Origin of the sequence: Campylobacter gracilis, from assembly GCF_001190745.1 — a bacterium.
Classification (GTDB): Bacteria; Campylobacterota; Campylobacteria; order Campylobacterales; family Campylobacteraceae; genus Campylobacter_B; species Campylobacter_B gracilis.
Window position 1 is genome coordinate 790679 of sequence record NZ_CP012196.1, and the last position, 115343, is coordinate 906021.

Consider the following 115343-nt stretch of genomic DNA (forward strand, 5'->3'; position numbering starts at 1 on the left):
ACGCTTCTCTCATCAGCGGCGAGAGCTTGGCGGTTTATAAAAGCGTAGGCGATGAGGTAAATGCAGGCTGCGTCAGCACCGATGGCGTCATCTACGTGAAGGTGACGAAATTCCCGCATCAAACGCTGCTTGCCGAGATTAAAAATCTGCTGAACGAGGCGGGCAACAAAAAGATGCCGATCGCGCGCTTTGCGGATAAAATTTCAAATATCTTCGTGCCCGCGGTGATTTTGATCGCGCTTGTTAGCTTTATAGCGTGGATGGCGCTTGACGGGCGGCTCTCATATGCCGCATCCGCCGCTATCTGCGTGCTTATCATCTCATGCCCGTGCGCGCTAGGTCTTGCGACGCCGATTGCGATCGTTTGCGCGATCTCAAACGCCGCAAAGGCTGGAATTTTAATCAAAAATCCTGAAATTTTAGAAATTTTAAAGGACGCGGACGTCGCGGTTTTCGATAAAACCGGCACACTTAGCAAGGGCGAAATTTCGGTAAGCTTCAGCGATCTGAGCGCCCAAGATCTCTACGCTCTGGCAAGCGCGCAAAAGCTTAGCGAGCATCCGATCTCAAAGGCGATCGTAAAATTTGCCGAGTTGAAATTCGGCGAAATTTCTAAATTTAACGGCGAGTTCGAAAGCGTCGCGGGAAAAGGCATCGTCGCTAAAAATCCCACCGGCGAAATCCTTTGCGGCAGCGCGGGCTTCCTGCACGAGCGCGGCGTAGATACGGGCGTCGAAGTAGAAGCGGAGGAGCTTTTAGACAAGGGCTTCGGCGTCGTTTACTGCGCGATAGGCGGCTCGTACGCGGGCTTCATCGCATTTAGCGATGAGATCAGAGCCGAAGCGCGGGACGTCGTGCAGGCGCTGCAAAAAAGCGGCGTAAAAACCGTCATGCTAACGGGCGATAACGCCAAAACGGCAAATTTCGTCGCTCGCAACCTCGGCATCGACGAGGTAAGAAGCGGAGTGCTTCCAAGCGGTAAATATGAGTTCATCAAATCCCTGACGGACGAAGGCAAGCGGGTGCTTTTCGTGGGCGACGGCGTCAATGACGCACCGAGCTTAAAAGCCGCCAGTATCGGCATCGCGATGAACGGCGGCAGCGACGTAGCCAAGGGCGCGGGCGACGCGATTTTTATAAAAAACGACCTTACAGGCGTGCTATATCTATTCCGCCTATCGGGAGCCGCCATGCGGACGATCAAGCAAAACCTCTTCTGGGCGCTGTTTTACAACGCCGTATGTATCCCGATCGCGGCAGGCGCGCTATATCCAGCGCTAGGCGTGCTTCTAAAGCCGATGTACGGCGCCGCTGCGATGTGCTTTAGCTCCGTGACGGTCGTGCTAAATTCCATCAGATTGAAATTCGCTAAATTTTAACGCGGCGGAATTTACGCTAAGCGTGGAATTTTGCGCGGCGAAATTTTAATTGTTCCGTGCAAAACGCGCAAAATTCTTTTATTTTGCGAGGAATTTTACCTCGCAAATTCTATCTGGCTACTAATGCGTGTAGAATTCCGCGGAACGGGTTGCGCTTATAAAATTTTATTTTGCGATTAATCCGGCGCGGAATTCCGCTAGATTTGTACAGCTTGCAAAATTTTACCGCTAGCCTGCGCGTAAATTTTAAAATTTTAACGTGTCGGTCACCGTGCTGTTGTATCACGCCGCCAGTCGCTACGCCTCTGCCTAGTCGTCGTTTAGCGCCGTCCGCCGCCATGCCGCCGCGCCGTAAAATTTTAAAAATTCTGCAAAATTTTATAAGGCTGAAAGGAATTCCATAAAATTCCACCGCCCGCACTAAGTTTTAATAAATAAATTTAAAGGTAAAATAACGCTTCAAATGCAATTCGAGGTAGCGATGCGAAAAATTCTAATGGGTTCGTTTGTTTTTTGCGGCACGCTTTTTGGCGCTTCTTGTGAGCAGATACTAAGCGATCCGCGCGGCTTTTTTAGCAAAGAGCCTGCGGACGAAGAGCTGCTGCAAAGCGATTTTGGCTGTCAAGGCTCGCTAGCTGGCGCAGAATTTTTGCAAAATTTAAAAAGCGCGGCTTCTGAGATTAGAGACGAAAATATCGATTGTGTCGGTAACGAAGCCTTGCTGAACGAAAAAAGGCTTGAGCGAACCTTGGCGTTTGCGGGGATGGATGGCGAGGGATTTTTAAGCTATGCCAAAGAGAAAAACTACGCGCAAATCAGTGAAAAATCGCTTGAAGCCTTAGAATTTTACTCCGAGCGCAAGATTGGAAATTTCATCGCTTATGGCAATTTTATGGGCGAGATACCGGCAGCCAGGGAGGCGCTAAGAGATTATTTCGCCGCTAAATTCAACAAAAACGACGCCGATGAGCTGGCAAGCGTCGTGATAGCGGAATTTATCGCATACGCTGCAAAGGATCGCAAGGCGGGAGATTACGGTGAGCTTGAGATGGCGCTAAAAGGCGGAGTAGGTGCAGATGAGTTTCGTACGCTACTTTTTAGCAAGGATTTTGCGATTTACGAGCTTGATAATGCCCTGGATCTGGCACTTTTGCTAGGATATGACGAGCGCTTTAGCGGCGCTTTGATCGAGCGAGGCGCGCAGGTGAATGCGGGCGAGGAAAACTCGCTATTTTACGCGATGAATAACGTTCAAAGCGCTAAATTTATGATCTCTAAAGGCGCCTTGGTTGGCTATAAAAACTCGCTTGGGCAAACTCCGATATTTTTCGCCGCCGCGGCAAAAAATTATGAGCTCGTAAAGTTGCTAATCTACTCGCATGCTAGCGTAAATGTCCGCCAGATCGGCAGCGCCGAAGCCCAGGCTCTAGCGTCGCTAGGCGAGCGTAGCGACGGCTGTGAGCGTTCGGGCGCGGGCAAGACACTGCTGATGTTTGCAGCGCAAACAAGTACCAAGCAGATCGTTGAATTGCTCGTAAAATCGGGCGCAAACGAAAAAGCAGTCGATGAGGCGGGGCTAAATGCGCTAGACTATGCGCTTGCGGGTGGTGAAGCGGCTACGCAGAGCTATTTGCGCTCGCTTGGACTAAGTCCTACGCAAGCAAGCGATGATTTTACGAGCGATCCGCAAGATGCGCCTGAGCGTGAGAATTAGCAGGCTTGATTTAAAGGGCTGCTCGCCGCTTTATCGTCGTTTTAGGCTTTGCGGCGTTTTGGGTTTGCAAAAGCCTTATGAGCTTTAAATTTAGAGTTTTGCCGCTTTGTAAATTCTATAGATTTAGCGGATTTTTCGGGTGCGAGTTGGCAAAATTTAACGCTTTAAAATTTTATCGCTTTGCTTGCACAAGTTGCATGCACTGAAATTTTATAAACGCGCAGGTAGGCTTGAAAAACGGCGATTTGTGCATTTATGCGCGATAAAATTTTTGTCGAGGGATTTTGGTTTGTGATCAAGAGCGGGATTTCGTCAAATTTTGTGCGCGAAATTTATCGCTTTTGCGATAAAGTAAGCGTTGCATCATTGTGGAATTTTACCTTGATTTGAAGCTTTTGCTATGTTAAGTAGAATTTAAATGCGCTTATAAAACGCTTTTGATTACGCTGCGCGCGGTATTTTGCACCGGAGAGATTTCGCTACGCAATAAATTGCTTAAAAATGTGTTCGCAAAATTGCAAACGCAGCAAAATAGCAGAGCTTGCTGTGCGATTAAGGCGCTCAAAATCGCCGTAAAAAAAAGCGCGCGAATACGAATAATTGCTGAAAGGCGCGCAGAATTTTAAAATTTAGCCCCCGATCGGAGGTTAAATTTTAAAATTTTATCAATCATCAAGGATTAAAATGTTAAAAAATTTGCTTATCTTTACGGCGATTTTTTTGCCCGCGCTGGCGCTTGCGGACGTGGAGCCCGCCGTGCGAAACAGCGAGCTTTACGGCGTGTTAACGCTTATCCCGCCAGTTGCGGCGATCGTGCTTGCTTTTATCACCAAGGACGTGATTTTGTCGCTGTTTTTAGGCGTGCTAAGCGGGACCTTTCTCATCGGTATGGTCGATCAAAATATCGCAGCTTCGGCGCTTTTCGCTTTTACCGATCTGTGCTCGCGCATGGTAAAATCGATGGCTGATACGTGGAACGCGGGCATTTTGCTTCAGGTCATGTGTATCGGCGGGCTCATCGCTTTGGTGACCAAAAGCGGCGGCACGAAGGCACTTGCGCTCTGGCTTAGCAAGCACGCAGACACTCCAGTTTTGGGTCAAATTTACACTTGGCTGATGGGTATCGTGATATTTTTTGACGATTACGCAAACGCCCTGATCGTGGGCCCTATCATGCGGCCTCTGATGGATAAATTTAAAATTTCGCGCGCGAAATTCGCCTTCATTATCGACGCGACCGCAGCGCCGATCACCGGCATCGCGGTGATCTCCACGTGGGTCGGAGTCGAAATTTCGGCGATCAAAGAGGCCTACTCGCAGATCGGCGTAGAAAACATAAACGCCTTCACCGTCTTTGTTGAGACGATCCCGTATAGATTTTATAATATTTTCATGATCTTTTTCGTAGTGGCTACCGCCGTGATGAGTAGGGAGTTTGGCTCGATGTATCGCGCAGAGATCGCATCTCGCGGCGGCAAGAGCGGAGCTGCGGATTTTAAAATCAAAAATTTAGAGGATCAAATTTTCGTACCCAAAGAGGGCGTCGTACTCCGTAAGATAAACGCGATAATCCCGCTAGGAGCGATGATCGTTCTTTCCGTCATCGGTTTTTATCTCAACGGCTACAGCTCACTGGAGGGCGAGGCTTTGGAGGCGGTCAAGGCAGCCCCTCTTAGCTTTACTTCGATACGTACCGCATTTAGCGCGGCGGATGCTTCGGTCGTGCTATTTCAATCCGCGCTCTTTTCATCGATCATCGCCGTCGTTTTAGGCATCGCGCAAAAAATTTACGGCGTCAAAGAGGCGATCGAGGTCTGGGTTGGCGGCTGGAAAAGTATGCTAAATACCGTCATAATCCTGCTTTTTGCGTGGTCGCTAAGCTCTGTTATCAAGGAGCTAGGCACTTCGCGCTACTTGGTCGAGCTTCTAAGCGACGCTACGCCGCGCTTTGCGCTTGCGATCGTGATCTTCGTGCTTAGCTCGTTTATCTCCTTTTCAACGGGCACGAGCTTCGGTACGATGGGTATCGTCACGCCTTTAGCCGTGCCGTTAGCGCACGCCGTGGGGCAAAAATATGGCCTTAGCGGCGAGGAATTTCACGTTTTCATGTGCGTAAATATCAGCGCGGTGCTTACCGGAGCGATCTTCGGCGATCACTGCTCGCCGATTTCTGATACGACGATTCTTTCATCGATGGGCGCAGGCTGCGATCACATCGAGCACGTAAGCACGCAGATGACCTATGCTCTGGTCGTTTGTGGCATCAGTATCGTTTGTGGCTACCTACCTGCGGGCTTTGGGCTTAGCGTGTGGGGATGTCTGATCTTGGGTATCGCGGCTATCATTCTTTTACTGCGCGTAGTGGGTAAAAGAGTGGATGTATGAATTGCGAAAGCTTCGGTAGCTGTGGCAGCTGCACGCTCGGCGAGCCCTATGAGGATCAAATTTTATACAAAAAACAGCTGATCGGCGATAAATTTAGAGAATTTTTTGACGGCGAGTTTGAGTTTTTTGCCTCGCAGCCGCAAAATTACCGCATCAGGGCGGAATTTGGCATCTGGCACGATATTTGGCATAGCGCATTTGATCTTGCCTACACGATGGGCGGCGCACGTAGCAAGAAAATTTTAATTAACGAATGTCCTAAAGTAGCGCTTCCTATTGCAAATTTAATGCCGCGGCTGCTAGAGGTGCTTAGGCGGAGTGAAGCTTTAAAAGAGAAGCTCTTCGGCGTCGAGTTTATCTCGTGCGCCAGCGGGATTTTGGCGACACTGCTTTATCACAAGCGCCTGGGCGAGCGCGAACAGGAGGCGATTTGTGAGCTGGCGGGTAAGCTTGGCATCAGGGTTATGGCTCGCGCGAGAGGACAGAAGCTGCTAAGCGGCGAGCTAAGCCTCACGGACGAACTTTGCGTGGACGAGCGAGTTTATAAATTTCGTTTCGGCGAAAACGCCTTCATCCAGCCAAACCGCGGCGTGAACGAAAAGATGATCGCCTGGGCGAGAAGCTGCGTGGACTTCGGCAAAGAGGGCATGGGCGTGGTGTGCGCCGCACAGAATTTCGCCGTAAAGAATTCTATAGCGGAGAATTCTGTCGCGCAAAATTCGAGCCACGAGCAGTCCGACGCGCAAAATTCTACGGATAGAAATTCCGCTTCTGAAAATTCCGCCGAATTTGATGCCGCTTGCCGAAATTTCGTTAAAGCAAATTCCGCTTGCATAGAATTTAACGGCGAAAATTTCGTGAAATTTAACTACGCGTCCGCAGACGAAAGCTCTGCGGATAAAAATTCCGCTCGCAAGGATTTGGACGTGCGAAATTCCGCCTCGCAAAATTTGGATTGCGAAAAGCGTTGTGTGCAAAATTCAGCCTGCGAAAAACTCATCGCGCAAAATTCTAGCTGCGAGCAGTCCGCCCCGCAAAATTCGAGCTGCGAAAAACATTCCGTGCGCCCGGAAAACTCCGCCGCGCGCGATCTGCTGGAGCTGTACTGCGGGCACGGCAACTTCACCATCCCGCTTGCGGCTAAATTTAACCGCGTGCTGGCGAGTGAAATTTCAAAAAGCTCGATTGCAAATGCCCGCATAAACTGCGAGCTCAACGGCGTTTGCAACGCGCAATTCGTCCGCCTTAGTGCGGATGAGCTGATGAGCGCGTTTGCGCGCAGGCGCGAGTTTGAGCGGCTAAAGGGGATCGATATTTTCGGCTACGATTTTTCGCACGTTTTAATCGATCCGCCGCGCGCGGGGCTGGAGCCTAGCGTGATTGATTTCATAAAAAATTTTGAGAATCTAATCTACATCTCCTGTAATCCGCAGACGCTTTTTGAAAATTTACGCTCGCTTTGCGCTACGCACGAGGTGCGCAGGTTTGCGATCTTCGATCAGTTCGCGCATACAGCGCATATCGAATGTGGCGTGCTGCTAAAGCGCAGGAGTTAGGTGAGCTTAAAACCGAAGTCGTGGATTTAGGCTGCGTGCGGGATAAAATTTCGCCTAAAATATGTATAATAACAAAATTTAAAATTACGAAAGGAAGTAGATGGTTGATCTAAATAAAATCATCCAAGCAAAGCGCACGATAAACGATTTTGTCTATAAAACGCCCTTTGCTCTGGCGCCGAAGCTCAGCAAGCTTTACGGCGCGGAAGTGTATCTCAAAAGCGAGAATTTGCAGCGCACCGGCGCATATAAGATTCGCGGCGCTTATAATAAAATCGCGCATCTTACGGATGAGGAGCGGGCGCATGGAGTAATAGCTGCAAGCGCGGGCAACCACGCCCAGGGCGTAGCGATGAGCGCGCAAAAATTCGGCGTGCATGCTGTGATCGTAATGCCTGAGGCCACGCCGCTACTTAAGGTAAGTGGCACGAAGGCTCTGGGCGCAGAGATCATCCTAAAGGGCGATAATTTCGACGAGGCGTATGCGTTTGCACTGGAATATGCCAAAGAGCATAATTTGACGTTCGTGCATCCCTTCAACGACGAGTTCGTCCAAGCGGGCCAAGGTACGATCGCGCTTGAGATGATCGAAGAGGTCGCAGATCTTGAATACATCGTCGTTCCCGTAGGCGGCGGCGGGCTTGCGACGGGGGTTTGCAGCTGCGCCAAGCAGATCAACCCCGACATCAAAATCATCGCCGTAGCCGCCAAGGGCGCGCCTGCGATGCACGATAGCTTCGTCGCGAAAAAGCCGCTAAATTCCAAATCCGTCCGCACCATCGCCGACGGTATCGCCGTGCGAGATACGAGCGAGATCACGCTTTCTACGATCATCGAGTGCGTCGATGAGTTCGTGCAGGTCGATGACGAGGAGATAGCAAGCGCGATACTCTATCTGCTCGAGCAGCAAAAAATCATCGTCGAGGGCGCTGGCGCGGCGGGCGTAGCGGCGCTGATGAACGCGAAATTTGCATTCCCCGCCGGCGCAAAGATCGGCATCATCCTAAGCGGCGGCAACATCGACGTTCAGATGCTAAACATCATCATCGAAAAAGGCCTCATAAAATCGCACCGCAAGATGACGATCAACGTCACGCTCGTCGATAAGCCGGGCGCGCTTACCGGGCTTACCGAAATTTTGCGCCGCGCCAACGCAAACATCGTCAAGATCGACTACGACCGCTTCTCGACCAATATCGAGTACGGCGACGCGCAGATCACGATCACGCTTGAGACCAAAGGCAAGGCTCATCAAGAGGACATCGCCTGGGCGCTCAAAAACGCAGGGTATGATTTTAGGGAGATTTTGTAAAATTACGCTGGAGTTTGTAAAATTTATTTTTGCTTGTGAATTTGCCTGAAATTGCCAAATTTACTCGCTCGCATCCTGATCGCGGCTTGCAGCGGGTAAATTTTAATTTGCCTCCATTTTATATCCGCCATGCCGAAACACTTTGTGGCTCGCGGTTTTAAATTTTACGTAGAATTTAAAATTCCAAATATGCGGCGCAAGCCGCAATTTAAATAACGCGGACGTAGTCCGCCCCGCTTAAAGCGTCGTAGGGGGATGGGTGGGGCTTGTGAGTGAGCAGAGCAATGCGGTGCTGTGGACAGTGCCGCCTCTGCGAGAAATGTGACCTCGCAATTGGGGCCCCCTTCCCGCCCCAAACCCCGTCCATTCCCCGACGACGCTAGCGGTGCGAGCCTTACGGCTCGCGTTAAATTCTTTCTGTTGCGGCTACGCTGCATGGAATTCCGTAGCGGTAAATTTTAAAATTTTATTGTATTTAAAATTTAAAAATTCCAAAATTTTACTACGTAGAATTCTGCCTCTAGAATTTAGGTCGTGGCGGCGTTTTCTCTTAAGGGGGAAGGGGCACTACTTACTCTGCTTCGCTACGCTCGCAAGAAACGCCGCCAGGCTTAAGCTTTGCATCACTACGCTCGTTTTGCGAGGTCGCTCCCCTTCCCGCCCCAAAGCCCCACCCATCCCCCGACGACGCTAGCGGTGCAGGCTGCGCCTGAGTTTAATTCCAATGAAACTAACAAGCATAAAATTCCGTGTGTTGTAATTCAAGCCACATCAAAATTTAACATTAGCCACAAGGCTCGCCCCGGTACGCTCAAGAGCGGACTGCCTCCGCGTTAAATTTTATAATCGCGGCTTGCTTCTTTAAAATTTCTTGCCGCAAAAATCGTAAAATTTCAATTGCACTACAAATCGGCGCCGTATTTTGCTAAAATACCGATAAAATTTTAAAGGATGAAATTTGGAAAATTTTGCTTTTCTTCTAAATTTAGTGATATTTTGCATCTTGGTTTTTATGTTTTTTAAGATGCGCAAAAGCAGCGAGCAGGCGAGCAAGCCGCAGATCGCCACCGACATCACGCGGCTTAAAAGCATCGGCGAGCTGAGCGTTTTTAAAATTTATTCCAAAGAGATCGTTACGCGCAAGCAAAACGTAGGCAGCGGGCTGCTGGGCTCGCTTGTCTCGCCGCTGATGACGAAAAAGCAGATCGCCATCATCTTCGAGTTTGAGATCGAGTTCGTTTACGACCTGCTAAGTCCCGAGTTTGCGATACTGCCGCAGGGCGAGGATCGCTACGAGATCAAGATGCCGCCGTGCAAATACAAATATTCGATCAAAGATATGAAAATTTACGACGAGAAAAACGCCAAACTGCTGCCGTTTTTGCTGCCCGATTCGCTAAACGGGCTATTCGGCGCGAGCTTTGATGAGAGCGATAAAAACCATCTCATCGACGACGCAAAGGACGAGGTCAAGCAGCTCTCGCTAAAAATCATCAACGATCTTGGCGGTAAGATCCATAAATCCGCGACCGACACGCTGGAAGCGATCGCCAAGAGCTTCGGCGCGAAGGAGGTCGGATTTATCTTTCAGGACAAGGCGCTACAGAGCATCGACATAAACTCAAACGAGATCGCAATCGATAAGTCGCTAAAATCGCAGATCGAGAAGTAGATGGAGCTTTTTAAGGCGCTTTTTAAAATTTACTTTGCCCGCATACTCGCATTTATGGATGCCTGCGCGAGGGCTTGGCAGAGGTTTTATGAGCCGATCAGGCTACGCAAAGAGAAAAAGCGACTGCGCGCGAAGGGCTATTTTACCGAGGATGCGACGTGGGCGGAGTTTTTCGCGGATTTTAAATTTTGCAAATGCTTTATCATCAAAAAAATCCTCTATCCAAACTTCTACGCGATCAAAAACTCCTCCAAATGGGAGGCGGGCTCAAAGCGAGCTAGCTTTACGGTGGGCTCGTTTGCATACGATGAGATCGCGTGGGTGTGGGTGCCGCGAGCCTTCGACGGCGGGCGAAAAAACGATCTAGCGAAGCTAAAAGATCTACTGCAAAAAATCCCCGCGCTGCGCTACGAGCAGAGCGACACCGGGATTAAAATTTTCGGCTACGAGTAAGGTAATTCGGCCGGCGAAAATTTGGTGATGAAATTTGGTGATGCGCCCGCGCCGAGAAATTTCACGCATTCGCTGCGAAATTTCGATACGTTAGCGCCTCGTACATGTACGTTTGCTCGGCGTGAAATTTGCACGCTCCGGGCTGCTGCGAAATTTCGCGCAAATACCCGCTGCATAAATTTGATGCAAAAAGCGGGCTTGCATTTTGCGCGTAAATTCTGCGCGAGCGTGCGTCTGTGCGTGGGATTTGCGCGCGGCAGTTGTTTTTGGTGCGGTGTCTTGCGGATTTAAATTTATGCACTCAATCGCGTCGTATTTTTGATACGCGGCACGGCACGGAATTTTGCCGTTTAGGAAGCGCGCCGTGCGGCAAATTTCGCAACAGAAAATGTCGCATCAATTTCGCCGCATTCAAATTTCGGCAGGTAAAATTTGCCTTGCGGCATCGTGTCGCGCAAAAATTCGCCGATCGCGGCGCAAAAACAGACGCGCTCAATTTTGCGGTAGAGATTTCGGCGCGGCACAATTTGTAAGCGTAAAATTTACCGCCTGTTCTCATTGCGTTGGCGTGAGCCGACTTGAAGCGCGGCACAATTTGTGGATGCGAGACTGCGCCGCAGCGGTTCCAGCGATGTGGCAGATGTAAATTTAAAAATAAAGAGCAAAAATGGTTCAACTACTACTTGATAAAGCGAGGGCTCTGCTTGCGCCCGCGCCGAAATTTTATTTCGGCCTATGCGGCGCGGTGGGTGTATTTTGGCTCGTTGTCGCGCTTAATTTGATCGTTTGCGCGGCGCGGGCGTATTACTTTTACGGCGTGGAAGATCGCATATTTTCGCGGATCTTTGAGGATTTTTGCTGCATTTTGATCATAAATTTGCTCATCTTTCATCTCTGCTTCGTCGTTTTTAGAAGATTTTTCGGGCTTGCCGCTCTGTTTGCGCTGGCGATCAATGCGCTTTGTGCGGCTATCTCGCTCTTTTTGGTCATTTTTTTCGACTCCGCTTTTAACGTCGTCGCGCTCGATGCGATAATCCACACCGACGTGAACGAAAGTAAGGAATTCGCCGCGCAATTTCTCAGCGCGGGCGTGATCTGCTCTTTGCTCGCATTCGCGACCGCGACGTTTGTCGCGCTGAAGTTTAAAAAAAAGCTCGTGCAGCGCGAGGCTGCGAGCCGCATTTAGCGTGATCTATACGATTTGTGTGGTCATTTTTTGCATTTTTACGGCGACCAAAATCGCAAGCGGCGGCGAGCGTTATCGCGCGACGCTCGGCACATACGCTCCGCTTGAGTTCGCGTTCGTCGTAAAAGATTATCTCGGCGATGCAAATTTCCTTGCTGATTTGCAAAGCATCGATCGTGGCTACGACGAGGCGAAGAGGGCGAATTTCGCGCTTGATTTTAACGCAACGCAGATTAAAAACGTCGTGCTGATTATCGGCGAGAGCCTGTAGCGCGGCCATATGTCGCTTTACGGATACGGCAAAGATACGACGCCTTTGCTAAACGATCTGCAGCGGCGGGGGCTGCTTATTAAATTTAGCGATACTGTTTCGTGCTACGGCGCGACCAATCCCGCGCTGATGCGGATACTTAATTTCAGCGACTACGAAAGCGAGCGCGAAAGGCCGTGGTTTGAGAGCCTTAGCATTATCGATATGTTCGCGCTGAGCGGCTTTCGCACGATGTGGATCAGCAATCAAGAAGCCTTCAGCAAATTTGCCCTTAGCGCAAAAAGTGCCGCCGATCGCGCCGAAAAAAAGCATCTTTCTTTCCACAAGCGATCAGCTCGATAGCATGCGAGTCGCGCACGACGGCGCGCTGCTGCCGATCATCAAAGAGGCGAAAAAATCGCAGCGCGAGCGAAATTTCTACGTCGTGCATCTCATGGGAAATCATATGGACTATAAAAAACGCTATCCCGAGGAATTTGATAAATTTAAAAGCGACGATATCGCCTTACCGTTTACGCAAAAGCAAAAGGTCGCCCTCGCGTGCTGCGATAACAGCGTGCTGTATAACGACTACGTGGTGAATGAAATTCATCGGATGAGGACAGCCTCATCGTCTATCTCAGCGATCATGGAGAGAATATCTATGAGCAAAACGGCCTCATCGGGCACAACATCAATACCCGATTCACCTACGAAATTCCGCTGCTTTTCATCTCTTCAAAAAGCTTTATCGCCGATCATGCGGAGCTTTGGCGGCGCATAGGCGCGGCGAAGGACGAGCCTTTTATGAGCGACGATCTGGCTCACGTGCTCGCCGATATTTTAGGCATAGAGCCGCTGCAGTTTAACGTGCGCAAAAGCCCGCTGCGCGATGAATTTGACGCTTCGCGCAGGCGAATGACGAACGGGGTGGATTACGACGAAAATTTAAAAGGTAGGGGAGGATACGGGCGGTAAACGGCTCCGCGCCGAAATTTAAGGCTTTACGCGCCGTATTGCTTCCGATGCCGTCTACGATCGGGCCGGCTCGAAGCTGCACTTGATTTTGCCGCGAGCGTCAAATTTAACGCCCGTATTTTCGGCGCGAAGCGACCGTCTAACGCAATCGCGCTCGGAAATTTACCAATATCGCGGAGCATTTGCTACGAGCCCGCAGCATCAATTCGGCGTTACCGTTGTGCTGCAAATTTATGCGCCGGCGTGATGCTAAATTCGTTTCTTGAGGATGGGCGATTTTTGCGATTTCACAATGTAAATTGAGCGAAATTTATTGCGTTTGTGCTTTAAATTTACGCCGCAAAACGAATATTTTTTAATGCTACTTTAAAAATTTAATAGTTAATAATTCTTTAATATTGATAGGAGTATAATACATTTCAAATTTTAGCGTGCAAAAGCGTCGCTAAATTGAGTTCGCTTGCCGCTATTTCATCTCGCATTTATGGAGGAGTTCAAAATGCACAGTAAAACTATCGGCGCGAGTTTATCTTTGGCGCTCACCGGTCAACTTTACGCCATACCCGTTGCGAATCCGCTTACGATCGATAAAACCACGGACTTAAATAATTACGACGTCTATGAAAAAGACGTCGACGACGGAACCCTAACGGTAAAAAATCCGACCGTCGCGCAGATAATTACGCTCGATAGCCAACCGAGCGATAATTCTCCGTTGAATAATATCATCGTAAATAGCGCCACGGCAGCCGATCAGACGCTTAAGGGCAATGCTTTGACGATGAACGGCGGTACGCTCAATAGTATAAACGTAGCTTCCTCGCAGCAGGACGGTACCGTATTTAGCGAAAATACGCTGAATCTAAACGGCGGTGAGCTCAGGAAAACGCATCTCGTTGAATCAAACGGTAGAGCTACGGCTACGAAAAATGTCTTAAATTTAAACGGCACTATGATTTATCACGGTCTTTCGGTTGTAGATATCAATGGGGGTGCGGCGAATGAAAATACGCTTAATATCAACGGTACCAAAGGCGAACGTTTAACGACTACCTTTACCGCTGCGTATCTCGGCAATAGCGGTACCGCCGATGGTAACGTTTTAAATATCAACGGCGGCACGATCGGCGATTCGTTGAGCGCTATGCGGGCCGCATTTGCATGGGGAAATAGTAAGCTTACGAACAACGTCGTAAATCTCAAAGATGCGGACGATCTTCGCGGTAGGATAGACGTTGCAAATATAATGTGGGCGCACGACGGTGCGGAAGCGAGAGATAACGTGCTTAACGTATATGTCCGCGATAAAGATTGGAGCCGATTGGATCTCTGCGTCGCATTCGGTCGGGAAAACCAAAAATTAAGCGGCAACACTTTCAACGTCTACGGCAAAAACGATACGTTTAAATCGATCGCGGGCTTTGAAAAACTCAATTTCTATCTAGCCGCGGATACCGCAAACGACGAGACGATTTTAAATTTAGTAAGCGGCGAGCTAACCGATATAAGCAAAGCGACTATCGGCGTGGGTATAGCAAACGGAGCGGATAAGCTCAAATCGGGCGATCGCGTAAATCTCATAAAAACCGCAAGCGGGATAAAATTCGGCGATATGGCTAACCGCTCCGAACAGTTAGTTCAAAGCGGGCTTTCGACTGCCTATACATTCGCCTTGCGTAGCGCTAACGACGATAAAGACCTGATCGCCGACGTAACCAAAATCACGATAAATCCCGATCCGCAGCCTCTGCCGAATTCTGATCGAATCGGAGCGAAGCTAATGGCGCAAAATAAAAATACGCTGGAAACCGGCGCCGCGGTGCTAGGCGCGATAAATCAAAGCGACGATATCCTTTCGGGAATAACGGATACCGCAGACGGAACGTTTGCGTATGCGGGAGGTTTTAATATGCGCTACAATTCCGGCTCCTATGTAGAAAACAAAGGTATCTCCGTGCTCGCAGGAGCGATGGGCCGTATTGGGGACGGCGCGAGCCTGGGAGGATACGTAGAAACGGGCGGCGGTAAATATGAGAGCTTCAATGATTTCGCCGTCAAAGGCAGCGGCGATCTCAAATACGCGGGGGCGGGCATTGTGAGCGAATTCGACTTGGCGGAAAATTTCTATGCCAAATCGGGAGCCAAAATCGGTCGCATCAAATCGGACTACGAGGCTTCTCTGGCCTCGGGAAGGGCCGAATACGACGTAACGAGAACCTACTACGGGGCAAATTTAGCCCTCGGCAAGATTTTCGAGCTGAGCGCTAATCTCAATGCGGACGTTTATGTCAAGGGCTTTTATACGCATATCGATTCTAAGAAAACGGAGGTCTTGGGCGAGGGCATCAAGCTGGAGGGTATCGATTCTGTAAGAAGCAGGGTAGGCGCTCGATTTAATTTCGACGTAAGCGATAACGTGGAGCTTTTCGCGGGAGCCGCTTTCGAGCGAGAATTTAAAGGCAAGATCGGCGGCTATAATAGTACCTACGCTATGGATATTGATGCCGCGAGCGTCAAGGGCAATACCGCTATCGGCGAGATCGGCGCGAAGTATTCGAGCGGCAAGCTGGATACTTCCTTGAAACTAGAGGGTTTAAGCGGCAAGAAAGAAGGGATCAACGCGGGATTGCGCTTCGTTTATAAATTTTAAGCGGCTAAAGTATGCTTTAGCCTGCGTCGGTGCAATCAAAGGGCGGGATTGAAATTGAAATCGGAGCTTTTAAATTTAGGTATAAAATCAAATTTTTTAGCTGCATACTATTGAAAAAGATTGGGCTTGCCGAGCGCATCGTCTCGGGAGCGCAAACGACGGATAAAATTTCGTTTGGATACGAGCCGATATGCCTGCAAAAGGCGTATGCATTGAATTTGAAACGCCCGCTTTCATTATGCGCGATGAAGATATTTTAAACTCAAGGCATCGTAACGTCGCGATGTAAATCTCAATAGTCGCGTCGTAGCAAAGTTTGCAAACCTTTCGCGGCGCATTTTTCGCTACAATTTACAAAACGGCGTCAAAAAAAAGCGAGCGTCTTTGGCGCAGACGCTTGCTAGGTCCCTGCTACGCCGCGTTTGCAAACGCCGTCGCCGATACGCTCGGGCTGAGCGGCGCGCAACGAGGATTTAAAATTCCAAACTCCGCCTTTGCAAGATGAAATTCCGCGCTTATTTCGTCGCACCGTAAATTTTAAAATGTGCGAAATTGTACCGCTTAGGCGATCGAAAAACAATCGCAATGCGGCGATTCAAATTTAAACCTCTCGCGTAAAATCGTCGCCCTGCGCGCCTAATGCCACAGATCCTGCGAGCTCGCGGAGCTTTTCATACTAGGCCAGGCAAGGAGCAGCACCGCAGGCGCCAAGGGCTCGAATAACAAATTCGCTAGCGCCATGTATTTTACGACGCTTGGGGTGATGAGGGGCGGCGCGAGTACTTGCAGCATGCCGTAGATGATGTCTGCGGCGACATCAACGATTAGCAGCGCGGCGTATACGGCAAAAAGCTTGCATCCGGTAGCGGCGCGCAACTTAAAATTTATAATTATCCAAGCGAGCGTAACCGCAAAAATCAAATACGGCACGTATATTTGCAGCCTATTACAATCACATCTTCTAAGTATATAAATGGCTGAAAAATATAGCAGCGCCGCAAGCGCAATGCTGTAGGCGTATTTGAAGATTATAAAAACCTGCGGACCCGTGTATTTTGGATGTTTTTAAGCGCGTGGTAAAGGAATGTGAAGGCAAAAATCCACACTAAGATTTGAGAATCCAAGTACGTGATCTCGCCTTTTATAGAATATGCTATGCTCGCGACCAGTAGGCAGAGCGCGCCGAGCGTGCCTTGCAGCTTCGCTCTTTGAAAATCTTCGTTCATTTTATACCTTTAAATTTTAATGTGCGGCTCACGGCTTGCGCCGTGCAACTAAACGGCGGGCGATGCTTTGATTATCGCCGCGCGGGCTTTGAATTTAGCCGCTGCGAATTTTAATTTTAGCCGCCGTGCATACTTCGTACTTTACGTCGCTGTGAATGATTTAAGCCCAGCATGCCGCCGAATATCTCATCCTTGGGCTACTACAGCGAATTTTATTTAGTTCCGCCGTTACGAGTGCTTTTAATTTAACGCCGTAGTTACCGCAAATTTTACTTTGCCGTCGCCACTCGCGCAATATGTTTTTGAAATGGGATTTTACGCAAATTCTGTTTAAAATGGATTTAACTTTTTAAATTTAAAAGCAGCGGCATGAAATTTACGCGGCATCTGAAATTTAAACGCAGCGCAAAAGCTAATTGCGAAAATTTGTGTATTGTTTCGCTTTTTTAAAATTTCACTCCATATTATATTTTATCGTGCTAGAGTTAAAATAAAGCCGCTGGCGCCTGAATTGGCATTTTGCAGGAGTTATGAAATTTTATTTTGCATTATTTTTTGCAGAAAATATATAATTTAATCCAAAATTTATATACACTTCGCTATCATTATATTTTTAATTTCACGGCCCACTCGTCTAGTGGTTAGGACGCTGGCCTCTCACGCCGGTAACAGGAGTTCAAATCTCCTGTGGGTCACCATTTCATCACTTAAAATCAATTAAAATTTTCTATCATTCAGCTGCCTGCCCTTGAAATTTAAGACCTCATTTGATTTTGAAGCATTTTGGCTGAAATTTCATCATATTTTTTTATCTAGGTTAATTGCTCTAGAATGAAAGTCGCGCGAATTAAAATTTAGATCAAATTTTTAAATTCACGGCTAAATTCCGCCGCTGCTTATATTTTCCAGATTGCGTAACCTGTTCCAGTTCTGTTCGTTCTGTAAATTTCTCATATTTTGCCGCTGCTGCATCTGCCTCATCTGCTGCTGCGCTTGGTGTTGCATTAGGCTTCGCTGCGTGGCGATATACCTCTCCTGCGCTCTTTGCTGAGCTTGCGCGCTGTCCGCTCTGAATGAATTAAGCGTATCTTGCGATACCGCTTGCTTTTGCGCCGTCTGCGCGACTTTGGCGTCAGTCTTTTGCCACTTCGCACAGCGGTTTGGCTGCTCCTTGCTTAGCGAGTTTGCGACATCGCATCTGCTCGCGTCCGCCACTAATGAAGCCTCCTCGTCGCCCTGCGAGAGCAGCGAGCAGCCGCCAAGCAACACGACTAAAATAAGGGCAAGGAAAAATTTTAACTTCATAGCCGCCTCTTAAATTTTATATTTAATTCCCGACCGACGCTAATCCGCGCCCTTTGCGAGGTCGAATCCGCACTGCGCCACAAGCGCCTTATCGCTTGCGATGCTATCGCCGGTGGTGGTAAGGAAATTGCCCGTAAGCGCTGAGTTGATGCCGCATCCAAGCGCCGTGCGCACGTGCTCGCCCAAATTTCGCCTGCCGCCTGCGAAACGCAGATACGCGCGCGGCAAGATGAAGCGGTAGATCGCGATCGATTTTAAAATTTCATCGTGCGCCAGCGGCGCGGCGTTTTGCAGCGGAGTGCCTTTAATCGGGGTTAGGATATTGATCGGCACGGAACTAATGCCCAGCTCTCGCAGTTGCAGCGCCATATCGATGCGATCCTCCATATTTTCGCCCAGCCCAAAAATCCCGCCGCTGCATACGTCAAGCCCCACGGCGCGACAATTCTCGATAGTTTGGATGCGATCGTCGTAGCTGTGCGTCGTGCAGATCTGCGGATAAAATTTGCGCGAAGTCTCGAGATTGTGATGATAGGTCTGCACGCCGCTAGCTTTAAGCAGCGCCAGCGCGGGCTTTGAAGCGATCCCCAGCGAGGCGCACAGATGTAGCTGCGTCTTACTTCGCAGCCGCTCGTAAATCGCGCAGTATGCCACTAGATCGGAGCTTTTTTGAGAAATTCCGCGCCCGCTGGCGACGAGCGAGAAGCGGTGCGTCTGCTCGGCCTCGTTCGCAAGCGCGGCGCTTAACACCTGCTGTTCTCCCAAAATTCCGTAAGTCTCGCAACCCGTGTCAAAATGTGCCGATTGCGCGCAGTATTTGCAGTCTTCGCTACAGCGCCCCGATTTTACGTTTATGATCGTGCAGAGATTAAATTTATCGCCGCAAAACTCGCGTCTAATCTCATCCGCTGCCGCAAAAAGCGCGTCTAAATCCTCGCATCGTGCCAGATTTAGTGCCTGCTGCTTTGCAATCTCACAGCCGCCTATCACGCGATCTTTCAGCTCGGAAATATAAAATTTGTCTATCAATACTTAGCCTTTTTGAAAAAAATGCGTAATTATACAATGCGAAATTTAAAGCAAAGCTCGCACGCGAAATTTTGGCGCGGGAATTTGCGCTAAAAATTTTATGCGGAATTTTACGCCCTTCGCGCGCCTATTTTTGCACCGCGACTTTTACGGACGGCTCATCTGCGCGCTTGCCGGCGGCGCAAATCAAAATCGCTTCAAAGTTGCGGCGCGGTAAAATTTTACGTGTATGAAAATACATATAGAGCCGCTACCTACGGTATCTGCACGCGATTTATCGTTTTGAAATTTTATTTTAGCTAAAATTGCGGCTTTAAATTTAAAGGCAAAAAATGAAATACGACGTTATCGTTGTGGGCGGCGGGCACGCGGGCATCGAGGCAAGCTTAGCCGCCGCAAAAATGGGCGCAAAGACGCTGCTAATTACGATCTTAGCCGAGCAGATCGGCGCTGCGAGCTGTAATCCGGCAATCGGCGGCCTTGCTAAGGGGCATCTGGTAAAGGAGATCGACGCACTGGGCGGCCAGATGGGGCTTGCGGCGGATGCATGCGGGCTGCAGTTTAGAATTTTAAACGAGAGCAAGGGCCCTGCCGTGCGCGGCTCGCGCGCTCAGATCGATATGGATGAATACCGCATCTACATGCGAAATTTGCTGCTAAATACGCAGGGGCTGGACATAAGCCAGGAGATTGCGAGCGAAATTTTAACCTGCGAGCAAGGCGGCGAGCAGCGTGTTTGCGGCGTTAAGAGCCATCTTGGCAACGTTTATGAGACCGAGCGTCTGATAATCACCGCCGGCACCTTTTTAAACGGGCTAATTCACGTGGGCGAGAACAAGCTGCAAGCAGGGCGCGTTGGCGAGCTAGCAAGCGTTGAGCTAGCCGAATCGCTACGAAGTCTAGGGCTGCAAATGGGGCGGCTAAAGACGGGCACCTGCCCAAGGATCGATGCTAAGACGATCGATTTTAGCGTGCTTGAGCGCCAAGACGGCGACGCGGATCCGCGCCCTTTCAGCTTTCGTAGCAAAGATTTTGCGCCGAAGCAGCTTGCTTGCTTCATCGCTTATACGAACGAGCGCACGCACGAGATCATCCGCGAAAATTTCACCCGCGCGCCGATGTTTACGGGGCAAATTTCAAGCACCGGTCCGCGCTACTGCCCGAGCATCGAGACTAAAATTTATGAATTCCCAAATCGAGACCGCCACCACGTCTTCGTCGAGCCGCAGACGCGCGAGGCCACGGAGTATTACGTAAACGGGCTTTCTACGAGCCTTCCTTACGACGTGCAGATTGCGTTTTTACGCACGATCAGAGGCTTTGAAAATGCAAAAATCGTCCGTCCGGGCTATGCGATCGAGTACGATTTTATCGATCCTACCGAGCTTAAACACAGCCTCGAGACCAAAAAGATCCGCGGGCTGTTTTTGGCAGGCCAGATCAACGGCACCACCGGCTACGAGGAGGCCGCGGCGCAGGGGCTGATGGCGGGCATCAACGCGGTGCTCGATTTGCGCGGGCGGCAGCCTTTGATTTTGCGCAGAGATGAGGCGTATATCGGCGTTTTGATCGACGATCTGGTTACCAAGGGCACGAATGAGCCCTACCGAATGTTTACTTCGCGCGCGGAATTTCGCCTACTGCTGCGCGAGGGCAACGCCGTGCTGCGCCTAAGCGAATACGGCCGCGAGATCGGTCTTTTAGACGAGGCGAGCTACGAGCGGGCGAGCAAATTTAAGCACGACGTGCAGAGCGGAATGGAATTTTTGCTAAAAACGCAGATCACCCCTTCAAAACAGACGCTTAGCCTGCTGCAAAGTATCGGCGCGGAGCCTATTTCGCAAAGCTGTAGCTTGCAAAAAATTGCTTCTCAAAGCGGCTTTTCAAAGGCGGGTCTGCTTGCTCTAGTGCCGCATTTTAAGGGCTTTAGTGATGAGGTTCTGGATGAAATTTTAACGCAGTGCAAGTATCATTTCTACATCGCGATGCAGCGCGCCGAGGTCGAGAGGATGAAGGGGTTGCTTGACGTCGCGATCCCGCCGCAGATCGATTTTAGCAAGATAGGAGGGCTTAGCAACGAGATCGTGCAGAAGCTAAACCGCTTTGCGCCGCCGACGCTTTTTGCCGCGAGCGAGATCAGCGGCGTAACGCCCGCCGCGATCGATATTTTGCACATCTACATAAAACAAAATTTTGGCGATAAGCTTGGGATAAAGCGAGAATAGAATGTTAAAGCATAAAAGGCTTAATAAAGTAATTTTAAAATTTATGGTGAAAATCCGGACGATATTTTAAAATATGCTTCAGTTTGAACCAAAACTATGTTTCGATAATTACGCCAATAGTAAATTTAGATTTATAGTCAAAAATTACTCAAAAATGCTTTTTTACATACAGTATGTCGCCGAAACCTTTTTTCTTCACTTCCCGGTTCAAAATGATTTCTCGAACAGCATAAGTTAAAGAGTTCGGTCGACAACATTTTGCTAGAATTGATAAGGGAAAATCCGCTTAACTTATTTTGAGCCATTTACATTTACAGAAGAGATTAATCCGCCCCGAGCGAGGCGGATTAAAGATTATTTTTCGCTAGGCGGATACATCTTCCAGCTACTATCTACCTTCCAGTCTATTGGGTGGCAAGACATACAAGTATTTAGCTTTTGCGGATGATGCACGGCGTGGCACGACTGGCATTGTAGCATCTCATTGCCTTTATTGTGAGTACCTTCGTGTGGGTTAGATAGGCCATAGTGCGCAGTCTTTTTTCTTATGTCAGCTATCTTATGACAGCTAGTGCACTGCTCGTTAGTAAAGCCCCTTTGTTTAGTTGGTGTCTCAAAGTCACCGGTTACATACATCCTGACCTCGTTTAGCTGTTCTCCTATAGTTGGCGTGTGGCAGTCGTGACATGTGACATTTGCGTCGTTATGTTTTTTAGCCAACAAATTTCCTTTTGTATAAGAGTCATACTCAGGCTGCATGTTGTGACACATGATGCAAAATTCAGCCTTGTGGCTAGCCGCTTGTACTTGATGAAACGATATAAAGCCCACAATAGCGGCTATTACTAGCCCTATTATCGTATATTTTCTTTTCTTGTTCATGCTCTTTCTCCTTTTGCGTTTGCCGCAGCCTGATAGCCTGCTAAGCGTCCGTAGCATAGGCATGTTCCGTGGCTAGTGCCCGCTAAAACTACCGGATAGTCGCCCAAAAAGCGTCCGCCCATAACGTTACCGCAGGCATAAAGCCCCGAAATTTCGTTATAGTCGGTATCTAGCACGTTTGCGGTACTTGGCTCGACGGTAAAACCGCCCATGACGACTAGACTAGCACCTACACCCATCTTGCCAGCGTAAAATGGCGCATGGCGGACTGGGAACATCCTTTTAGCAGTCTTACCAAAGTCATCATCGTGACCTTTGTCGCATAGCTCATTGTAACGCTTTATGGTCGCTAAAAACTGCGTTTGAGCCTTTTTGTTATCAGGGTAGAGCATACCGGCAAGCTCTTCTATGCTATTTGCCTTAAAGACTCCGGGTGTCTCTTCGAGATCTTTTACCGATATATACGATGTTTTGCCTATCGCCCACTGGCAGTCGGGCGGAAGTTTCGGATTATCCTCCGGAGCTACGCAGTGATTTACGCTACCGTGTGACACGCCCATAAGTCCGACTTGCTCTGGAAATTTAGAGTCAAATACCTGCCAGCCAAAGCCTCCCGGTTGGCGAGAGAGCGGCTGGGTGACTTGCTGACCGCTTAGATCTTCATTTGTAAAGCGCTCCCCCTTTGCATTTGTTAGCAAAAACGCATCAACGCCGAGCGGCCCGCCAAGCGTATGGGCAACCGGCGCGTGCGGTCCGTCTTCTAGCTTTGCGCCTATCCATGAGCCTAGCTTGTGTCCGTCTCCTGTATTTGTAGGGTTATTTTTATAGTCCTTGTTTGGAAAAGGACAGAAGAAATTTGCCACCCACGGCACAAATGTCTTTACCATTTCGTGATCGTTCATATAATCACCAGTAGCAAGTATAACTGACTTCGCATTTATCTTGATATATGAGCCATCAGCCATATCTTGAGCGATAGCTCCTTGCATTTTGCCGGTCGTTTTATCTCGAAGTAGCTTTTGCGCGCGAGTTTTAAAGATATACTTTGCGCCTTGTTTTATAGACTTTTCATAAACTAGCTCCATCATCGGCTCTTGACTAGGCAAAAAGGTCATAACGGTTGGATAGCTTGGGCTATTTTCCTGGCTTGGATCGTACGCGGCCGGGAGCGGATAATGCATGAGCATCAAATTTATCTTACTTCTATCAAGCTGCGTATCGGTCTCTCTCATAAAATGCACCGCAGGCGCAAGCTCTAGCATCCAGTCAAAGTCCTCGCCGCTGTGATCTGCCCAGTAGTTCCATACGCGCTGATCGGCGCGATATCCCATCTGTTTCAAATGCTCATTTATGGCTGCTTGCTTATCATACTTGATGCCAAGCTCTCTTTGAAATTTATTGCCTAGAGTGCCGTACTGACCGCTTCTAACCTGAAAGCGACCGGCTTTTTCTATGACGATGACTTTGGCGCCTTTTTCGCTAGCGGCGCGTGCAGCGTGAAGTCCTGAAACGCCGGCACCGATGATAAGAACATCGGTTTCAAGCGTCTCTTTTATATCTTTATCTGAAATTTCTGGCTCAACGCCCAGCCATTTTGGCACTTCAGGCGCTTTTGCGACTTCCTTTTTTGGATGGATAAGGTGATTGTTCGGGTTATCACAGCCTGTTAGTAGCGCTGATCCAGCCGCAACCGAGCCAAGCGTGAGCGCTCCGCTACGTTTTAAAAACGAGCGGCGTGATAGTTCATTGTTTTCTGCCATTTTATACTCCTTGCTTCAAATTTTATTTTAATATGTCAAAATCATAAGACGCTCTTAGCCAAAGCTCTTCGTCTGTCGTTTTGCCGTCAGAGCTACCGTTAGTATACTTTAGCTTTCTATCCATAGTTTCATAGATGGCCGATAGCTTTAGGCCTTTTACCGCAGGGACTTTGTAAGAAACTTGCACGTCCCAGCCCTCTACGTCTATCCTAGTGCCCGGTGCTTGACCGTGCAAGCCGCCTGATCGGACGTTGCTGCCGTTGTGCTGTTTGCCATACCAGTAGTCGGCATCTAGCCTAAGACCCTCAGCGCCTACATTGCTAAAGTCGTAGCCTGCGCTAAATTTATGCAAATTCATACCAGCAAAATTCATAAACAAAAACGGTCCGTAAATCGGAGTAGCTGTTGGCGCACCACAATCGTTACCCACGCCTTGAAGCGCCATTTGATTTTTACTAACGGTTGAGTATGCGTATGCAAGATCAAAGCCGTAAGCATTATAAAGCCCAACCATACCCACATAAAAGTTGCCATTAAAGTCGAAATTCTCTTTTAAACTGCCGTTTGTTCTTGAGCCTTTATACATAAAGATTGCGCCAACATTCGCATTTTCAAAAAGCACAGGCGATTTGTAGCCAACCGCTGCATGGTAAAAGTTTATATCGCCCTTTGAATTGAGCGCGTCGTCATATTCTAGGCCTGATACGTTTGCGTAAGCAACCGTAAAATTTAGACCCTGTGGTCCGCGGTACTCTACAAAAGAGTTAAAGATGTTATCGAATTCATACCCGTAAGGTCCAAAGCCGCCGATGACAACTCTATCTTTAAATCTAGGCGCACCGTGATCGCCGCCCGTTACAGCGCTTGATCTGCCAGCAAATTTCCAAAAGTCGGCTAGGCCTATAATGGTATCGATGCTATCAAGCTTTATCCTAGCGCTAACGCCCTCAAATGCCTCTTTGTACCCCACATCCGTATTTGTAGCCACAAGCGGCGGTACGAGGCCGGTGTATTTTGAGTTGTAGTACTGACGGCCGATTTTAAAGTCGATATATTCATTTTCATATCCCAAGTAGGCTTCTGAAAGCGCTATGCCTTCGCCGTTCCAGTCGTATGCAAAATAATCTTTTGCAGCCTTTGACGGACCGAAATTTACCAAGCCTTGAGCTGTAAGACCAAGTTTAAAGCCATAGTAAGAGCCGGTTAAAAATCTAAGCTCGGCACCGAGGCCGCCGATATGCTCGCGAATTCTATTTGTTCTGCTAGCCGGCGGGAAGTACTCGGTCGAGTCCATATCATAGTATGAAAATACTGTCGCGCCCATCGTGCTTGCCTGCAGAGCCTCAGCCAAGCTATCGCTAGCGCTTGCACAGGTCGCCATAGCCATAAGCGTAGCCAAACTAAGAGCAAATTTGCTCTTGTTCGTCGTCAAAAAACGTGTTTTCACCATAAACTCCTTTAAATTTCTTTTTGGATACCTTCTTGGATTTATTAGCGAAATCATAACACGAAGACCCGTCAAAAACGGTAAGATTTTGGTAACATTATCTGAAAAATATTTTTTAGTTTTAAATTTTAAATTTGGTATAATTATTGCTATGATAGAAATTTTGCTTATAGAAGACGATCTTGAACTAGCCGAGCTTTTAAAATTTGCATTGGCAAAAAGCGAGATTGGCGTAACCATAGTCACAAATCCGCTTGAAGGACTTAAAATTTTAAATGAGAAAAATACTTTTGATGCGTTGGTTCTTGATCTTGGCTTGCCTAACATGGACGGTCTTGAAGTGTGCAAGCACGTAAGACACAGCTATCCATCTCTACCTATCATCATATCATCGGCTCGCAGCGAGACGCTAGATAAGATAAAGGGTTTTGAGCTTGGGGCGGATGACTATATGGCAAAGCCATACGAGCCCATAGAGCTTGCATTTAGGCTAAAAGCAATACTTCGCCGAGGGATACAAAATAGCAACGACTCTAAAACTTTTTGCGTCGATAAACAAAGGCGTATCGTCATAAAAAATAAAGAGGAGATAGCGCTAACGAAAGTGGAATTTGACATTTTTATCTATCTTTATGAAAAAGAGGGGATGGTTATACCAAGAGAAGATATTTTGATAAGCTTGGGTCAGGCGAAATTTCAAAGCGGACTAAAAAGTATCGATGTGGCCATAGGACGCTTGCGTCAGAAAATAGGAGACGATCCTAAAAATCCGCGATTCATTCACCCCGTGCGCGGTATAGGGTATAAATTTATCAATGCGTAATATATCTATAATAAAGCTAATATCGTTTTTCTTTTTTGCCGCGCTCATTACGGTAAATTTGGCATTTTTTATCGAGTCAAAAAGGCAGGTAAGAGACGCGGAGTACCTTACTTATGAGCGCTTCATGCTAGGTATGCGTATACGAGGACAAGTAGAAGGTAACGCAGCTAAGCAGCTAGCGCAAATCGGCCTCAAAAATAGCGAGCTTGATCCTATTAAGATCAGGCAAGGCGGCGAGAAAATTTTTAGCGACTCGTATACCGATATGATAAGGTATAACAAAAAGTTTTATTTTGTGCCTAGATTTTCTTCTATTGATCCTAAAATGTTTTCGCGCATTATGGATGCGGCAGGACTTAATATATCAAACAAAGATGACATCGCGAAAAATGATGTGCCTTTAGAAAATTTAGAAGAAATTTCTTCGAATGGCATTTGGATACTCTGGCTTGTAGTAAATATCGTGATGGTCGCATTTTTTATAGCAGTTTTAAAAAAGCTACTAAGGCTTAGAAATTTAAAAAACATGATAAGAAGAGCGGGAGAAGAAGATAAATTTAGACTAATAAAAGTAGAGGCAAACGACGAAATAGGCCAAATCGCCGGCGAATTTAATACGACGATGCAAAAAATAGATGCGATAAAGCAGGCCAGAGCGCTGTTTTTACGCAACATCTTGCACGAATTTCGCAACCCGATAATGAAAGGGCGGATCATGGCGGACATGATAGCCGAAATCTTACAAGACGATAAATTTAAAAGTAGATTAAAACAAATTTTTATAAGGCTTGAAATAATACTGGGCGAAGTCGTCAAGGTAGAAAAACTAGTATCCAACGAATGGGAGCTTAAGAAAAATAAACACCGAGTCATAGACATCATCGATCACTCGGTAGATATGCTTTTGATAAAAGACACGAGCCGCATAGAAGTGCGAGCAGATGGTGAGATAAGCGCGGTTAAGGTTGATTTTGAGCTTTATGCGACCGGAGTTAAAAATTTGATCGATAATGCCTTAAAATACTCTAGCGGCAAAGTCCTTGTAAATATAGATAAAAACGCCGTCTGCATAAGCAGCATGGGAGACGAGCTTGAACCGGAAAGACTCGACTTTGATAGAGCTTTTAATAGAAAAATCGAAACCTCAAGCTCGGGACTAGGTCTTGGGCTTTATATAGCAAATCAAATTTTTAAAAAACACGGCCATACCCTAAAATATAAGCATGAAGATGGTAAAAATAATTTTCTGATTTGTTTCATAAACGCTTGATCTAAAAATAACTTGCTTATTAATACTTATAGATTATTTTAGGCTAGTTATTTGCGCCGATTAATTCGTTGATAGAGTCTAACAAATCTGTTATTAATAGTACAGCGATACCCCTCCCCCTGCGATGTCTGCTAATTTTTTACTTTACGATCATTCCGAGATTTTTAGATATTTAGTCACTCCATAGAAGTCACAATAAGGTGGCTGCATAAGAATTCGCACGCGCACGCTAAAATTTAATGGCTCTTTTGCCGCGCAGAAAAGATAAAATTTTAGTAGAGTACGGCGTGAGGGCGTCTGAATTTAAACGTGATCGTTTTGGTTGATACGTGACGTTAAATTTTTGCTACTTGTTAAGACTATGGTGATGGGTAATTTTAAAATTTTGATTTTGGCGCAGGTAAAATTTAACGACAGCGTGTTCTGTCGGCGAGGTATAATGTTGTGGGTATTTGGCAGTATATCGACGTAGTGGCGATTGGCAAGTGTTGCATATAAACGAAGCGAATTAAAATAAGAATGCGGATGAAATTAGCGTTGCGTGATACATATAAATAGCAGCATCTCCCGTAAACGATGTGATTCGCGATAAAATTTTGCGTAAATTAAGGCTAAATTTAGCCGGAGAAATGAGAACAGATTTAAAATTTAACCGTTTTTTCAAGCGAATTTTGCCACAATTGCGCTCAAATTTTGTTGGGGCGAAAGATGAAAAAATATACCAAGCAAATCCTCGCGATGCTCGCGCTAAACGCGATTTACAGCGGCTCAGGGATCTTGATTTTAAGCTTTATCAATAAATATTTGCTAGGAGAGGGCGAAAGAGGCGGCAGGATCATCGCGCTATTTTTCGGGCTTTTGGCGATATTTCTGCTGCTTTCGGTGCTAAGCCGCATCATGCTTTGCAAGATGGAAAACGACTTCGTGTTCGATCTGCGCACCAAGATCATCAAGCAGATCATCGATACGAAGTTCGAGCGCATCGAGGCTGCGTCGAAGGCAAACCTGCTTGCGTCCCTTTCTAGCGATATTTCACGCCTGACCGAGGGCTTTATGCGCATCTCCGAGCTGATCCAAGGCGCGATGATCGTGCTATTTTGCGGCATCTACGTGTTATACATCGCGCCTATGATGTTTGCGTTTTTATTCGTCTGGATCGGCGCGCTGATGATTTTTAATCGCTTTTTGATGAAAAAAGTCATGCAAAATTATGATCTGTACCGCCAAAACGAGGACGTTTTGTATAAAAACTACGCCGCGGCGATCGAGGGGCACAAGGAGCTGTCACTAAGCCTAGCCAAAGCAAAGAGCCTATACGAAAACGACTTTTTGCCCAACGCGCAAAATTTGCGCCAAAGCTCGCTGCGAGCCGAGGTTTACGGCGCGTTCGCGAGTAATTTTATGAACGTGATGATGCTAGGCGCCGTAGGCTTTGTGCTTTATTTCGGGCTCAGCGGCGGTAAGGCCGATCTTGCAAACGCCGTAACGATCGCGCTTACGGTGCTTTTTTTGCGCGCGCCTTTGATGATGCTCATATTCTCGCTTCCTAGCGTGCTGCGCGCCAAGATCGCCTACGCAAAGATCAATGAGCTAGGTCTAGATCCATTCGTGCAGGGCTTTGAGCTTGCGCAAATGCAGCCGTGGCGCAGCCTGGAGCTTAAAGACGTGGGCTTTTCGTATCCAGACGGGAAATTCGGCATCAAGGGGGTGAACTTACAGCTAAATGCGGGCGAGACGGTGTTTTTAGTCGGCGAAAACGGCAGCGGAAAATCGACGCTTTTTATGATTTTGGCAGGCCTTTATACGCCGCAAGCAGGTGAAATTTTAGCCGACGGCGCGGCTCTTAAACCCTCTGATCTGCGCGCCTACAGCAACAACATAAGCGCGGTTTTCAGCGATTTTTATCTTTTCGACTACGCTACTGGCGATGCGGACATCGCGCGCGAGTGGCTGGCGCTTACGCACCTGCAGGATAAGGTGGGGCTTAACGAGGCTAAATTTAGCACCACTAGCCTATCTAGCGGGCAGCGCAAGCGTTTGGCTCTCGTAAGCGTGCTGATGGACGGGCGAAAATTTTTGATGCTCGATGAGTTTGCCGCCGATCTCGATCCGCAGTTTCGCGCGGAGTTTTACGAGCGGATTTTGCCCGAGCTGAAATCGCGCGGATATACGATCTTTGCGATCTCGCACGATGATAAATACTTCGGCGCCGCAGATAAAATTTATAAGATGCAAAGAGGCGAAATTTCGCGCATAAAGTAAAGCGGCGAAATTTTAAAATTCTACGCAAAATTTCGCGATGGAATTTGACGTCTAGATGAAATTTCGCCTTAGGATTTCGCTGCGAAATTCTACGATTGAAATTTAAGTGGCAAGGCAAAATTCGCTTAAAATTTTACAGCGCAAATTCCGCTTTGAGCCCCTATGCTAAAGTTTGCAGTAGATAGAATTTTGCCTCTTTGGCGCAAATTGCAAAAATTTAGCCGAAATTTACTAAATTTTGATTATACTGCACCCACAATTTAAAAAGAAAGGATAGGAATGAAAAAAGTTCTTATTGCATGTGCTGCGTTGGCGGCGTTTAGTTCGAGTGTATTCGCCGCTGACGGCGCTACTTTATATAAAAAATGCGTGGCCTGTCATGGAGCTAACGCCGAGAAGCCTTATCTTGGCGGCAAAGTACCTGCGCTAAACACCCTAAGCAAGGAAGATATCATCGCTAGCCTAAAAGGCTATAAAGACGGCACTCTGGGCGAGGGCAAGGGAAAATTTGGAATGATGGGCGTTATGAAAGGTCAAGCGGCTTCGCTTAACGATGAATCGATCGAAGCGCTAGCCGATTTCATCGTCTCTAAAAAATAATTTCAAACTTCATTCGGCGGGCTTCGCGCTCGCCGAGCTTCGCTTAATTTAAAATTTCAAAATTCTACGCTAATATCACGTAAAAATTCCAAAGGCTCATAATGTTTAACGGACTGATCAGAGAGATCGCGCAGGTCGCGAGCTTTAGCGGCGATTTGCTGCGACTGCGCGCGAAATACCGCCCCGCACTCGGCGATAGCGTCGCGGTAAACGGCGCGTGCCTGAGCGTGACGCGGCTTTTTGCAGACGGATTTGCGGTTCAGCTTTCGAGCGAAACGGCGCGCGTCATCGCCGTGCAAAACCTGCGCGGCTCTGTGCATATCGAGCCTGCGATGCGGATTGGAGATCGCATAGACGGGCATTTGATCCAAGGGCACGTCGATGCCGTGGGCGAAATTTATAAAATTTCAAAGCTTGCAAGCGGCGTCGATTTTTTTATCCGCGCGCCGCTGCATATAGCGCCGCTGCTAGCGCCGAAGGGCTCGGTAGCGATCGACGGCGTGAGCTTAACGATCAACGAAGTGCTTGAGGGCAGCGGCACGCCCGGGCGAAATTTTAACAGCCAAGGTCTTGACGGCGGAAATTTTACTCGTAAAGAGCCGCGCGGCGCAAATTCTAACGGTGCAAGCTCGCACGGGCCAAATTCTAGCGGCTCAAATTCCGTTCGCGATCTAAACTCCTCGGACGCAAATTTAAAGAGCGGAGCGCAAAGCTGCGCTATTCGCCTTACGATCATCCCGCTCACGCTCAAAGATACGCTCTTTGGATCCTACAAAATCGGGCGTCGCGTAAATATCGAGACCGATCTGCTTGCGCGATACGTCGCGGCGCAGCTGGGATTTGCCTGCGGACAGCCCGTCGGACGCGGCACTGTCGCGGCGCGCGATGAGAGCGCCAAGGGCGAAAAAGAGGGGCTTTCGTGGGACGCGGTAGATAAAATTTTGAGCCTGTATTAAGCGGCGTGCGATGGATAAAATCGAAATTTGCAGAGAAAATCTTGAGTTTGTATTGGACCGACGCGGCGTGCTGGCGGGCTTTAGCACGCGGCTTGGCGGCGTAAGCGGCGGAGCCTACGCAAGCCTAAATTTAGGAGATCACGTAGGTGACGATCCGCAAAGCGTCGCGCAAAACCGCGAAATTTTAGCCGCCGCGCTCGGTATCGCGCCTCGAAATTTAAAATTTATGCGCCAAATCCACTCAAACCGCGTTGAAATTTTACGCGCAGATAGCGATGAAATCCCGCCATGCGACGGGCTTATAACCGATCTGCGCGGCGTGGCGCTGTGCGTGCTGGTAGCGGACTGTTCGCCCGTGCTGATCGCGGACGAGCGGCGCGGCGTGGTTGCTGCGGTGCATGCAGGGCGCGCGGGCGTGAGCCAGCGGATCTGCACCAATGCAATAAATTTGATGAGCGAGCGCTTCGGCTGCGTCGCTGCAGAGATGAAGGTATTCGTGGGCGCGAATATTAAGGCGCGAAACTACGAACTTGGCGAGCTTGATCTGGGCGAGTTTGAGCGCTACAAAACGCAGGGGCATTTCGATCTAAACGCCGCACTTCGCGACGAGCTCGCAGCTGCGGGTGTGCGAAACGTTAAATTTGATCCGCGCTGCACTTTTGAGAGCGAGCGGCATTTTTCATACCGTAGAGATGGCGTCACGGGGCGCTTCTGCGGCTTTGTGATGAATAAACTATGCCGATGAAAAGCAAAACAGGATATAAAATTTCTCCGCGAGACTGCCGAAATTTCCCGAAACTCTATAAAATTTGACGTAGAGGCGCTGCAAAGCGAAACGGCGAAAAAGAGGCGAGATTGCGGTGCGACATCGCAGTCAAGAAGGCTAAAAAACGTAAAATTTACAATCAAAAATCCAAAGCAAAGGAGAAAATATGCTGTTACTTAAAAACGCCGATCTATACGCGCCCGAGCACGTCGGTAGGAGCGACGTTTTGCTCGGTGGAGGTAAAATTTTAGCCGTTTCTAAGGGGCTTGATTTTCGAGTCGATGGGCTTGAAATTTACGATCTAGAGGGCAAAATTTTAGCACCCGGACTCATCGATCAGCACGTGCACATCACGGGCGGCGGCGGCGAGGCGGGTTATCACTCGCGCACGCCCGAAATAACGCTATCACAGATCATCCGCTACGGCACGACGACGGTCGTGGGGACGCTGGGTACGGATGGGTGCACGAGGAGCCTCGAAAATCTCTACTCAAAGGCCAAAGCGCTTGAATACGAGGGCATTTCGACCTTCATCCACACAGGCTCTTATGCGCTGCCTAGCGTCACATTTACTGGCTCCGTCACGCGCGATCTGGTGCTCATCGACAAGGTCATCGGCTGTAAGATCGCGATGAGCGACAACCGCGGCAGCTATCCGACCTCTCAGGAGCTCATCAAAACTCTAACACAGATTCGCATCGGCGGCATGATCTCGAAAAGAGGCGGCGTGCTGCATATGCATATGGGCGGTCTCGCGGATAAATTTGACCCGATTTTTAGCGTGATCAAGGATTATTCGTTCCCGATTAATTACTTCTCGCCGACGCACTGCGCGCGGACAAAGGAGCTTTTTGACGAGGCGATCAAATTTCAAAAAATGGGCGGCTATATCGACATTACGAGCGGCGGAAGTAAATTTGCCCCGCTTCACGAAGCCATCGCGTATGGGCTAGCTAACGGGCTAAATTTAGAGCGCCTAACGATGAGCTCGGACGGTAACGGTAGCGTGCCTAGATTTGACGAGAACGGCGCGCTGGTGGGCTACGGCTGCGCCTCGTGCGAGACGAATTTAGAGGTCTTGCAGGCCTGCGTGAAAAATAAAATCCTAACCATCCCGCAAGCGCTAAGCATGATGGGCAAAAACGTCGCAAAATACCTAAATCTAGGCGGCAAAGGCGAGATAAAAGTAGGCTTTGACGCCGATTTTGCGGTATTTGACGAAGCCCTAAACCTAGATAGCGTGATCGCGAAAGGGGAGTTTTGCGTGAAAGAGGGCAAGCTCGTGAAAAAGGGATTTTTTGAGTGAAATTTAAAGCAGATGCCGCTTTTTAAATTCGGCGAATTTAAATTTGACGTATAATCTTACTCGCGCCATTTGCGAGCATCTCATCTTTTTTTGCAGCGCAAAATTTAACCGCGCCGAGGTTTGGATTATATTAAATTTAGCTTTAATTTAGCTATTTTTAAATATAATCTCAGCTTCAATTCACACACACCAATCCTAAAATTTGGTTGCGTTTGTTAAAAACAGATGTTAATGGGTGTGGAGGAGAAACCTAAATTTCGGGGCAACCCACAAGGAGAAAACTCATGGTAACAATGAGAGATTTGCTAGAGTGCGGCGTTCATTTCGGACACCAAACACGCAGATGGAATCCGAAGATGAAAAAATTCATTTTCGGCGAGAGAAAAGGTATCTACATCATAGATCTACAAAAAACTATCCGCTACTTCCGCTACACTTATAATATCGTGCGCGATGCGGCTGCCGAGGGCAAGACGATACTTTTCGTAGGCACCAAAAAACAAGCCGGCGCGACGCTAAAAGAGTACGCCGAAAAATGCGGCATGCCTTATGTGAGCCACAGATGGCTAGGCGGCATGCTGACGAATTTTTCTACTATCAAGCAATCGATCCGCAAGCTCGAAGTAATCGAGACTATGGAAGAGGACGGCTCGATAAATTTACTAACCAAAAAAGAGGCGCTAATGCTTCGCCGCAAAAAAGAGAAGCTCGAGCTTTATCTAGGCGGCATTCGCAATATGAAGGGCCTTCCTGATATGATCTTCGTCATTGACGTAGTTAAAGAAAAGATCGCCGTAGCGGAAGCTAACCGCCTAAAAATGCCGGTTATCGCGCCTTTGGATACGAACTGCGATCCGGACGTAGTTGATTTCCCGATACCCGGCAACGACGATGCGATCCGCTCGGTTCAGCTTTTCTGCCAAGAGATGGCTGAGGCGATCAACGAAGGCAAGGCGCTTCGCGATCAAGATGCGAGCGAGGATGTCGAGCAGAGCGAAGCCGTCAGCGACGAGGAGAAAGAGGAAGTCGTAGCCGAGGCGATGAGCGAAGAGGATTTTGACGTAAATGAGGACGAAGAGTAATGGAAATCAGCGCGCAAATGGTAAAAGAGCTCCGCGAAAGCACCGGAGCGGGGATGATGGACTGCAAAAAGGCTTTAGTTGAAACAGACGGCGATATGGATAAGGCCGTTGATCTGCTTCGCGAAAAGGGCCTTGGAAAGGCTGCTAAAAAGGCCGACCGCCTAGCTAGTGAGGGTCTAGTAAGCGTCGAAGTGGGCGCGGATCACAAGATCGCCACGATAAGCGAGATAAATTCCGAAACCGACTTCGTAGCTAAAAATCAAAATTTTATAAATTTAGTTAAAAATACTACTCTACATATCCAAAGTAAAGGCATTAGCAGCATTGATGAGCTAAATTCCAGTATCATCGACGGCGTTAAATTTGATGAGCATCTAAAAAGCCAGATCGCTACGATCGGCGAAAATTTGGTCGTTAGAAGATTTGAGACGATCAAAGCGGGTGCAAACGGCGTAGTAAACGGCTACCTGCACTCAAACGGTCGCGTAGGTGTAATCATCGCAGCAGCTTGCGACAGCGAGCGAACTGCGGAGGGTGCGAAGGATCTTATAAAAAATCTCTGCATGCATGCAGCCGCGATGAAACCTCAGGTTATCAGCTATAAAGAGCTTGACCCCGATTTTATCGAGAAGGAATTTTTGGCTCTTAAAGGCGAGTTTGAGAAGGAAAATGAGGAGTTTGTGCGTTTAGGTAAGCCCCTTCATAAGATCCCGCAGTTCGGCTCGCGCGCGCATATAAGCGATGAAATTTTAGCCAAAGAGATCGAAGCTCTAAAAGACGAGCTTCGCAAACAAAATAAGCCTGAAAAAATTTGGGATAAAATTTTGCCGGGTCAGATCGATCGCTTCATCGCCGATAATACCCAGATCGATCAGCGCCTCACGCTGCTAGGGCAATTTTACGTAATGGACGATAAGAAAACCGTCGAGCAGGTGATTGACGAAGAAGCTAAAAAACTAGGCGGCAAGATCGAGATCGTAAAATACGTCCGCTTCGAAGTGGGCGAAGGCCTAGAGAAAAAAAGCGAAGACTTCGCAGCCGAAGTAGCGGCTCAAATCGGCTAAATATGGAACTTCTAAAGGGCGTAAATCTTACTCACGCGTATGATTATTCGCTCTTTGAAAATGTAAGCTTAAGCGTCCAAGAGAGCGAGAGCATCGCTATTTTGGGCGTTAGCGGCTGCGGCAAATCGACCTTGCTTCATATTTTATGCACGCTTTTAAAGCCGAACTCGGGCGAGGTGATCTACGGCGGGCGCAGTATTTACGAGCTAAGCTCTGATGAGAGACTTAAAATCCGCCGCAACGACTTCGGTATTATATTTCAATCCCACTACCTTTTTAAGGGCTTTTCCTCTGGCGAAAATATTGAACTCGCCGCTAAACTTACGAATAATGCGATAGATGATGAAATTTTAAAAAAGCTTCAGATCGAACATACTTTAAAGCAAGGCGTGGGCGAGCTTAGCGGCGGACAGCAGCAGCGCGTGAGTATCGCTCGTATACTTTGCAAAAAGCCGCGCATAATCTTTGCCGACGAGCCTACTGGAAATTTAGACAAAGATACCGCAAACGAGGTCATGGACGTGATTTTTGATTATATAAAATCCAGCCGTGGCGCACTCGTGCTCGTGACCCACGATGAGAATTTAGCGCAGAAATGCTGCAAAGTTTATCGCCTAAATAACCGAAATTTAGCGCAAATATAAGCAATTAATAACCAAAAATATCTTACAATAGCCCAAATTCTTTCTAAAAGGTCATAAATGAAAATTCTACTTGACAATCACAATGAGCAGGTTGCAAGTGTCGTAAATATTTGCTGCGAGCGCATCGGTGCGGATCTGGTAGCATATAGTGCAGACGAGAGTGAATATGATTTGACGATAAAAAATTATGAAGATGGCGATGATATTTCAAAATTTGATCTTAATAAAACGCTGTTTCTGACGCCTAAGAATGTTTCGGTGCCAGGAGCGCGATACACCCTTACTAAGCCTTTTTCGCCGCTTGAGCTCATTACGTTTATTAGCGAATTTTCGGTTCAAAATATGAGTGTGCAGGCGAAAGAAAAAATGGCGAAAGAATTTGCCGATGCAAGCTCTGTGATGAAAGAGATCGATGCGATTGACCAGGCAAATTCCGCTTCGGGCAGTAATTTTGAAGAGCTTGTGGATAGCTTTTATGACTCCGGTAAGGATATACCGCTTTCACAGCTGGCAAACGATATAGCGCCCGAGATTGCAGATGATGTGCCGCTTTCGCAGTTGGTAGGTGATATGCCGCGCACGGACGAGATCGCAGATGATATTCCGCTCTCACAGCTTGCAGATGAAGCAGCTCTTGCGGACACCATCGCCGATGATACGCCGCTTAACGCCGTCGCAGAAAAGATTGCGGATAATATCGCAGACGATATGCCTCTAAACTTAGCTGCTAGCGATATCCCTGAGGATGTGCCGTTAAATAGTATCAGCACAAGCGAGCCTGCCGAAAGTAATCACACGCCTCAAGATGAAATTCCACTCGCAAAGGACGATGCTCCGATAGCTCTAGCGGCGCTAGATGATGAAAATCCTAAGAATTCCAAAACGGATAAAATGCAGACAGAAGATGAAATTCCTGCCACACGGGCAAGCGAAACTTTACCGCTTGTACAGCAAGATGAGCTGCAAAGAGCTAGCAGCTCTAATGGAACTGCTGTTGAAAAAAAGGCAGACGCTGCGCCTAATCTAGAGGAAGCGAAAGACTTTGCGGACGTTACGCTTAAACAGCATGAGTCAGACGGCTCATTTGCCTATAAAACAGAGGAAAGAAAATCTGCCTCGCAAGTAGTGCAAGATGTAGCCGGCGCGCCTGTTAACAGCGGATTTGATATGGATTTTTCTAGGCTTTTCGATAGTGCCGGCATGCCCGTGGAGGAGTTTGGCGGATATGATAATTTTGCCACGGCTGCGTTTGCTTCTGATGAAAAAGAGGATAAAAAATCTGCGCATGATAAAAATACAGCGGCTACGGATTTTCAAAAAACGCAAATTCCGTCTCAATACGAGGTCGCTTCAGATATGCCGATTGCGTTAGCGGGTGCGGGCGATATACCTCGCGAAAATCTTTATAATGCCGTTCCGTTTCAAAGCATGGAATTTACTGGCGGACTTGCACAGAATACGCCTATGTCTGCTCATAATGAAGCATGGAATTCAATTGGCGCAAATTTCGCAGCTTCTGCAAATTCTAGCAATACCGGGATTATAAATTCTACTCCTGCGCCGAATTTTTCGGAGCTAAACTTACCGCACATATTAGATGCCTCAGATTTACCGAAGCAAAGCGAGCAAGCCAATAGCGTTGCCGGCGGGTTTGCGGATGGATTTTTGCGCGCTATGGAGGGCGATTTCGCAAACTCGTTTGCCGAAAGCTCCGCAGATAGCGAGCAATTTAAATCTGGTAAGCCCGCAAAGAGCGCCGCGCAGCAGATAAAATTTAATGCTTCAAAGGCTTCGGAGCGCACCGAATTTAAATCTCCTAAATTTGGTGTGTCCGAGCAGGTAAATGAGATGAAATTTGGCGCACAAGCTATGCCGAATGAGCTTGCCGCTTCGGCTGCGGCGGAGTTTGCCAGCCTTATGGCAAGCGAGTTAGAGCTTAGCTCTAAAAGCGAGCCGCTGCGTAACGAGCACAGTAAAAAACCGAGCGCCGAGGAGCTGAAAACCAAGTTGCGCGATGATCTAGAAGCGGGCATCGCAAGTACGATCGAGAGATTTGCGGGTAGCAAGGATGCTAAAGACGCGCTGAAGGACTTTAAGATCAATATCGACATATCGTTTGGAGACAGATAGTGAAAGGCAAAATTTTGCTCGTCTCCGGTCCCAGCGGCAGCGGCAAAAGCACGCTCATAAAGCGTCTTATCACAGAATTTGGCGAGCAGATATACTTCTCGATCTCCTCTACGACGCGCGAAATGCGTGCGGGTGAAGCAGATGGCGTGAATTATCATTTCATAAGCGAGAGCGAGTTTCGCGCAGGCATCGAGCGCGGAGAGTTTTTAGAGTGGGCGTTGGTCCACGGCAAATACTACGGTACTTCGCTAAAAGCTGCTACGAGCGAGCTTGAGCGGGGTAAGATCGTGATTTTTGACATCGATGTGCAAGGATATGAGATCGTGCGCGGAAAAGTACCTAAAAACGAGCTTACCAGCGTATTTATTACTACGCCGAGCTTGTCAGAGCTTAGGGATAGGTTGCGCGCTCGCGGCGATAATGATCCCGCCGATATTGCTTTACGCCTGCAAAACGCGCAAGAGGAGATGGAGCGCCTAGGCGAGTATGATTATTTCATAATAAACGACCGCCTGGAAGCTGCGTATGAAAATTTAAGATCAATCTACAAAACTATCAAACTAGAAACGGCAAGCCGCGACATAGGCAAGCTAATCGAAATTTGGAAAATTTAAAGGAGAAAAAATGGGCGTAAGCGTTCAACAACTGCTAATTATCTTAGCGATCATCGTGTTACTTTTCGGAGCTAAAAAGATCCCTGAGCTCGCAAAGGGCGTGGGCAAGGGCATAAAGACTTTCAAAAAAGAGATGGAAGAGGACGACGAACCGCAAAAGGTCGAGAAAAAGATGGAGCAAGAGATCAAAGACGCCGAAATCAGCGATACTAAAAAGGCGTAAAGGATTTGAAAAATTTAGTCTTAAATGAAATTTTTAAAATTTTATCTCGCAAAGTCGTTTTAGAAAAACCCAAAGATAAAAGCTTGGCTCATTACGCCTCGCCCGAGGCTTTTGCGCTGGCTAAAGAGCTGCGAAAGGCGCCAAAGCTTATCGCCGAGGAGCTTGCGGCTAAATTTAAAGACAGCGAAATTCTAAGCGCCACGGCGGTGAACGGCTATCTAAATTTTCACCTAAAGCCCGTCGTGTTGGGTGCGCTTGCTGAAAATGCCCTTAGACTGGGTGGCGATTTTGCGAAAAACGACGCCGAGCTTGGACGTGGAATTTTACCAGCTTCGGAAAGGATTTGCGCGGGCGAGCCTGTTTGCAACGGCTTTGCTGCAAATCTAGCTGCGAGCGGCAATGACGCCGCCAAATCGCAAAATTCCGCCGCTAGGCAAAATTTTATTTCGCAGAATTCCGAGGCGGCGTCAAATTCCGTTGCTGTGCCAAAATGCGATGAGGCGCGGAATTCCGCCGCCGCGTCGCAAAAAATTCTGCTTGAATACATCAGCGCCAATCCTACAGGTCCGCTTCATATCGGGCACGTGCGCGGCGCCGTTTACGGCGATACGTTTGCGCGCATCGGAGGCTATCTGGGTCACCGCGTAGATACCGAGTACTACATCAACGATGCGGGCAATCAGATCGAGCTTTTGGGCACTTCGATCGCGCTTCGTGCGCGCGAGCTTGCGGGCGAGGACGTGAGCTATCCCGAGAAATACTACCGCGGCGAGTATATCGATGAGATTATCCCTCTTGCGCACGCCCAATTCGGCGATGAAATTTTCCGCGACGAATCGCGGATCTTGCAGCTTGCGGAGTTCGCTAAGGACGAAGTGCTAAAGATCATCCAAAAAGATCTCGCAGACGCCGGCATTCATATCCAAAACTGGGCTAGCGAAAAGAGCCTCTACGGCGAGCTTGAGCCAACGATTAGGAAGCTTGAGCGCAGCGGCAAGATGTATGAGCAGGAGAGCAAAATTTGGATCCGCTCATCGCAGCTCGGAGATGAAAAGGATCGCGTCGTCATCCGCGAGGATGCGCGCCCGACCTATCTTGCGGGCGACATCGTCTATCACAACAACAAATTTGAGCGCGGATATGAGCGCTGCATCAACATCTGGGGCGCCGATCACCACGGCTACATCGCGCGATTAAAGGCCGCCGTGCATTTTCTGGGCTACGACGAAAGCAGGCTCGAGATCATCCTAATGCAGATGGTAAATTTGCTCAAAGACGGGCAGACCTACAAGATGAGCAAGCGCGCGGGCAACGCGATTTTGATGAGCGACGTGCTCGCCGCGATCGGCAGGGATGCTATGCGATTTATCTTCATCAGCAAAAAGGGCGAGACGCCGCTTGAGTTCGACGTGGACGAGCTTGCGCGCGAGGACAGCAGCAATCCGATCTTTTACATCAACTACGCTCACGCGCGGGTCAATCAAATTTTTACCAAAGCGGGCAAACGCGAGGCAGATGTCTTGGGCGCGGACTTCGGCACGCTAGATGAAGCGGGGCTCGGCCTAGCTTTTGCGGCGCTTGGCTTGAATGAAATTTTAAATGACGCATTTAATTCGCGCGGCTTGCAGAAGCTGCCCGATTTCCTAAAGGCGCTCGCGGCGGACTTTCACAAATACTACAACGAAAACCGCGTCGTAGGCAGCGAGAACGAGGACGCGAAACTCAAGCTGTTCGCGCTCGTGGCGCTTAGTATCCGCACTGCGTTTGCCCTGATGGGCCTAAGCGCGAAAGAGAAAATGTAGGCTCTTATCAGTTGATTTTATATTAATTTCACTCAAATCGTGTTTTTATATGAAATCTTTTCCGCTTGTGTTTTTCTGCAATAAGCATAAAGTTGCTGGCAAATTTTAATGGATATGAGTGGATAATTTAAGGATTAGATATGAGAAAGACAATTAGCATCGTAGCTCTTGTCATTGCCGTTTGCGTTTTAATTAAAATTCTTTTTCCTACGCCGATTTTATCGTTAAAATGCCATTTTGACGACAATAAAAGCTGCGTGGAGCTAGGGCGAGATAAACAATCAAGAGGTGATTATGAAAGCTCAAGGACAATATTCGCAAAAGCATGTGATTTAGGAGATATCGATAGCTGCTTTGAAGTAGGTACCCTATATGATAATGGCGATAAAGTAGATGCTATAAAAGCAAGCAAATTTTATTTGAAAGCATGCGAGAAAAGTAAAGCAGTAAGTTGCCACAAGCTAGGAAATTTATACCAAAAAGGCCTCCTGGAGAAGGATTATAAAAAAGCAGTAAAATTTTATGAAAAAGCATGTGATTTAGGCTATGGCAAAAGTTGCCACAACGGTGGAAGTGTATACATTATGGGCGGTTTTGGACTAGAAGTAGATCACGAAAAGGCGTTTGAGCTTTTTAAAAAAGGCTGTGAACATGGCTTACTCGATAGCTGCTATAACGTCGCATTTTCATATCAGCAAGGCGACGGGACGCAGATGAACTATGATAAAGCTATAGAATTTTACACGAAAGCCTGCGATTTAGGCTTTTCCTATGCTTGCGGTAATCTCGGAGTTTTGTACGTTGGCGGTAGTCAGAATGTAAAGCAAGATCTCCGCAAGGCGTTAGACTATTTTGTGAGGGCTTGCGACTTAGGGAATGAAAAAATTTGTGAAAAGCTTCAGTGGATAAAAGACACGATTTCAATAGATCAACCGCAAAATTAAAATTTTACTTCATCATTGGCATAAAAGACGGTTGAGCAGTTTAAATTTAATGCGATAAGCTATTGCGTAAAATATCATAGACTTGCGGGTTGGTTTAAACTAGGCGCTTTCTTGTGCTGTTTAAATTTTAACGTCTTGCTTGCAATAATGCACTATAGGTTTACTAGTGCGTTATTTAAAATTTGCGCATCGCCGCAAAAAGGATAGATATGAGAAAGATCATCGACATAGCGGCGCTTTCGATTGCCGTTTGCATCTTGGTTATAGTGCTTTTTTGGCCGTCACCCGTTTTATCGTTTAAGTGCTACCGCGGCGATGGCGTAAGCTGCGCGCAGCTGGGGCGCGACAAGCTCTCCCGCGGAGATTACGACGGCGCCAAGCCCGCTCTTGCCAAGGCTTGCGAGGCGGGTGAGAAAGATAGCTGCTTTGATCTGGGAGCCCTATACGACGGCGAGGGCAATGCGACGCAAGCGGGAGTATTTTATGACGCAGCCTGCGATAAAAACGTCGCCGTAGCTTGTCATAAGCTAGGCAACCTGTATCAGCAAGGGCGCCTGAGTAGGGACTTCGTTGCGGCTGCTCGGCACTATGTCAAGGCCTGCGATTTGGGCTATGCCAAAAGTTGTCACAATGCGGCCGTGGTCTATTTCACGGGCGGTTTTGGGCTCGCGGCGGATCAGGCAAAGGCGGTAAGCTTTTTCGAGCGAGGTTGCGACGGAGGGCTATTGGATAGCTGCTATAACGCCGGCGTTGCGTATGATAAGGGCCTCGGCGCGCCACAGGATCGCGACAAGGCGGAGAAGCTTTACACTAAATCCTGCGAGCTGGGCTACGGCGATGCCTGCAATAATTTAGGCTATTTGTATGTGAGCAAGGGGGATCTGCGCGGATTTTCCAAGGGGCTTGGATGGGTCAAAAAGGGCTGCGACGCGGGCAATAAAAAATCCTGTCAGCTCTACGAATTCATGAAAAACGAAATTTTAAAGAAGTAGGCGCTTGGTTGCCCGGCGCACGTTTGTTAGTTTACACTGCTTGCCGTGCGCCGTCTGTTTTATATTGCTCGTCGTCTGTCGTATGGCGTCTATTTTGCGCTATCCGCCTTTCATAGCATATTTGTACTGCTCGTCGCGCGGTATTGGTTTTTGCGATGGGCTTGCTTGCGATATTGCCGCGGCGGATTTGTGAGCTTTTACGGCGCGGAATTTCGCCGCGATTTTGCGACGTGCAAAATTCGGCAAGGCGCAATAGTCAGTGCATGCGATTAGCCAAATTTAGCGGCGGAGCTTTACTTGAAATTCTATCGCTATGAAATTTTAAGGCTTAGCTCTAAATTTAGGGCTTGCAGAATCTCGACTTTAAAATTTTATGGACGGCGCTGTAAGCAAGGCAAATTTTAGATTTTAAAATTTTACGGCGCGGAATTTAGCGCGGAAGCAAAGCGCAAAGCTGTTTGAGGAGACAAGTTGGAATATGAGATCACGGGCGAGGTTCGAAATCTCCGCGTTCATGCTGCAAGAGGAAATAGCAAAATTTGGGTATTTTTCGAGATAGACGGCGTGAAGCTGCGCGGCGAGTTTAACGATATCCCCGTGGAGGAGGGCGAGCTTGCGCGCGCGTATTTCATCCGCGGAGGATATGCGGGCAGCTACGTGATTACGCGAGTTTGGGTAGCGCGCAAGCCAAGCCCCTTGCGCCGCAAGCTGGGGATCGCGACCGCCGTGTGCACGCTTGGCTTCGGCGCGGCGCTGTGGATCGTGGGCTTTGGGATTTTAAACGTCGGCGGGAGGGGCTCGCTAATTAATTTTATCTGTATTGCCGCGGCAGGATTTGGGGTGCTAAAAGAGGGCGTGGGCAATCTTAAAATGTGGCTAAATCAGCGCACGTCCAGGTAGATCGCCGCTGCGACACAAATTTCATAAATTTAATCCGCCGAATAAAATTCACTCACGCTCGCCGTATCTTTGCGGAGTAAATTTTGCTAAAATTCGCTCCGAGCGCGAAATCCGCCGCGCAAATTTAGAAAAAGGTAAAATTTTGAATATAAACGAAGCGATAGTTGCCACCGCAAAAAAGCAAAAAGAGTGCCGGCTAGCATTTGTAAAGTATCTGTTTTTGGGGATTTTATTTATAATTATACTGCCCGTGGGCGGCGGATTTGCCGTAGGCCATCTTTTTGAAAATCGCCTTGCACCGCTATTTTTCATCATTATCTATATCCCGTTTTTTCTCGCTGCGCTAATGGCTAACGCGAGCCGAGTGATCGACGAGCTGGGGGATTACAAAGCGTTTTATAAAGACGTTTTCGTCCGCGCCGCTATTCGGAGCACAGATCCAAATTTTAGCTACGATCCGAATGCCGGCATCAGCCGTAAAGAATTTCGCAAAATCGGCATCTATTCGCCCGATGAGTTTCGCGCCGAAGACCAAATCAGCGGCATTTATAAAGGCGTCAAATTTAGCCTCAGTGAAGCGATCAATATCCCAAACGGCGCGACGCTGGAGCTAAGCGATTCGGCGGCGCTAAATTTACTCTCCGCGATAGTTTTTGCTTGGTCGACGATGAAGGATATGCAGGCGTTCAGCGGCTCGGTCTTGGTCTGCGAGTTTTACAAGAAATTTAGCGGGCAAACTATAGTCGCGAGCCGCACGCTAAACACCAGATTTTTGGGCGAAAAAGAGCAGATGGACGACCTGTTTTTTAGCAAAGAATTTAGGGTCTTTGCGGATGATAAAGTAGAGGCGCGGTATCTTTTGACGCCCGCGTTTATGCAGCGTCTGCGAGAGCTAAAGGAAAAATTCGCGGGGAAAATGGGGCTGAGCGCGGCGTTTATGGACGATAAGCTTTATCTATTTTTAAACGGAGCGAAGAATAAGTTTGAAACAACGCTCTTTTCGCCGCCGCCGAGCTTAGAGGACGCCGCGGGGATTAAAAATGAAATTTTAGAGCTTTTGCGGGTCATAGATGAGCTAAGCTTGAACCCGGATTTAAGTAGGGCGGCGATTTTGGCTGATTAACGCGCGACGCTATTTGGCGGATAAAATCCGCTTGCACTACGGTAGCGCCTCGATGTCCTCTTGCAGCATGCCCGGCATTTCGTCGTTATCGTAAATTTTAGATCGTAGCAGGTCTTTTTCATTTAGACTTTCTAAATTTTATCACGACGGAATTTCACCGTGATATAAATTTAAAAATGCTGCTGCGATAAAATTCCGCCTCCTTAGAATTTTACATACCGCTAAGTTTACCGCAAATTCCGCTGCTTGAAATTTTGCAGCGTTAAGCCTCGATGGCTTTAAATTTTGCGGCGTCAATCCTCGATAAAATTCTGTAGAATTTCGCCGCAAGTAAAATTTAGCCTGCCAGCGCCTTTAGCTGTTCGGCGTTTAGCCCACCTACCAAAATATAGCTTGCATCGATGAAGCGGTAGTTTTGCTTCGGCAGGCGCGCGATAAACTCGTCGTATTCCAGCTCGGCGATCGCATGGTAGTTATCGGCGTCGTTTTCGTCGCCATCTATGCCTATGAGCGCGATCTGCCAGCGCGCGACGTCGTTATTTTTCAGCATCTCGGTGTTTTGCCATTCCACAAACGGTTTGTAGGGCAGGATGGTAGGCAGGTCTTGTGTGAGCGCGTATGAGCCCATTATCGTGCCGTCATCTCCATTTCGATAAAACCTTTGGCGCGCGCTGTAAGCGCCAAGGTACTGCACCTCGGTTAGTCGCTTGCTAAACTCGGCAGAGGGGTTGTATGAGGCTAAAATTTCATCCATCATCGCGCGGTTTATCGCAAAAGGCCTCTCTACTCCGTAGCAAAAATTTACCTCGGTATCGCCGCTTAAGTGCTGATCTATCGAATGCAGTCCCGCCGATATATCGCGCTCGTAGTCGAATTGTTCTATACTGTCGGGGGTGTAAATTTCGCCGTTTTCATCCGCGATCTCGCTTTGCAGCTGCTTGGATAGCGCCTGTAGATATGAGATCGCCAAAACCCAATCAAAGACCGTCGCGGGCGTATTTACGCGCACGGCGTAACTTTGCCGCTCCTCGTCATATCTTAGCTCCATTCCGCGCCCGCTCTTGCCCCGCACGCCCAAAATCAAGCACTCCTGCTCGCTCAAAGGCGATTTTAAAAACGCCCTTTCGTCAAAGCCCTCGGCGCTCTCGTCTATGTCAAATACCGATAGATCGGGCAGGAGCTCCAATGCCTTGCCTACGCTCATGGCGTCCGAATAGCCCATAAATAGCGGGCGCTTTTTATTTTTGACGTGAAATTCTACGCTCACCCTTTTCTCCTTTGTTAAATTGGCAAAATTATAGCGAAATTTTACCCGCCGCGGCGAGCTAAATTTGTGCTCGCAAGCCCGCATTGCTGGTTGCACAAGCGTGCGTCGCAGCCCTCACAAAGCTACATCACTAATCGCAAAAGCTTACGCGCCGATCGCGTCTTTTAGGCTCTGTGCGCACAAGCCAGCATCATTTAGCTTGCGCAAAATTTCACCCATCAGCTCCTCTTTGAAAACATCCAGTATCATCGCGCTCGCATCCAGCTCAGCATAGCGCAGGGCGGGCTCGCTAAAGTTTTTAAGCTCTTTAAACCGCCGCTCGCCCCGCCTGGTAAATCCGAGCCGAACCTCGTTCGGGCTAAGGCTCAGCATGCCGCCCTCGCGAGCGAAATTATACACGATAAAGCCGTAAAGCTGCGGATCGGCGGCTTTAGCGCGCACGCTCAAAATTTCCTCCAGCCGCGCCTTCGTGCCGTCTAGATCAAGTCCCGTTTGCAGCGCGAGCTTGCCGCTCGCATCGAGCCGCAAAAGCGCCAAAAACGAAGCGAAATCCTGCGCGATGATGCTTTGCTCGTCGCATTCGACGTCGATGTAGGCGACCGCAGGCTGTTCGCTCGTGCGGTAGTCCAGGCACAGATACCAGTGTCCGTCGCCGCTGAAGGGCACCAGCCCGTCAAGCTCGAAGCTCACGCACTCGCGCTCCTCGCCCCAGCTAAAGCGCGTAAGCGACGGATGCGCCTCGCCGATGCCGCTGACGGCGTCCAGCGGGTAGCCCTCTAGCTCGTAGCGTAGGTAGCCGCCGTTTTGCACGCTTAGCATCATGACTAGCTCGCGCGGCAGGGCGTGTCCTAGCTCCTCTTCCGCGGCTCGCAGTGCCTCGGGCGTGAGCGGATCTTGTAGATATGGCAGGTAGATAGGCTTGCGCCAGATGTTTGCAAGCTCGTTTGCGTTCATTTTCGCTCCTTTAAATTTGCAGGTTAAAATTTCAAGCGCGCCTTAAATTTCAAGCTCGAAGCCGAAATCTCAGGCTATAAATTTTAAAATTTTACGGCGCCGAATTTTTTACGATCCGCTCGCCGTATTCGGCTCGCCTGCATCTATACGGCTCGTCTTTCGGCAGTTTAAATTTAATCTCGATCGGGGTGCGCCGCCGTTTAAATTTAATCTGCACCGAGCGGGCTCAAAGCCGCACGCCGATAAAATTTCATCGTAAATTTACTCGCTCCCGGCGTCCGTTTGAAGCGGCGGAATTTTACGAGCGAGCTAAAGCCTTTCGCGCGCCTAATCGAAATCATAATACAGGCTCCATGCGCCGCTTTGCGGGTTTTTGGCAAACATCAAGCTGCCGCCGTCAATGACGTTAAAATTAGCTTTTTCGTCTGAAGAGACCTGAAAAACGAACTGATAGCCCTCGCCGAAGCTCACTCCGGACTGGCAAAAGGAGGGGTAGCCGCCGAGCTTCGTGCAGTTGTAATACTCCAGCCCAGCCGTGACATCGGAATAATAAAGCCCTACCGACCTTTTAAGCTCCAAAATTTCGTGCACGACGTCAGGCTCCAGCCCGCCGCCGTCCCAAACGGGCGTATCGTCCGCGGCAAATTTGGGCTGCAAAGGGAAGGGTCTTATCTGCGAGCGCGGATTTGAAAGCTCCTTTATGACGAGCTCGCTTACGTCGCTATACTCGCGGATTGCCCACAGGCCGTCCATATCATCATCAAATTTGCCGATGAGATCCTGCGAGATGAAGACCGTAAGCAGCTTGACGCCGTCCAAGATCTGCGGCACGTAGGGCAGCGCGGGCAGGTAGAACTGCGCTAGAGGGAGCATCGGCGCGTCGTTTTGATCCACAGGCAGCTCCTCGTCCGCCGCGCAAGCGAGCACGCGGCCGATCCAGCACTCATCGATCGCGCCTCGCGGCCTCACTCCGCCCGTCTGAAAATAGGTGATTTCGCGCGCGATCTTGCGCTGCAGCTCCTTAATCTTTTCTTGCAGATCCATTTGCATTTGCGTCCTTTTCGGTTGGAATTTTAGCGCTTTTGTGAAATTATAGCGTAAATTTTACCCGCCGCCGCGAGCCAAATTTGCAGCGTAAGAAGTTGCGAAAAGTAAGATTAAAGCTTTTTGGAAGTAAAATTTAAACAGACCCACGTAAGCGGTAAATTTAATCAAAGGAGCGAAAATGACGAAAGATCAGTGCTGCGTCCTAAAGCATTTGACGGCGGGCGAGACGGGCGGTTTTGAGAAGATAGGCGAGATGAATGACGGTGAATTTTTGAACGCGCTTATCGGTAAAGGGCTTGTTTGGATGCTTGACTGGGCTGGCGAGGACGAGACGGGCGATGTGGGCAAATTTATCAGCTCTAGGCTAGGTGCGCTGCAAAGCGGCGTGTCACTAGAGTGCGATAAAATTTACGCAAGGCTCGAAAAAGAAGCAAAAAAAGAGGATTTCGAGCGCGGCGATGCGAGCCTATTTTTGATGAACGAGTTTCAAAAAGCGCTGAAGAAGAGCTATTTTAGGCTCTTTACTTTGGATCTTCATAGCGACGCTTACTATCTGCTCGTCGCGCACAAGGACGCCGAGAAAGATTTTAAAAAGCTAGGCAAGCGCGAGGAGCTATTTTGGGATATCGCGCCGTGGGGCAAGCGCCGCAAAAGGCAGATCCTTTACGTTATAAACTGCGAGTGCGGCGAGATGTCCGCGTGGCAGCTGGATGCGGACGAGCCGTCGCCAAGAGACGAGGTTTGCGAGGTCTGCGGGCGGGTGCTTTTTGACGCAGACGGCAATGCGATGCAGCCTTTAGAGAAGGAATTTATCTGATCTTGCTTATCGCGGTTTTGCGTGCGAAGTTCTGACTAGATGAAAGTTAAATTTTATTGCGCAGATTGACAGGATTTGGCGCACAGGTTTGGTTTGCAGCTCGCCGGCGAAGCGTAGTTTAAATTTAAGGCTCGCCGGGGCGGCGAAATGCGTTTTGATACGGCTCGCTCCGGTAGTAAAATACGCTTCCGCGGCTAGTTTTGGTTTTCTATTCACGCGAGCGGCGAAATTTTGCGGCTTGCCTTTGTATTTCGCAAGACCACAGTGCAGGACGCCCTCTTTTAGCGCTTACGTTTCGCTTTTACGTTTTTGCCTCTCAAGTTCGCAGTCGCGGACGTATCCGTTCATGCTACGCTAAATTTTGATTTTAATGGTCACAGACATCAAGCCTATTTCGTTAAAATCAAAATTTAGCTCTGTTGCGATCACTAAATTTATAATCCTGTAAATTTAAAATTTTAATCGTAAAATTTTGAACTAAAATCTCTAAATTTTAAAATTTTAATGCAATACGAGCTTGTTAGCTCGTTTACCATAAGGCTAGTAAATTTTGCCACCGTAGAAGCGACGAATTTATTCGATAAAAATAAGACAAAATTTTCTCTAGAGAGCGCCCGAAAAGAATTCTGATATTAGCGCGCCCTTAAACGCGCCGTGTTTGAAATCCGAAACCGACGACGTGCGGCGAAAGGCTAACTGCGAGCTTTGGCGATGCACGCCTCGATCGCCGCCATCACCGCTGCGCGAAACCCCGCAGCCTCCAGCGCCGCGAGTCCCTCAATCGTCGTGCCTGCAGGCGAGCAAACCGCGTCTTTGAGCTCCGATGGGCGCTTGCCGCTTTGCACCAGGCGCGCCGTGCCCTCTACCGCCGCCGCTACCGCGTCGTAGCACAGCGCCCGCGGCAGTCCGCCTCGCACGCCCGCATCCGCCGCCGCCTCGATAAAGGCGCACACATACGCAGGCAGGCTACCTGCAATCCCCGTAAATGCAGCAAAGCAAGCCTCGTCTATCTCGTAAAATTTGCCGATTTTGGCGGCTAGCGCTCGCACGATCTCCCGACTGGCCTCATCAAAATACTCGCCGTAGCACAGCGCCGTAGCCGATGCGCCGATGCCCGCGGCGACGTTTGGCATTGCGCGGGCTACGAGAACGTCCGCACCTACGATATTTTGGGCGCGCTCTAGCTTGAAATTCGGCGCCAAAAGAAGCAGGATTTTGCCCGCGAGCTCAGGCGCGATCAGGCGCAAAATCCCCTCGTAGCTAGCGGGCTTGGTCGCGAGCACGATCATATCCGCAGCGTGCGCCAGTTGCGCCTCGTCTTGCAAAATTTGCACGCCGTAGCGCTTGCGCAAGGCTTCGTTTTTGCTTCTAGCGTAGGCTAGGACTTGAAGCTTCGTATCGGAGTCGGACTGCGCGCAGGCGGAATCACGTTCGTGGCTCGCAAAATCCTGCTCTAAATTTGCGGAATTCCGCTCGCAAGCGGTAAAATTTTGAGTATCGGAAATAAAATTTCGCCCGCCGTGCGCGAAATTTTCTTTATACTCTGCAAAATTTTCTCCGCTCGCCGCGCAATCTCGTCCGCCGGCTCCGCAAAGTGCTGCGATCATCGCCTCGCCCATATTTCCGCCGCCGATAAACCCCACTTTCATTTTCGCTCCTTTTAAAGCTAAATTATGCCTCAATGATAGCTCAAAATTTCTTTATCCGCCCTTGCGGCGCGCGGTTTATCTACGTAAAAGCAAATTTTAGCTACAATCTCGCCTAAATTTTTTAAAAAAGGATGCGTTATGGCAATAAATGTTTTTTACGACAAAGATTGCGATTTGGGTTTGATTAAGGCTAAAAAGGTCGCTATGATCGGCTTCGGCTCGCAGGGGCACGCTCACGCCGAAAATTTGCGCGATAGCGGCGTAGAGGTCATCGTGGGTCTAAAAAAGGGCGGCGCGAGCTGGAGCAAGGCCGAGGCAAAGGGCTTTAAAGTAATGAGCGTCGGCGAGGCTACGAAAGCAGCCGATCTTGTAATGATCCTAACGCCTGATGAGTTTCAAAACGACATTTTCAAAGCGGAAATCGAGCCAAATTTAAGCGAGGGCAACGCGATCGCGTTCGCGCACGGCTTTAATATCCACTTCGGACAGATCGTCCCTCCAAAGGGCATTGACTGCATTATGATCGCTCCGAAAGCCCCGGGCCACACCGTCCGTAATGAGTTCGTAAGCGGCGGCGGCGTGCCGATGCTGATCGCTGTTTCGCAAAACGAAAGCGGCAGAGCCAAAGAGCTTGCTCTAAGCTACGCAAGCGCGATCGGCGGCGGCCGCACCGGCATCATCGAAACTACTTTTAAAGCAGAGACCGAGACCGATCTTTTCGGCGAGCAGGCTGTGCTTTGCGGCGGACTTTGCGCGCTCATCAACGCGGGCTTTGAGACCCTCGTCGAGGCGGGGTATGAGCCTGAGATGGCGTATTTTGAGTGCCAGCACGAGATGAAGCTGATCGTGGATCTCATCTATCAAGGCGGTATGGCAGATATGCGCTACTCGATCTCAAACACCGCAGAATACGGCGATTACGTAAGCGGTAACCGCGTCGTAAACGAAAGCAGCAAAGCGGCGATGAAAGAGGTGCTAAAGGAGATTCAAAACGGCAAATTTGCAAAAGACTTCATCCTCGAGCGCAAGGCGGGCTACGTGCGGATGAACGCCGAGCGCAATATCACGGCAAATAGCTTGCTTAGCAAAACCGGCGAGAAGCTTCGCGCGATGATGCCGTGGATCGCCAAAGGCAAACTCATAAACAAAGATAAAAACTGATTTCGGCTGAGCTTTGGCTAATGCAAATCCACGCGGGCACCGCAAAAAGCGCCCGATCAATTACATAGCGATCGCCTTTGTCGTAATCTTATGCTTTTTAAGCGGCGCGGTTACCTACGCGGTTTTGGATCTCGTATTTTCGGGCAATAAAGCTGCGTTGCAGCAGAGCTCGCGCAAACAAGCTTCCAAGAGCACTTCCGATCCTCGCGGTAAAAAGCCGCGTTTAAGCGCTGCGGAGAAGGAAGCTCTGATTCAAAAGGAGCTTGATAAGATCGCCGAGCAAAACGTAACCGCGCCGAAGATGAGTATCGAGCCCGCACGGCAGAATTCTGCAGGACAAAATTTAGTGAGGCAAAATTCTTCAAACGGCGATTCACAAAATTCCGCAAATTCTATGGCTTCCGCAAATTCCGCCGCCGTAAATTCGGCAGGTGACGGATCGGACGTAAATTTTACCGCGGCAAATTCCGCTTCAGAAAATTCCATAAATTCTACTGCACAAAGTCCTGCTTCCGGCAGCGCAGACGATCTTTCTAAATCGCCGCGCAAGGCTTTGCCCGCAGGCTCTCGCGCAAAGTTAGCGATCATCATCGACGACGTAGGCACCGACGAGCAGGCGCAAAAAATCGCTGCTCTTCCCGTGCGCGTGACGCCGTCCATCTTCCCGCCGGAGTATCAGCGCAAGGACACGCGCTCGCTCGCTCGCGGCTTTGAGCATTACGCGATCCACCTGCCGATGGAGGCAAGCTCTGCCAAAAATAACTCCGCGACGCTGCGAGCTTCGGATAATTATGAGAAGCTGCGCGGCGTTATAGCCAAGCTGCGCGCGGACTTTCCGAACGCTAAATTTATAAACAACCATACCGGTTCTAAATTTACAGCCGACGAGCGCGCGATGCAAAATCTGCTGCGCGCGATGAACGAGCATGGATTTTTATTTATCGACTCTCGCACGAGCCCCGCTACCAAGGCCAAGGCGGCGATGAATGGGTTTGGCATGCGATATGTGCATCGCGATGTGTTTTTAGATAATCAAAACAGCGTCGCCGCGGTGCGCAAAAAGCTGCGCGAGGCCGTCGCGCTTGCTAAAAAGCAGGGTTACGCCATCGCTATCGGCCATCCCAAAAGCTCCACTCTGCGCGCGCTTGCAAACAGCTCCGACATCTTAGGCGAGGTCGATTTGGTCTATTTGGACGAAATCTATGAGTACTACGAGTGAGCTTAGTTTTAAAATTCAAAGCCTAGCAAGGCTTGGTGCGAGCGAGCCCGCGCAGCTGTATTTTAGGGGCGAGCCGGCGCTACTGCAAAAGCGCCGCATCTCGATCGTGGGCTCGCGCAAGATGAGCGTTTATAGCAAAAATTTGATCCTGCGCCTCGCGCGCGCCTTGAGCGATGCGGACTTTTGCGTCGTAAGCGGCGCGGCGATCGGCTGCGACATAGCCGCGCACGAAGGGGCGTTTCCAAACACGATCGCGGTTTTTGGAAACGGCCTTGATCAAATTTATCCCGCGCAAAACGCCGCCATGATCGGCAAAATTTACGAGCGCAGCCTCGCGCTTAGCGAGTACGAGGACGGCGTGAGCGCGCGCGGATTTCAGTTTTTGCAGCGCAACCGCATCGTCGTGGCGCTGTCCGAAGCGCTGATCGTCGCTCAAGCCGAGCCCCGCAGTGGCTCGCTGCAAAGCGCGCGTCTGGCTCGCGAGATGGGCGTGCCCGTGTACGTACTGCCGCACCGAATGGACGAGAGCGCGGGCACGAATGATCTGCTCGCAAAATCTCAGGCGCGGCTGATTGCGGATTTTGGCGAGTTTGTCGCCTCTTTGGCTCCGCAGACGCCGCAAAACACTGAGCGCACGCAGGATGAGGTGATGGAATTTTTAGCGATAAATTCCGATCTGCAAGCGGCGATCGAGCGCTTCGGCGATAAAATTTACGAATACGAGCTTGAAGGCAGGATCGAAATTTTAGGCGCAAAGATCGTGGCAAAGTAGCCGGCGGGCGCTTGCTTGCCGTGGTTTGATCGGGTGCTGCCCGCCGGCACGGCTTGTTTGCATGGTGCCAAGTCTGCGCGGTCGGAGTTTAAATTTAGAAAAAGGCGGCTTGATAAAATTTTACTTTCTACAAGTAGCACTTGAGCTTAAAACAAACTCGCGCGGTTTGTTTGTCAGCGCCGCTCGCCCCGCTTGTGGTAATGATCGGTTTGTGAATGCCACGCGCAATTTGTAAATACTTTGCGGCGTGGAATTTAAGCGTTAAAATGCATGAAATTTTCTGAAATAGCGTTTAAATGTTTGTTTGCCTATCATGCTAAATTTTTGCGGGTAAATTTGGCTGCGGATTTCAGCGCGAGTGTGGTAGGCTAAATTTGCCGCAAGGAAAAATTTTGAGCGTGGCAGCAAAATTTTACGAGTTATAAAGCGTAGGGACTTGTATCTGCTCCGCCGCGTGAGCGTGGGTTTGCTTTAAAATTTTGATTTTGCGTGGGGTGGGTTGGTTGCACGTCTGTATCTGCACGGCAGGATTTATGGCTGCCGTGAGTTTGGGTGTCGCTTACATGCAGCTCGCGCGGACTCAGTGCGGATGTACCAAGTCGGCGCGGCGATCGAAATTTTGGAATTTGAAGCTCGCGGCACGCTAAATTTAATAGCTCGCAAGCGGCGCGAGCGAGTGAAATTTATGTCAATTTCGTATAAAATTTCATAAATTCCGCAGCTAAATTCTGCGATAAAATTTAGTTATGAAATTCCGATCGCGGAATTTTGGTGGCATAATTTTAATAGCGAAATTCCGTAAAATTCCATAAAATTTAATGTAAGTAAAGGATGAAATTTGATAGTTGCGATCGATCTTGGGCTTAAGCGTATCGGCGTGGCAGCGGCACCGGATGATAAGACGCCGCTTCCGTGCGAGCCGATCCTGCGCAAAAACCGCACCCAAGCCGCGCGCGAGCTAAGCGAACTGCTGCGCGAAAAGGGTGCCAGCGTGCTAGTGCTGGGCGTGCCGCGCGGCGGGGCGAGCGAGGAGGAGATGAGCAGGCGCATACGCCACTTCGCCTCGCTGCTGGATTTTGACGGCGAGATAAAATTTCAAGATGAGAGCTTTTCGAGCGCCGAAGCGGCGGAGTTTGCGAGTAAATGCGCTAAGGGCGGCGGCAAGGATCCGCGCTTTGATAGCATCGCCGCGACGATAATTTTGCAGAGGTTTTTGGCGAGCATGGGCTAGGCACGCGCGTAGTGATGTAATTTGCGCGCGGCGGCGCAAGATAGAATTGCCACTCGTCTGTTTTGCCGTTTGTCTATTTTGTCGCCGTTTGAAAGGCCGCGAAATTTTACTCGCTCACCTAAAACGGACGGAATTTTATGCTCGTTAGAGATTGATAAAATTTCATCGCCCGCTAAAGCCTGGCGAAATTTTGCTTTGCCTGCAAAGAGCCTGCGGAATTTATTTTGACTGTAGCCGTAAATGACGCTTTAGGTGGTTAAACCGAGTGAGATTGACAGCGGTTTGAGCTTTAAGTAGTGAGGTTTATGCATTTTGGCGATTTGTGCTCGCGCGCACGGCTGCTATTTTAAGTTTTTTCAAGGTCTATTTAGACGCAAAGAATGCTAAGCAAAATTGCAAAAACGCGGATGCATCATAGAATAGGGCGTAAATTTTGCGATAAATTTCATTTAGGGAGCGGTTATGTTTAAGATCACGATGTTAGTAAAAAGGGCACCGGGTATCACGCAGCAGGAGTTTGTGGCACACTGGGCGGCGCATTCGCAAAAGGTTTTGGTTAATCAAAAGGGGCTAAATATCGTCCGCTATGCAAAAACTATGCCTATCTTTATCGAGGGACAGAGCACCAAGCGCGAGACGGCAGCGTTTAACTACGATGCGATGGGTGAGCTGTGGTATGAGAGCGTGCAAGCGTTTGCGGATGCGCGAAACAGCGAGGCGGCGCGAGCGGTGCTAGCGGAGCTGATGGCGGATGAGGCGAGGTTTTGCGATATGAAAAACTCCGTGATGTGGTTCGGCGAGGAGGAGGCTGTGATAGAGTTTGAGCACTAGGGAGCGCGGCTTGCAGCGAATAAATTTTGAAGTAAAGCTCTTTAAATGGATAGAATTCTGTGTGGCATTCTAGTTTTAAAATGGGTGGAATTTTACAGACTAGGCTTGCGCGGCTAAAATCGCAATCGCAGTCTACATAGATGAAATTTACATGCGCTATACAGATACTGCGCGGCCTAAATTATTTTAAGGCTCATATATCTAAGTGGTGTAGATCTAAGAAGCCTGGGTATTGGAGCCAAAACGCCTAAAGACGCATTACGCTTGCGATTTTGGCATAGGCAAGCCGATTTCTAAGATAAAATTTAAAGGCTGGCTGCGTAAAATTTTTTAAAATTTCTAAGCAGCAATGCGAAATTTTCAAAAATTTTCTATGGCGCGGCAAGATGCTTGTCGCGGGTTTGGTACGCGACAAAATATTTTACACATTAGAATGTCGCTCTGATAAATTACCATTGTAGAGTCCGTAGGTGTTTCAGACCTCAAGGATTAAATGTTTTTTTATAAAAACTGTAGGCGCCGTGGATGCCGCATAGACGGTGCGAGTAAAAATTGAGGCAAGCCAGCCATAAAAATAATCTTGCAATTAAAATTTTAATTTGTCTTTTTAAAATTCCGCTCAAAGCTCCGTTTAAAATTTTATTTAAAATTTTGCTTGGGATTTTGATAGAAATTTTGCAGGAATTTCGCCGTAAATTTCACAGCTATTATCAAAAATTAAAATTTTATCCCTCGCTTTTTGCTATAATTATTTTTAAAATTTAAAAGGAGCAAAAATGAAAATTTTAGCGTCGATTACCGCACTAATCGTAGCAGCCTACTTGCTCGCGCAGATATTTTTCCCGCAGGGGGTCTCGTTTGTCGGATGCGGCATCGGTAGGGCTAATTCGTGCGAAGACTATGGAACATATTTGCTTGAGGAGCGCGATTATGAGGCGGCAAAAAAGCCATTTGAAAAAGCTTGTGAAGCGGGGCTAGAAAATAGCTGTGCTATCGCGGGGGATTTATATTACGACGAGCAAAATTTATATAAAACTACGAAAGATAAGGGCAAGTCCGCGCGGTTTTATTCCAAAGCGTGCGAGCTGGGAGCCGCCAAAGCTTGCTACAACGCCGCGATAATCTCTTATAAAAATGCGGATAAGAAAAATACATTTGCGTTTTTTGCCAAATCATGCGATTTGGGACTAGGCGAGGGCTGCTTAAATGCTGCGGTCGCTAGCTACGAAGAAAAAGACTATCAGGGCGCTCTTAAGTTTTTCCTCAAATCTTGCGATGCTGCTTTGGCAGAGGGATGCCAAAGGGTCGGGCTAGCGTATTCAAAGAAGGAATTTGGCGAGCCGGATCTGGATAAAGCGATGATCTACTACGACAAGGCTTGCAAACTGGGGGCGGAGTTTAGCTGCAACGTAGTAGCTGCGATGAATAAAATAAATGCAAGCGAGGCTAATGCTACTAAATAGATGGCAGGGCTAGCTAGATAATACGGCGAGATCGAAATTAGTATAGAAATTTTGCGGAGCTTTATGGGATTTTATGAAATTTCGTGAAATTTTGTCTTTAAATTTTATTGCTGAGATTCCGCATATTGCGATAATGGCGATGGATAGCGATTTTAAAATTTCAGTATCTTGGAAGTTTAGAATTTAATCTATGCTGTGGATTTTATTGACAGAATTTTAACTTGTCATAGACTTATCCATCGCGATATAGGGATTTCATCATAATCATGGTGCTAAATTATATATCGTTGAAAGCGAAAAAATTGCGCAAACTAGCGAGTAGCTATGCAATCACAGCTGATATGGCAAAAATATCCGAAAAAGATCGCACGAGGTAATCAATCTGCGAAGTAAGCAAAATCAATTATCAAGTGGATGGAATCTATCAATAAACAAGTAAAATTATTCATCGCAAAGCAAGCAAAATCGATCTGTAAATGGGTAGATCAAGCTTGAAACTAACTCGAAGTGCCTGTAAATAAGCTAAATTGCAAGCAAGATAAATTTTAAGCAGAAATATTGTAAGAAAGTAAAATTTTAGATGGGGTAAGCGGGATAAATCGATTTCAAATCACCGTATAAGTTGGATGACGATCCTAATTTAAAGCCCCATTTTTCCGGGATTTAAGATGCCTTTTGGATCGAACGCCCTTTTGATCGCGCGAAATAGCTCCATCTCTGCTGCGCTAAAAGCTAGCGGCATAAATTCCGCCTTACTTAGCCCGATGCCGTGCTCGCCGCTGAGCGTACCGCCAAGACCAACTGCAGCTTTGAAAATTTCGGTGATTGCGTCATGTCCGCGTCGCACTTGAGCTTCATCTTTTTTGTCGGCGACCATGACGTTGGTGTGGACATTGCCGTCGCCCGTGTGCCCGAAACAGGGCACGCGCACGCCGTATTTATCGCCGATGCGCGCGATACGGCGCAGTAGCTCGGGCAGCTGCGAGCGCGGGACGGTGATGTCCTCATTTAGCTTAAGCGTGCCGTAGATATTGATCGCCTGCGAGCAGTTGCGTCTCGCAAACCAAATGCCCGCGCGCTCCTCTTCGCTTTCTGCGATGCGAAAGTCGCTCGCGCCGTTTTGAACGAAAATTTCTTTTATGAGTGCGAGCTCCTCCAAAAGCACTGCTTCTAAATTGCCGTCGGTTTCGCAGATCAAAATCGCGCCCGCATCCCTTGGCAAGCCTTTGTGAAATTTCTCCTCGACCGCGGCTATACACAGCGCGTCTAAAAATTCCATCGCCACGGGCGTGATACCGGCAGCCATCGTCTTATACACGGCATTCATTGCCGCATCTACGCTAGGAAAGACGCCCATCGCAGTCTTTTTAAGCTTTGGCATCGGGATTAGTTTGAGCGTGATTTCGGTGATGATGGCAAGCGCGCCTTCGCTTGCGATTAAAATTCCTGCCACGTTGAAGCCTGCGACATCTTTGATAGTGCGTTTGCCCGCTCGGATCACCTCTCCATTAGGCAGTACCGCACGCAGTGCCATTACGTAGTCTTTGGTGATGCCGTATTTTGCGGCGCGCATGCCACCGGAGTTTTCGGCGACATTGCCTCCTAGCGTGGAATAATCCTGGCTTGCGGGATCGGGCGGATAAAAAAGCCCGCGCACTGCAGCTGCTTTTTGCAGATCGATATTTATGCAGCCGGGTTGGACTACGGCGAGTAGATTTTGCATGTCGATTTCTAGAATTTTATTCATATGTTTTTCAAATGCCAAAATCACTCCACCGTTTGCGGCTAAAGATCCACCCGTAAAACCGCTACCTGCGCCTCTTGGAACTATGGGGATTAAATTTTCGTTGCAGAATTTTAAAATTTGACTGACATCGTCCTCACTTCGCGGGAAAAGCACGCCGTCCGGCAGGCAGCGTCTTTTCGTCGCGTCGTAGCAGTATGCCGTACGATGAGCCTCGTCAAAATAGGCATTATCCGCACCTAATAGATTTGTAAAAAACGCTTGCGCGGCACTATTCATCGCCGTCTAAGCCCAGCAAATAGCGGTAGTGCTTGTCGTAATCGCTGATCGGGCCGTTAGTAAAATCCCAAATGACGGTCTTTATCTCGCCCACGCGCGAGTAAAATGGCAGCTGATAATAAGCCACACTGCCGCTAGCAAACGTACGCAAAGGCTTGAAACTACCGCAGTCGGCAAATACGCCTTGTTTATCCATCGCGATAAAAATCAGTCCGGCGCTGTTTTGCGCGCAAATTTTACGAAAATCGTCGCGGCTGGGATTTGGCTTGTGGTTGTAGCTAAGATAGGCGCCGCCAAGATCTGGGTGGATAAAATTTATATTCGGAAAAGCCTTGATAACCTGCTCGTAAATTTCAGCGTTAGGTGCGACGATTATGGCGCGGTTATAGAGGAAATTTAAGATCACTTTATCGCCGCTTGAGGGTAAAATTTTAGGCAGTGGCAGCGCCTCTTGAGCTAACATATCAAAGACCTCAAATCGCACCTTCGCCTTGCCTGCGCTTTTTTGCGTCACGACTGCGCGCGCGATGATGGAGCTTGCGCCGCTACCGAAATTATGCATCACCACTCCGCTGCTACCTACGGCAATCGTAGGGCTATCTGTGATCTCGCCCGAACCATCCGCTACGCTAAGTAGGGCGGTTTCGTATCGCGGCATGTTAAATTCCGCCCCTGTCGCCGCGCTTAAAAATAGACCTAAAATAAGTAAAGCTTTTTTCAAAATTCTACTCCTGAATAAAATTTTGGCTAATTATACATAAAACTTTGAAATTAGCGATAAAATTCCGCGGTATTTACGAAATATAAGCGTTTTTTCGTTACAATCCCGCCTTAAAATAATATTTCAAAGCGGTTTTATATGACTAGAATTTTTATATTGCTTTTTCTGTGGATAGGCGTAGTTTTTGCGAACAACCCCAGCGTAGAGAAGTTTGCCTGGCCAGATGGCGTGAGTCTTCTGCAATTTATGGAAACTGCGGGCATCCCCGCATCTGTATATTACGACCTGGATAAAGAAGACCAAGAGCTTGCCGCTGAGGTGCGCGCGGGCGTGGAGTGTCAAATTTTACGTGATCCAGCAGGTCGCGTCTCCCAGCTGTTAATCCCCGTCAGTGAGGAGCTTCAGATCCACATATACCGCGATAAATTCGGCACTTTTAGATTCGTTTATACTCCGATAGTTTATGAGGAAAACAGCTACTCTTTAGGAATTCAGATCGAAAGCTCGCCCTATCAAGACATCATCAAAGCTACGGGCAATGCAGCTTTAGCGAATGAGTTTATGCTTGTTTTTAAAAACGAGGTAAATTTTAAAAAGCTGCAAAAGGGCGATAGGCTCGTGATTCTATACGAGCAAAAAACGCGCCTTGGCAAGCCTTTTGGCGGAGTAAATATCACCGCAGGAATGATCGAGGAAAATAAAAAGCCCAAATCGCTATATTTTTTCGACGATAAATACTATGACCGAAGCGGTAAAAAGGTCGAATCTTTTCTACTAATCACGCCGCTTGTTTATACTAGAATTTCATCCTATTTTACCCCTAAAAGATTTCATCCGATTTTAAAGCGATATCGCGCGCACTTAGGCGTGGATTATGCAGCTCCCAAAGGCACTAGGGTAAATGCAGCAGGGGCGGGCAAGATTAGCTTCGTAGGGCGTAAAAACGGCTACGGCAATACCGTCGAAATCAATCACGGAGGCGGTATTAGCACGCTTTATGCGCATCTTAGTGGCTTTGCTAGCGGCACAAAAGCAGGCGTTAGCGTCAAGCAAGGTCAGTTAATCGCCTACGTGGGCTCGACCGGGCTTAGTTCGGGACCGCATCTGCACTTCGGACTTTATAAAAATAAGCAGGCGATAGATCCGCTTAAGGTAGTCAAGATTGAAAAAACTAACGTCATAAGCGCTGAGGAACTTAAATTTAAAGCCCTCGTCAAAGATATGGACGCCAGAATGGCTGCGGCTAAAGACGGCTCGAAAAACCCTGCTAAATTTGAAAACTACGAGTCGCTTATCACGATAAATTAAGGCTGAAAATGGAAAATAAAGAGCAGCTGGACGACGTCGAGGAAGCCAAAGCGCTCCTTGATGCGCATCTGGACGATACGCTTGAGCATGAGCTAAGCGCCGCCGATCTTACGGAGCATTTAAAAACTCTAAAAAAGCATGACGAAGAAAAATACGTAGAATTCTTAAAAAAGCTAGATCCTGAGGATCTTGCTGATGCTGCGCTTGAGATGCCCGAGCATATGCTCGAAGATGTCATCGAAACTCTGCCTCACGAAAAGATCGTCAAAGCGATCGAGGAGCTCGAAAGCGACGATCAGGCGGAGCTTTTGCAAAACATCGGCGAAATCGACGAGGACAAGGCCGAGCAGATTTTCTACGGGCTTGATGAGGACGATCGCCACGATATTCTTACTATCTCCAAATATAGCGAAGATGAGGCGGGCGCGTATATGCAGACCGAGGTCTTTAGCGCCAGGCAGGATCAGACTCTGGGGCAGGCGGTCGAGATGTTGCGCGTTATGCGCGAAAAGGACGAGATCGAAAACGTCTTTCAGCTCTTCGTGCTCGATAAAAAGGGACATCTGCTTACTACCTTTTCGACGTCCGATCTGATTTTATATGATTTTTCGCTCACACTGGAGCAAATCTCACAAAAATTCGGCGCCGAAAATAAAATCCATTTCGCTACCGATACCGATAAGATCGACGACGTAATCAAGGATTTTGAGGAGTTCGACCTTAACGTCATCCCCGTTGTCGATGCTAACGGCGTGCTCATCGGGCGGATTACCGCCGATGATATCCACGATCTCATCCAAGAGCGCGCCACCGAGCAAATTTACAACCTCGCGGGCGTCGATGACGAAGCGGAGGATGATGAGACTACGATCTTTAAAGCAGGTCGCGCGCGCGCTGTGTGGCTAGCGGTAAATTTATGCACGGCGATCGTAAGCTCCACGATCATCGGGCTTTTTGACGCTACTATCGAAAAGCTGGTCGCACTCGCCGTGCTTATGCCAATAGTCGCCTCCATGGGCGGCAACACCGGCACGCAGGCGCTTACCGTAACCGTGCGCCGCCTAGCCTTGGGCGAGATAGCGTTTAAAGACAAAAAGCAGGTTCTCTTTCGCGAGATCACAATCGCTTTCATAAACGGCCTCATTTTTGCTACGCTGATGGGGTTTGTGGCGTATTTTTGGTTCGGCATTAAGCTTTTGGGGCTGGTGATTGCGATGTCGATGGTGCTAAATTTAACGCTTGCGGGGCTTTTCGGCGCCGTCATTCCGATCACGCTTAAAAAATTAAATATCGACCCCGCCGTCGGCAGCTCCGTGCTGCTTACCACGGTAACGGATATCGTGGGATTTTTTAGCTTTTTAGGACTTGCGACATGGATACTACTATAAAAAATTTTAAAATTTCCGAGCTTAAAAGCTCGAATTTCGTTAAACCCTTTCGCTTAAATTTTGAAATGGACGGCGTAGCGCGCGCGTGGGACTGCGTAAAGGTGCACGATAGCGTCTCGATCTTGCTTTATCATACGCAGCGCGACGCGCTTTTGCTCGTCAAGCAGTTTCGCCCCAGCGTGTGGTTTTATCAAGAGGAAAATTTGATAAATTCGCCCGAAAAGGGCTACACCTATGAGCTTTGCGCTGGCATTTTAGATAAGGGCATCAGCGAGGAACAAACGGCGATCGAAGAGGTGCTCGAGGAGACGGGATATGCCGTGAAAGATCTGAAATTTATCACGAGCTACTATAGCGCCCTTGGCTTTGCGGCGAACCGTCAAATTTTATACTTCGCGTGCATCGACGAATCGATGAAGCTAGGTAGCGGCGGCGGCGTGGACGGCGAGAAGATCGAGCTTTTCTACCTGCCTGCAGCCAAGGTGCGTGAGTTTATGTTCGACGAAAAGATCGTGCGCGCGCCGGGGCTGATCTTGGCATTTCAATGGTTTTTGAGCGAGTTTAAAGCTTAGCGGCGAGATGGAATTTCGTGTGCCATCGCGCGTTTTTGCGTCTCGGCTTTAAATTTAAAGGACGGCGATGAGGGTTTTACTTAGGCTGTGCGTTATCGTGGCGTGCCTTTATGCAGCGATCGCGGCGGGACTTTATATCTTTCAGGAGCGGCTGATATTTTTGGGCGAGCCGCTAGATAAAAACTTCAAATTTAGCTTTGAAAATTCCGAATTTACAGGACTTGTAAACGCTCCCGAGAGCGGCGCGCATTTAGATATGCGGGCATCCGCTACGCAAAATAGCGCCTCTACGAAGAGCAGCGCGGATGAAGGTGCTTCCGCAGCGAGCGGCACAAAAGAAAGCGGCGCCGCAGCGGGTGAGATTAAAAGTGAAAACACCCAAACTAGCTCCGAGCGCGTCGGTGAAAATACTTCTCAGGATGCCGCTACGGGCAATAACGCAAACGTCGCTGTGATAAAATTTCAAGAGATCAATATCCCGTTCGGGGGCGGGTCTATAAACGGGCTGAAATTTAGCGCGGCAGAGCCTAAAGGCGCGATTTTGTTCTTTCACGGCAACTTCGGCGACGTGAGCGGCTGGGGTGCATACGGCGCGGATTTTGCGGCTTTGGGATACGATTTTTATATTTTCGATTACCCGGGCTACGGCAAATCGGACGGCAAAATTTCATCGCAGCAGCAGCTTTTTACGAGCGCGGATGCGATGAGCCGCTACGTTTTAGCGCAGCATTCGCCAAGAAAGCTCGCGATGATCGGCTACTCGATCGGAAGCGGCATCGCAGCGCAGCAGGCTGCGAAGTGGGACGCGACGCGGCTGATTTTGCTCGCGCCCTATTTTAGCTTCGAGCGGCTCGCGCATGAAAAAATCCCCTTCGTGCCGAAATTTTTGATCCGCTATAAGATTCCGACTGCGGAATTTTTGCAAGCGGCACGCGGCACTCAGATCACGCTCATCCACGGAGCCGCAGATGAGCTGATACCGGTGCAGCACTGCCGCGATCTTGCGGGATCTCTTAAGGCGGGCGATCTATTTTATGAAATACCAAACGCGCGGCATAATGGACTGCTGGCAATGCCCCGTATTTGGGAAATTTTAAAAGAGAGACTGCAATAATCTAGCGGAGCTCGGCGTAAAATTCCACGCAAAATTCGACCGCTAAATTTTAAAATTTTACGTAGAATTCCGCGCGGGCTCGGTCTCCGTAAAATCTCATGAAATTTTATAGCGGCAAAACACGGCACCAAAACAAGGGCGCAATTTCAAATCAAAATTTGCGCACCGTTAGCGTAAGCATAGAGCCGACTTGGTAGCGTTAAATTCTTTCTAGCGCGTAGGTGCTGTAAATTTCAAACTAAAATTTGCGCTAGGCTGCAACGCCGTATGTTTTAGCCGCGATAAAATTCTGTGAAATTTTATCCCCGCAGCCGTTTATAAATTTCAAGTCTAAATTTTATATTTATGCCCTGATGGCGCCGTATGTTTTAGCCGCGCAAAATTCTACCATACGAAATTCTATCTCGTAGAATTTTAATTTGCCGCGCTCAAATTTTATCCACCGTTCTGAAATTTATCTCACCGCGCCTAAATTTCTCCCTCTCGTCGCGCTTTACCCAAATTTATATTTAGTTGTTGTAAAATGCGTTTTTAAAAGGATTTTAGCGGTTTGTGATATGAGTATTTTAGAGCTTACGGAGTGCGTGGGCATCGCTTCGGCGGCGCTTAGCGGGTTTTTATTCGGCGTTAAGAAGGGCTGCGATTGGCTTGGGATCTTTATCGCGGCGTTTTTGACTGCGCTTGGCGGCGGGATCATGCGCGACACCTTGGTAAGCCGCGAGATCTACTCATTTACGCACTACGCGCCCGTAACCATCGTGCTTGCGGTAAGCGCCGTAGCCATTTTTGCCAAACTTTACGAGAACCGCGATTTAGAGGGTAAATTTTTATTTATTCTAACCGATGCGATCGACGTCATAAGCTTTTCGATCGTTGGAGCGATGGTCGCGCTAAGCTACAATCACAACGTTTTCGGCGTAGTACTGATCGCATTTTGCAACGGCGTGGGTGGTGGCATTTTGCGCGACGTACTGCTGAACGAAGTGCCGTGGTTTTTACATACGGGGCTTTATGGCACGATAAGCATGGGCGTGGGCTTGATATATTTCGTGCTTGATGGATTGGGGCTTAGCGGCGTAGTTTCGGTGCTTATTTTGCTAGTTTTAGGGGTTGCGTTTCGCATGATGGCTTATTACAAATCTTGGCATCTGCCTAAAGTGGAGTATAAAAAATGAACTATTTGATGGATAATTTCGCGCGCGTAAACGTAGCGCTAGTAAGAGGCGAGGGCTCGATAGTCTATGATGAAGCGGGCAAGGACTACGTGGATTTTGGCGCGGGTATCGGCGTAAACTGTCTAGGGCACGCAAACGAGATCGTCTTAGAAGCGATCGGCACGCAAGCCGCGCAGATCATCCACGGCTCAAATATCTATAGAATTCTGCCCCAAGAAGCCCTGGCTCAAAAGATTAGCGAGCTTTTGGGGTACCGTACATACGCGGTGTTTTGCAACTCGGGCGCGGAGGCGAACGAAGCTGCGATCAAAATGGCGCGCAAATACGGCACCGTAAACTTCCCTAATAAAAAATTTGAAATTCTAACTCTGCGAAATTCATTCCACGGCCGCACGCTAGCGACGCTACAAGCTACCGGGCAGGAGAAATTTCATCCGGAAATTTTTGCGCCCTATATGCCCGGGTTTAAATTTTTCGACGATATCGAGGAGATCATCGCGCACATCGATGAAAACAGCGTCGCCGTGATGATCGAGCTAGTCCAGGGCGAGGGCGGCATTAAACCTCTGGATAAGGCTAGCGTGCAAAAGCTGGCGGCTGTTTTAAAAGAGAGAAAGCTGCTTTTAATCACCGACGAGGTGCAGTGTGGCGTATATCGCACGGGCGAGTTTGCGACGTCGCAAATTTACGGCATCCGCCCCGACATCATCACCTTTGCCAAAGGTCTTGCGGGCGGCGTGCCGATCGGCGCGTGCGTGGCGCAGCAAAACATTTTCGCTCCGGGCGAGCACGGCAGCACCTTCGGCGGTAACTTTTTGGCGACCTCTACGGCGCTTGCGGTGCTTTCGCAGCTTCAGTTTTTAAAAGCGAGCGGCAAGCTTGATAAGACTATAAAAAGATTTATCAAAAAACTAGACGCCATCGCCGCAGACTATCCTAGCCTGATCGAAAAGCGCGTGGGGCTCGGTCTGATGCAGGGCCTCGTGTTGCGCGATGAAAAAAATCTGGGCGAGATCTTTAACAAAGCCCTGCAAAACGGGCTTTTGATCCTAAAATCCGGTAAGCGCACCCTTAGATTTTTGCCTGCATTAAATATCAAAAAATCCGAGATCAAAGAGGGCTTCGCGCGCCTACGCAAAAGCCTGGACGAGATAGTGCGGGCGTGAAATTTAGCGATTTTTTTGAGGGCTGGCTAAACGAGAGATACTACGCAAATGCCGCTAAAATCGGCAAGAGCGGCGATTTTTACACCGCCGTGAGCGTAGGGAGCTTCTTTGGGATCTGCATCGCGCACGAAATTTTACGCCTAAGCGCTGATTTTGGCGCGACGCAAGCATTAAGCTTAGATGCGGCGACAAGCCCAATTGCATCGCGGCAAAATTTTGCGGCTAATCCCGGCGAACCAAATTTAGATATTGTGCTCGCAGAAAAATCGCAAAATAACGCCAAAATCGCTATCGTAGAGATAGGATCGCACGACGGGCGGCTGCTTTGCGACATAGCGCAAGCTATATTTACGCTAGGCGGTGTGGCGGCGCTTAATAGATTTAGTTTTGCGATCATCGAGCCGCACGAGCGTCTGCGCGAGCTACAGCGGGCGAGCTTTGTGGAGTGCTTCGGCGGCGAAATCGCGCTAAAGCACTTTGCAAGCGCGCGCGAGGCGAAATTTAAAGATGTGATCTTTGTGGCAAATGAGCTTTTCGACGCCTTTAAATGCGAGGCGGTGGATGGCGAAAATATGCTTTTTATAAAAAGCGGTGCGGCAAAATTTGCCCCCATAAAAGAAGGCGAAATTTTGACCATCGCGCGCAGATTCGGTATCTCGCGCGGCGAAATCCCGGTCGGATACTTTCGCTTTGCGCGCGAAATTTGTGCCAGCGCGCAGCGGTTTTATTTCATCGCCTTCGATTACGGGCAGATGGGCGCTAGCGGCGATTTTAGCCTGCGGATCTACCGAAATCACGAAGTTTTTAGCTTCTTTGAGGTGCAAAACTTGAGCGATTTTTACGGCAAAAGCGATCTTACCTACGACGTAAATTTTGAAATTTTACGCGCGGCGTTTGAGGACGCGGGCGCGGCGGCGACGGATTTTAAAAGACAGATCGCAGCTTTGATGGACTTTGGCGCGGTCCAGCTTTTAGAGCTTTTTATGCAAAAAAGCGGCGAGAAGGGCTATCACAACGCGCTTTTGCAGTTCAATCACCTGCGCGCGGAGTTTGGCGAGAAGTTTAAGATGATAAAATTTAAAAAGGGGCTTTGATGAAAGCTTTTATCGATTGCGACTGCGAAATTTTACAAAAGACGCTGGAGTTGTTTTTGAAAGACCATGCCGCAAGTGCACAGGATTGCGACTTTGTGATAAGCGATGAGCCACAAAGCTCGGCAAAACCGCTATTTTTAATCAGCGAGGGCGGAGATCTGACGCTACCGTTTTCAAAGAATACCTTGCTATCGAAGCTGGAGGATTTCCAAGGTTTGCTAAAGCGGAATCTTAGCGGATACGATGCGGCGGAAGAGGAAATTTGCGCGCTGTTTGATGAGTTTAAGACAAGAATCATCGAAATTTTAAGAAGGCAAAATGGCTAAATTTTCCAAACCTGACGGCGCGCTCTTTACGCAAATTTCAAGCGGCATTTACAAAGGTAAAAAGCTCGCTCTGCCCGCGCTTTCGAGCACGCGCAGCACGAAAAGCATCGTAAAGGGCTCGTTTTTCGATACGTGGCGGGCGGAGTTGCGCGGCGCGACGTTTATCGAGTGCTTCGGCGGCAGCGGTGCGATGGCGCTTGAAGCGCTAAGCAACGGCGCAAAAAACGTTTATGCGATCGAAAAGGATGCCGTCGCGCATAAGATAATGCGGAAAAATTTCGAGCTTTTTGGGCTCGGCGCAAATGCGATTTTGGGCGATTGCTTCGAGCGACTACCCGAAATTTTGCACGAGCTGCAAGCGGGCACGAACGGATGCTCGGGCGCGAATTCGTTAAATTTGAGCGGCAAAAATTTCAAAAACCATGCCAACGACGACGCCTGCTGTAAAAATTCAAGCAGCGAAAAAGAGGGTTGCCGCAAAAGCTTTAGTAGCGTAGAGCAGGGCAAGAACGGATACCGCGCCGCGCAAAGCATCGAAGCGGAAGATAACGCGCAAAGTGGCGTGAAAAATTTAGCTAAATGCGGCACGGGAAACGGTGCGCCTGACAGCGCGCAAAATGGCGCGCAGAGCGGCACAAATGGTGATCACGCGAGCGAGGGCTTTGGCGATTGTGCCCGGATTGGCGATTATGCGGGCGCTTCTAGTATAAAATACTGCGTTAATTCGCTAGCCACGGACGTCGCGAGCTTTAGCGAAAAGTTTGACGATAACTGCGCTTCTCAATACGACGCTAGCGGCACCGAGACCGCTAATTGCAACTTAAATTTAAACTCAAAATGCGGCGAAAGCTCTAATTTTGACGTAAATCGCGGTGCGGGCTTAGACGTGGGCTGCGAAGAGAAAAAAAGCTTAAATTTAGGCGAAAATTTTGATTCTAGCTGCAGAAAAAGTTTACATTCAAGCGCAAATTTCGTCTATGATTCAAGAAAAAATTCTACTGAGAATTCTGACGGAAAATTTAGCCCCAAGTGTGAAGAAAATTCACGCCCAAACGTAAATTTAACCCGCGGTTCAAGAAAAAATTCTGCCGCTAACTCCCGTGAAAATTTCTCCTGCGGTTTAGGCGAAAGCTCTACCGCAAACGGCTTAGGCGAATGCTCTGCCGTAAATTTTAGCGAAAGCCATACCGCAAATTCTAGTGAAAATTCCGTCTCCGATCCCGCGCGCAGAGTGTTTGTATATCTGGACCCGCCGTTTGCGATCAGGCAGGGCTTTGGTGAGATTTACGAGCGCGTGTTGGCGCTAATAGCGCGCCTAGGCTCCGTGCAGTGCGAGCTGCTAATCGCGATCGAGCATATGAGCGAGCTTGAGCTGCCGCCTAAAATCGGCGATTTCGCGCTGCTTAAATCGCGCAAATTCGGCGCTACAACGATGAGTTACTACGCAAGATGAAAAGCTTAAAGCAAATTTTAGATTATTACGCCGATTTGAAAAATTGCGACGCGGATCTTTTCGGCGCGCCCGATCCGCTGCAGGTCGCAAAGGGACATCGAAACGACGTCGTAGCGCTCATCTGCGCGCTGTTTGCTTACGGCAACGCGGCTCAAATTTTAAAATTCCTTCGCTCGCTTGATTTTTCTCTTTTAGACGAGAGCGATGAGTGCATTGGTGCGGAACTTGCGGGCAAAAAGTATAGATTTCAAAGCCCGCGCGACGTCGCTGAAATTTTTATAACTTTAAAGCGGCTTAAAAATAGCCTTAGCATCGAGGAGAGCGTGCTTCGCGGCATGCAAAAAAACGGACGGATCGAGGATGGGATAAATTTTTTAATTGGCGAAATTTACAGATTAAATCCTTATCGCAGCCAGGGATATGAGTTTTTTTTCGGGCGCGGCTTCGCGCAAAGGCCCGCGTCGCCGTACAAGCGCTACAATCTTTTCCTGCGCTGGGCGGTGCGCGACAGCGACATCGATCTGGGGCTGTACAAAAAGATCGAAAAATCGCGCCTCCTCATCCCGCTCGATACCCACACGCATAAAGTTTCACTTAAGCTTGGGCTGATCGATCGCAAGAGTTACGATTTTGAGGCGGTTTTGCAGCTTACGCAAAGCTTAAGGCGCTTCGATCCGAGCGATCCCATCAAATACGACTTCGCGCTGTATCGCCTTGGACAGAGCGGCGAGATAGATAAAATTTTACCTGTACTAAGCGCGAGTTTAGATAAAACTGCGAAGTAAGTCGGCGGAATTTTGCGCTGTGCTGTCGCATAAGCGGAGTTGGCTTTATGGATTTTGTCGTGCGCCTTGAGTACGGCGCGCCGAAATTTTATAAAATTTTAGCAAGAGATCGCTTCATAAAATTCTGCAAATTTCACGGATAGTCGCGTAAAATTTATAGTGCTAACTTGTAGAATTTGGGTAAAATTCCACAGCCTTACGCTACTTAAATTTTATGAAATTTTGCAGTTCACGCACGACGCGATAAATTGCATGGAGCTAAAACGGCAATCGCGCGATAAATTTCATAAAATTTAAGCAGAGAGGCGCGGCAAAATCCGATATAATTCCGCGAAATTTTATAGGATTTCACGAAATTCTAGCAGGCGCTCGTATGCACTTTGCGGCGCATGAGCAGTTTTACGATCGTAATTGCGCGGAATTCTAGCAGGCGTTCATAGCGCGTGCCTGTGTGATTTTAGAAAAGGACAAAAATGGAGCTTGAACTTTGGCAGTTTGCGGTGCTTTTTGCGGCGGCGTTTTTCGGCGGATTTATCGACTCGATCGCGGGCGGCGGCGGGCTGATTTCGCTGCCTGCGCTGCTTGCCGTGGGTATCCCGCCGCATGTAGCGATCGCCACAAATAGATTTCAAGGCAGCTTCGGAAGCTTCACCGCCGCTTTAAATTTCATCCGCAAGGGTTACGTCGATGTGGCGGAGATCTTGCGCGGCGTGGTTTTTACGTTTATCGGCGGACTCGTCGGCGCTTATGTCCTGCTTCTAATCGATGCGAAATTCCTAAACTACCTCATTCCGATCCTGCTACTGGCGCTTTTCTTTTATATGATTTTTTCGCCAAACCTTGGCGAAGCGCCCGCCAAACCCAAGATGTCAAAAAAGAGCTTTTACGCTATTTTCGGGCTTGTTTTGGGCTTTTACGACGGATTTTTCGGCCCCGGTACGGGCTCGTTTTGGACGTTTGCGCTCGTAGGAATTTTAGGGCTTTATATGAAAAAGGCGGTCGCGCACACGAAGGTTTTAAATTTTACCTCAAACATCGTCTCTTTAGGCGTTTTTATCATCGGTGGGCAAATTTTATGGCTCGTCGGAGCGGTGATGGCGGTCGGACAGATCGCGGGCAGCTTCGCAGGTTCAAGTCTAGTGATGCGATGCGACGTGAAATTCGTGCGCAAGATGCTTCTGTTCGTCGTTGCCGCGACGATTTTAAAGCTACTTTACGGACTGATTGCAAATTGATACAGACCGATTGAAGGCCGATCGCAGACCAATCTCAAGCCAAAATCATAGAATTTTATACAGGATTTCGTATAAAATTTCACGTAAAATTTTATGAGCTTTCGCTGATCTATTTCGATGACGCTGATCTTGCTGCCGCAGTAGCGCAGATCTTGTTGTAGGGTCGCGCCAGTCTCGCTTCGATGGCGCCGATTTTACCGTGGCGTTGTGCTAATCTTGTCACGACTACGCTAATTTCCCGCTGTTGTGATGTTGATTCTGTTGCCGTTGCGTCGGAGGTCTCGCTTGTCGTGAGGTCTTGATTTTATTATTTTGGTAGCGTTAATTTTGCTCCGCTACATTGACGACTTCGTTACTGCGCTTGCTATTGCGAGGATTTTAATTGCGTTGCGCGGTGTCGCACTGATTTTTTATAACGGCGCTGTTCTTTCTGCTGCGATGGTAGTGATTTTGGCGCTGCTTTTACCGCCCCACCGCCGGTATCACTACCGTGGGCGGCTTGGTTTTGCTGTCGCGACATTGATGGTCTTGATGGTGCAAGGATTTGATTTGCTGTACAACGATGCCGATGAAGTTTCGTCCATTCGCATCGGCTAAATTTAGCCGCACTGTCTGTATCTATTTCGTCGTATCGCCATGCATTCATTCGATATCGCCGATAGAGTCGTCGTATTGCCGAGCGCGCGGCATTATAGTGCTCGCATTGATGAAATTTAATCGGGCACCGTCGCGCACGCCCCTTTCCCGCTTACTCGCTTTTTAAAATACACGCCACCGTTAGCGAGCCGTTTTGCTCGCCCGCGCTCGTGCCGACAGTTTAACCATTTGCTGTGCAGATTCGCCGCCGTGCCCGTATCGATTAAATTTAGCCGCACTTTCACACGCTGTTTTGTTGCGCCCGTTAGCTCTTTTAAATTTGCCGTTTCGCCGCCACGGCTCGCTATTCTGCGCTAGCTTCTAGCCATATTGTCCGCTATATTTGTGCGATAAATTTAACCGCACCGCTGCGTCTGCCGTTTCATTTTGCTATCGTAGGCGAAATTTTGCCTATCCATGCCATTTAAATTTGCCGTATCGCTACGTATCTGTTTCGCCTCGCCCGCCGAAATTTAGCAACCTCTCGCGCCAATTAAATTTCATCGTACCAGCCGCATCCACGCCCGCCCGCTCGCGAAATTCCGCCGCCTAAAACAAAGTTAAAATATTTTGCGATAAAATGGACGAAATTTTTCACAAAGGATTTAATATGCAGATTATTTCGACTCCTGATGCGGCGCAGGCCATCGGACCGTACTCTCAGGCGATCAAGGCGGGCGGGTTCATCTTTACCTCGGGACAGATCGCGCTTAAGCCCGACGGCGAGTTTGTCGCGGGCGGCGTGGAGGCGCAGACGAGGCAGGTTTTGCAAAACCTCGCCGCGATCCTGAAAGAAGCGGGCGCGACGCTGCAAGATGCCGTCAAAACGACGATTTTCCTAGCCGATATGGGTGATTTTGCCGCGGTGAACGAGATATACGCAGCGGCATTCGGCGAGCACAAGCCGGCTCGTAGCACGGTGCAGGTCGCCAAACTCCCCAAGGGGGCGCTTGTGGAGATCGAAGTAATAGCGCTGGCTAGGGCTTAGCGCTAAATTTAGGTCGCTAGGGCACTGGGAGCTCGTATTTGTGGTTAAAATTTAGACGCGGGCTGCTCGAAATTTAAACGGCTTGCTTTGGTTTTGAAGCTGCGTGCTTTTAAATTTAGATTTTCAAAGCCGCGCCAAATGCCCGTGGATCTATGCAAACAGCGCGTCTTGGCGCTGCTAGGGCGTTAAAATTTCTCGCTCAAAATGGGATCAAAACGATAGAAAAACTTATTCGAAAATATAAAAATATCACGGCCTCGGGGTGCAGCGATATAGAGCCCGCATGGATCGCGTAGGCGCAGCGGCGGCTCGGTTTTGCGCTGCCTGTGAGTTACAAGCAGATGCTGCTAAGATACGCTAGCGTGAGCGCGGCGCGGATCGAGCTAAAAACGATCGCACCGCCCAAGTTTGCGGATAGTGCCGACGCCGACATCTGCTACACGTATGAGGTAAATCTCAAAAACGGGCTATTCGCCGCGGACGAGCTTGTGTTTTTGCAGCTCGAGGACGAGGAGTATTATTTTAAAATTTCGCCCGCAAGCGACATAGCGGACGGCTTGCCAAACACGGCGCGCGGCAAGACGGCGGAGAGCATGAGCGGCGAAGCTGCGGGCGCGACGGCGCGTGATACAGTGGTAGCGACGGTAGCCAACGGTGCGGAAAATAGGGCATCTGGCGACGAAGCGCGCGCGGAGAGATCGCCGGATGTGGCGCGCAATATTAATGCAGAAGCACCAGATGAAACGACGTGTAAAACAGCGGGCGCAACAACAAGCGAAGCGGCGGACGAGGCGGCAAGCGGAGCGACGAAAGAGATAGCGAGCGAGCGGGCAGGCGCCGCGCCGTGCGAATACAAAGTCTATGTGCGCGACTACGCGGAGGGCGAGGATAGGCTTTTCGCGGACGATTTTTACGGGTTTTTGGAAAAATTTTAAGACGAAATTTAACGCAAAATTAGGAGTGATAAATAGGACTGTTTGATATTTTTAAAAAGCAAAAATTTGACATCGATGTGCGTCCGGACGGCATTTTCATCGGCGGCGTAAATTGCGAATTTGATCTGGCTAAGCTTAACGAAGCTTTGGGGCAGCCGCGCGTGATCGATGACGGAGAGGGCAAAAGCCGCTATTTTTGGGATGAGGCGGGGATTTTCGCCTTCGTGCGCGCAGGCGAGCTAGCAGAGCCGAAGCTTACCGAGATGATTTTGATGCTTGAGGTCGCAAAGGGCGTGCAGCACGAGGTTCCGCACAAGCTATACGGCGGCGCGTTCACGCTAGAGGGCAGACCGCCGCTTGAGGCCGTGCCGGAGCAGGAGCTGCGCGGCGCATATATATTTTTGGAGCTTAGCCTGGGCAAATTCGAAGTCTCACTAGCTCTAGCCGAGGCCGTGCAGGAGCGCATAGGCGCGATGGACTTTGCCGAGCGCTTCGCTAAGCGCGACACCGACGAGATTGCAGACATCGTGCGAGCTGCGAAAATGCCGATAGGGCGCGTCTGCATCAATCAAAAAGAGAAAAAGGTAAAACGAAAGCCGAGCGATAAATTTAAGCTTCCGCGCGCGGCCGGCGAGACACTAGCGTTTAAAAATTTAAATTTCAAAGTCGCCGTGATGAACGAACTGATGTACGAAAAAGCCCTACTGGAGCCCAAATTTGACGTGTTTGAGTACTGCGAGGAGCGCGGCATCGATCCGTATGCGGATTTTGGCGCCCTGCCGCAAGCCAAAAAGTGGTTTAAGGACTATCCGGTCCCCGCAAATCTGGCGGAGCAGGTTAGCGAGCTCTATCTTGACGGCGGAAACGAAATTTATCTGCAAATCGCGCCTGATTGGGACGGCGAGGATGAGCTTTTCGATATCAAAAACATTGACGCCGCCGAGCTTGCGCAATTCAAAAACCTTAAGAAAATCGAAACGACCGGCATCGACATATCTAAAAAGGCGCGAAAAGCCTGCGCAGATGCGGGGATCACGGTAGTTGATTGAGCGCGGAAGTGGACTTTGAGCCATACAGCGCGCGGTTTTAAAAAAGCCGAAATAGGCTTTTAAACGCTTTATAAATGCGCATTCCAGCGGGCATTCGGATGCGTTTTAAAAAGCTGAAGTAGGCTTTTAAACTGCGGTCGCGCTCTTAAAAGGTTGTAATTGTTACTATTAGACGACATAGTTTTATTTGAGAAAGAACTAGCGTCGCGCTCTTAAAAGGTTGTAATTGTTACCGCGCCGCAGAAAATTCCACGCAAAATTCTACTTATAGCGAGCGCTATGAATGAGCTTTTAAAGGCGGTAGGTAAGGCTTTGGCGCTTAATTTGGCGCGCGTTAAAAGCTTTTAGGAGCTCGTTTGCAGCATAAGAGCTGCGTCGCTGAATGCGCGAGATGAAGTGTCACGCGAGTAAATAATTTTCTTTTTGGCTTTTATAGAAAATTCGCTGCGAGCAAGAGAGTTAAATTTACCGCTTTTAAATTTTAAAATTTACAAAGAGCGTAGCGCGCGGCTTTGAATGTGCGATTAAATTTAGATTTCATATAGATTAAATTCTAAGCGCGGTTAAATTTGCGTTTTTAATTTTGCTTGCAGCCTGTGTCGCACTGCAAAACAGAGTGCGAGAACAGATTGTGTTTGCGCGCGCGGCGCGGATTAAATTAAAATTTCGGCTTTGAAATTTAACCTAAATTTACGGCTCGCACTTAAGAAGTGGTTTTGCGCGCTAATCGCGCTAATACCGAAAGCCTAAAAGATCTTTTACATGCTCAAGCAAAAAAGTATTTTGTAGGCTGGCTCGCAAGAAAGCGTTTTTTATAAGCTGATTGATGGGCTAGAAAGTGCCTTGAAAGCTAGCGTTAGCGGGTTTATAAAATTTTTGAGAACTCGTACCGGAGGGCGTATTAAAGCTAACGAGACGCGGCGCTGCTTTGCTGATCTTATAGCGCCGCTTAGAGGCTAAATTTCATAGCCGCATAAAGCTGTCGTCGTAGCTGCCTTCTAGCTTGCGGCGCATGTCCTCGCGCCATTTTGGCGTAAGCGTCGTAAGCAGGTTAAATTTTGCTAACAGCCCTTTATCGATACGCTCGCCGTAAAATAGACGGTTGAGCTCCATTATACTCATCGTAGCGGGATCGCGCTCTACGACGTAGATCTCGTCGCCCGCGCGGCACGAGCCCGCCTCCAGCACGCGGTAGTACCAGCCGGTAAGTCCGCTACGAGCGATTTCCGCCGTCATCTTCGCATTGCCCCAGCGCATCGAGAGCTTGTAGCAGGGCTTGCGCGGCTGGCTTACTTGCAGTACCAGCGAGCCTATGCGGTGCACATCGCCGATGCATACGTTTTGCTCGTGTAGTCCGCTGATCGTGAGGTTTTCGCCCATTGCGCCGTAGGCTAGGTTTTTAAGCCCCAAAAACCTCTCCCACGCGGCGTAATTTTGCAGCGAGTTGGCAAAAATCGCCTTTTCCTCACCGCCGTGATGCAGCGTATCGGCTACCGCATCGCCCTCGAATCCAAGCTCATTCGCGCGCACTTCGTCCGCTCTAGCTTGCTTGAATATCGCCGTCTCCCAGCGCTTTTTTAGAGGCTGCGTAGCGTGCTCGTCGCCGTAAGCGTGCGGTTGCCCGGTCAGTAATGCCTTTAAAACGGGCATTTTTTGCTCCTTAAAATTTGCATCCGTTCTCCTTAGATCATAAAATTTAGGCAAGGATTTTAGCGCGAAAAGAATTTTAAAATTCTAAATTTTAAGATGATTGCGCGCTAAAATCCAAGTACAGGTTTGAAATTTAGCGCGCGGCGTTATTTGTAGTCGTTCGCGTCGTAACTTTTGCCGTCGTTAAAGTCGCTCAAAAGCCGCACGACGACGGGGCTAAGTAGGATGATCGCGATTAAGTTTGGGATCACCATCAGTCCGTTAAACATATCCGCTAGCCCCCAGACTAGGTCGATCTTTTGCACGCTTCCTATGAATACGAATGCGACGACTAAAATTTGCAAGAGCTTGACGAATTTTGCGCCCAGGAGGTATCGCACGTTGATTTCGGCGAAGTAATACCAGCCCAAAATCGTGGTAAATGCGAAGAAAAACAGGCAGATCGCCACGAAGCCGTAGCCGCCGCTGCGACCCAAAATCTGCGATGCGAAGGCTTCCTGCACCAGCGAGATGCCCGAAAATACCGCCTTGCCGTTTTCGAAGGTGACTACGTCGGTACTGAGTACGACAAAAACGGTGATATTAAGCACGATGAAGGTATCGACGAAAACGCCCATTATGCCGAGCACGGCTTGATCTACGGGGTGTTTGACGTTCGCTGCGGCGTGTGCGTGCGGCGTCGAGCCCATACCCGCTTCGTTTGAAAAGAGCCCGCGCGCGATGCCGTATCTCATCGCAGTAGCGATCGTAGCGCCCGTAGCGCCGCCCCAAGCAGCCGATGGATCAAATGCGGCTTTGAATATCAGCGCGATGACGGATGGAATTTTATCGAAATTTGAGCCGATGATGACGAGACCTACCAGCACGTAGCAGATCGCCATTAGTGGCACGACCTTTTCTGCTACGCGTGCGATCGCTTTGACACCGCCGAAAAAGATGACGCAGCAGATGAGCGCCAATGCTGCGCCGCTCACCCACTTCGGGATTCCAAATGCGCTGCTAAAGCCGTCTGAGATGGAGTTTGCCTGCACCATATTACCCATGAAGCCCAAAGCAAAGATGATGGCTAGCGCAAAAAACGCCGCTAAAGGCTTGGCTAGGGGGTTTTTAAGTCCGCGACTGATGTAAAACGCGGGCCCTCCGATCATATGTCCGCTGTCGTCCTTGGTGCGGTAAATTTGCGCGAGGCAGATCTCGGCAAAATTCGTCGCCATGCCTAAAAACGCCGCGCACCACATCCAAAATATCGCGCCCGGCCCGCCCATCACTAACGCAGTGCTGGCGCCTACCAGGTTGCCCGTGCCGACTTGCGCCGCGATCGCCGTGGCGACGGCTTGGAACGAGCTCATGCCGCTTTTACCCGCAGCCTCGCCGTGCAGGGAGAAGTTGCCGAAAAGCTTGCGCGCACCCATTCTAAATTTAAAAATTTGCACTAAATGCAAGCGTGCCGTAAAATACGCGCCGGTGCCGCAAAGTAGGGCGATCAGAAAATACGGACCCCACAAAAAGGAGTTGATCGCGTCAATTGTGGCAGTGAGTTTGTCGAGAAAATTTTGCATGATCTTTTCCGTGAATTTAAGATGCGAAAATATATTTTAAAAACTCTTAAATTCCTATAAATCGAGAGAAATTTAAGCGAAATTTTAAAGCGTTTTTATAATTTTACTCAGCATTAAGCAAAGCGGTATGTGCCGTTTGCTCTGCATGCCAGCTTGCCAGATAAGCAGCTTAGAATTCCCGCCTTAGCTGTCGAAATTTGCAAAGCAATCAACTGAAATTTTAGGCCTATTCATCACCGCCGATTTTGAAAACGAACATCTTGCATGCGTTGCAAAAGGCGGGTATCAGACTAAAGAGGCGCGCTTTAAGGCTCCAGTGCTCGCGATACATTTTCATCATCGCGGCTTCTTTTATAAAGCGGATACGCTCAGGCTCCCAGCTCTGCACCTCTGCGCCGCCACTGATACCCATTTTAAAGGGCGCGTTTTGCATATGTCGCATCGCATCGTGGCGCTTGGAGTCGAATTTTCTTATCGAAAACTCGCTCATAAAATCACTCAGCACGTAGCCGCTAAATTTTTGCGAAAGCGCGATAAAAAATTTCTTAAATTCCTCCTTTTCAAAATACATACTCACGCCCTCTAAGATGAAGATGTAGCCCATGCTGCCGTGCTTTGCGACTAGCTCGTCCATCCACGAGGGATCTAGCATCGAGTAGGACAGGCTGAAGTTATTCTTTGCTTTGGGCAACAGCTCGTCGCGCACGGAGATGACGTCGGGCAGGTCGAGGTCGTAAAATAGGGCGTTTGGTAGGGCCTTTTGCAATCTAAGCGGGCGAGTGTCGAGTCCCGCACCGAGCTACACGATGATAGGGCGATCAAGCTCTGCTGCGAGCCGCAGCGTCTCGTCGTCAAAAAATTTCGCGCGTATCACGGTACCAGTTTTGCTAAGGCGCGCGTCGTCGAATTTCGCAAAATCATAATCGATCTGCTCTACGACGGCGCTTGAAAAGGGATCGTTTAGGATCGGACCCCTGTCTTTGAAATCCAAATGGCGCATATAGACATTGATTAGCAGCGTCTCGGAGACGTTATTTTTAAAATTTAACTTTTGCATAAAGTGCCTTTCTTGCAGTATCGTTGCGAGCAAAATACTGCTTATTTTTAATATGCATTATTATATCCTTGCTAAATAAAATTTCAATAAAATGATATGAATTTTTATTTAGAGACAGAATTTTAAATTCGTACCGCGGGTTTTGGCCATAATATTGTCGCGTAAAGCTCATAAATTTTTGAAATTTTACGCTATGCAAAGCGCGGGTAAAATTTAGAATTTTAAAAGCTATAAAATTTATTAGCTCCGGCGACCTAGATGCGCAATCATAGTGCGAATGGTAAATTTCATCCGTGCAGCTTTATCTTTGTCTAAATATTTCATTGTATAATTCTTAGCTTTTGGAGGTTATATGGAAAAATCGCGGCTGGGACTACTGCAAACCGAGGCTATCGCCACGCTTAGCGACGAGGAGCTTGCAATGTTCGAGCACCAAGTCATCAAAAAAGGCTATGTTTTTTATAGCGAAGCGCCTAAAGTTTTTATTTTTAAAAGCGGGCAGGCGAAGCTTTCGTTTTTTGAAGACGGCGAAGAATTCATCATCAACTACCTAAACAAGGACAATATTACCATTCTTAATGAAATTTGCGCGCTTGAGTTTTTAGAGGATAGCGAGATTTACACGATCGATGCGAGCGGACTAGGGGAGATCTTGGCAAATCGCAGCTTTTGCGAGGCATATATAAAAATTTTAACAGAGATAATTCTGCTGCAGCGCAAAATCACGCGCTCTATACTTTTTGAAAATGCAAAAGGGCGCATCGCGAGCTTTTTGATCGAGCTTGCAAACGAGCAGAATTTTCATCAAAATGGCTACAAATATGTCTTTTTGCCCTTTTCGCTAAAGGTGCTTTCATCCTTTGTAGGGCTCAAGCGTCAAAGTGCGAGTACCGCGTTTAACGAGCTTGTAAAAGATAACGTAATTCAAAAAATTAGCCAGCACGAGTTTTTGATCCTGGACTACGACAGGTTGCTTAGCTACTGTGTTTAGGCGCGGACTAGAGTTTTGAGAGCATTGTGCGGCTTACGTTACGGCTTAAGCGCGAAATTTTGTCTAAAGTTACGGCGTAGAATTTTACCTAGATTTACAGCGTAAAATTTTTATCAAGAGCTTGGTTTTGGAATTTCATCCCGAATTTCGCTTAGGATTTCGTCTAAAATTTTAACTTATATAAAATTTGGGTTTGTGACCTCGTTTAAAATTCTGTTTTGAATTTACTTAAAATTTTAACACGTAATTCGCTTTTTGATTTTATCCTCTATCCTAAAACGCGAAGCTTTGGAATTTTAAATTTAGCGGCAATATGAAATTTAAAATTTTAAATCGAGCTGGAATTTTATGTGTTGCAATGGAATTTAAAATTTTGGATCGAACGAAATTTTACGCATCAAAATTTAAGAAACTAAAAATGCGCGGCAAAGTGCCGCGCCGTATTTTGATTATATCGTGCTGAAGCGCGGTAGATTAGTCTTTCTTTTTCATATCGTATTTATTTACCATAAATCCGACCAAGCCTACGAAAAATAGACCACCGCAGATGTTACCTAGCGTAACCGGGATCATATTTTTAACGATGAAGTTTCCCCAGTTTATTGAATCTATTTGAGCCGCCGTTACGCCGTGAAGCGAGCTTGCAAGAGCATTTACATCGCCACCCGCAGCCGCAAGATAGTGGCCTTTAGCGATGATGCCTTCAGTTAGGATAAACATATTTGCCACGCAGTGTTCCATCGAGCAAGCTACGAATGCGCCGATCATCCACATAATTGCAAAGAATTTACCCGATAGATTGCTCTCGCTGGTCGCAGTCCAGATAGACATACATACAAACACGTTACAAAAAATTCCGCGGATGAATAGCTCATGAAAAGGTGCGTTTATTTTGCCTGCTGCTGCAGGAATGAAGTGCTGCAAGATGTAGCCATCATATTTAAGCGGAAGTCCTGAGTAATAATACATATACGCGATTAACGCGCCACCTACAAAGTTAAAGCACCAAACGATAGCCCAATAGCCGATAGTTTTACCTAGCGGTAATTTGCCATCGGCGGCAGGTACGCCCGTTAAAACCGAGCTAGTAAATAGATGCCCACCGTAAAAAACCACCATCATCAGACCGCAGCTAAAGGTAATACCGCCGATGAAATTCGATAAGCCAATAGATTGCTTTTCAGCCATCCCGACGGTCGAGTGAGCCCAGAAAATATCGCCCATAGCGATTGCAGCGCCCGCCATTATAGCTAGAAAAATTATGCTAATTAGCGGGGTATGCGCCTTGTGTTGCATCGAACTAGACACCGCTTGCGCGGTTTCTGCAGGATTTAACATTTACTCCTCCTCATTTAAATTTGAATCAATTTCTAAGATACGCTCATAAGCTTTTTGCGCACTTTTTTTTGCGCTCTCGCTTAGCCCTTCTTTAAAATCAAGGACGTTATCGAGCAGCACACTTATGCCCAAAAACAATGTTTTTGGGCAAATTTTGCGCAGATAGCTTAGAAGCACCGGCGTAGGTAGGTTATGCGTCGAGTAGATATAGTCGCGATCGTTGCTAAGATCAAAGAATTCTATCTTATCCTCATCAAAGCCGCTCATCGCATCTACTACGATCAGAATTTCAGGGGCGAATTCCCTAAGGGCCGCAAATTCGTTTTCGGGCACATCCTGCCCATAAAAAACGTGCCAGTCTTTTAAGTTCGCCTCGACTATTCGCCCCGTTTCATTGCCCACGTCGTCGTCGCCGCGAAGGGGATTGCCGATACAAAGCAACGCCTTTCGCATCAAAAATCCTTTCTTAGCACGAAGTATCCTTCGCGCATATTTTTTAGCAGATCTTTAAGCTCACATTCGCAAAGCTGAGGGATTAGCTTGGCTGCGTGCTCGGCAAAAATTTCAATCTCGAAATACTTGCTTAGGTTACCGATCTTAAATTTAACGTAGTCGCCCGAATTCTCGATGATGCGTTTAAATTCTTCATCGTCTATCTCAAGCACCTTTTCGCTAAAATCGATCGTACCTACGCCGTGACCGACGCAGGTGGAAAAAACCTTGATATCCTTTAGCTCTTTGGGTAAATTTTCGTTTTCGTCCATATGCCGCTTTGTAAGCTTAAAAACCTCAATCATCGTTTACTCCAGACCTCTTTTTGCGGATCGATTTTAAATTCCTCCGTAGCGCGGGCGTATTTTAGATATACGTCATTGTGCAATAGTGCCATACACTCCGCGTATCTAGGATCTTCTTCGGTGTGGATAGCGTTAAGTAGAGCCTCACGAGAAGCTTTTGGATCGTGAACGTCAGATGAGGTTTTGATCGCATCCATATATTTTGCAAATAAAACTCTTCCGAAAATATAGCTCATCAGCCTTTTTGCCTCGGCTTGCAAGTCGCGCTCGAATAAAATATCGCCGATGACGGATCTCTCAACCGGTGGCGGAAGAGTGCTATCTTGCTCGTAGCTCTTCTTTTGAAGCTTTTGATCAATAATGCCAAGTGCCATGCCAAGACCATAGATGATGCTAGCAGGATGCGGAGGGCAGCCGGGGATATAAACATCTACCGGTACAATCTTATCGATGCCGCTCCATACGCTATATGCGTCGTGAAAAATTCCGCCAGTACTTCCGCAGGCTCTCAGAGCTACTACAATCTTTGGATCGGGCGCAGCCTCATAAGCGCGAAGCAGTGGATAATACATTTGGCGAGTAACCGGACCGGTGCAGACTAAGATATCTGCGTGACGAGGGTTGGCTACGAGTTTAAAACCAAAGCGCTCCGGATCCCACATCGGCGTGATAGAAGCAAAAATTTCGATTTCACAGCCGTTGCAACTTCCGCAATCGATACGATAAACGCTGAAGCTTCGTTTGATATTTTTCAAAAGCTCCAATTTTGCGGTTAGATCGTTTGCGTTTTTAATATTTTCGGGGACTTGATACAAACTCATTTTATTGCCTCCTCTAAGCCTTTAGTCATTCTCTCAACCGCTTGAGCTTTTTTGCATTCAGGACAGATATAGAGATATTTTTTAGCTTCTTCTAATCTGCCTGGGAGCAAATTTGCCGTACTTAGCTTTTCTAGCGTGTAGTTGATGAGCCTTTTTGGGGTCATCGGCTTGCCGCAGCAGCTGCATTTCTCCATCTCGAGCTCGCCGTGTTGGATAAGCGCGCTTTTGTCAAATTTTACCGCTAGCTCAAAGCTATTGCCTAGCCTTACCGCTCCTGTAGGGCATACCTCGTCGCAGCGACCACAAAATATGCAACGCCCGCAATCAAATTCCCAAATTAGTTTAGTTTGGGCTTCGTTCATCTTAAGCTCAATCGCATTGGATGGGCAGGCGATACCGCATGCAGCACAGCCTATGCAAAGCTCGTAGGTGTATTCAGGTTGCCCGCGAAAATTCTCGGGCACGATGTATGGCTCAAACGGATAAGCATAGGTCGCCTTACCATATTTTTCGGTAATGTCGAATAATTTCATCATCTTAAATCCTTTTTGCTAACCTTGCCGTCTTGGCAAAATTTCTTAAGGTCTTTTTCGGTTAGAATTTTACTCTTTCCGCTATTAATATCGACTAAAGTTACGCGCTCGGTGCATGAGTAGCACGGATCCATCGAGCATACGATTAGCGCCGCATCGGAGATGTTATTTCCACGGAATTGAAATCGCAAGCTCGGCCAGTTATTATACGTAGCGGCGCGACATCTCCAGCGGTAAACCTTCTGAGCGTTGCCTTGCATGATCCAGTGGACATTTTCGCCGCGCGGTGCTTCGTCGTGACCTAAAGCGTAGTTTTCCGGTCTGATCATAGTCTGTGGATCGATCATTATCGGAGTTTGCGGCATTTGATGCAAGCACTGCCTGATGATGTGGATCGATTGTTTAAGCTCTTTATATCTTACGACTTCACGGCTGAATACATCGCCACCGTGCTCTACGGCTACTTCGAATTCTATCTTGTTGAAGAAATCATAAGGGTGATCGTAGCGGTTATCGCGTTTAAAACCGGAAGCTCTCATATTTGGACCTACCGGGCTAAAATCACGCGCCACTTTGCGATCTAATACGCCCACACCTTTCCAGCGACCGATTTGGCGTTTATCCTCCATAACGGCGTCCCAAATTTCAGAAATTTGAACATCGAGCTTGTTGATGATCTCGATGCTCTTGCGAATTTCATTATCGGTCATATCGCGGCGAAGTCCACCCATAATGACGTTGCCATAAGTCTTGCGGCCGCCGGTTACGAGCTGAGCTAGCTCCATGGAGTATTCGCGCACCCTAAAGATATGCATAAAGGCGTTGTAGTTACCTGTTACCTCGCAGGCTAGACCGATATTTAAAAGATGGCTGTGAAGGCGCTCGATCTCAAGACAGATGACGCGGATGGCTTGCGCACGAAGTGGAATTTCAAGCTTGATGGCTTTCTCTGCTGCTTCAATACACGCAATCGCGTGAGCGTAGCCGCAAATTCCGCAGACGCGCTCTGCTAAATAGCCCATCTGATCGTAATTCATTCGGTTTTCAGCTAGCTTCTCCATACCGCGGTGTTGATAAAATAAGCGGTAGTCCGCATCGATAATCTCATCGCCGTCGCAAAATAGTCTAAAGTGTCCCGGCTCATCGCTCGTTACGTGAAGAGGTCCAAGTGGAACATCTACTACGCCATCGCCGCTAGGAAATAAAAACTCTGCATTAGGCTCGTCTTTATGATCTACAGGATCGGGCCTATAGCGGTAGTCCATCGCGTCTTTGCGAAGCGGATGAAGTCCATCCGGCCAATCGTCGCTTAACACCAAACGGCGTTTATCAGGCAAGCCCTCAGCGATTAAACCAAACATATCGAAGGCTTCTCTTTCGTACCATACGCAAGCAGGCACTAAAGGAGTAACCGACGGGAACGTAGGATCCGATCCGGGAATTAGCGTTCTAACGGTGATGAAGCATTTATCCTCTGCGGCGAAATCCTCCGCTTCGGTCATCTTACCACCTTCCATAGATATTGCATAGTAAAGCGCGAAATTTCCGTTTAGCTCGCGCTCATCGTTAGGGATCATCGTGCTGATAAAACCGCCGATGTCATAATATAGGGTCTTAACCGCAAGCGGCAGATCATTTCTATCCACTAAAACGGTGATTTGATCCTCGGCTTGGCGGGTAACTTCTAAGACCTTAACTTTGGTCTTTAAAATTTCTATAAATTTATCGCCTCTCATTTTTAACCTCTCATCATTATTCTAACGCCGTTTTCGACGAGCATCCAAAAATCACCTACGTGCCATACGCCGAAAATTATCACTAAAGCGCAAAGCAAGATTAGCGGTAAATTTTCAAACAAGCTCATCTCTTTAGCATAAACCACTTCACCTTTAGGTGTACCGAAGCTCGCTAGATTAAAGTGCGCGAAGTCCGCGATGAAAATAATTACGAGCGCGATTGCAAATAATGCTACGGCTATGTATTGACCGCTAGCTATCGCGCCTTTGAAAACGTTAAATTCGCTTACAAAGATCGCAAACGCAGGAACGCCTACGAGCGAGCAAACCGCAGCACCAAACATTATCGTAGTAAGCGGAGCGATTTTTACCATACCGCCCATTCTAGACATATCTTTGTGACCGTAAATTCTAGCGATATTGCCGGTAGAGCAGAATGCAAGAGCCTTGGTAAAGCTGTGAGCTAAGCAGTGAAAGATCGCGGCAAGCAAGCCGAAATATCCGCCGATACCTAGCGCAAATGCAATAACACCCATATGAACGACCGAGTGGTAAGCAAACATCCTCTTTACGTCGTGCTGGCGAACGAGGAAAATTCCTGCTATAAATAGCGTGATCGTACCGGAAATTAACATTACGGATTGAACAAAGTCAAAGCCTACGGCTTGAGCTGTGATAGCGTAATATCTAAATATCGCTAGCATCGCACATTTTAAAAGCACACCCGAAAGTAGTGCCGAAATCGGAGCCGGACCTTCTGCGTGAACGTCGGGAAGCCAAGTGTGAGTAGGAGCAAGTCCTGCTTTGGTTCCAAAGCCGATTAGAGCGAATATAAAGATAAGCTTAGCGGCATCGCCGTTTAAATTTTTGGCATTATCCATAATGCTCGTCCAAAGCATAGAAGCCTCGCCGTCGCCTGTAATTTTGAATGTAGCCGCATATAGTAAAACGGTCGCATAAAGCGCGAATGCTAAGCCGATCGAGCAGATGACGATATATTTGTAACCGCTCTCGGTAGATTTTTTATCTTTATGAATAGCGACCAAAAATACCGAAGCTAACGTAGTAGCCTCTACCGCAGCCCACATAAACGCAACGTTGTTACAGATCACGCTAAGCGTCATCGTAAAAACGAAAACGTGGCAGAGCGAGTAGTATTTTCTTAGATCGCTAAGATCCAGATGACCGCCTTGTATCTCCCACTTCATATAGGTGGTGGAGTATAAATTCACCAAAAAGCCCGTTACGGCGATTAGCACTAAAAATACGCAACCTAGGCTATCTAGGAATAGGAATTTATCGTATGCATAAAACGCCTCGGCATTGCCGCTTAGAAGCTTGCCTACGTTACAGAGTAGCCCTGCGGAAGTAACTGCAGAAATCAAAACGTGTAGCGTGCTTAGGAGCTTGAAATTCTTAGGGCATAAGAATAATATCAGCGCTCCGAGCAACGGAAAAATTAATATAAAAGCTAAACTATTCATCATTAACCCCTTAAATTCGAAGCTTTAGACGTATCAAGTCCGTCATAAGCTTTGTAAAATCTAACCGCCAAAACGCTCATAATGATAACCGCAAAGATCGCGTCGGTTAAAATTCCAAGCTCGACTAGCTCGTGAGAGTTGTAAGCCATAAGCGCAAGGCTTAGGTGGATGCCGTTTTCAAATAGGCAGTAGGCCAGAATTTGCTTGATGAAAGAATTTCTTAGCATGAAGCCGAAAATTCCCATCATAAATACGGTTACTGCCGCTATTAGAACGATTCTTTCTTGAATAAGAGAGAATTGAAGCAAGATCGGATTGATTGTCATCGCAATCGCTAGCGAAAATCCCATCGCAATAACGGGGCTTACGAAAAAGCCGCCTACCGGCTCATCCTCGCTGATCACATCCAGCTTTTTAACTAGCCAAAATAAAATTCCAGGTACGAAAATAACCTTCGTAAAAAATGCCACTATCGCCCAAATTCTAAGCTGCGGCGCATTGAAGTTAGAATATAGCATAAAAAATATGCTTACCAAAAGTAGCGTCTGAATCGCGTAAATTCCGATCGAAAGCTTTAAATTTCTAAGTCCGAATACCGCGAGTGACGTTACGATCATACAAATTGCTAAAATATCGATACTATTCATCTTAAAATCCTACTACGTAAAGCGTTAATGCCGCAAAAGCGATGGCAAGAGCACCGCATGAAATTTTGCGCATGCTCGAAGTCATTCTAAAGCGCGGTCCAAAGTTGTCGATGAAAACGGCTGCTACGTAAAATACGCCGGTTTTTAGCACAAAGATTATGATTGCTAAAAGCGGATTGCTAAAATTCCACGGCTCAAATATCGTTAGGAATAATCCGATCATCGCAAATTGCTTCAAAATAAGCGCCGCTTGCACTAAGCCTAGATCGCTGCCTGCATATTCGCCCAGAAGTCCTTCTTGAAGCTCTTGCTCGGCTTCGGCAAGATCAAATGGCTTTCTGCCGGTCTCGACATACATACACCATAAAAATGCAATCGAAGCTACGGCAAAGCTTGGAATTTGATAGCCGATCTGACCGCTGCGTACCATCTGCTGGATCTCAACTAAATTTGAAGTTCCCGCAGCCATCATTACTACAATTAGGCACATCATCATAACAGGCTCGACAAAAACGGCAAGCATCTGCTCGCGTCCACCGCCGGTTGCGGCAAACGGGTTACCGCTGTCTATCGAAGCCGCACCGAATACAAAGCGCAAAAGCGCGCCTAGATATAGGATAACGAAAATATCCGAATACGCTCCGAAAAGGGTATCTTTGCTGTATGTAATAGGAATAGCCGCCAAAATCGCCGCCGAAGTAGCGAAAAGGAAAAACGGCGCCCATCTAAATACCCAGTGGCTGCACGCGGGAACGGTTCTGCCGCGCTTAAAAAGCTTAATAATATCGCGGTAAGTCTGGAAAAAATCGCTTCCTTGTTTCGACTGAAGCTTGGCTCGAAGTTTTCTCGCCATACCGTCGAAGAGTGGAGCGACTAGGACGATAACCGCGACTTGAAATATCATTAAAAATATAGTTTGTATAGTCTGCATCTTAAACCTCCTAGATCAAGAAAAAGCCCACGCCCAGTACGGCGCAAAGATAGATTAGGATGTAAAGCGTATATAAATTTGCATAGCCGCTTTGAATAATTCCTATCTTATCGGCGACCTTCTTACTCCAATCGATTACCGGTTGATAAATCATCGTCCACCAAATGTCTTGTGGGTGGTTGTGATACTCGATCGGTCCGAAGTAGCCGTTTTGCTCTATTCTGCGTTTATGACCTCTAAATAGCCAGTCCATAATCTTTCTTAAATCGCCGGTAAAAGGACCGCCGGTCATCTGCATGCGAGGGCTATATTTAAAGCCGCATGCCCAAGGATCGGTCTCGCGAGGTTTGTCACGATTTGCTTTCATAACTGCTAGGATGATAAACGGAAGCAGCATTGTAGAACACAAAATCACTGCAATAAGAGGAGTTGAAACGATACTTCCCAAAGGCGAAGTGATTGACGAAGCGCCTAGGCTTGCGACAAATTCTCTATTGGAAGTGATAGAATTTACCGCCTGCATTATGTAATCGACTATGAAGTGTGCGCCTACGCCAAATCCCACGCAGCCTATCATCAAAATGATCATTCCTAAAACCATTCCTAATGGGCTTTCTTTTGCGTTCTCCCAAATTTTTTCATCCCTTGGGGTTCCTGCGAAGATTACCGCATAAAGCTTAAGGTGCATACCGACCAAAACGCCGGTGAGTGCAAGAGCGACCACCGCTAAAGAGAAGGCGTATCTGATGAAAATTCCGCTTTCCTTAGCACCTTGAAGCATTCCTTGATAGGTAAACCACTCTGAAACGAAGCCGTTTACCGGAGGAAGCGCTGCGATACCCATGATACCGATAAACATACCGACAGCAGTTAGAGGCATTTTTTTAGCTAGACCTCCTAGCACGTCCATATTTTGCGTATGAGTAGCGTGGATTACAGAGCCTGCACATAAGAATAGCAAGCCTTTGAATATCGCATGGTTTACTACGTGGTAGCAGCCTGCTAAAAATCCGACTGCGGCTAGCGTTACATTGCCTGCTGCGACGCCGTAAATTCCGGTGCCAAGGCCTAGCAAGATAATACCGATATTTTCGACCGAGTGATACGCAAGAAGCGCTTTAAAGTCGTGCTGGCACAACGCGTATAAAACGCCAAAAAGCGAGCTGGCTGCTCCTAGGATCAAAACTGCAAGCCCAAAATAAATGCTTAGCGGTAAAAATAGCGTAAATTTAACAAGCGTAAAGAGCGCTACTTTAATCATAACGCCGCTCATCAGTGCAGAGACATTCGATGGAGCCGCAGGGTGAGCTTGCGGTAGCCAAACGTGAAAAGGCCACATTCCCGCTTTTGAGCCGAAGCCGACCAAAAACAAGATGAATGCTGCTACAGAAGCGCCCATCGGCATATTTACTTTTCCCCACTCTGCAAATTCGAAGCTTCCTGCGTAGTTTGCAATGATAAGTAATCCACAGGTGATACAAAATGCACCGATCTGCGCTATGCCTAGATATACCATAACGGCTTTGAGCGTGCCTTTGCCGTCGTTTACTATGATTAGAAATGACGAAATTAACGTCATAAGCTCCCATAAAACAGCGAAGCAAAATACATTATCTGCGCTGATGACTAAAAGCATAGATAAGATGAAAGTATTAAATAAACATGCAAAAACGCCGATATTTGCCTTTCCGATATATTCCTCAGCATAGCTCATACCGTAAACGCTGCTTGCAAAGCCTATAAAAACGACTACGAAGCTGAAGAAATTTCCAAGCGGGCTTAAAGCAAATTTTGGCGCATATAAGAAAGTACCGCCCAAAACGAAGCTATCACTTACGCCCATATTGGCTACGAAATGACACATCGCATAAAAACAGCTGATAGCACCTAATCCAAATCCCACCTTAACGGCAGTTTTTGGAGCGCAGTATAAAAGAATACTAATTACTGCACTGACGATAAATAAAGTATAGACGCTTATCATTTTGCGCCTCCTTCTTTTTTGGCGACGCAACTGATTTCGCCGTTTAATACGTCTTTTGCAAAAGCATTAGCCGCATCGTAGTCTATCGCAAAGCCCAATTTATGCTTACCCTCTTTAGGATCTATCATAATGATAGCGCTAGTTGGGCAAACCTCGACGCATGCAGGACCATTCTCGCGTCCGTTGCATAGATCGCATTTGATGGCGGTGCTTTTGGCGCCCGCTTGGCTTTCGATCTCGAGATAATACTTCGGCTCGACCGCATAATTTACTGACGGCATAAGCTCGGCATTCGAGCTGATCGCGCCATAAGGACAGGCGAGCGTACACATCTTACATCCGATGCAAATTTCTTCGTGCAATTCAATATAGTTATTATCGAAGCGAAGCGCGCCGGTAGGGCAGACATTTGCACATGGTCCGTCATCGCACTGCCTGCACTGCGTAGGCATAACGCCGTAAGCCTGTCTAAGCACGGTAAGTCGCGATTTAGCAAGCTTGCCGCGCTCGTAGGCACTTGAGTAACAGGCCGCCATGCACGTCGTGCAACCGATACATCGTTTGTAATCACAGATTACAAATTTATGTTGTTTCATACCTTTCTCCTTGACTTAAGGAATTTTAAAAATTTTTTACTAAAAATTTTGGTGTAATTATATTTAAGTCCGCAAAAAAATTCCGTCATTTATCTGACGATATTTGGAATTTATTTGATAAATTTGCTTTCAAAGCTTAAATTTAAAAACTAATTTCTTTTTTAAACCGGTTCATTGATTATTTGCTTTAAAAGTCTAGTATATCAGTATTAAAGTATATTTTAAAATTTAAATTACTACTTAAATTACCCCAACTTACTCCTAATTATGATTGAAAAATTCTTTTAGCTTAAGGCAAAATTTCAATTTTATTTTAGGTAAGAATTTATATAATTGTGCCGAAATTGCATATATGGTAATTTTGCATGTTTAGTATTTTCGAAAGGAGAAAATATGGCGAATAAAGGCAAGGTCATATGCCCTTATTGTGGCACAGGCTGTCAAATTGAGCTGACTGCGGAAGACAACTATATCAAATCCGCAACCGGCGTAAGCGACAACCCCGTAAATCAGGGTTGTTTATGTTTGAAAGGTTATTACGGATGGAATTACGTAGGCTCTAGAGATAGGCTTACTACTCCGTTAATTCGTAAAAAGAATGGCAAATTTAGTAAAGACGGCGATTTGGTCGAGGCTAGCTGGGACGAAGCGCTTGATTTGGTTGCTAAAAAGATGCTAGAAGTCAAAGAAAAATACGGCGCCGACGCGATAGCCGGAAACTATTCTGCACGCTGTACGCATGAGGATAACTACGTAGCGCAGAAGCTACTTAGAATTTTAGGCACGAATAATATCGATCACTGCGCGCGCATTTGACACGCTCCGACTGTGGCAGGTCTTGCCAAAACAATCGGTAACGGAGCGGCTACAAATAGCTTCACGGAGATCGGAACTCACAGCAACTGCATTATGATGATCGGCTCAAACCCTGAAAACGGCCACCCGATCGTAGCTATGCACGTTCAAAGAGCGTTAAATAGAGGCGCTAAACTCATCGTCATCGACCCGGTTAAGACGGAATTTGCAAATCGCGCAGATATCCACCTCCAGCTTGAGCCGGAGCACAATATCCCAGTCATCAATGCTCTAATCCATGCTATTATCGACGAGGATTTGGTAAATCACGAATTCGTTGAGAAATACACCAAGGGCTTTGAATATGTAAAAGAGGCGGTTAAGGATTATTCGCCCGAAGCCGTAGCCAAATACACTAGGCTAAACGCCGAGGATATTAGAAAAGCGGCTAGAATTTATGCTACTACGCGACCTGCGGTTATCACGCACGGCATGGGTGTAACTCACTTCAACCACGGCGTAGGCGGAGTTTGTGACATTTCAAATTTAATGCTCGTAACGGGCAATGTGGGCGAGCTCGGAAGCGGCGATCTACCGATCCGCGGACAAGAAAACGTTCAAGGCTGCTGCGATATGGGAATGCTTCCTAACGTATTTACCGGCTATAAAGCCGTAACCGACGAGAGTGCCCGTGATTGGTTTGAGCGCCAGTGGAATTTACCAAAAGGTCATCTAAACGGCAAGATCGGCATTCATAAAACCGAAGTGCCTGACGCAATTCTTGATGGTAGGGTAAAATTCTTCTGGACGATGGGCGAAAACCCGGTTATGACCGATCCGAACGCAAACCACTTCTTGCGCGCGATTTCGCAGGTAGAGATGTATGTGATCCAAGATATTTTCTTAACCGAGACGAGCCGCAAAGCAGATGTTGTGCTTCCTGGAGCTTGCAGCGGCGAGAAAGAGGGTACTTACACCAACGCCGAGCGCCGCGTACAGCACAGCGAGATCGTCGTAACGCCTCCGGGACAAGCTAGACAAGACTGGGCTATCATCTGCGAGCTTGCCAGACGTTTAGGTCTAGGAGATTATTTCACATTCCAATCTCCAGAGCAGATTTGGGAAGAGGTGCGCAGGGTAGCTCCACACAACTACGGCGGAATGAGCTATTACCGCATCAAAAAATACCACGGACTTCACTGGCCGTGCCCTGATGAGAATTCTATGGGCGGACCTGCATTGTATCTTGATAAGAAATTCTTTACCCCGGACGGTAAAGGAAATTTCGTACCAGTTCTATTTGTGGATGATAAGAGTAAGATCGAAAGCGCCAAAGAGGAATTTGCAAAACGTATGAATATGCCGAAAGATTATCCTGTAATGGCAGGCTCGGTCGATGAGAAGACCGACGAGGAGTTCCCAATCCAGCTTCTAACTACGCGTAAGGTTTACGAGTACGCAGGAGGCGCGATGACTAGGCGCTCTAAGACCGTCGAGCAGGGCGGCGACGCGATAGGACCGATTGCGGAAATGAATCCGAAACTCGCCGAACGATATGGAATTTCACAGGGAGATTTCATCGTCGCGTGGAGCCGCTACGGCTATATCGCGATCAAAGCGGACATTACCGAGTGTATAATGGATGGTATCATTCAGATGTCTTATCACTACTGGGAGAGCTGCTGCAACGAGCTAACGAGCGGCGGCTGGGATCTTATCGCCAAAACGCCTACGTTTAAGGCGGCGATTCAGATTAAAAAGATCGACGAAGAGGAATTTTTGCGTATCCGCGAACTTAAGCGCATTAAATTTCAAACCAATAAAGTCGTTTACGACGACTTCCACCACCATCCGATTAAATTCTAAGAATTTAATCTTATCCGTAGATTCGGGGCTATGCTCCCGAATCTATTTTTTAACAATCAATTCAAATAATATGAAATTTTTAGCGATCTAGCCGTCTTGTGATATTTTAAATACGCCTCTTTGCGTGGTCGCACTATTGATAAGAGAGCGATTGAAATTTATCTGCTATTGTATTTAATAGATGCGGCGGCAGAGACCAGGCATTCGTGATTTGTCAAATCCTAATAAATGTAGTCTCAATAAGAGCGGCGCAATGGAGTAAATTTTAAAGATAAGCATGATAATAAGGCTATTTTATTGCGACAAATCTTACCAAATTACATTATTGATTAAATTTTAGCGTGCGTAGGCTGATTTTATGCGAATTAGTCTATATTGTCAAGTAGCGCTGTAATTTTAATAACGCAAATGCAATTTTTGTGATTTTAATAGATGAATGCAAAAGGCTCATAGGCTTTTTAAAGCGCAAGACTCGGCTTTTAGTCTTAATGGTCGCAAATGCCGGTTTCTGGCATAGCTGAGTAGTTTCTCGCTCCGCCTGAAATCCATAAATTTTGATTTTAAAATTTTAGATTTAAAATTCCGAATTCCGTCGTGCTTGGAGTTCGGAATTTTTAGAATTTTATTTTATCGCGTTTATCGCGTGTTTTTGGCATTCTATTTTTCACGCGGGAGCCCTTTGCTGCGCCAGATCGCGCCGCTTGCGATGTTAAAACCATCGCGCCAAAGTTCTGCCTGCTTGCGGAGGAGATTTATGAACTGGGCTCCGGCATTGAAGTTATTGCGCCAAAGCTGCTGCGGCAGAATTCCATTTACTTTATGCAAAAGTAGTTAAAATTCCTGCCGCTTGTCGCAATTGAGTTACTTATTGCGCCAGATCTATTCGTCGCGCCTTAATTTTTATCGCTCGCAGCACCCGCTTTACTTTGTCGCGCCTAAATTTTTGCCGTCCGTCGCATTAGAATCGCTCGCAGCGCCGTGATTTTCGCTGCTTGCAGAATCTGAGTTTGTCGTACCGCTAGAGCCTGCGGAGATTGGATTTGCTGCACTTTCGCCCGCGATACCGCTTACGTTATTTATGTAGGCTACGGTGCTTATTTTATTCCATTCTCTACCGATTTTCAAAAATGCGCGCTGGCTGTCTAGGATCTCTTTAAACATCGGATCTTTCGCCGCTTCTTCGTCTAAAATTTCATTCGTTGCTTTTTTAAGCGCGGCTATCACGTCTGCAGGGAAGTCACGCACCTGCACGTCCGGAAACTGCGCTTTTAGCTCCGCCCAAATGCGAGCGTTTTCGTAAAAGCCCTTATTTTGGAAGTTCTCTCCGGCAAGTCTTGCTGCAGCCTCTAAGATCGCTTGAAGATCCGCAGGCAGCTTCTCTAGCGCCTTTTGATTTACCAGCAGCTGACAGTCTCCCATAGGCTCTTGCCAGCCTGTGTAGTAGTATTTAGCCACTTTGTGAAATCCAAGTGGCATATCATAGACAGGGCTTACCCACTCGACCGCGTCAATCGTACCCATCTCTAACGCCATAAATAGCTCGCCCGTAGGCACTGTGTTTATAGTGGCACCCAGCTTGCTCATCACCTCTCCGCCTAGCCCCGGTATGCGGAATTTAAGCCCTTGCAAATCTGCGACCGAGTTGATCTCTTTTTTAAACCAGCCACCCATTTGCATGCCGGTAGATCCCATCAGAAAGGTCTTCATGCCGTATTGCGCGAACATCTTATCATTAAGCTCTCGCCCACCACCATAGTAATACCACGCGTGCTGCTCATCAGTAGTCATACCGAAAGGCACCGCCGTCCAGAGCATAGTTTTGGCGTCTTTGCCTTTATAATAATAAAGCGAAGTATATCCTAGATCGTATTGACCGCTTTTGACGAAGTCGAATATGCCAAAGCTTGCCTTGTGCTTGCTCGGCGTATCGATGCGGATCTGAAGCCTACCACCACTAAGGCTTTCGGCATAGTTTTTAAAATCCTCAGCAGCAGCGCCCAAAACGGGCGTAGTCGCCTCCCACGTACTAGCAAGTCTTAGGCGATATACCTTATCGTCGCCGAAAAGCTGCGAGCCCAAAAGCATGAGACATGCAAACAAAAAAATCTTTTTCATTTATATCCTTTCATAAAGTTTTAAATTCATAAAATTTCAAAATTTAGCGCGACGCCTGCTTAAAATTTAATCGCGTTCTGCGTTACTGCTACGAAATTCTGCTTCACGGTGTCTATTTTATCGACACATTGCTTTCTATTCTATTTTACGACGCTTCATCTTATCGGCACCTTGCTTTGCAAGCGTCTTATTTCGCGATATTTTGTTTCTAAGTGCTCTACCCAGGCTTTTTATTTTACAATGCCTGGCTTTGCGACGATAGAGTGCCGCGTTCGTTTAATTTCGCTACGTTCGGATGTTACCACACCTGCACCATATCTAGCGATAATATTTTATCAAGCGCGCTTGCTTAAAAGCTTCCGGCGCGGATCTTTTTCTCTTAGAAATGACAAAAGTATCTTAAAATGCCATCTCTGCGCTTTTGCAGATAAAATTCTCCCTTCCTTTCAAAGCGAGCTTTGTCATTTCAGCAAGCTTAGACGCTACGCCATTTCTTTGATCTTAGACGGCAGAATCGTGTTTTTAAATTTAAAATCCACGATCTGCGCACTCTTCGCGCCACACTGGCAAGCGGAAAGTGCGCCTTTATATTTGAATTTTGCGCTTTAGTTGAGCGCAAAATTCCGCGCGGAGTTTTGATGCAAATTCCGCGCGAAGCCTAGATTAGAATTTTACGCAGAGCCATCCCGCGTTGTCTAAAATTTTTTACAAAATTCCATGCCGCAAAATGCACTTAAAATTTCGAATTTGCTATTGCGCGGAATTTCTTAGCGTAAATTCTAAGCCTTGAAATTTTGCTCTTGTTTGACGGCATAAAATTTTAAAACAAAATTCTGCAGCCCCATGCCTTAAAATTTTATTTGCAAAGCCTGCCTGCTAAATTTTAAAATTTTGAGCCTAAGTCCGCAAAATTCCGCATTCCGCATTTTAGAAATTCTATTTCGCAAAATTTTATCTCGCGGATTTCTCGCTCCGTAAATTTCTGCGCTAAATGAAATTTTACTTCGCATAGTTTGCGCTTAGTAAAATTCTAGCTCGCAAAATTTCGCTTAAAATTTCGCGAGCTAGCCCTTATTTTCAAATAGCTCCGCGTGTTTGTCGCGCAAAAACTCGACCACGGCGATCACCTCGTCCGCGCCGCTAGCGTCAGAGTTCGCAAGCACCGTATCGATGTTTTCGATATACAGCTGCGCCGCATCGGCTAGCCGCTCGCGTCTCACGCCCGCATAAAGCAGCATCGCGTCAAGCAGGATATTGATCTCGTAGATGAGGTCTTGCTCAGCGATTTTTTCGTCATTATTTTTCATCTTCTTCCTTTGAAATTTGAGTTTTTTTCTCGATTAGATCCACGATTTGCGCCTTTACGGCTTCGTATGAGCTCGCGTCCTTAAAGCCCGCAAACATCCCGCCGCTCGCGTTTACGTGCCCGCCGCCGCCGAGGAGCAGCTTTGCCATTTCGCTTACGTCGATCTTGCCGTCGGCGCGAAAGCTGAGCGTTTTTTTGCTCGTTACGTCGATGAAAAAATCGACATCGGGGTTCTGTGTCAAAAAATCGTTGCCGATGACGCTTACGTTGCCGATATTGTAGGTCAAAATGCCCTTTTTATCGAGATATCTGATCTCAAAGCGCTGCTTTTGGGCGCTTAGGCGATCGACTACGAAGTGCGAAACGAGATTGCTTAGCGTATCGTCGCGCTCGATTTTAAAAAATTCTTTCTTTATGCCGTGCAGTGCGCTATCTAGCGCGATGTGTGCGCTCGGCTCGTCTTGAAATTTAAAAATTTTTTCTAACAAGAAAAAGATATAATCCCTACTCTCCCGCTCAAACATGATCTTATTGATCTCTTTCGCGCCCGAGACCATGCCGAGGCAGACCTTGCCGAGCTCAAACTCGCTTTCATCCTTCAGCCAGATGTCCACGGCGTTTACGACGCGCACGAGCTTATCCAGCCGCGGCGAACCGCCGAACATCGCACTGAAAAAATCATAGGTGATCTTCGTGGCGCAGCGCGATGAATCCAAAAAATACCACGGGAATTTTTTCGCGCACTCAAGCCCGCTTTGATGATGATCTAAAAGGATCACGCGGGCGTTGCGACGGGCTATCTCGCCGCTAAATTTCTCGCACTGCGCGGACAGTAAATTTAGATCGGTGATTAAAACCAGGCTTTTCTCGTCCGCGTCTACGGCGAGCCGCTCGTCGATATGAGCGAGGATGAGATCAAATTTTTCGTTTATCTCCTTGCCGTAGTTGGCGTTAAAAAATTCCACATCCGTCAAATAGTGCGCTGCGACGAACTGCGCGCCGTAGCCGTCTAGATCGGTGTGGCTTAGGTGATATATTTTCATTTGCGCTCTTTGCCGATAATGTCTGCTAGCGTGATCGTATCCATATACTCATCGACTTTCTCTTGAAGTTCGCCAAACATTAGATTGACGCGACATAGCGTGCGACCGTTCGGGCAGGCGTCGATCCCCTCGGCGGTGCAGTCAAACACCGTCGCCTTGCGTCTTTCGGCGCTTTTGATGATCTCGCTTAGCGTGATCTTATCCGCATTGCGCGCGAGCACAAAGCCGCCCTTGGCGCCTTTGAAGGAATTCAAAAGTCCCGCGCGAGCTAAATTTTGTAAAATTTTAGCCAAAAAGCTGCGTGAAATTCCAAGCTCGCTAGAGATCGAATCGACATCCATCGATTCCTCCTTACCCGCGATGCAGATCATTGAAAGTAGGGCGTATTCGCTTGCTTTTGTAAAAAGCATTTATTTTCTCCTTTGGTGTCAAAGCGTGCATTTTACACAAAGAAAGCAAAAATTTAGGTTAATTAAGTATAATCGCTTCCTATTTTACCGATCAGGAGGTCATCATGGCTTTAGACACGGCTCAAAAAGCACAGATAGTTGCGAAATTCGCTAGAAGAGAGAAAGATACGGGCTCTGCGGAGGTGCAAATCGCGCTTCTTACCGAGAGGATCACGCTTCTTACCACTCATTTGCAAGCAAATCCGAAAGATTTTTCATCTCGCTTAGGACTACTAAAGCTAGTAGGTCAGCGCAAAAGAATGATGAAATATCTTAAAAACAAAGACTACGCAGTTTACTCCAAGCTCGTTAGCGAGTTAAATTTAAGAGATAAATAAGCTCCTTTACTCGCGGCGGCGTTTATTTTGTCCGTCGCGACTTATACACGGCATCCGCCAAACGGCGGACGCTTTTTTTATGCTCGAAATTTAGACAGCCACACTTTTTCAATTTTTGAATTTTTTGAGAATTTTGTAAAATTTATGAATTCTGCTTGGATTATGAAATTTTAAAATTTCATAGAATTTTTGAAATTTTGCCGAATTCTAATAATTTGCGCAGTTCACATCCACGACGGAATTTTGAAATTACAAACGGCGATAAATTTTATCTGCGCCGTCTTGCGTGCAGCCAGAATTATACATTCGCGCTGTTTGAATCATCCAATCTGCATCAAAATTTAATTGTCAAATTCCAAAGAGTTTAGATGAAGCTTTTACCATGCCGCCAAAAATAGGGCGGCTCGTAGAATTCCGTTTTTTGGAATTTTTTAAAAATAATTTTGCTTCTTGCAATTTGAACTTTCATTTAAACGCCGCAAAGCTCATAAAATTCGCCCATTTAAAGATACTCTCGACGCGCTTAAAGCCCGCGCTTAGCGCCAAGGCGCGGTTTTCCGCCTCGGTGTAGGGCACGAGCACGTTTTCAAGCGCCTCGCGTTTTTGCGCGATTTCGTAGCGCGAGTAGCCCTGTGCGCGCTTGTAATCCTCGTAAATTTCGATCATCTGACGCGCGAGCGCAGGCTCTTCGTAGACGATCTTTTCGCTAAAGATCAAAACCCCGCCCTCGCGCAATCCGTCGTAAATTTTACTCACGAGCGCGGCGCGGCGCGGCGGCCTGATGAACTGCAGGGTGTAGTTTAAAATCACGGCGTCGCAGTCCGCGAGGCTCGCATCCAGCACGTCCGATACGCTAAGCTCGAGCTTGGCGCCGAACGCCGCCGCCTTAGCGCGGGCGTTTTGTATCATCGCCTCCGAGCTGTCGATGCCGCACAGCCGCAGATCGGAGCGTAGCGCAAACAGCGCCAGTAGCGCGGTCGCAGTCGAGCAGCCAAGATCAATCACGCGGGCATTTTGCGGCAGTATCCGCGCTAAAAGCTCGCTGCTAAGCCGCGTGCTAGCCTCATAAAACGGCACGCTGCGCCCGATCATATCATCAAAAACCGACGCGACGCTGGCGTCAAACTCAAACTGTTTTTTGATAGGCTCTTTAAAAATTTCGTCTTTCATCCATTTCCTTTTAGTTTTGCTATTTACGCAGCACTCGATTTATACTTCCTGCTTATGCTAAGCGCAGAATTCTCACACCGTGCTTCCTGCACTTGCGCAACACTCGATTTGCGACCGCTACGCATGGAATTTTTGCGCTTAGTTTGCCCCGCGTGTAAGCATACCTAAATTTTAAACGCAGCATGAGCGCTTTTAATGCGAGCGAGCTGCATCCCAGTTTGCGCCCAACTTCTAGCCCAGATACGCTCGATGCATGATTAAATTTCGCGCCTTGCTTGACACGCCCTAAAATTCCGCGCCGCGCAAATACATCCTTAAAATTTTGCGCTGTATTTAGCGGGCTTAGAATTTCTCAGCATTAAATTTTACGCCGCCAAATCTCGCACTGCCAAAACAGCTCCTTTAAATTCTTTAATTACGAACTTAAACTAAAAGCATAGCCAAAGCTCCATTAGTAGAATTTCGCGCCCATTTTGCGATTTTATGCGCCGTAAATGGAGGCGCTTGGTAAAATTTACGTTTGACTATGCGTATAATTTAGCCGCTCTCGACTCTTACTTAGCGGCGGCCCTGCTAAATTTTAAAGCTTCACAGCGCAACTAAGATTTTTTATTGCCCTTGATTCTCGGTGCAGCTGACACTTACCTCGCCTTACATAAGCCCAAGCCCAAGGTGCGTTAAAGCCCTACAGGCGGTGACCAAGTATTCTCAGTGACAACGGGCGCACGACTTTTATACGGGACGACGCGGACGGCTCATTTAATGCGCCGTAGATGCAAAACGCGGGCAGACACATCAAATTTCAAGCACACAGCCCGCAAATTTCATCTTTAAGCTTACAAGCCGTAGATTAAAATTTATAGCTTCGCAGTACCGCCTCCGCCTCTGAAGCGTCTTTTAAAATCTGCTCTTTAAGCTGCGCTAGGTCGGTAAAATTTTGATTTTCGCGCAGGAACTTTATAAATTTCACGCAGACGAATTTCACGCCGCCGTTTTTGTCCACAGCCTCTAAATTTTTATTTTTGGCCCTCAAGCTCTCGCTCGCCGCAAAATTTTGTGTAGAAATTTCTACTGAATTACACGCCGAAATTTCATCTAAATTTCGCGCAGAATGTGCAGTTTGCCCCCCGCAGCACGGCGCGTGATCTTGCGCGGAATTTAAACCCACCTCAAAGCCTGCAAAGTCCCCTAAAATGTGCGTTTCAAGCGCAAAAGCTCCGTCGGTGCTGAGCCTGTGCCCCAAGAAGCTCACGCTTGCAAATTCCTTGCTTTCGGCGCGCGCCAGGGTCGCATACACGCCGCTTTTTGGCATAAAATAGCCGCTCGCATCAAGATTTAGCGTCGCTACGAACTCTCGCGCCCCGCGCCCTTGACCGCGCACGATCCGCCCACAGATCTCGTAATCTCGCCCTAAAAGCTCCGCCGCCTCTTCGCACCGGCCGCGCGATAAAAGCTCCTTGATCCTGCTTGAATGCACGCCGCCACCGCTTAAGCAAAACTCTCCTACGACGCAGGTTCGCCCGCGAAATTCGCGCCTTAAAAACTCCACGTCCCACGCCCTATCGCGCCCAAATCTAAAGTCCTCGCCTACGACAATTTTTTGTAAATTTATGAAATTCTGCCTTAAAAGTGCGATAAATTCGCCTCCGCTAAGGCTTTTGATCGCGCGCAGATCGCAATAAAAAATCTTTTTGTCCGTAAAAGCCTGCCGCGACGCAAAAGGGGTGAGCTTCGTGCCACCACCTGCTAGGATTACGATTATTGCGCCGTGCTCACCTAAATTTTCAAATAATTTTTGATGTCCAAGGTGCATGCCGTCGAAGTTACCGATCGCTACGGCGCGAACCTCCTCGCGGTTTGCGCCTTGTAACGTTGCGAAAAACTCGCCACGTGTGAACTGCTCGCTTAGGCGCGCGCGTAGTACTTCCGCACAAGCAGGAAGCATGCCCTGGGCTTGCGCGTCTACACCATTGTCGCAAGTGCTGCCATAAGCCGTTTCGTTACTGCAAGCGGCGTCAGTATCTGCTTCATCTGCGCGGTGTGCATCGCCGGTTTTGTTTTCGCGTAGCTCTTGCTTCGGGTGTTCGATACTTTTAGATGAATTTCCCCCATTGCTTGTGGAATTTCGTTCCGTAAAATTTTGCAAGCTGGAATTCTGCGCTACAAAATTTTGCTCTTTAAAATTCCGCAGCGAAGCCTTTGTATGGTCTTTACATGATTTTTGATTAGCCATTATTGCTGCTTCGTCCAGATGATTTTTTTGGTGTCGTAACCGCTATGCTTCGCCTTTTTTAGATATAGGATGCGGATCGGCTCAGGCAAGGTTTTGGTGCGCGAGAGGATGTAAAGCTCGCTCGTATCGGCGCCGAAGATCAGGGCGTAGCGATAGTCGCCGTCGACCTGCGCCACGCGGTAGAGGGAGTCGGAAATCAAACCTTTTTGATAGAGCAGGCCTACGCTTTTATCGCCCGCAAACTCCAACACGTGCTGCTCGTTTTCGATTTTGCCAGAGCTTGTTTTGGCGGTTTTTAGAAGATTGATCGTGGAGTTTTTATCGATAAAGCACTCGTACGCGGTGTTTTGCAGCTCGCCGCCGCCCTTCATGCGGGCGATCTCATACCAGCCGCCGCTAAATTTAGCGATGTCGAAATTTTTTACCAGCGGCGCTTTCGGGCTCAGGCTTTTGGCGCATGCGCCCAAAAATAGCGCGCAAAACGCCAATATAATTAAGTTTTTAAATTTCATCGTTCATCCTTTTTAGAAGATAGAAAAATTCCCTATTTCCCTCTTTACCCGTGATTTTGCAGGCGCTAGCGTGTAGCACAGCAAGTCCCAGCTCGGCGCATAGCTGCTCAAATTTCGCCCGTGCGGCGCGCACTGCTTTTTCGTCCTTAAGCACGCCTTTTTTATTTCGCTTGATCTCCGCACCGACTTCAAATTGCGGCTTAAATAGCACGATGAGAGCGTTTTTGGCGAGGCTCGCGAGGCTTTTTAGGATCAAATTTAGCGATATGAAGCTCACGTCGCAGGTGATGAGATCAAATTTCTTCTCGCTTGCAAACTCCCTGATGTCGGTATTTTCGCGCACGATCACGCGAGGATCGCGCCGCAAAATTTCGCTTAGTTGCGAGCTGCCGACGTCAAGCGCGGTCACGCTCTTTGCGCCGCACTGCAATAAAATTTGCACGAACCCGCCCGTGCTGCTGCCCACGTCCAAAACATCGGCTCCCGCTAAATTTAAAATGTCTTTTTGCGAGGGCTTTGTTTGTATCGCCCCTGTGCTGCTTTCTCTGCGGCACACGCCCGCCTTGCCGCCCGATTTAGAGGCTTTCGCCGCATTTAAAATCTCTGCCATCTCGGCGCCTTTGCCCGTCTGCAAAAATTCCACTGTTTGCTTGTCTGCACCGGTTTGTAGAAGCACAGCCGTATCGGCGCTAGTTTTTGCGTTACGAATCGCCTTAGTATTTGTTTCTGCGATCTTTGTCGCCGTTGCGCTTGGAATTTTAGTCGCTTCGTCTGCGCTCAAAATTTTATCCGTAGCCGCAAAATCTGCGCTTGAAATTTGCGTCGTTACTGCGCCCGCCTTTTGTGTCGCTGCCGCTTTGCTATCTGCGCTTTTTGCGCCGCTGTGCGGCTTTAAAATTTCTGCCGCCGCGCTAGGTAAATTTGCACCGCAGCTTGCCAAAAGCCCGTTTTCAGCGAGCTCGTCCAAAAAGCCCGCAAGCTTGAGCGCGCCCCTGCTTACGTAAATTTGATCAATCGCGCTGATTTCGCCGCTCTGCTCGGGCGCGATCTGCGCAGAGGGTCTGTTTTGCACGGCGCCTCGCAGCAAAATTTTATCCTGTTTTATCAGTGCGGCAGCTTGATTTCTACTGATTTTAAGAGTGTTTGCGACGAGCAGATCAAATCTCATTTTGTCTTTTCTCCGCGCGGCGGTGAAATTTTAAAGCTTACGCAGTTTTTGTGCAGCCTTGAGCTTAAAATTTTATCGCGCATAGCAAAGTTGCGGGCAGCAGCGCCGCAAGGCTCAAATTTTAGCCCGCGCCGCGCCGCAAATTTAGCCATACTGCGCATTGTAAATTTCTGCTCGCCGTGCGTTGCAAATTTTATCTTGCCACTAGCGGAAATTTTAAAATTTTTCCTATCGGTGCAGTGTTTGAGCGGCGTAAGATTTGAGATATTCTTACTTGCAGCCGCATCTATCGACATCGAGCCCGCCGTCTTAGCGCCGCGGCAAGCGGAGCCCGCGCACCTCGCAGAGACCGCCTCCCTGTTTGCCGTTTTTACGCACGCCTTAGAGCCCAGCGATCTTGCAGCGGCCGCTCGATTTGTTGCTCTTGCCGCTTGCTCGTGCGCTACAAAATTTTTAAAATTCTCGCGCTTCGTAAAACACGCAAGCGCCGCAGGACGGAGATTGCTTTTAAAATTTAACCCCGTGCCGTTTGCGTGCGGGTTCGGCACCAAACAAAAAACCTTCACTTGCTGCTCCCCGCGAGCGCTTCAGGCTCGCTCTTGCCGGGTGGATTTGCGCCGAGCGTCGCCAGGCTCGCGAGCGCTTCAAACTCGCTCTCGTCGATCACCCGCACGCCAAGCGAGCGAGCTTTTTGCAGTTTGGAGCCCGCCTCTGCGCCTGCAAGCACGAAGTCGGTCTTGGCAGATACCGAGCCCTGCACCTTGGCGCCCATTGCCAAAAGCTTGGCCTTAAACTCGTCGCGCGGACGGCTGAGCGTGCCGGTGATGACGACGCTGCGGTCTGTGAAAGCGCTTTTGACGGTCTGCATTTGGGGTGCGCGCGGCGCGATGATTTCGCTTAGATTTAGAATTTTTTCGCGATTTATCTTGCAAAACTCCGCTAGGCTCCTTGCCATCGCCTCTCCAAAGCCCTCCAGGCGCAGGATTTCATCCTCGCTCGCATCCAGCCAATCCTGCCCGAATGCCGCGGCGATCTTGCGCGCGGCTACCTCGCCGATGTGCTCGATCCCCAAAGAGGCGATGAAGCGCTCAAGCGGCGCGTTTTTGCTCGCATTTATCGCGCCCAAAAGATTTGAAATTTTTTTATCCGCAAAGCCCTCAAGATCCGCCAAATCCTGCGCGCCGAGAGCGTAAATGTCACCGATCTTTGAAATTTTGCCGCTTTCAAAAAGCTGCGTGATCGTCGCATCGCTTAGCCCTTCGATATTCATGCATTTTTTGGAGCAGAAATAGATCAACGAGCCTATCACGCGCGCCTTGCAATCGAGGTTTTGACACTTTATGAGCGCGCCTTCGTCAAGTAACTTCTCGCCGCAAACCGGGCAGCGATCGGGGCGCGAAATTTCACTCTGCGTGCCGTCTCTGCGCTGTTTATAAACGCTCGTGATCTTCGGGATCACGTCGCCGCTACGGATGATGCCTACGAAGTCATTTTTCATCAGCCCCAGCCGCGCGATCTCGTCGAAATTATGAAGCGTCGCGTTTGAAACGTTCGCGCCGTCGATATTTACGCTATATACGACGGCTACGGGGGTGACCGCGCCAGTGCGGCCGACCTGCAGATTGATCTCGCGCAGCCGCGTTACCTTTTCGACCGCGGGGAATTTATACGCGACCATAAAGCGCGGAAATTTCACCGTATAGCCCATCTGCGCGCACTTTGAAAGCTCGTTTACGCGGATTACCATGCCGTCTAGCATCAGATCTTTGCTCGCGCGCATGCTATGCAGCGCCTCGTACGCAGCCCTGATCTCGCTTGCGCTCTTGCAGATGCGGCAAAACTCATCGCGCAAAAAGCCGAGACTGCGCACAAACTCCATTATCTGCGAGTGCAGCGCAAAACTTAAGGAATGCTCGCCCACTCCCCACGGGATAAATTTTAGCTTCCGCTTCGCTACGATCGCGCTATCCAGCTGGCGCAGGCTTCCCGCGGCGGCGTTGCGCGGGTTTGAAAACAGGCTCTCGCCGTTTGCGGCGCGCTCGTCGTTTAGCGCGTCAAAATCGCTCTTTGCGATCAGCGTCTCGCCGCGGATCTCGATCCTTCCCGCGTAGGGGATCTGTAGCGGCACCGATTTGATCGCTCTTGCGTTTTGCGTCACGTCCTCGCCTATAAGCCCGTCGCCGCGCGTCGCCGCGCTTATTAGCACGCCGCCTTCGTAGGTCAAATTTAAGCTCGCGCCGTCAAATTTCGGCTCGACGTAAAACTGTGCGCCGCTCTTCTCGCCGCGAGCTAGCCACGCCAAAAGATCCGCATCGTCGAAAATATCCTCCATCGACCACATCTGCGCGCCGTGAGCGAGCTTAGAAAAGCCCTCGCTGATCGCGCCTCCTATGCGCCTTGTGGGCGAGTAGGACAGCGCTAGCTCGGGGTTTTGCTCCTCGAATTTCTCCGCTTGCGAATAAAGCTCGTCGTACTCCTCGTCGCTTGCGATCGGCCGATCGTCGGTGTAATATGCCCGCGCCCACGCATTTAGCGTATCTACTGCGGATCTGTATTCATCGTAATTCATCTTGCGCTCGCATCTTTAAATTTTAAAATTCCGCGCGCCGCTGAAATTTTACGTCGCATTAGAATTTTACGCTCCGCGGCAGGCCCCTGTGCCCCAAACACTGCGCCGAGCGGCTCGTTAGTTTTAAATTTAATGCCGCGCGCAGAGTTAAATTCCGCGTTGCGCAGCAGCTCGTTATCGTTAAATTTTATGTCGCGTAGCCTGCTCGCTTTAAATTTCGTGCTTAAAAAGGCGCGATCAAATTTCATTGCCAAACTCCTTTAGCGCGCGTTCGTAATCAGCCGGCGTATCGATGCCGATGCTTTTGGTTTCGATCTCAAGCATCGCGATCTTTTCGCCTGCGCTTATGGCGCGAAGCTGCTCGAGTTTTTCGGTATCTTCCAGCGCTGAGGCGGGCAGGGCGCAAAACCGCTTTAAATTCCGCACGCTGTATGCGTAGATGCCGATGTGTCCGAGGTAGCACTCGCATGCCGCGCGCGGGTAGGGGATGAGCGAGCGCGAAAAATAGATCGCAAAGCCCGCATTATCAAGCACTAGCTTGACTAAATTCGGATCCTCCGCCGCCTGAGGGCTTATGTATTTGTAGCAGCTCGCCATGAATGCGCCCTTTTGCGCGATCTTCTCGCGCGCAAAATCTTTAAATTTAATCAAATTTTCGCTCTCGAAAAAGGGCTCGTCGGCTTGGATATTGATGATGATCTCGTTCTCCGCAAGCGCCGCGTTTGCGACCGCTTCAGCGATGCGATCGGTGCCGCTTTGATGCTCTCGCGCGGTGAGAACGGCGTCAAAGCCGTAATCTTGCGCGATCTTTAAAATTTGCGGCTCATCTACGGCGATTAGCACGCGGTCTGCCTTGGCGGCATTTTGAGCCGTTTTGATAAACATCGGCACGCCGTCAAACTCACATAAAATTTTATTTTTAAAGCGCGTCGAAGCAAGGCGCGCGGGGATTACTATCATTTTTTGATCCACTCCATTATGGCGTTTTTGATCTCGCTTTGCTCCACGACGCTAGAATGCACCTGCGGCGCGCTAAAAAGGCGCGAGATCTGCGGCGGAATGTCGCTGCGAAATTCCTTCGAAAGCGCGATCATATCGGCTCGTTCGTCCTCGCAAGCTCTGCCTTTGATCGCGCCGATCATCGACGGCGTAAATTTGATCCACTTTGCGGTCGAGATGACGAGATTTAGGCGGCTTTCGTCAAGCAGCTTGAAGCAGGTCGCCGTGTGTGGGTCGATCAGCACGCCGCGGCTGCTTTCTTGCTTGATAAACTTAGCGCACTGCGTATCGTCGCAAAAATCCGCCTCGAAGACCTCGCGCAGCTTCGCAAGCTCGCTTGCGTCTAGCTTATAAAATTTATCTCGCGCCAGGCTCTGCATCAGCTCGCTCGTGCGCGCATCGCCGAACATATCGCTAAGCAGCCGCTCGACGTTGGAGCTAATCAAAATATCCATCGCAGGGCTGATCGTACGGATAAGCTCGCGATTTCGTAGATCGTAGATGCCGCGCGTAAAAAGCTCGGTCAGGATATTGTTTGCGTTTGAAGCGATCTTGATTTTGCCGATCTTTGCACCCATTTTTTTTGCGAAATACGCTCCCAACGCGTTACCGAAATTTCCGCTAGGCACTATGACGTCGAAAGTGTTAAATTTAGCGCTCTGCGCGCTATTTGCGCCCGCTGCGCCGCCAAAATTTTTGCCGCACGCCTGGCACTGATCGCTTTGCTTTAAATTTTGCTCGGGGCTCAATACGCCGTGCTTTGAGAAATAGATGCTAGCATAGAGGTAGTAGATGATCTGAAATAAAATCCTGCCGAAATTTACCGAGTTTGCGGCGCTTAAATTTAAATTTGCCCGCGCGAGCTCGTTTTTGAAATCCTCGTCAGCCAGCAGTGATTTTAGCGCGCGTTGCGTATCGTCGAAGTTGCCGCGCACGCCTAAAATTTTAAGATTTGCCGCGCTTTGCTTTACCATCTGCTGGCGCTGTATCTCGCTCGTGCCGCCCTGCGGATAGAGGCAGACCGCTTTGATGTTTTCGTCGTCCGCAAAAGCCTCCAGCGTCGCAGGTCCCGTGTCGCCGCTCGTAGCGCACATTATTAAAAATTTTTCATTTCTAGCTTTTGCGATGCTTTTTAAAAGCGCGCCGAAAGGTTGCAGCGCCATATCCTTAAACGCAAGCGTCGGGCCGTGATAAAGCTCCAAAATATAGGCATTCTCGCTTAGCTTTTTGATCTGGACGGGGCAGGCGGAATTTTCAAATTTATCGTAGCGCCTTAGCGCGCTCTCAAAGATCTCGCTGCTTACGTCAAAACCAAAGCTCTCGATGATTTTAAGCGCGATCTGTTTGTAGCTCAGATCCTCGCACTGCTTAAAAAAATCCTCGCTCAAAAGTGGCAGCCGCTCGGGGCTGAAAAGCCCGCCGCCGCGCGCGCTCGGATTTAGCAGCGCGTAGCTAAGATCCGCTTTTTGCGAAAAATCTCTCGTAGAAACCAGTTTCATCTTTTTCCTTTTTAAAATTTTAAAATTTACGCCCGCCTAGGCGCTTTAAATTTGATCGTTTGGACTTTTTGCGCGTGCTCGCGGCATTGCGGTTTTAAGCCTGCTGCCCCCCGCTCACGCCTAAATTTCTTCCTTTATCAAACTTCCTATGCCGCCGTCCGTGAAAAGCTCAAGCAGGATCGAGTGCGGAATTTTGCCGTTGATGATATGCGCGGCATTTGCGCCGTTTCGCACGCATTGCAGGCACGCATCTACCTTTGGGATCATGCCGCCTGCGATCGTGCCGTCCTTTTTAAGCTTCGAAATGAGCGCGGCATCGAGCTTGCTGATTAAATTTCCCTCTTTATCGAGCACTCCGTCAATGTCGCTTAAAAATATCGCCTTGCTCGCTTTTAGCGCGGCTGCTATCCTGCTAGCGCAGAGATCGGCGTTGATATTAAAGCTCACGTTTTCGTCCGTCTCGCCGCCTGCAAGCGGGGCGATCACCGGCAGATAGTCCTTTTGTAACAGGTCATTTATCAGCTTGGTATTTACCTCGGTGATCTCGCCTACGAAGCCGTATTTTTTCTCATCGAGGAATTTTGCCCTCAAAAGCCCGCCGTCTTTGCCGCTGATACCGATCGCTGGCGCACCATTTTGGTTCAAAAGCGCCGTGATCTCTTTATTTACCGCGCCGCTTAACACCATCTCGGTGATTTCGATCGCGTCTTTACTCGTTACGCGAAGCCCGTCGCAAAATTCGCTCTGCACGCCGATCTTATCCAGGGTCTGATTGATCTTTTTGCCGCCGCCGTGCACGACGATGATCTTGATGCCGACCATATGCAAAAGCACGATATCGCGGGCAAAATCAAGCTTGAGTGCATCGTCGGTTTGCGCCGCGCCGCCGTATTTGACGACGAAAATTTTATCTCTAAATTTACGGATATAGGGCAGCGCGGAGATGATTACTTCGGCGGTTTTGCTCTTTTTTATCATAAAATTCCTTTAAAAACTTTATTTTATCATAGCTTGGTTTATGTAGTTTTGAATTTTGCGGATAAAGTTTTCGCTTAGCTTCAAATTTAACAAAATCACCGAAATTTCCGCGCTCAAATCCCTCAATTTCACGTAATCTTTCGCCGTGCATAGGATATGCTCCGCGTCCTCGCGCCTTAGCAGCTCTAAAATCTGCTCTTTTTTGAAATCGTAATGATCCGGAAAGAAGGCGTGCGCTTTTGCGAGCGGTAAAAATCGCTCTAAGCGCCAAGGCTTGGCGATAGCGCTGATTAAGATCGTGCGGGATCTCTCAAAGCTCGCTTCTTTGGGGCTTGAAATTTTATCCTCGGCGGTTTTCAAATTTAAATCCGAAATTTTATCCGCGGCGCGATTTAAATTTGAATCCGAAATTTTATCCGCGGCGAAATTTGAAATTTCATCCGCAGGATTTAAAATTTCATCCGCGCCGTTTAGCTTACTTTGCAGATCCGCTGCCGAAACGATCTTAAAGCTCTGCGCAATATCGCTGGGTGCGGGTATGAAATCCGCAAATTTATAAAAAAACGGCGGGTAGCGATACGCAGCGAACGGCAGGCAAAAGGGCAGCTTCGGCGCACTTTGCGGGCGCAGCAAGATATCAAATTTAGAGATATTAAATTTAGAAAACCCGTCGTCTAAGATCACCAGCTCAAAGCCGAGAGTTTGCGCGCGCAAAATCCCTGCGGCGCGATCTTCGCTGACGATTACGTTTGCGCCGCGTAAAAACAGCGCGTATTCCATCGCCTCATCGCCGCTTTGCTCTACGTCGCAAAGTATCCGTCCGCCGAGAGCTACTTCGAGCAAGCCTCTACTTTTGCGCCCGTATCCGCGAAGGATGATGCAGGTTTTAAACTCCCCGTTAAATTCTTTAAAAAGCGCCCGCACTAGCGGGGTTTTTCCGCTGCCGCCGAGGGTTAAATTTCCGACGCTGATTATTGGAATTTTAAATTTTTGCGGCTTAGCAAAGAGCCTTTTTATGCAGACGATAAGCGTATAAAGCAGCGATAACGGCGCTAAAATCACTCCGAGCGCAAGCCACGCGGGGCTCGGGTCGTATAAGTTTCGCTCGATTAGGAGTTTAAACACGATTTTGCGCTATCTCTTTGATCTGCTCGCAGATGTAGCTCACATCGTCGTCGCTAAGCGCCGTGTAGATCGGCAGGGATAAAATTTGCTGATAGTTTTTAAGCGCATTCGGAAAGTCATTGACCTTGTAATTATATTTGCTTTTGTAGTAGCTTAGCAGATGCACCGGCACGTAGTGCAGCGATACGCTTACTCCGCGCGCGATCAGCGCTTTGGCGAAATCGTCGCGGTTTTTGTCGATCTTTACGATGAATTGAGTGTAGATATGCTCCTCGCTATCGCTTGGAAGCGTCACGTGCGGGCAGTTTGCGAGCTGCTCGCGGTAGGCTGCGGCGATCTGCTTGCGGCGTTTTATAAAGGCGTCGGTTTTTTCAAACTGAGCGATGGCGTAGGCGGAATTTATAGCGTTAAGATCGTATTTTTGACCGATGCGATCGACGTCGTAGGTAAAGGACATATTGCCGTCTTTGTAAAAGGCGTCTCCCACGATGCCGCCGTTTCTTAAAATTTGCGCGGCGCTTGCTATCTCATCGTCGTTCGTAACGAAAAAGCCCGCCGTAGAGATCGCGTCTTGCGCTTGAGGATTGATCTGAAAGCACGATATGAGCGAGCTTTTAAGCGCTCCGATTTTTGCGCCTTTATAGGTAGCGCCCATAGCGCGGCACGCATCGTCTATAAGGATGATATTTTCGCTTTTGGCGACCTCGCTGATGGCGTCTATATCCGCAGCAAGTCCTGCGATGTGCGAGATGAAAGCGCATTTTAGCTTTTTGTGGCGGTTCTGATCTATCGTGCGAGCAAGGCTTTCGCTCGTGATATTAAAGCTTATCGGATCGATGTCTACGAAAACGGGCTCTGCGTCGAAGTGGCGGATCACTTCGGCGACGTTGGGAAAGGAATTTACGGAGCATAAAATTTTATCCCCACGCTTAATATCCATCGCACAAAGCGCCAGATGCAGCGCCGTCGTGCCGCTCGTAGTCGATATGGCATGCTTTACGCCGAAGTATTTGCAAATATCCTCTTCAAAAATTTCGCTATATCTTATATCGCTATTGTAGAGGGCGCTTTTAATTAAGTCTTCCTCTTTTTTATCGATTTGAGCCTTATAAAACGGTATCTCTTTCATAAATCTCTCCTTAGTGTGCAGGCTCTATGCGAGCGACCGCGGGTTCGCGAAGCTTAAAATTATTTTTAAGAATTCTACGGACGACAAATTTCACCAGTTCTTGATTGTGGCGCGAGTTTTGCAGATATTTTAGATCGTTTGCGTTTATTCGCTCGCCTGAGCGAAATTTCATCCGCAACGCTTCGTGTGAAAAAATATCTCTTAGCACGCTATCTAAAATCTCGTAGCTGTATCCAAGCTCACGCTCGTCGCTTTGGTTTTCCCATAGATCGGCGCTTGGGGCTTTTTTTATGATCGCATCGTCTATGCATAAAATTTTTGCGAATTTAAACAGATCGGTTTTTAAAATTTCTCCGATCGGATTAAACGCGCAGGCCAGATCGCCGTAGATCGTGCCGTAACCTAGCATCCTCTCGCTAAGATTGCTCGTGCCTACGACTACACCACGCTTAGCCACGCTGTAATCATAAAGCAAGCTCATTCTTACGCGCGCGGCGAAATTTCCGATGCGAAGAGCGCTTGCACCGGGATTTAAAGCGGTAAAATTTTCTACAAATGGCGCGATCTCTTGGATTTCGTAGGGGATATTAAAGGATTCGCAGTGAAAGATGCCGTCTGCCATATTTTCTAAATTTGAACCCGCGCTAGGCAGGATAAGCCCGTAAGTGGGGATCTCGGTAAGTGCACAAAGCGCAGAAACCACGGCGCTGTCAAGCCCACCGCTGATGCCTACTACAAAGGCGTCCGCGCCCGTTTCATCGAGTCTCTCCGATAAAAAATCGGTCAGTTGCGGCAGCAAATCGTCCAAAAACATAATATTTAGCCTTAAAATTTTACGTTAAATTGCGCGAATTTTAACTATTTTTGGCTAAATTACGGCTTTAATTTAAGCTTAAAAGGAGGATTTAAATGCAAATTTTAAAAAAAGCTTTCGGTGAATACGCGACGAACTGCTACATTCTAAAGGGCGAGCAGGGCGATCTAGTGATCGATCCGGGCGAGGGCAGTTTTGATTGGGTGATGCAAAATACGGGAAAGATCGCCGCGGTTTTGAATACGCACGGGCATTTCGATCATGTTTATGACGATGCGAAGCTGCAAAGGGCGGGCGCTAAAATTTATATCCACGAAAGCGACGCTTTTATGCTGCGGGCGGATCCTTTTGAGACGATGCCGGAGCTCATAGAAGCGGACGTACTCGTAAAAGGGCAGGAGCAAAGCTTTGAAATAGCGGGCTTTAACGTTAAATTTAGCCTTTTTGCAGGACATACGCCGGGCAGCTGTATGATCGAAGCAGGCGGCGCAATCTTTAGCGGCGACGTAATATTCAAAGGCTCTATCGGCAGGTGGGATTTTCCGTTTTCGGATGCGGTACAGATGAGAGAGTCTTTGCATAAAATTTTGCAGATAAAGGGCGATTTTACGCTCCATCCTGGGCACGGAGCAAATACTAGCCTAGCGACCGAGAGGCAAAATTTAAAATATTTTCTGCAACTTTTTGAGCGCTGATCGTTTAAATTTAATTGCGCTTCGTCGCACAATAAGCGGTAAAACGGTGTGAAGCGGGTCGGCGTTAAATTTTATACCGCTTTGCTCGTAGGCGCCAAAATTGATGCCGCTTTACTCGCATTGCAGGCGCCGAAATTTACAGATTTATTTGCCGCCGCGAGCGTTGAATTCTGCGCTAAGTTCGCACCACGCGCGCATTGGCGAAGATGCGTAGATAAACTTCGAAGTGCAAATCCGCGAGCGAAATACTGATTTCAGCAAGGTGAGCTTTAACGAAAATGAGCGTCTGCGTCTGGGCGTCGAGGAATTTTTAAAGCCCTCGGCGCAAAGTGGGATCGTGAAGCAAAAATCAGACGAGATCGCAGGCGGCATAAAATTTTTAAAATTTACCGCCGCTTGATTAAATTTAGTAAAATTTCGCGCCGCTGCGCATGCAAGACGCAAAGCGTAGCGCAAAAGCAAAATTTAAAATTTGCGCCGCCGCGCGTGTAAAACGTAACGCATGAAGCGAAATTTAAAATTTTGCGCCGCACTGATCCTGGTCGCTACAATTCGATCAATCCGACTTGAGCCCGCTAAATTTAGTCAAATTTCACGCTCTGCCGAACGTAAAATTTTCCCCCGCGAGCCGATAAATTCGATAAAATTTTGCGAAAATTTTACGCGTTTTAAAGGCGCAGATCATGCCCGAAGCTCATTTCATATCGGTGCGCGAGTGCACGAAAAATGTTTCAAAGGCGCAGATTACGCCCTAAGCCGCACGTAGATACGCCGCGGGGCGGGATAGCCCTCGATCGTGCGCGAGCCGTCGAGCGGGTCAAGGAAATTCTCCAGGCTCTGCCCGTCGATCCACTCCGTTTTGCGCTGTTCGCTAGCATCCGTGGGCTTTTGAGCCAAAATTTCAAAATCTCTAAATTTCGCTCGCTCGCACCAATTCTGAAGCGCGCCGACGGTCGGGACGAAGTAGATATTTGAAATTTTTGAGTAGCTGTTTTTCGGGCACAGCGCGAAATCGCCCGCTCCTTCGATATACATCGTGTCTAAAAACACCTCGCCGCCCGTATTTAGCGAGGCTCGCAGATCTTTTAGCATCTTTACGGGGTCGCTACGATGGTAGATGACGCCGA

104 protein-coding genes, 1 tRNA gene and 4 pseudogenes (2 of these 109 running past the window's edge) are annotated in these 115343 nt (G+C 48.2%); 63 read left to right on the forward strand and 46 right to left on the reverse strand.

The window, feature by feature from the left end; translation table 11 throughout:
• The 15 genes and pseudogenes from CGRAC_RS04120 to CGRAC_RS11800 form a co-directional block, all read left to right on the forward strand.
• On the forward strand, nucleotides 1–1379 hold the 3' portion of the coding sequence (locus CGRAC_RS04120) for a heavy metal translocating P-type ATPase (protein WP_005872088.1). The gene continues 799 nt to the left of window position 1, outside the view; 1379 of the gene's 2178 nt are visible here — the last part of the coding sequence; its start codon lies beyond the left edge, outside the window; it ends in the stop codon at nucleotides 1377–1379.
• A 463-nt stretch (nucleotides 1380–1842) separates the two neighbouring features.
• Nucleotides 1843–3093, forward strand: coding sequence for an ankyrin repeat domain-containing protein (locus CGRAC_RS04130; RefSeq protein ID WP_005872084.1), 1251 nt, complete (start codon nucleotides 1843–1845; stop codon nucleotides 3091–3093).
• Nucleotides 3094–3777: 684 nt separating this feature from the next.
• Nucleotides 3778–5478, forward strand: coding sequence for a Na+/H+ antiporter NhaC family protein (locus CGRAC_RS04140; RefSeq protein ID WP_005872073.1), 1701 nt, complete (start codon nucleotides 3778–3780; stop codon nucleotides 5476–5478).
• Nucleotides 5475–6083: pseudogene (locus CGRAC_RS12455) on the forward strand (tRNA (uridine(54)-C5)-methyltransferase TrmA); the annotation flags it as partial. The gene CGRAC_RS04140 and the pseudogene CGRAC_RS12455, both read left to right, overlap by 4 nt.
• Before the next feature lie 384 nt (nucleotides 6084–6467).
• Nucleotides 6468–7034, forward strand: a pseudogene (locus tag CGRAC_RS12910) (methyltransferase domain-containing protein); the annotation flags it as partial.
• Between the two features lie 100 nt (nucleotides 7035–7134).
• Nucleotides 7135–8346 (forward strand): threonine ammonia-lyase, encoded by a 1212-nt coding sequence (gene ilvA, locus CGRAC_RS04150; protein WP_005872070.1) that lies wholly within the window; start codon nucleotides 7135–7137, stop codon nucleotides 8344–8346.
• Between the two features lie 958 nt (nucleotides 8347–9304).
• Nucleotides 9305–10018 carry a DUF4230 domain-containing protein gene (locus CGRAC_RS04155; RefSeq protein ID WP_005872065.1) on the forward strand — a complete coding sequence of 238 codons (714 nt, stop codon included), beginning with the start codon at nucleotides 9305–9307 and terminating at the stop codon, nucleotides 10016–10018.
• The gene (locus CGRAC_RS04160) at nucleotides 10019–10471 is read left to right on the forward strand and encodes a hypothetical protein (RefSeq protein ID WP_005872063.1); all 453 of its coding nucleotides are present in this window, start codon (nucleotides 10019–10021) and stop codon (nucleotides 10469–10471) included. It abuts the gene before it with no gap.
• Between the two features lie 667 nt (nucleotides 10472–11138).
• The gene (locus tag CGRAC_RS04170) at nucleotides 11139–11657 is read left to right on the forward strand and encodes a hypothetical protein (protein ID WP_005872057.1); all 519 of its coding nucleotides are present in this window, start codon (nucleotides 11139–11141) and stop codon (nucleotides 11655–11657) included.
• 19 nt (nucleotides 11658–11676) lie between these two features.
• A complete protein-coding gene (locus CGRAC_RS04175; RefSeq protein ID WP_005872054.1) occupies nucleotides 11677–11928 on the forward strand; it encodes a hypothetical protein in 252 nt (83 codons plus the stop codon).
• Between the two features lie 9 nt (nucleotides 11929–11937).
• The gene (locus CGRAC_RS04180; protein ID WP_005872052.1) at nucleotides 11938–12270 is read left to right on the forward strand and encodes a sulfatase-like hydrolase/transferase; all 333 of its coding nucleotides are present in this window, start codon (nucleotides 11938–11940) and stop codon (nucleotides 12268–12270) included.
• A 1-nt stretch (nucleotide 12271) separates the two neighbouring features.
• A pseudogene (locus tag CGRAC_RS12465) lies at nucleotides 12272–12699 on the forward strand (sulfatase-like hydrolase/transferase); the annotation flags it as partial.
• Between the two features lie 15 nt (nucleotides 12700–12714).
• The gene (locus tag CGRAC_RS12470) at nucleotides 12715–12885 is read left to right on the forward strand and encodes a hypothetical protein (protein WP_005872049.1); all 171 of its coding nucleotides are present in this window, start codon (nucleotides 12715–12717) and stop codon (nucleotides 12883–12885) included.
• Between the two features lie 499 nt (nucleotides 12886–13384).
• Nucleotides 13385–15535, forward strand: a complete 2151-nt coding sequence (locus tag CGRAC_RS04190; protein ID WP_005872047.1) for an autotransporter outer membrane beta-barrel domain-containing protein — start codon at nucleotides 13385–13387, stop codon at nucleotides 15533–15535.
• Between the two features lie 110 nt (nucleotides 15536–15645).
• A complete protein-coding gene (locus tag CGRAC_RS11800; RefSeq protein ID WP_156187200.1) occupies nucleotides 15646–15795 on the forward strand; it encodes a hypothetical protein in 150 nt (49 codons plus the stop codon).
• 376 nt (nucleotides 15796–16171) lie between these two features.
• Here the strand turns inward: CGRAC_RS11800 and CGRAC_RS04205 are convergent, their stop codons facing one another.
• Both CGRAC_RS04205 and CGRAC_RS04210 read right to left on the reverse strand, forming a co-directional pair.
• Nucleotides 16172–16465: a hypothetical protein gene (locus CGRAC_RS04205; protein ID WP_005872044.1), complete on the reverse strand. Its 294-nt coding sequence runs from the start codon at nucleotides 16463–16465 to the stop codon at nucleotides 16172–16174.
• A gap of 98 nt (nucleotides 16466–16563) precedes the next feature.
• Complete coding sequence (locus CGRAC_RS04210; RefSeq protein WP_005872043.1) at nucleotides 16564–16761, reverse strand: hypothetical protein; 198 nt, start codon at nucleotides 16759–16761, stop codon at nucleotides 16564–16566.
• Nucleotides 16762–17384: 623 nt separating this feature from the next.
• Between CGRAC_RS04210 and CGRAC_RS04215 the strand changes: the two genes are divergently transcribed.
• A tRNA-Glu gene (locus tag CGRAC_RS04215) sits at nucleotides 17385–17459 on the forward strand.
• Nucleotides 17460–17640: 181 nt separating this feature from the next.
• On the opposite strand, the gene CGRAC_RS04220 is transcribed toward CGRAC_RS04215, so the two are convergent.
• Together CGRAC_RS04220 and bioB are read right to left on the reverse strand one after the other, a co-directional pair.
• Entirely contained in the window at nucleotides 17641–18066 is a 426-nt protein-coding gene (locus tag CGRAC_RS04220) for a hypothetical protein (RefSeq protein ID WP_005872038.1), read from the reverse strand.
• Between the two features lie 39 nt (nucleotides 18067–18105).
• Entirely contained in the window at nucleotides 18106–19095 is a 990-nt protein-coding gene (gene bioB, locus CGRAC_RS04225; RefSeq protein WP_005872037.1) for a biotin synthase BioB, read from the reverse strand.
• A gap of 332 nt (nucleotides 19096–19427) precedes the next feature.
• On the opposite strand from bioB, the gene mnmG reads away from it, so the two are divergent.
• Nucleotides 19428–21320: a tRNA uridine-5-carboxymethylaminomethyl(34) synthesis enzyme MnmG gene (gene mnmG / locus CGRAC_RS04230; RefSeq protein ID WP_005872035.1), complete on the forward strand. Its 1893-nt coding sequence runs from the start codon at nucleotides 19428–19430 to the stop codon at nucleotides 21318–21320.
• Nucleotides 21321–21674: 354 nt separating this feature from the next.
• On the opposite strand, the gene CGRAC_RS04235 is transcribed toward mnmG, so the two are convergent.
• Genes CGRAC_RS04235 through CGRAC_RS04245 form a run of 3 tightly spaced genes read right to left on the reverse strand, consistent with a single transcriptional unit; the run spans nucleotide 21675 to nucleotide 25409 of the window.
• Nucleotides 21675–22265: a cytochrome c3 family protein gene (locus CGRAC_RS04235; RefSeq protein WP_322786803.1), complete on the reverse strand. Its 591-nt coding sequence runs from the start codon at nucleotides 22263–22265 to the stop codon at nucleotides 21675–21677.
• Nucleotides 22199–23962, reverse strand: a complete 1764-nt coding sequence (locus CGRAC_RS04240) for an FAD-dependent oxidoreductase (protein WP_005872034.1) — start codon at nucleotides 23960–23962, stop codon at nucleotides 22199–22201. Before CGRAC_RS04240 ends, CGRAC_RS04235 begins: the two co-directional genes overlap by 67 nt.
• A 22-nt stretch (nucleotides 23963–23984) precedes the next feature.
• Nucleotides 23985–25409: a hypothetical protein gene (locus CGRAC_RS04245; protein WP_005872032.1), complete on the reverse strand. Its 1425-nt coding sequence runs from the start codon at nucleotides 25407–25409 to the stop codon at nucleotides 23985–23987.
• 151 nt (nucleotides 25410–25560) lie between these two features.
• Between CGRAC_RS04245 and CGRAC_RS04250 the strand changes: the two genes are divergently transcribed.
• From CGRAC_RS04250 to CGRAC_RS12480, 18 genes are all read left to right on the forward strand, one after another.
• Nucleotides 25561–26232 carry a response regulator transcription factor gene (locus CGRAC_RS04250; RefSeq protein ID WP_040304187.1) on the forward strand — a complete coding sequence of 224 codons (672 nt, stop codon included), beginning with the start codon at nucleotides 25561–25563 and terminating at the stop codon, nucleotides 26230–26232.
• Nucleotides 26225–27502, forward strand: coding sequence for an ArsS family sensor histidine kinase (locus CGRAC_RS04255; RefSeq protein ID WP_005872028.1), 1278 nt, complete (start codon nucleotides 26225–26227; stop codon nucleotides 27500–27502). Before CGRAC_RS04250 ends, CGRAC_RS04255 begins: the two co-directional genes overlap by 8 nt.
• A 708-nt stretch (nucleotides 27503–28210) precedes the next feature.
• Nucleotides 28211–29764, forward strand: coding sequence for a cyclic peptide export ABC transporter (locus CGRAC_RS04260; protein WP_005872021.1), 1554 nt, complete (start codon nucleotides 28211–28213; stop codon nucleotides 29762–29764).
• Between the two features lie 279 nt (nucleotides 29765–30043).
• Nucleotides 30044–30364 carry a c-type cytochrome gene (locus tag CGRAC_RS04265; RefSeq protein WP_005872020.1) on the forward strand — a complete coding sequence of 107 codons (321 nt, stop codon included), beginning with the start codon at nucleotides 30044–30046 and terminating at the stop codon, nucleotides 30362–30364.
• Nucleotides 30365–30465: 101 nt separating this feature from the next.
• On the forward strand, nucleotides 30466–31320 hold the full coding sequence (locus CGRAC_RS12840; RefSeq protein ID WP_005872018.1) for a riboflavin synthase: 855 nt from the start codon (nucleotides 30466–30468) through the stop codon (nucleotides 31318–31320).
• A 10-nt stretch (nucleotides 31321–31330) separates the two neighbouring features.
• The gene (locus tag CGRAC_RS04275) at nucleotides 31331–32065 is read left to right on the forward strand and encodes a polyphenol oxidase family protein (protein ID WP_005872016.1); all 735 of its coding nucleotides are present in this window, start codon (nucleotides 31331–31333) and stop codon (nucleotides 32063–32065) included.
• A gap of 187 nt (nucleotides 32066–32252) precedes the next feature.
• Complete coding sequence (gene iadA / locus CGRAC_RS04280; protein WP_005872014.1) at nucleotides 32253–33392, forward strand: beta-aspartyl-peptidase; 1140 nt, start codon at nucleotides 32253–32255, stop codon at nucleotides 33390–33392.
• Between the two features lie 284 nt (nucleotides 33393–33676).
• Nucleotides 33677–34474, forward strand: coding sequence for a 30S ribosomal protein S2 (gene rpsB / locus CGRAC_RS04285; protein ID WP_005872012.1), 798 nt, complete (start codon nucleotides 33677–33679; stop codon nucleotides 34472–34474).
• Nucleotides 34474–35538, forward strand: a complete 1065-nt coding sequence (gene tsf, locus CGRAC_RS04290; protein WP_005872010.1) for a translation elongation factor Ts — start codon at nucleotides 34474–34476, stop codon at nucleotides 35536–35538. The genes rpsB and tsf overlap by 1 nt, the downstream gene beginning before the upstream one ends.
• Nucleotides 35539–35540: 2 nt before the next feature.
• Nucleotides 35541–36182: an ABC transporter ATP-binding protein gene (locus CGRAC_RS04295; protein WP_005872008.1), complete on the forward strand. Its 642-nt coding sequence runs from the start codon at nucleotides 35541–35543 to the stop codon at nucleotides 36180–36182.
• Nucleotides 36183–36239: 57 nt separating this feature from the next.
• Complete coding sequence (locus tag CGRAC_RS04300) at nucleotides 36240–38312, forward strand: hypothetical protein (protein ID WP_005872006.1); 2073 nt, start codon at nucleotides 36240–36242, stop codon at nucleotides 38310–38312.
• A complete protein-coding gene (gene gmk, locus CGRAC_RS04305) occupies nucleotides 38312–38926 on the forward strand; it encodes a guanylate kinase (RefSeq protein WP_005872004.1) in 615 nt (204 codons plus the stop codon). The genes CGRAC_RS04300 and gmk overlap by 1 nt, the downstream gene beginning before the upstream one ends.
• A 10-nt stretch (nucleotides 38927–38936) precedes the next feature.
• A complete protein-coding gene (locus CGRAC_RS04310) occupies nucleotides 38937–39149 on the forward strand; it encodes a twin-arginine translocase TatA/TatE family subunit (protein WP_005872003.1) in 213 nt (70 codons plus the stop codon).
• A gap of 5 nt (nucleotides 39150–39154) precedes the next feature.
• On the forward strand, nucleotides 39155–40951 hold the full coding sequence (gene argS / locus CGRAC_RS04315; protein ID WP_005872000.1) for an arginine--tRNA ligase: 1797 nt from the start codon (nucleotides 39155–39157) through the stop codon (nucleotides 40949–40951).
• Between the two features lie 140 nt (nucleotides 40952–41091).
• Entirely contained in the window at nucleotides 41092–41895 is an 804-nt protein-coding gene (locus tag CGRAC_RS04320) for a tetratricopeptide repeat protein (RefSeq protein ID WP_005871998.1), read from the forward strand.
• Between the two features lie 209 nt (nucleotides 41896–42104).
• Complete coding sequence (locus CGRAC_RS04325; RefSeq protein WP_005871996.1) at nucleotides 42105–42887, forward strand: tetratricopeptide repeat protein; 783 nt, start codon at nucleotides 42105–42107, stop codon at nucleotides 42885–42887.
• Between the two features lie 471 nt (nucleotides 42888–43358).
• Nucleotides 43359–43787, forward strand: coding sequence for a hypothetical protein (locus CGRAC_RS04335; RefSeq protein ID WP_005871994.1), 429 nt, complete (start codon nucleotides 43359–43361; stop codon nucleotides 43785–43787).
• A 142-nt stretch (nucleotides 43788–43929) separates the two neighbouring features.
• Complete coding sequence (locus CGRAC_RS12480) at nucleotides 43930–44910, forward strand: DUF3137 domain-containing protein (protein WP_005871993.1); 981 nt, start codon at nucleotides 43930–43932, stop codon at nucleotides 44908–44910.
• A 337-nt stretch (nucleotides 44911–45247) separates the two neighbouring features.
• Here CGRAC_RS12480 and CGRAC_RS04345 read toward each other — a convergent pair whose 3' ends face one another.
• The 3 genes from CGRAC_RS04345 to CGRAC_RS04355 form a co-directional block, all read right to left on the reverse strand.
• A complete protein-coding gene (locus CGRAC_RS04345; protein WP_040304076.1) occupies nucleotides 45248–46177 on the reverse strand; it encodes a DUF4299 family protein in 930 nt (309 codons plus the stop codon).
• Between the two features lie 144 nt (nucleotides 46178–46321).
• The gene (locus CGRAC_RS04350; RefSeq protein ID WP_005871989.1) at nucleotides 46322–47131 is read right to left on the reverse strand and encodes an SMI1/KNR4 family protein; all 810 of its coding nucleotides are present in this window, start codon (nucleotides 47129–47131) and stop codon (nucleotides 46322–46324) included.
• A gap of 327 nt (nucleotides 47132–47458) precedes the next feature.
• Nucleotides 47459–48181 carry a YwqG family protein gene (locus CGRAC_RS04355; protein WP_050346314.1) on the reverse strand — a complete coding sequence of 241 codons (723 nt, stop codon included), beginning with the start codon at nucleotides 48179–48181 and terminating at the stop codon, nucleotides 47459–47461.
• 175 nt (nucleotides 48182–48356) lie between these two features.
• Between CGRAC_RS04355 and CGRAC_RS04360 the strand changes: the two genes are divergently transcribed.
• Nucleotides 48357–48995 (forward strand): DUF6630 family protein, encoded by a 639-nt coding sequence (locus CGRAC_RS04360; protein WP_040304074.1) that lies wholly within the window; start codon nucleotides 48357–48359, stop codon nucleotides 48993–48995.
• 692 nt (nucleotides 48996–49687) lie between these two features.
• Here the strand turns inward: CGRAC_RS04360 and proC are convergent.
• A complete protein-coding gene (gene proC, locus CGRAC_RS04370; RefSeq protein ID WP_005871979.1) occupies nucleotides 49688–50644 on the reverse strand; it encodes a pyrroline-5-carboxylate reductase in 957 nt (318 codons plus the stop codon).
• Between the two features lie 138 nt (nucleotides 50645–50782).
• Between proC and ilvC the strand changes: the two genes are divergently transcribed.
• The 7 genes from ilvC to CGRAC_RS04405 all read left to right on the forward strand — a co-directional run bounded on the left by ilvC (nucleotide 50783) and on the right by CGRAC_RS04405 (nucleotide 57321).
• The gene (gene ilvC, locus CGRAC_RS04375) at nucleotides 50783–51805 is read left to right on the forward strand and encodes a ketol-acid reductoisomerase (RefSeq protein WP_005871978.1); all 1023 of its coding nucleotides are present in this window, start codon (nucleotides 50783–50785) and stop codon (nucleotides 51803–51805) included.
• A gap of 13 nt (nucleotides 51806–51818) precedes the next feature.
• The gene (locus tag CGRAC_RS04380) at nucleotides 51819–53024 is read left to right on the forward strand and encodes a divergent polysaccharide deacetylase family protein (RefSeq protein WP_005871977.1); all 1206 of its coding nucleotides are present in this window, start codon (nucleotides 51819–51821) and stop codon (nucleotides 53022–53024) included.
• Entirely contained in the window at nucleotides 53008–53796 is a 789-nt protein-coding gene (locus CGRAC_RS04385; protein ID WP_005871976.1) for a DNA-processing protein DprA, read from the forward strand. Before CGRAC_RS04380 ends, CGRAC_RS04385 begins: the two co-directional genes overlap by 17 nt.
• A gap of 499 nt (nucleotides 53797–54295) precedes the next feature.
• Entirely contained in the window at nucleotides 54296–54508 is a 213-nt protein-coding gene (locus tag CGRAC_RS11830; RefSeq protein ID WP_143297846.1) for a hypothetical protein, read from the forward strand.
• A 126-nt stretch (nucleotides 54509–54634) separates the two neighbouring features.
• Complete coding sequence (gene ruvX / locus CGRAC_RS04390; RefSeq protein ID WP_005871972.1) at nucleotides 54635–55027, forward strand: Holliday junction resolvase RuvX; 393 nt, start codon at nucleotides 54635–54637, stop codon at nucleotides 55025–55027.
• Between the two features lie 462 nt (nucleotides 55028–55489).
• On the forward strand, nucleotides 55490–55858 hold the full coding sequence (locus CGRAC_RS04395; protein WP_005871970.1) for an EthD domain-containing protein: 369 nt from the start codon (nucleotides 55490–55492) through the stop codon (nucleotides 55856–55858).
• A gap of 776 nt (nucleotides 55859–56634) precedes the next feature.
• A complete protein-coding gene (locus CGRAC_RS04405) occupies nucleotides 56635–57321 on the forward strand; it encodes a tetratricopeptide repeat protein (protein ID WP_050346315.1) in 687 nt (228 codons plus the stop codon).
• A gap of 640 nt (nucleotides 57322–57961) precedes the next feature.
• Here CGRAC_RS04405 and CGRAC_RS04410 read toward each other — a convergent pair.
• Together CGRAC_RS04410 and CGRAC_RS04415 are read right to left on the reverse strand one after the other, a co-directional pair.
• Nucleotides 57962–59344, reverse strand: a complete 1383-nt coding sequence (locus CGRAC_RS04410; RefSeq protein ID WP_005871958.1) for an FAD-linked oxidase C-terminal domain-containing protein — start codon at nucleotides 59342–59344, stop codon at nucleotides 57962–57964.
• The gene (locus CGRAC_RS04415; protein ID WP_005871956.1) at nucleotides 59337–60065 is read right to left on the reverse strand and encodes a plasminogen-binding N-terminal domain-containing protein; all 729 of its coding nucleotides are present in this window, start codon (nucleotides 60063–60065) and stop codon (nucleotides 59337–59339) included. The genes CGRAC_RS04410 and CGRAC_RS04415 overlap by 8 nt, the downstream gene beginning before the upstream one ends.
• Nucleotides 60066–60203: 138 nt before the next feature.
• On the opposite strand from CGRAC_RS04415, the gene CGRAC_RS04420 reads away from it, so the two are divergent.
• From CGRAC_RS04420 to CGRAC_RS04490, 15 genes are all read left to right on the forward strand, one after another.
• Complete coding sequence (locus CGRAC_RS04420; RefSeq protein ID WP_005871954.1) at nucleotides 60204–61373, forward strand: peptidoglycan DD-metalloendopeptidase family protein; 1170 nt, start codon at nucleotides 60204–60206, stop codon at nucleotides 61371–61373.
• An 8-nt stretch (nucleotides 61374–61381) separates the two neighbouring features.
• A complete protein-coding gene (gene mgtE, locus CGRAC_RS04425; protein ID WP_005871953.1) occupies nucleotides 61382–62761 on the forward strand; it encodes a magnesium transporter in 1380 nt (459 codons plus the stop codon).
• Nucleotides 62746–63333, forward strand: a complete 588-nt coding sequence (locus tag CGRAC_RS04430) for an NUDIX domain-containing protein (RefSeq protein WP_005871952.1) — start codon at nucleotides 62746–62748, stop codon at nucleotides 63331–63333. The genes mgtE and CGRAC_RS04430 overlap by 16 nt, the downstream gene beginning before the upstream one ends.
• Before the next feature lie 67 nt (nucleotides 63334–63400).
• Nucleotides 63401–64447, forward strand: a complete 1047-nt coding sequence (locus CGRAC_RS04435) for an alpha/beta hydrolase (RefSeq protein ID WP_005871951.1) — start codon at nucleotides 63401–63403, stop codon at nucleotides 64445–64447.
• Nucleotides 64448–65004: 557 nt separating this feature from the next.
• Entirely contained in the window at nucleotides 65005–65622 is a 618-nt protein-coding gene (locus CGRAC_RS04440; protein WP_040304072.1) for a trimeric intracellular cation channel family protein, read from the forward strand.
• The gene (locus tag CGRAC_RS04445; protein ID WP_005871949.1) at nucleotides 65619–66788 is read left to right on the forward strand and encodes an aspartate aminotransferase family protein; all 1170 of its coding nucleotides are present in this window, start codon (nucleotides 65619–65621) and stop codon (nucleotides 66786–66788) included. The genes CGRAC_RS04440 and CGRAC_RS04445 overlap by 4 nt, the downstream gene beginning before the upstream one ends.
• Entirely contained in the window at nucleotides 66785–67882 is a 1098-nt protein-coding gene (locus tag CGRAC_RS12195) for an SAM-dependent methyltransferase (RefSeq protein WP_005871948.1), read from the forward strand. Before CGRAC_RS04445 ends, CGRAC_RS12195 begins: the two co-directional genes overlap by 4 nt.
• Nucleotides 67882–68208 (forward strand): hypothetical protein, encoded by a 327-nt coding sequence (locus CGRAC_RS04455; protein WP_005871947.1) that lies wholly within the window; start codon nucleotides 67882–67884, stop codon nucleotides 68206–68208. Before CGRAC_RS12195 ends, CGRAC_RS04455 begins: the two co-directional genes overlap by 1 nt.
• The gene (locus CGRAC_RS12915) at nucleotides 68201–69661 is read left to right on the forward strand and encodes an RsmD family RNA methyltransferase (RefSeq protein ID WP_005871945.1); all 1461 of its coding nucleotides are present in this window, start codon (nucleotides 68201–68203) and stop codon (nucleotides 69659–69661) included. Before CGRAC_RS04455 ends, CGRAC_RS12915 begins: the two co-directional genes overlap by 8 nt.
• The gene (locus CGRAC_RS04465) at nucleotides 69658–70446 is read left to right on the forward strand and encodes a TIGR02757 family protein (protein ID WP_005871944.1); all 789 of its coding nucleotides are present in this window, start codon (nucleotides 69658–69660) and stop codon (nucleotides 70444–70446) included. Before CGRAC_RS12915 ends, CGRAC_RS04465 begins: the two co-directional genes overlap by 4 nt.
• Nucleotides 70447–70919: 473 nt before the next feature.
• Nucleotides 70920–71681: a TSUP family transporter gene (locus CGRAC_RS04470; RefSeq protein WP_005871942.1), complete on the forward strand. Its 762-nt coding sequence runs from the start codon at nucleotides 70920–70922 to the stop codon at nucleotides 71679–71681.
• A gap of 312 nt (nucleotides 71682–71993) precedes the next feature.
• Complete coding sequence (locus CGRAC_RS04475) at nucleotides 71994–72278, forward strand: hypothetical protein (protein WP_040304071.1); 285 nt, start codon at nucleotides 71994–71996, stop codon at nucleotides 72276–72278.
• Nucleotides 72279–72927: 649 nt separating this feature from the next.
• Complete coding sequence (locus tag CGRAC_RS04480) at nucleotides 72928–73305, forward strand: RidA family protein (RefSeq protein WP_005871936.1); 378 nt, start codon at nucleotides 72928–72930, stop codon at nucleotides 73303–73305.
• Nucleotides 73306–73631: 326 nt separating this feature from the next.
• Entirely contained in the window at nucleotides 73632–74240 is a 609-nt protein-coding gene (locus CGRAC_RS04485; protein WP_005871930.1) for a hypothetical protein, read from the forward strand.
• A 77-nt stretch (nucleotides 74241–74317) separates the two neighbouring features.
• Nucleotides 74318–75289 (forward strand): DUF6892 domain-containing protein, encoded by a 972-nt coding sequence (locus CGRAC_RS04490; protein WP_005871928.1) that lies wholly within the window; start codon nucleotides 74318–74320, stop codon nucleotides 75287–75289.
• A gap of 963 nt (nucleotides 75290–76252) precedes the next feature.
• Here CGRAC_RS04490 and CGRAC_RS04495 read toward each other — a convergent pair.
• The 4 genes and pseudogenes from CGRAC_RS04495 to CGRAC_RS11505 form a co-directional block, all read right to left on the reverse strand.
• Nucleotides 76253–76939: an MOSC domain-containing protein gene (locus CGRAC_RS04495; protein WP_040304069.1), complete on the reverse strand. Its 687-nt coding sequence runs from the start codon at nucleotides 76937–76939 to the stop codon at nucleotides 76253–76255.
• Nucleotides 76940–77085: 146 nt separating this feature from the next.
• Nucleotides 77086–78498 (reverse strand): alanine/glycine:cation symporter family protein, encoded by a 1413-nt coding sequence (locus CGRAC_RS04500; protein WP_005871922.1) that lies wholly within the window; start codon nucleotides 78496–78498, stop codon nucleotides 77086–77088.
• 226 nt (nucleotides 78499–78724) lie between these two features.
• A pseudogene (locus CGRAC_RS11500) lies at nucleotides 78725–79285 on the reverse strand (class I SAM-dependent methyltransferase); the annotation flags it as partial.
• Between the two features lie 12 nt (nucleotides 79286–79297).
• Nucleotides 79298–79555 (reverse strand): hypothetical protein, encoded by a 258-nt coding sequence (locus CGRAC_RS11505; RefSeq protein ID WP_005871919.1) that lies wholly within the window; start codon nucleotides 79553–79555, stop codon nucleotides 79298–79300.
• Between the two features lie 352 nt (nucleotides 79556–79907).
• On the opposite strand from CGRAC_RS11505, the gene CGRAC_RS04520 reads away from it, so the two are divergent.
• On the forward strand, nucleotides 79908–80546 hold the full coding sequence (locus CGRAC_RS04520) for a Crp/Fnr family transcriptional regulator (RefSeq protein ID WP_005871915.1): 639 nt from the start codon (nucleotides 79908–79910) through the stop codon (nucleotides 80544–80546).
• A 474-nt stretch (nucleotides 80547–81020) separates the two neighbouring features.
• On the opposite strand, the gene CGRAC_RS04525 is transcribed toward CGRAC_RS04520, so the two are convergent.
• From CGRAC_RS04525 to CGRAC_RS04575, 11 genes are read right to left on the reverse strand one after another with little or no spacing between them, the layout of a single operon-like run.
• Nucleotides 81021–81884, reverse strand: a complete 864-nt coding sequence (locus CGRAC_RS04525) for a formate/nitrite transporter family protein (protein ID WP_005871911.1) — start codon at nucleotides 81882–81884, stop codon at nucleotides 81021–81023.
• The gene (locus CGRAC_RS04530) at nucleotides 81885–82337 is read right to left on the reverse strand and encodes a hydrogenase 3 maturation endopeptidase HyCI (protein WP_005871909.1); all 453 of its coding nucleotides are present in this window, start codon (nucleotides 82335–82337) and stop codon (nucleotides 81885–81887) included.
• A complete protein-coding gene (locus CGRAC_RS04535) occupies nucleotides 82337–82681 on the reverse strand; it encodes a formate hydrogenlyase maturation HycH family protein (RefSeq protein ID WP_005871907.1) in 345 nt (114 codons plus the stop codon). The genes CGRAC_RS04530 and CGRAC_RS04535 overlap by 1 nt, the downstream gene beginning before the upstream one ends.
• On the reverse strand, nucleotides 82678–83502 hold the full coding sequence (locus CGRAC_RS04540) for an NADH-quinone oxidoreductase subunit B family protein (protein ID WP_005871905.1): 825 nt from the start codon (nucleotides 83500–83502) through the stop codon (nucleotides 82678–82680). The genes CGRAC_RS04535 and CGRAC_RS04540 overlap by 4 nt, the downstream gene beginning before the upstream one ends.
• On the reverse strand, nucleotides 83499–84038 hold the full coding sequence (locus CGRAC_RS04545; RefSeq protein ID WP_005871902.1) for a formate hydrogenlyase complex iron-sulfur subunit: 540 nt from the start codon (nucleotides 84036–84038) through the stop codon (nucleotides 83499–83501). The genes CGRAC_RS04540 and CGRAC_RS04545 overlap by 4 nt, the downstream gene beginning before the upstream one ends.
• Nucleotides 84035–85771, reverse strand: coding sequence for a hydrogenase large subunit (locus CGRAC_RS04550; RefSeq protein WP_005871901.1), 1737 nt, complete (start codon nucleotides 85769–85771; stop codon nucleotides 84035–84037). Before CGRAC_RS04550 ends, CGRAC_RS04545 begins: the two co-directional genes overlap by 4 nt.
• Before the next feature lie 2 nt (nucleotides 85772–85773).
• On the reverse strand, nucleotides 85774–87255 hold the full coding sequence (locus CGRAC_RS04555) for a hydrogenase 4 subunit F (RefSeq protein ID WP_040304067.1): 1482 nt from the start codon (nucleotides 87253–87255) through the stop codon (nucleotides 85774–85776).
• A gap of 2 nt (nucleotides 87256–87257) precedes the next feature.
• Nucleotides 87258–87902 (reverse strand): hydrogenase 4 membrane subunit, encoded by a 645-nt coding sequence (gene hyfE / locus CGRAC_RS04560; protein ID WP_005871898.1) that lies wholly within the window; start codon nucleotides 87900–87902, stop codon nucleotides 87258–87260.
• A 1-nt stretch (nucleotide 87903) separates the two neighbouring features.
• Nucleotides 87904–88833 carry a respiratory chain complex I subunit 1 family protein gene (locus tag CGRAC_RS04565; RefSeq protein ID WP_005871895.1) on the reverse strand — a complete coding sequence of 310 codons (930 nt, stop codon included), beginning with the start codon at nucleotides 88831–88833 and terminating at the stop codon, nucleotides 87904–87906.
• 10 nt (nucleotides 88834–88843) lie between these two features.
• A complete protein-coding gene (locus tag CGRAC_RS04570; RefSeq protein ID WP_005871893.1) occupies nucleotides 88844–90817 on the reverse strand; it encodes a proton-conducting transporter transmembrane domain-containing protein in 1974 nt (657 codons plus the stop codon).
• Nucleotides 90814–91413 carry a 4Fe-4S dicluster domain-containing protein gene (locus CGRAC_RS04575; RefSeq protein ID WP_005871891.1) on the reverse strand — a complete coding sequence of 200 codons (600 nt, stop codon included), beginning with the start codon at nucleotides 91411–91413 and terminating at the stop codon, nucleotides 90814–90816. Before CGRAC_RS04575 ends, CGRAC_RS04570 begins: the two co-directional genes overlap by 4 nt.
• 393 nt (nucleotides 91414–91806) lie before the next feature.
• Between CGRAC_RS04575 and CGRAC_RS12920 the strand changes: the two genes are divergently transcribed.
• Complete coding sequence (locus CGRAC_RS12920) at nucleotides 91807–94074, forward strand: molybdopterin oxidoreductase family protein (protein ID WP_081451731.1); 2268 nt, start codon at nucleotides 91807–91809, stop codon at nucleotides 94072–94074.
• Nucleotides 94075–94995: 921 nt separating this feature from the next.
• Here CGRAC_RS12920 and CGRAC_RS04590 read toward each other — a convergent pair.
• The 4 genes from CGRAC_RS04590 to CGRAC_RS04610 form a co-directional block, all read right to left on the reverse strand.
• Nucleotides 94996–96189, reverse strand: a complete 1194-nt coding sequence (locus CGRAC_RS04590; protein WP_005871885.1) for a TRAP transporter substrate-binding protein — start codon at nucleotides 96187–96189, stop codon at nucleotides 94996–94998.
• A 1064-nt stretch (nucleotides 96190–97253) separates the two neighbouring features.
• The gene (locus tag CGRAC_RS04600) at nucleotides 97254–97496 is read right to left on the reverse strand and encodes a hypothetical protein (RefSeq protein WP_005871881.1); all 243 of its coding nucleotides are present in this window, start codon (nucleotides 97494–97496) and stop codon (nucleotides 97254–97256) included.
• Nucleotides 97486–98538 (reverse strand): DHH family phosphoesterase, encoded by a 1053-nt coding sequence (locus CGRAC_RS04605; RefSeq protein WP_005871880.1) that lies wholly within the window; start codon nucleotides 98536–98538, stop codon nucleotides 97486–97488. The genes CGRAC_RS04600 and CGRAC_RS04605 overlap by 11 nt, the downstream gene beginning before the upstream one ends.
• Nucleotides 98535–98948 (reverse strand): Rrf2 family transcriptional regulator, encoded by a 414-nt coding sequence (locus tag CGRAC_RS04610; RefSeq protein WP_005871879.1) that lies wholly within the window; start codon nucleotides 98946–98948, stop codon nucleotides 98535–98537. The genes CGRAC_RS04605 and CGRAC_RS04610 overlap by 4 nt, the downstream gene beginning before the upstream one ends.
• Nucleotides 98949–99052: 104 nt before the next feature.
• On the opposite strand from CGRAC_RS04610, the gene rpsO reads away from it, so the two are divergent.
• Nucleotides 99053–99325 carry a 30S ribosomal protein S15 gene (gene rpsO / locus CGRAC_RS04615; RefSeq protein ID WP_005871877.1) on the forward strand — a complete coding sequence of 91 codons (273 nt, stop codon included), beginning with the start codon at nucleotides 99053–99055 and terminating at the stop codon, nucleotides 99323–99325.
• Nucleotides 99326–99790: 465 nt separating this feature from the next.
• Here rpsO and cmoA read toward each other — a convergent pair whose 3' ends face one another.
• From cmoA to nadE, 13 genes are all read right to left on the reverse strand, one after another.
• The gene (gene cmoA / locus CGRAC_RS04620) at nucleotides 99791–100495 is read right to left on the reverse strand and encodes a carboxy-S-adenosyl-L-methionine synthase CmoA (RefSeq protein ID WP_005871871.1); all 705 of its coding nucleotides are present in this window, start codon (nucleotides 100493–100495) and stop codon (nucleotides 99791–99793) included.
• Between the two features lie 850 nt (nucleotides 100496–101345).
• Nucleotides 101346–102728 carry a riboflavin kinase gene (locus CGRAC_RS04625; RefSeq protein ID WP_005871864.1) on the reverse strand — a complete coding sequence of 461 codons (1383 nt, stop codon included), beginning with the start codon at nucleotides 102726–102728 and terminating at the stop codon, nucleotides 101346–101348.
• Nucleotides 102728–103240 (reverse strand): lipocalin family protein, encoded by a 513-nt coding sequence (locus tag CGRAC_RS04630; protein WP_005871861.1) that lies wholly within the window; start codon nucleotides 103238–103240, stop codon nucleotides 102728–102730. Before CGRAC_RS04630 ends, CGRAC_RS04625 begins: the two co-directional genes overlap by 1 nt.
• On the reverse strand, nucleotides 103230–104408 hold the full coding sequence (locus CGRAC_RS11840; RefSeq protein WP_005871859.1) for an SAM-dependent methyltransferase: 1179 nt from the start codon (nucleotides 104406–104408) through the stop codon (nucleotides 103230–103232). The genes CGRAC_RS04630 and CGRAC_RS11840 overlap by 11 nt, the downstream gene beginning before the upstream one ends.
• Nucleotides 104405–104974: a hypothetical protein gene (locus CGRAC_RS04640; RefSeq protein ID WP_143297847.1), complete on the reverse strand. Its 570-nt coding sequence runs from the start codon at nucleotides 104972–104974 to the stop codon at nucleotides 104405–104407. The genes CGRAC_RS11840 and CGRAC_RS04640 overlap by 4 nt, the downstream gene beginning before the upstream one ends.
• Entirely contained in the window at nucleotides 104971–106977 is a 2007-nt protein-coding gene (ligA, locus tag CGRAC_RS04645) for an NAD-dependent DNA ligase LigA (protein ID WP_005871857.1), read from the reverse strand. The genes CGRAC_RS04640 and ligA overlap by 4 nt, the downstream gene beginning before the upstream one ends.
• Nucleotides 106974–107225: a hypothetical protein gene (locus tag CGRAC_RS04650; protein WP_005871856.1), complete on the reverse strand. Its 252-nt coding sequence runs from the start codon at nucleotides 107223–107225 to the stop codon at nucleotides 106974–106976. The genes ligA and CGRAC_RS04650 overlap by 4 nt, the downstream gene beginning before the upstream one ends.
• The gene (gene kdsB / locus CGRAC_RS04655) at nucleotides 107215–107937 is read right to left on the reverse strand and encodes a 3-deoxy-manno-octulosonate cytidylyltransferase (RefSeq protein ID WP_005871855.1); all 723 of its coding nucleotides are present in this window, start codon (nucleotides 107935–107937) and stop codon (nucleotides 107215–107217) included. Before kdsB ends, CGRAC_RS04650 begins: the two co-directional genes overlap by 11 nt.
• A complete protein-coding gene (thrC, locus tag CGRAC_RS04660) occupies nucleotides 107934–109475 on the reverse strand; it encodes a threonine synthase (protein WP_005871854.1) in 1542 nt (513 codons plus the stop codon). The genes kdsB and thrC overlap by 4 nt, the downstream gene beginning before the upstream one ends.
• A 120-nt stretch (nucleotides 109476–109595) precedes the next feature.
• On the reverse strand, nucleotides 109596–110453 hold the full coding sequence (gene argB, locus CGRAC_RS04665) for an acetylglutamate kinase (RefSeq protein WP_005871853.1): 858 nt from the start codon (nucleotides 110451–110453) through the stop codon (nucleotides 109596–109598).
• An 18-nt stretch (nucleotides 110454–110471) separates the two neighbouring features.
• A complete protein-coding gene (locus CGRAC_RS04670) occupies nucleotides 110472–111578 on the reverse strand; it encodes a tetraacyldisaccharide 4'-kinase (RefSeq protein WP_005871852.1) in 1107 nt (368 codons plus the stop codon).
• Nucleotides 111571–112707, reverse strand: coding sequence for a DegT/DnrJ/EryC1/StrS family aminotransferase (locus CGRAC_RS04675; RefSeq protein WP_005871851.1), 1137 nt, complete (start codon nucleotides 112705–112707; stop codon nucleotides 111571–111573). Before CGRAC_RS04675 ends, CGRAC_RS04670 begins: the two co-directional genes overlap by 8 nt.
• Nucleotides 112708–112717: 10 nt before the next feature.
• Nucleotides 112718–113521, reverse strand: a complete 804-nt coding sequence (nadE, locus tag CGRAC_RS04680; protein WP_005871850.1) for an NAD(+) synthase — start codon at nucleotides 113519–113521, stop codon at nucleotides 112718–112720.
• A 95-nt stretch (nucleotides 113522–113616) separates the two neighbouring features.
• On the opposite strand from nadE, the gene CGRAC_RS04685 reads away from it, so the two are divergent.
• Both CGRAC_RS04685 and CGRAC_RS11845 read left to right on the forward strand, forming a co-directional pair.
• Nucleotides 113617–114216 carry an MBL fold metallo-hydrolase gene (locus tag CGRAC_RS04685; RefSeq protein WP_005871849.1) on the forward strand — a complete coding sequence of 200 codons (600 nt, stop codon included), beginning with the start codon at nucleotides 113617–113619 and terminating at the stop codon, nucleotides 114214–114216.
• Between the two features lie 226 nt (nucleotides 114217–114442).
• A complete protein-coding gene (locus tag CGRAC_RS11845) occupies nucleotides 114443–114616 on the forward strand; it encodes a hypothetical protein (protein ID WP_005871845.1) in 174 nt (57 codons plus the stop codon).
• A 344-nt stretch (nucleotides 114617–114960) separates the two neighbouring features.
• On the opposite strand, the gene cmoB is transcribed toward CGRAC_RS11845, so the two are convergent.
• Nucleotides 114961–115343: the final stretch of a tRNA 5-methoxyuridine(34)/uridine 5-oxyacetic acid(34) synthase CmoB gene (cmoB, locus tag CGRAC_RS04695; RefSeq protein ID WP_005871840.1), read on the reverse strand. It continues 511 nt past the right edge of the window; only the last 383 of its 894 coding nucleotides appear in the window; the start codon falls outside the window, past its right edge; the stop codon is at nucleotides 114961–114963.

Coding starts and splice junctions, on each gene's coding strand:
- CGRAC_RS04130 (WP_005872084.1), top strand. CDS start 1,843: ATGCAATTCGAGGTAGCGATGCGAAAAATTCTAATGGGTTCGTTTGTT.
- CGRAC_RS04140 (WP_005872073.1), top strand. CDS start 3,778: ATGTTAAAAAATTTGCTTATCTTTACGGCGATTTTTTTGCCCGCGCTG.
- ilvA (WP_005872070.1), top strand. CDS start 7,135: ATGGTTGATCTAAATAAAATCATCCAAGCAAAGCGCACGATAAACGAT.
- CGRAC_RS04160 (WP_005872063.1), top strand. CDS start 10,019: ATGGAGCTTTTTAAGGCGCTTTTTAAAATTTACTTTGCCCGCATACTC.
- CGRAC_RS04170 (WP_005872057.1), top strand. CDS start 11,139: ATGGTTCAACTACTACTTGATAAAGCGAGGGCTCTGCTTGCGCCCGCG.
- CGRAC_RS04180 (WP_005872052.1), top strand. CDS start 11,938: ATGTCGCTTTACGGATACGGCAAAGATACGACGCCTTTGCTAAACGAT.
- CGRAC_RS12470 (WP_005872049.1), top strand. CDS start 12,715: ATGAGCGACGATCTGGCTCACGTGCTCGCCGATATTTTAGGCATAGAG.
- CGRAC_RS04190 (WP_005872047.1), top strand. CDS start 13,385: ATGCACAGTAAAACTATCGGCGCGAGTTTATCTTTGGCGCTCACCGGT.
- CGRAC_RS04210 (WP_005872043.1), bottom strand. CDS start 16,761: ATGAACGAAGATTTTCAAAGAGCGAAGCTGCAAGGCACGCTCGGCGCG.
- CGRAC_RS04220 (WP_005872038.1), bottom strand. CDS start 18,066: ATGAAGTTAAAATTTTTCCTTGCCCTTATTTTAGTCGTGTTGCTTGGC.
- mnmG (WP_005872035.1), top strand. CDS start 19,428: ATGAAATACGACGTTATCGTTGTGGGCGGCGGGCACGCGGGCATCGAG.
- CGRAC_RS04235 (WP_322786803.1), bottom strand. CDS start 22,265: ATGCCTATGCTACGGACGCTTAGCAGGCTATCAGGCTGCGGCAAACGC.
- CGRAC_RS04240 (WP_005872034.1), bottom strand. CDS start 23,962: ATGGCAGAAAACAATGAACTATCACGCCGCTCGTTTTTAAAACGTAGC.
- CGRAC_RS04250 (WP_040304187.1), top strand. CDS start 25,561: ATGATAGAAATTTTGCTTATAGAAGACGATCTTGAACTAGCCGAGCTT.
- CGRAC_RS04255 (WP_005872028.1), top strand. CDS start 26,225: ATGCGTAATATATCTATAATAAAGCTAATATCGTTTTTCTTTTTTGCC.
- CGRAC_RS04260 (WP_005872021.1), top strand. CDS start 28,211: ATGAAAAAATATACCAAGCAAATCCTCGCGATGCTCGCGCTAAACGCG.
- CGRAC_RS04265 (WP_005872020.1), top strand. CDS start 30,044: ATGAAAAAAGTTCTTATTGCATGTGCTGCGTTGGCGGCGTTTAGTTCG.
- CGRAC_RS12840 (WP_005872018.1), top strand. CDS start 30,466: ATGTTTAACGGACTGATCAGAGAGATCGCGCAGGTCGCGAGCTTTAGC.
- CGRAC_RS04275 (WP_005872016.1), top strand. CDS start 31,331: ATGGATAAAATCGAAATTTGCAGAGAAAATCTTGAGTTTGTATTGGAC.
- iadA (WP_005872014.1), top strand. CDS start 32,253: ATGCTGTTACTTAAAAACGCCGATCTATACGCGCCCGAGCACGTCGGT.
- rpsB (WP_005872012.1), top strand. CDS start 33,677: ATGGTAACAATGAGAGATTTGCTAGAGTGCGGCGTTCATTTCGGACAC.
- tsf (WP_005872010.1), top strand. CDS start 34,474: ATGGAAATCAGCGCGCAAATGGTAAAAGAGCTCCGCGAAAGCACCGGA.
- CGRAC_RS04295 (WP_005872008.1), top strand. CDS start 35,541: ATGGAACTTCTAAAGGGCGTAAATCTTACTCACGCGTATGATTATTCG.
- CGRAC_RS04300 (WP_005872006.1), top strand. CDS start 36,240: ATGAAAATTCTACTTGACAATCACAATGAGCAGGTTGCAAGTGTCGTA.
- CGRAC_RS04310 (WP_005872003.1), top strand. CDS start 38,937: ATGGGCGTAAGCGTTCAACAACTGCTAATTATCTTAGCGATCATCGTG.
- CGRAC_RS04320 (WP_005871998.1), top strand. CDS start 41,092: ATGAGAAAGACAATTAGCATCGTAGCTCTTGTCATTGCCGTTTGCGTT.
- CGRAC_RS04325 (WP_005871996.1), top strand. CDS start 42,105: ATGAGAAAGATCATCGACATAGCGGCGCTTTCGATTGCCGTTTGCATC.
- CGRAC_RS04350 (WP_005871989.1), bottom strand. CDS start 47,131: ATGAACGCAAACGAGCTTGCAAACATCTGGCGCAAGCCTATCTACCTG.
- CGRAC_RS04355 (WP_050346314.1), bottom strand. CDS start 48,181: ATGCAAATGGATCTGCAAGAAAAGATTAAGGAGCTGCAGCGCAAGATC.
- CGRAC_RS04360 (WP_040304074.1), top strand. CDS start 48,357: ATGACGAAAGATCAGTGCTGCGTCCTAAAGCATTTGACGGCGGGCGAG.
- proC (WP_005871979.1), bottom strand. CDS start 50,644: ATGAAAGTGGGGTTTATCGGCGGCGGAAATATGGGCGAGGCGATGATC.
- ilvC (WP_005871978.1), top strand. CDS start 50,783: ATGGCAATAAATGTTTTTTACGACAAAGATTGCGATTTGGGTTTGATT.
- CGRAC_RS04385 (WP_005871976.1), top strand. CDS start 53,008: ATGAGTACTACGAGTGAGCTTAGTTTTAAAATTCAAAGCCTAGCAAGG.
- CGRAC_RS04395 (WP_005871970.1), top strand. CDS start 55,490: ATGTTTAAGATCACGATGTTAGTAAAAAGGGCACCGGGTATCACGCAG.
- CGRAC_RS04405 (WP_050346315.1), top strand. CDS start 56,635: ATGAAAATTTTAGCGTCGATTACCGCACTAATCGTAGCAGCCTACTTG.
- CGRAC_RS04410 (WP_005871958.1), bottom strand. CDS start 59,344: ATGAATAGTGCCGCGCAAGCGTTTTTTACAAATCTATTAGGTGCGGAT.
- CGRAC_RS04420 (WP_005871954.1), top strand. CDS start 60,204: ATGACTAGAATTTTTATATTGCTTTTTCTGTGGATAGGCGTAGTTTTT.
- mgtE (WP_005871953.1), top strand. CDS start 61,382: ATGGAAAATAAAGAGCAGCTGGACGACGTCGAGGAAGCCAAAGCGCTC.
- CGRAC_RS04430 (WP_005871952.1), top strand. CDS start 62,746: ATGGATACTACTATAAAAAATTTTAAAATTTCCGAGCTTAAAAGCTCG.
- CGRAC_RS04435 (WP_005871951.1), top strand. CDS start 63,401: ATGAGGGTTTTACTTAGGCTGTGCGTTATCGTGGCGTGCCTTTATGCA.
- CGRAC_RS04440 (WP_040304072.1), top strand. CDS start 65,005: ATGAGTATTTTAGAGCTTACGGAGTGCGTGGGCATCGCTTCGGCGGCG.
- CGRAC_RS04445 (WP_005871949.1), top strand. CDS start 65,619: ATGAACTATTTGATGGATAATTTCGCGCGCGTAAACGTAGCGCTAGTA.
- CGRAC_RS04455 (WP_005871947.1), top strand. CDS start 67,882: ATGAAAGCTTTTATCGATTGCGACTGCGAAATTTTACAAAAGACGCTG.
- CGRAC_RS12915 (WP_005871945.1), top strand. CDS start 68,201: ATGGCTAAATTTTCCAAACCTGACGGCGCGCTCTTTACGCAAATTTCA.
- CGRAC_RS04465 (WP_005871944.1), top strand. CDS start 69,658: ATGAAAAGCTTAAAGCAAATTTTAGATTATTACGCCGATTTGAAAAAT.
- CGRAC_RS04470 (WP_005871942.1), top strand. CDS start 70,920: ATGGAGCTTGAACTTTGGCAGTTTGCGGTGCTTTTTGCGGCGGCGTTT.
- CGRAC_RS04480 (WP_005871936.1), top strand. CDS start 72,928: ATGCAGATTATTTCGACTCCTGATGCGGCGCAGGCCATCGGACCGTAC.
- CGRAC_RS04495 (WP_040304069.1), bottom strand. CDS start 76,939: ATGCCCGTTTTAAAGGCATTACTGACCGGGCAACCGCACGCTTACGGC.
- CGRAC_RS04500 (WP_005871922.1), bottom strand. CDS start 78,498: ATGCAAAATTTTCTCGACAAACTCACTGCCACAATTGACGCGATCAAC.
- CGRAC_RS11505 (WP_005871919.1), bottom strand. CDS start 79,555: ATGCAAAAGTTAAATTTTAAAAATAACGTCTCCGAGACGCTGCTAATC.
- CGRAC_RS04520 (WP_005871915.1), top strand. CDS start 79,908: ATGGAAAAATCGCGGCTGGGACTACTGCAAACCGAGGCTATCGCCACG.
- CGRAC_RS04525 (WP_005871911.1), bottom strand. CDS start 81,884: ATGTTAAATCCTGCAGAAACCGCGCAAGCGGTGTCTAGTTCGATGCAA.
- CGRAC_RS04530 (WP_005871909.1), bottom strand. CDS start 82,337: ATGCGAAAGGCGTTGCTTTGTATCGGCAATCCCCTTCGCGGCGACGAC.
- CGRAC_RS04535 (WP_005871907.1), bottom strand. CDS start 82,681: ATGATTGAGGTTTTTAAGCTTACAAAGCGGCATATGGACGAAAACGAA.
- CGRAC_RS04540 (WP_005871905.1), bottom strand. CDS start 83,502: ATGAGTTTGTATCAAGTCCCCGAAAATATTAAAAACGCAAACGATCTA.
- CGRAC_RS04545 (WP_005871902.1), bottom strand. CDS start 84,038: ATGATGAAATTATTCGACATTACCGAAAAATATGGTAAGGCGACCTAT.
- CGRAC_RS04550 (WP_005871901.1), bottom strand. CDS start 85,771: ATGAGAGGCGATAAATTTATAGAAATTTTAAAGACCAAAGTTAAGGTC.
- CGRAC_RS04555 (WP_040304067.1), bottom strand. CDS start 87,255: ATGAATAGTTTAGCTTTTATATTAATTTTTCCGTTGCTCGGAGCGCTG.
- hyfE (WP_005871898.1), bottom strand. CDS start 87,902: ATGAATAGTATCGATATTTTAGCAATTTGTATGATCGTAACGTCACTC.
- CGRAC_RS04565 (WP_005871895.1), bottom strand. CDS start 88,833: ATGCAGACTATACAAACTATATTTTTAATGATATTTCAAGTCGCGGTT.
- CGRAC_RS04570 (WP_005871893.1), bottom strand. CDS start 90,817: ATGATAAGCGTCTATACTTTATTTATCGTCAGTGCAGTAATTAGTATT.
- CGRAC_RS04575 (WP_005871891.1), bottom strand. CDS start 91,413: ATGAAACAACATAAATTTGTAATCTGTGATTACAAACGATGTATCGGT.
- CGRAC_RS04590 (WP_005871885.1), bottom strand. CDS start 96,189: ATGAAAAAGATTTTTTTGTTTGCATGTCTCATGCTTTTGGGCTCGCAG.
- CGRAC_RS04600 (WP_005871881.1), bottom strand. CDS start 97,496: ATGAAAAATAATGACGAAAAAATCGCTGAGCAAGACCTCATCTACGAG.
- CGRAC_RS04605 (WP_005871880.1), bottom strand. CDS start 98,538: ATGAAAATATATCACCTAAGCCACACCGATCTAGACGGCTACGGCGCG.
- CGRAC_RS04610 (WP_005871879.1), bottom strand. CDS start 98,948: ATGCTTTTTACAAAAGCAAGCGAATACGCCCTACTTTCAATGATCTGC.
- rpsO (WP_005871877.1), top strand. CDS start 99,053: ATGGCTTTAGACACGGCTCAAAAAGCACAGATAGTTGCGAAATTCGCT.
- cmoA (WP_005871871.1), bottom strand. CDS start 100,495: ATGAAAGACGAAATTTTTAAAGAGCCTATCAAAAAACAGTTTGAGTTT.
- CGRAC_RS04625 (WP_005871864.1), bottom strand. CDS start 102,728: ATGGCTAATCAAAAATCATGTAAAGACCATACAAAGGCTTCGCTGCGG.
- CGRAC_RS04630 (WP_005871861.1), bottom strand. CDS start 103,240: ATGAAATTTAAAAACTTAATTATATTGGCGTTTTGCGCGCTATTTTTG.
- CGRAC_RS11840 (WP_005871859.1), bottom strand. CDS start 104,408: ATGAGATTTGATCTGCTCGTCGCAAACACTCTTAAAATCAGTAGAAAT.
- ligA (WP_005871857.1), bottom strand. CDS start 106,977: ATGAATTACGATGAATACAGATCCGCAGTAGATACGCTAAATGCGTGG.
- CGRAC_RS04650 (WP_005871856.1), bottom strand. CDS start 107,225: ATGAAATTTGATCGCGCCTTTTTAAGCACGAAATTTAAAGCGAGCAGG.
- kdsB (WP_005871855.1), bottom strand. CDS start 107,937: ATGATAGTAATCCCCGCGCGCCTTGCTTCGACGCGCTTTAAAAATAAA.
- thrC (WP_005871854.1), bottom strand. CDS start 109,475: ATGAAACTGGTTTCTACGAGAGATTTTTCGCAAAAAGCGGATCTTAGC.
- argB (WP_005871853.1), bottom strand. CDS start 110,453: ATGATAAAAAAGAGCAAAACCGCCGAAGTAATCATCTCCGCGCTGCCC.
- CGRAC_RS04675 (WP_005871851.1), bottom strand. CDS start 112,707: ATGAAAGAGATACCGTTTTATAAGGCTCAAATCGATAAAAAAGAGGAA.
- nadE (WP_005871850.1), bottom strand. CDS start 113,521: ATGTTTTTGGACGATTTGCTGCCGCAACTGACCGATTTTTTATCGGAG.
- CGRAC_RS04685 (WP_005871849.1), top strand. CDS start 113,617: ATGCAAATTTTAAAAAAAGCTTTCGGTGAATACGCGACGAACTGCTAC.